The sequence below is a fragment of the Vibrio sp. E150_018 genome (genome assembly GCF_053544035.1).
The window spans coordinates 1-115,343 of record NZ_JBHGNY010000005.1 but is presented as its reverse complement, the minus strand read 5'-3'; the positions used below and the strand labels follow the sequence as shown (position 1 = coordinate 115,343).

Below are 115,343 nucleotides of genomic sequence, written 5' to 3'. Positions count from 1 at the left end.
ATCCGAAAGTGCGGGGCGTAAATCGACAGTTGCCAAAATATTTAACCCAATGGCCAGTGCTTCAGGCTTGGGCATTGGACGTGAAAATACCTGCTTTTTAATCGCTTTGACGTCTTGTCTTGCCGATGGACTACCCAAGGCTTGCAAGGTCATAAAGCCTTCAATGGTAAGTTTAAAGTTATTGGTCAGTTGTTCGGTAAAATCAGTCAGCACTTTCGGCATAATGCCGCGCCAACCTTTTTCGGCAGCAAACTTGGGTGAACTGGCTAGCGTGATCAACTTATCGACTCGTTCAGGATGCTTTACTGCAATATTGGTTGCGACTAAACCACCAAGAGACCACCCAAGATAGACTGCGGTTTCCGGCGCTTGGGCTAATACTTGGCAACAAATATCATCAAGATCGTCAGCGCTTGCTTGATGACTTAGTCCATAACCGGGTAAATCAACGCTATGCACGCGAAATTGTACCGATAACGCATCTATAGTTTGTTGCCATACCGCGCCATTCATTCCCCATCCGTGAATAAGAACGATATCTTGTCCTTCACCTTGTGATTGCCAATGCAGTTGTGTCATTGCCTTTTCCTACTAATTTCATACCTAATCAATATTATTCTGGTTGATGATGACATCATTGATTCACTTTTTCATTTTTAACTTAAATAAAATGACGCCAATGAAATTACTCGAACGCCTAAAACGTAACTTACCTCGTCAATGTCATTTATGTCACTTAACCATCACACCACAAGATGCACATCCATTACATAACCTGTGGTGCCAACATTGTGTTGAACGTTTTATCGATACCACTCCTCGCTGTCAACGTTGCGGCCTGAAAACCGTTACTCGGATAGAACAATGTGGTCAATGCTTGGTGCAACCGCCCAAATGGGATCGCTTATATTGTATTAATGACTATCAAGCGCCATTAAAAGGTTACATTCAAAAGTTAAAATATCGTCGTCAATTCTGGTTAGCCAGCGATCTTGCCTTGTTACTTGCGCCTATTATCACTGAACCTTGTCATGAATTAATTCCCGTACCATTACATTGGCGCAGGCAGTGGTCACGCGGTTTTAATCAAAGCGCTGAAATCGCGCAACAGCTCGCCAGCCACTGGCAAAAAAATCAGTTCGATTGCCAAGTAAACCATGGTGTATTTCGCCGAGTTAAAGCGACACCACAACAAAAAGGGCTGACGAAAATTGAACGTCAACGTAATACCAAACGTGCTTTTCAACTGAAAAATACACGTATCAATCAACATGTGGCACTGGTTGATGATGTAGTCACCACTGGTAGTACTTTAGCGCCTTTATGTATATTACTGAGAAAAGCAGGCGTGAAGCGAATTGATATATATTGTTTATCTCGTACCCCCACACCAAACTAAGTAAGCTTATACCCAAAGTAGTTGTAGTTTCAGTGAGGCGACAAGTGAATAAGACCTTATGAGCACAGCCTGCCTATGACCTTCTTTAATAAAGAGATAAGGAGGCGAATGAATGCTGTCAACAAAGTTGCTGCTCCAAGTACGAGGGTATAGATCAAGTTTGTTGAAATTATCAGTAAATTGGTTTGATCCATACGGCAAGAGGAGTAAAATACCCCAAAAGCCCACTAAAATAGTCAGGTATTAGTCGTGTCAGATACAATTACTATTACAGAAAGTGCTCAAGAGCATTTTGCAAAACTACTGGAACAACAAACGAATGAAACTCATATTCGAGTTTTTGTCGTGAACCCAGGTACACCTAGCGCAGAGTGTGGCGTATCTTATTGTCCACCTGAATCGGTTGAAGCATCAGATACTATTTTTGAATTCAAAGGCTTTAATGCTTACGTTGATGAATTGAGCCTACCATTTTTAGAAGAAGCCGAGATTGACTTTGTCACCGATAAAATGGGTTCACAGTTAACACTAAAAGCGCCAAACGCTAAAATGCGTAAACTGGATGACGACGCCCCTCTAATGGCTCGGGTTGAATATGCCATTCAAACTCAAGTTAACCCACAACTAGCAAGCCACGGCGGCCATGTTAGCCTAATCAGTATTTCGGATGATGGTGTGGCTCTGGTTCAATTTGGTGGCGGTTGTAACGGTTGCTCAATGGTAGATGTCACGTTAAAAGAAGGCATCGAGAAACAATTGGTCGATCAATTCGCAGGTGAATTAACCGCAGTACGAGATTCAACAGAACACCAAGCGGGTGATCATTCGTATATGTAAGACGAATATCGTTTCTAGGGCGCTTTGCTTCTCGTAACTCGAAGCAAAGCGCTCTCGGATCTCGCAACTAAGCTTTTATCTTTTCCGAGACACGAGCAACGAAGTGCCCGATAAACGAGCCACGTCTTTGTTTTTATCCTTGCTTCAATATCTCATCCCAACCAATACTCTCATCCCCCAACACAATAAAATTCGGGTTTTCTAAAGTATCTCGTTCATTGTATGACAATGGCTCTAAGCGAGTACTGAGAATTCTTCCTCCCGCCTCTTCAACAATGCATTGGGTTGCTGCGGTATCCCACTCGCCGGTTGGCCCTAAGCGGATATAACAATCTACGGATCCTTCTGCCACCAAGCATGCTTTTAATGCGGCGGATCCTAATGGCACTAATTCATAGTTACGCGCTGGGGAGAGCTTTTCTGTAATACGGTTTATGTTTTGACGACGGCTGATCGCAATGGCTATCGGTTGATCGGGTTGTTCATGCTTTAAGGTATGAATACGTAAGCTGTCATCCATTTCAGGGATCTTCCATGCGCCTTTACCTTGATAAGCAAAATAAGTCACACCTGAAACGGGGGCATACACTACGCCCATCACTGGCTGATTATTTTCAATCAACGCAATCACGGTCGCAAAATCGCCACTTCGAGCTATAAACTCTTGAGTACCATCAAGCGGGTCAACTAACCAATAACGATCCCATTTTGAACGCTTTTTGAGGCTAATATCGGCATCTTCTTCTGAAAGAATCGGGATGTTTGGCGTCAGCTCAGCCAACTGTTGCATAATGATTTTATGGGCAGCTAAATCCGCAGTCGTGACTGGCGTGTCATCGGCTTTAGTAAATTCTTGATAGTCTTTATTTTGATAAATTTCTAAAATTTGCTGACCGGCTTCACGAGCAATGCTGATCACTTGAGGAATAAGATGAGAGAGATCGCTTTGCGTTGCCGCCATGATTAGCCTTCCTTATTTTTATCACTATTTGTATCACTTGAGAGTATTCGTAGTGCCAGCATTAAAGCCGTGATACTGCGAGCTTCGCAAAAATCCATGTGAGTCAGCAGCTCTTCCGCTTGTTGCAGCGGCCAACGGATCACCTCTAACTCTTCCGGCTCATCACCTTGTAGACGTTCTGGGTATAAACCGGTGGCGAGAAATAACGTCATTTGGCTAGAAAAATAGGATGGTGCTAAAACGACTTGTTTAAGTGGCACAAACTTATCCGCGCCCATGCCTATTTCTTCTTTTAATTCACGATTGGCAGCTTGCTCTGGCGTTTCTCCCGGATCAATTAAGCCTTTAGGAAAGCCTAGCTCATAACGATTTGTTCCGGCAGCATATTCACGAATCAACAATAAATCACCTTGCTCAGTAACCGGTACTGTCATTACCCCACCGCGGTTACTTGGCTTCATACGTTCGTAGGTACGCTCTTCACCATTTGAGAAACGAAGCTCTAAGGATTCAATGGCAAATAAGCGAGATTGCGCCACCACTGAACTTGATAAGATCTCTGGCTTTTTATGCTTGGTCACTTCGTCTCTCCTTTACCACTCGATTGGGTTAACGGCTATAATTTTCCGGCAAAGCTAAATTGATAGCGGCCTTGTGCATTCGGTTCGCCTAACCATTTTAGTTGCTCTGCCATTGATGATGGGAATTCAGCCCCCGGCTTAAACCATGCCAGCGACTCATAACGAGCTTGATCATTTAAGCTTACTTTAAATTCACTCATCACTTGCGAATTATTCTGCTTACCTAACACTTCAATATTTTGCGCCTGACAAGTAATGTCTGCAATCACCGGGCCGGGTGTTAATTGACCAATCGGTGAGATAATGTTACTGCCCGTCCAAGCAAGACTACCTGTGGCTTCTTCGCACCATGGTTGCGCATATTTTAATGAAGCGAGTGATAGCTCTAAACGACCTTTTAACTCAACCGGTACTTGGGTTGGTACATAAGCCAGTACTTGCTGTATCGGCAATGACGCTAAAACATTATTAGCATACACACCAGAAAAACCAACCCCAACAAAAGCTTTTCCATCTAGCTTCATGCTGCTGCCACGACCGAAACGTACTTGGTATTCTAATTTAGCCGTCAATAGTTTACTGGCTTGAAAATCCCAAGAAAGACTACCGTATGACTGGCGGTTTACTTCCAGTTGCTGAACTTGTCCCTGCCAAATTGTACCACTAATTCCGGTCACTTCTACGCCACGTTGAGCGGGCAATTGACTATACACCCAAGACGCAGGAATATGTGCCACTAAACTTGCAATCAGCATCAATACAAAAACCAGCAGATACCATTTCATACTTTTCACAAATCTAATCCTTTCACAAACGTATCGCTAAAATGGCTAACCACGCTGAAACTGTAAGCGGTTAACTTCAACCATACCGGCTTTATCTGAACGGTTAATGTCTAAGAATAACACTTGCAGACCATATTGATCGCGCAACTGAGCTAACCAATTAATTAAGGTATTAAATGGCACCGGTTGAATCCATACTTGCAACATATCATCACGCGGTTGCATACGGATCAACTCGATATTAAAACGAGTGGCGGTCGATGACACTACCTGGTTTAACGGTTGACTACGCTGTACACCTTTAGTACCAGTTTGCGCACGTAATGTGACAATATGATCGGCAGATTGAGTCACCCAACCCAACAATTGTTTTTCATTATTTAAACGCATTTGCGCTTGTTCTGTACGGGCGCTTAGTGGTTGTAAGATCCCCCAATACAAAAAGCCTGCTGCAAATAATCCACCGCAGATTAATACGAGTCGTTGTTCCCTAGTAGAAATACTGTGCCACCAGCGAAGTACTGGGGCCATAAGAGCGGTTAATTTATCATTCATGAGCCACTCCCTTTCTTTTTGATCACATAGCTCCCTTGCACTAGATCACCATTTTTATTTAACTGGCCTTGGCTAACATCAAACTGTTTGGCCAACTCTACTCTCAAGCGCTCAAAAGATTGAAAATCATCACTTTGTGCATTTAAACGAATTTCTTGGCGAGTGCCATCAAATTGTACGCTTTGCACCGTGACTGATTTAACGGTCTGTAATGCTGGTGTCAACTTAGCCATCCAACCCAGCATAGAAACACCACCGCCTCCAGAGCCCGATAAAACATTTTCTTCATCTTGCATTAAACGCTTTAAATAGCTGACGGTTGGAATGCGTTGTCGTTCAGGAAATACGCTACGAAATATCCGTTCACTCTCCGCTCGATAAGCTTGAGTTTGCGCTTCTATTTGTTGAACTTGCACTGTTTGTTGTACTAGTAGTAATACCAATAGAATACTCGCGGCAATCGCCACCTTACGCCACACTCGTAAATGCTTAAACCACGATGATTGCGCTTTAAACGGCCCAGTTAATAAGTTAGTTTTTGATTCAATAGCCCCTTGCGCAAAGGTTAGCATTGCCATCTCTTTCGGCGCAGAAATCCAGCGGCCTGGTAAATCAGCATGTTGTTCAGGCAGTTCGCTATAGCTATAAATCGTGAAGTGCTCACCAGTAGCATGAACATGTTCTAAAGCATCAACACTCGACTGTGCTTCAGCGACAATTTCTTTACTCGATAACACCGCACTGTCGGCAGCATCGCTATCTTGTACTTCATCCTCAGACTGTTCATTATCTTGCAGCAAGCTTTCAAAACTTAACGCATCACTATCGGGATCGAGCCAGCCTGACGCTAAAAACACATCGAGCCAATCATCATCAACCGCCGCACCTTTCACATCACTTTTGCGCATTAGCCACTGGTGATTGATGTGCATCGCACTGATGTAATTATCTTTTAATGGCAAAGCTAAGCAATCTGGCAGCACTTTTTTTAGCTCAATGCCATGCGATTTAAACTCATCGACCCAATCAGATAAATATTGCTGCTCAACCGTGGCAACAATCGCCTGATCGCCTTGCTTTTTGATCACGCTAAAGTGCATGCGCTCAATATCTTGCGTCAGCTCATCTTCCATTAAGAATGGCAACATTGAGTGTAATTGACGCCCTGCACCCGATGGAATTTGAATCGGGGTAATTAACACATCACTGCTTGGCAACAGCGCGATCACACTACGTTGAACGCTGTAATCAACTAATTCACCTAATTGCTCTCGATTCGATAATTCACCTGAGGCAATCACTTCTTGTAAGCTTGGTGACCAAACTAACCAAGGCATTGGATCAGTTGGATTACTGCTCAGTTTGATTGTCAGAAACTCGTTCACTGATCCCTCCGAAACGACGACGTATCACTTGTGTCGTTTTTTTATCTGAACTGTAGATTAGACTACGCAGCCTAACCCTTGAATCTTCTACTTTAATTTGTGCATCTAACTCAAAATACTGGCTAGTCACCGCTAAAAATGGGCTCGCTTTACTGGTAATATTGGCGGGTACTCGAGTCATTTGCGGTTCATTTAAAAAGGTTTCCACATCTTGCCAACCGTCATGCGGTCGATTTTCAATTAGTTGCTGCGCGTCACTTAAGCTCAATGACGGTTGAAACATTCCAGCCAACAACAAGGCTTGCTGAGGCTTTAAGGTATTCACATTAATATACAAATCGGTACTCGGTAGCGCGCAAGCCACTTGATTTAAAATCATCATTGCCGGAACCGTCACTTGATTCACCGCTCTCAATTCACTGCTATCGGCAATTAAGCCATCTGGTGCGTCATAGCTAGGTTGAAACCCTTCATAGGTAGCACTTTCTACCCCACTTTGAGTGCTCACTTGATCATCACTATCAACATACTCTTTAATCGAATCGGCAATCACTTCCGCTTGATAGTTATCAACGCCTTCCTCTTGCAGCATATAAGCCAAAGCTTTTAATAAATAGGGGCGCTCGGGCGTATTTGTTGCCGGTAATGCCGCCAGTGCATTAACATTAAAACAAGCTTGTTTATCGATAATGCTACCGACTGCATCACCATTTTCTAGTGGATATTGAGTGCCTTCAATCGCCCACGCTTGGCTTAAATTAATATTATCGTCATTGTCTTTATAACTTTCTTCGATAGCAACTTGAGCCAATGCTTCCACCCCCATACTGTACCAGTAAGCTTGTTGGTGATTTAATAAATTACTGGCGCGATAAAACTGAGTCGACATTCTTTCTGTCATCGTCGCGGCAATAGCCACTAGCACCGCCACCAGCAATAGCACAAATATAAGCGCCACACCTTGTTGACGCTTAACGCCGCCAAGTGAGCCACGGCTATACGAAGCTCGGCTAGATACATTACGAGAAGAAACCAACATTATTGCGAGATCTCCTCATCCGAACTATTGAGTGATGCTGCCTGACCTGGCGCGGTTAAATACACCCGTCGGATCTTGGCGTAATCTTTTAATTCCAGAGTCACTTCCACCGCTTGTGGCAGTTTATCTTCCACTTGCCAAGTTTCTTGCCATCTATTGTTCTCGCTGTCGTAAAACCGAAAACGTAATGCTTCAACATCGGATAATAGCGATTTATGTAATGGCTCTTGTCCTTCTGGCGTATCAGGATAACGCCACCATACTCGCTCTAATTGATTGTCGACGACTCGATAGCCAACCTTAACCACTTCCCCTCGTGGAAAAGCGTGCTGAGGGTTTTGCCAACCTAGTCGGGTAAACAGTATCCCTTGTGATTGGGAATCCAATAAATATTGATCGACATACAATAAACGACTGCCATGGGCATTAGCGCGCCCCTTAAATGAACGAGCAACCATTTGGCGAAAGTCACTGTCCATAATAATCATCGCTCGTTGCATCTCTTGCAGACGACCGGTTTTCTCCACCGACAGTTGATTGCTACGTTGAACCTGATTCACCACTTGATAAGCGGCAATGCTCAAACTGGCAAATACCATGATGGCGACCATCACCTCTATCAAGGTAAAGCCCTTACGGAACGCTCTATGGCTTAGACCTTTCTTACGGCTGAACATAAGTCCTCACCGTCATCAGAGTACTTTTTCGCTGCGGATCTAAAGACACACTCACATCCACCGCTTTAATTAAATCTAATCCTGTTTTAACGGGGGTTGCCGTCCAGTACCATGTTTGTCCAGCAAGCTTTTCTTCCCCCTTTTTAGTCGCAGTAAACGACTCAGACAAATGCACCATTGCCAATTGGTTATCCACCACCATACTGGCAAAGGTTTTTTCTTCTAAATAGCTCAGAGTGTTGATGTGTTGAGTCACCGCGCGAATCACGCTAATTGCAGCAGTGGCAAATATTGCCAACGCAATCAAGACTTCCAATAAAGTCATGCCTCGAACCTGCTTACGATTCATCATCGACTCCATCACGACTCATCCCCGGAGCCAAAAGTTGAATGACGCCAGCTTCGGTCACTTTCACCCGCCAAGTTTGCTCAGGTTTTTGATTGGGCTCTGAGGTAAAAGTTAATAAAAATGGAGTCACATCACCACTGGATAATACGTACACTTGTGGTGGCTTAGGCTTAGCATCCGAATCTTCAAAGCGATCTTCATAGAAATCTTCTTGTTCAAAAAGGCTATCGCTATCGCCCCACGCTTCACTACCTAACTCAAAACTAAAGGTTAAGTCTTCTGGCAATGTGGTTTCGGTAAAATACTTGCTGTTTTTTACCTTCTGCCAACCGCCTTCGGTTAATTGCATATAGGTATAAATCGACTTTTTCTCATCGAAACGTAAACCGTAATCTTGACCATTGAGGATCGCATCATCACTGAGCAATTGCAGTCGTTGGAAAAAACGGGAAGCTTCGTCCTTCGCTTGATCGTCATTACTCTGCGGCAAGGTTTGCACCACCGCTAACGCACTGAGTGACATTAACACCACCACTAACAGTACTTCGAGTAAAGTAAAACCACGCTGACGCTGCATTGTGTTCCTTAGGTTTTGTTGCGGGTTTTTAGTTGTCATTCCGTACATGAGCCTAAGCGAAGAAGATACGGAATCTCCTACAGCAGTTGATAAACCAAATGTTGTAGGAGATCCTGAACTGCGCTCCTACGTCGCTTTTCAGGATGACGGCTTTTTTCATTTTCAAGCAACGAGAAGTAAAACGCTCGAGGTACGAGCAACAATATTGTCGGCTCCCGAGCGAAGCGTCCTCGTACCTCGACTCTCTCTGTTACTGAAAATCTTGAATATTCCAGTTACCAATATCTTTCTGTGAACCATCATCACCACCTTCTTGACCATCTGAACCTAGAGTAAAGATATCAACTGTGCCGTGATCGCCTGGGCTTAAATATTGGTAGTCACCACCCCATGGATCACTAGGAAGACGCTTAATATAGCCGCCGTCACGATAGTTACGTGGCTCAGGACTTCCAGTTGGTTTACTCACTAATGCATCCAAACCTTGGTCTGTGGTTGGGTAAACACTGTTATCTAGCTTGTACATATCCAGCGCATTTTCTAGCGCCACAATATCCGTCACCGCTTTTTGTTGATCAGCTTTTTCTTTGTTACCCAATAAGTTCGGGACAACGAAGCTAGCTAGAATCCCCAAAATAACGACTACAACCATGACTTCCAGCAAAGTAAATCCGGATTGTTTTTTAGTCGATAAGTTTAATTTTTTACTCATTGTGACTCCTAAAAAAATATCAATTTTATTTTTGGTATCTTGTGTTTCGTATCTCGTTTCTCGGGCGCTACGCTGCTCGTGGCTCGAAAAAGATGAAAGCAAAAGCATTCATTGGCCCGAATAAGCGAAGCGACCTAGCAACGTTCTTTTACTGCGTCACTAAATTATTTAATTCCAATATCGGCATTAAAGTTGCGGTAACGATAAACAGCACAATACCGGCCATTGCTACAATCAATAATGGTTCGAAAATACCTAATGCCATATTAACCAAAGATTCAAAATCTCGGTCTTGGTTGTCGGCGGCGCGAATTAACATAGGTTCAAGCTCACCACTTTGTTCACCACTGGCGATCATATGAAGCATCATCGGTGGGAATAAGCGGGTGTGCTCAAGCGATTTACGCAAACTGGTCCCTTCTCGAACTTTATCGGCGGCATCTAAAATCTGTGCTTTAAAATATTGGTTGCTCATTACATCGGCTGCCACTCGCATCCCATCTAATAGCGGAATGGCGCTGGATGAACAAATCGCTAAGGTTCGAGCAAAACGCGAGGTATTCAGCCCTTTAGCCACTTTGCCTATCACTGGCAGTGCTAAGACTCGTTTATCCCACTTCATGCGAAAGTCGGGTTTATTCAATGCTACCTTTAAAGCAAATATCAACAGTACAATCAGCCCAAGCACCAACAATCCCCAATGTTGCACAAAATTACTGGCGACCAATAAAAACTCGGTCGACATCGGCAAGCCTTGCCCCATTTGCACAAATTGATCGACAATTTTCGGTACGACTGCGGCAAGTAAGAATGCCACTACGCTGATGGCAATTAGCGTCAGCATAGTTGGGTAGATAAGAGCTTGCTGTAGCTTAGAGCGCATCTTTTGACGGTTTTCAGCATAGTCGGCTAGTCGATCAAGAATGGCATCCAAATGACCCGACTTTTCACCTGCTGCCACCATAGCGCAAAAGAGATCATCAAAGACTGCTGGGTATTCCGCCATGCTGTCCGATAAGGTATAACCTTCGACTACTCGCGAGCGAATACTGACTAGCATATTTCGAATATGTGGCTTTTCAGATTGATCGGCTACCGCGCGAATACATTCTTCTAGCGGCATGCCAGCTTGTACTAGGGTTGATAATTGACGCGTGACTAAGGCTAATTCATTGGTACTGATACCGCGCTGGAAGCTAAAACCACTCGATTTAGTTCGTTGTGATTTGGCTTTGGTTTCCACCACTTCGGTGGGCATTAAGCCTTTTTCTTTCAGGCGCTGACGCACTTGGCGGGCATTATCGCCTTCCAATACGCCTTTCTTTTGCTTACCTTTTGCATCGAGTGCTTTATATTCAAACGCCGCCATGGGTTACACTTCCTTGGTCACACGTAACACTTCTTCTAAAGTAGTCACGCCACGGCGAACTTTAGCCAAGCCATCATCACGAATACTTGGCGTTTTAGCTCGAATCGCTTTCTCAATGACCTGCTCGCCGGCTTCCGAATGGATCAATTCTTGGGTTTCATCATCAATTAGCAATAGTTCATGGATACCAGTACGGCCACGATAACCTTTGTGGTTACAGTGCTCACAACCTTGTGGTTTATAAAGCTCTAATGAATCATCGGCGCTCACGCCAAACAATTGCTTTTGTTGAGCATCGGCTTGATAAGGTTGCTTACAGCTAGAGCATAAAGTTCGTACTAGACGCTGCGCCAATACCCCCAATAATGAAGATGAAATTAAGAAAGGTTCAATCCCCATATCGCGCAAACGAGTGATCGCACCAATTGCGGTGTTGGTGTGCAAAGTCGACATTACTAAGTGACCAGTTAATGAGGCTTGTACTGCGATTTGTGCCGTTTCTAAATCACGAATTTCCCCAACCATAACCACATCTGGATCTTGACGCAAAATCGCACGCAACCCACGAGCAAAGGTCATATCCACTTTTGGGTTTACTTGAGTTTGACCGATTCCATCAATATCAAATTCAATCGGATCTTCCACAGTTAAAATATTACGTTCACTGCTGTTAAGCTCTTGCAAACCTGCATACAAGGTCGTTGATTTACCCGAACCTGTAGGACCAGTCACCAAAATAATACCGTGTGGTCTTGCAATTAAATGACGAAATGCTTCGTGGTTTTTAGGCGTCATACCTAGACTATGTAAATCTAAGCGCGTGGCGTTTTTATCTAATAAACGCATTACGACTCGTTCACCATGGGAAGACGGCATGGTCGATACACGCACATCCACTGCACGACCACCGATACGTAATGAAATCCGGCCATCTTGCGGGACACGTTTTTCAGCGATATCGAGCTTAGACATCACCTTGACGCGAGACACCAAAATCGGCGCGAGTTTACGGCTTGGCGATAATACTTCACGCAGCACACCATCGACTCGAAAGCGGATCGATAAGACTTTCTCGAAGGTTTCAATATGAATATCTGAAGCGCCTTCTTTGATCGCTTCGCCTAACATGGCGTTGATCAATTTAATGATCGGCGCATCATCTTCTGATTCTAATAAGTCTTCGTTTTCTGGCAGTTCTTCGGCTAATGAAAAGAAGTCATCATCCGCGCCAATATCTTCCATCAACTGACGTGCTTCTGATGAATCGCGTTGATAAGCATCAGTCAACTTATTCTCAAATTCATTAACCGTCAGTTTTTGTGGCTTAAAGGATTGCCCAGACGCGCGACGTATTTCAAGCAACACTTGTGGAGTAAGCGATCCGCAATAGTACAGGACACTTTGTTGTTGCTCGTTATAATCCAACACCACTTGATGACGTTTAGCATAAGCAAAAGGCAGACGAAACTTAGGACGAAAGTCTTGCTCATCCATGGATTCTGGTGCCATATCTTGTGCTGAATCGACCATTATTGATTACCCTCAACCTGAGCACTTTCACTGTGATTTAATTGTTCAAGGAAAGCTTGAATTTCAGCAGGTTGACGCTCACCTTGACCAAGCTTAGGCAATACTGGTGTTTCTGCATTCGGAAGCAGTTTTAAGCCTTTTTGCGCTTTATATAACTGCTCAGCGCGAATGTAATTGTATTTACGACGCGACAGACCATCGATCGACATACCATCGCGAATAATAGTCGGCTTAATAAACACCATTAAGTTCTTTTTCTCTTTGGTGGTGTTGGTATAAGAGAATAATGCACCTAAATAAGGAATATCACCCAATAGCGGTACTTTCGAGACACTCTCTTGCGCGCGTTCATCAATCAAACCGCCGAGCACAATCATTTGACCATCTTGCACCATCACAGACGTGTTAATTTGACGCTTAGCAAAACGTACATCCACGGCACCATTGGCACCAAGTACATTGGAAACTTCTTGCTCGATTTGCATTTGAATTGAGTCACCTTCGTTAATTTGAGGTGTCACTTTAAGTTTGATACCCACTTCTTTACGATCCACGGTTTGGAATGGGTTTGAGTTATCTGAGCTGGCGGTAGAGCCCGTCACGACCGGCACTTCTTCACCGACAATAAACGAAGCTTCGCTGTTATCTAACACGGTAATACTTGGAGAAGACAGAATATTAGAATTACTGCTGGTTGCCACCGCACTAATTAGTGCCGTCCAATCACCTTTTACAATACTCAGCGCCGCACCATTCACACCACTTAATGCTGCTGCTAATGTTGAATAGTCACCAGATTCAGTTGTGGTTTCATTTCGAAGGAAATTACCGTCAGTATCATATACAGCTGTTGTACTAGACGTATCTTTAGCTTCTTCAATACCAACAGCCACCTCTCCAATTCGGGCATTCGCGTTGGAGTACTGCACCATGCTGCCAGTTTCTAGGTTGCCATATTGCACACCGAGATCGATACCTTCACCTTCGGCAAGCTCAACAATCAAAGCTTCAATCAATACTTGCGCGCGGCGAATATCTAACTGACCAATCACCTCTTGAAGTGCTTTCATAATATCTGGCGGTGCGGTTAACACTAAAGCGTTAGTGCCTTTATCAGCCGTAATCATGACTTTGGTTTTACTGGTACTGCCAGCGCCTGATTGAGAATCTTTTTCTGCTTGTAGATTTTCAGATACTCCTGTTAATACATCCACCAAATCTTCTGCTTTAGCATAACGTAAATACACCACGCGGTTATTGCCTTTGGTAGCCATTTCAACATCAAGTTGACTAATCAGTTTTTTCAAACGTTGGCGAACTTTCGGGTCACCCGAAATTAGAATCGAGTTAGTACGCTCATCAGCGACTAACTTAGGTTGTAGTAATTCAGGGGTATTTTTGGCATCGGCGCTTTTGCTTAGAGAATCAACAATTCGCACCATTTCGGTAGCTGAGGCATTTTTTAACTCAACCACTTCGACTTCTTTATCGCCGGCTTGATCGACACGTTTAATAATTTCCGCCAAGCGGTTTACTACCGACGCTCGACCCGTTAAAAGAATGATATTTGATGGATCGTAGTGCACAACATTACCAGCTCCAGCATTATCATTTAGCTGACGTAAAATAGGTGAAAGCTCTCTAACTGAAACATTTTTCACAGGAACAACACGAGTGATCACTTGATCGCCAGAAATACTCGAATCATTTCCCACCACAGGCACTGCCGCGGTTTTGGCATCTTTATCTTTAATTACTTTTAAAATGCCATTGTCCATTTCCACCACAGCGTAACCATAGACTTCCAATACATTAAGGAAGAACTTGTAATATTGTTCTTGGTTAAGAACATCGTAACTACGCACATCAATTTTGCCGCGCACCGATGGGTCGACAATAATCGTCTTTTGTAAATTACGCCCGACAATATTGATAAACTCTTGAATATCAGTACCTTTAAAACTAGCACTAAAATCTTCTGCAATAGCAGATACCGAGACCAAACTTGTCATTACAATTAGCGAGACTTTGCTCAACCACTTTTTCACACCATGCTCCTGCTCACCTGAGGTGACGTTGCTATACTCTTCGTTCCTGAATTAAAGCTCGGTACGAATTGAGAATCCATTTTAAAATTGAATATAAATATCATGAGTCTGACCATCTCTTTCCACGGTTAGGTTCCATTCCATAGACTCTAATGCCGTTTTCCATAATGTTGCCATTTTCGATGGGTCAGTGAGATCTTGTCCGTTTAATGCAGTGGCAATATCACCATCTTGTAAACCAACTTGTTCAAATAAAGCGCGATCTTTACCGGGACGAACTCGGTAACCTTTTAATTGCCCTTCATCCATCACTTGTGAAAGACGAATATATTGAAATATTTTTTGTGGATCTTCGGAAATCTCTTTGCGAATTGTATCTAAATCTGCCACATCATCCGTCGTAGCTTGATTCTCAACAGGATTACGTGTAACTGATTGAGGCGATTTACTATAATCAACACCTTGCAGCATCAAGGTTTCATCACGCCCTTGGTTGCTAATAATTACTCGGTCGACATACACCGCGGTCAGTGTGACTCGCGTACCATCTATGGTTTCACCAATGCCGTAAGTCGCCTGCTTACCTTGATTAGCAATAATTGCGAGGCTTAATTTATCGTTGCTACTGGCAACGGCTCCCACTAGCGTTAAACTCAAACGTGTTTGAGGTGCATCTTGGGCGACTTGTTGTTTTTGAGTTGGTGTTTGAGTGTATAAACCAAATAAATTAGCACTTAAGAGTGGGGATAACGTATCAGTTTGACTGTTTGAAGAAGTTTGAGAGGCAATCACATTCGGTGCCGACCAACGAGCAATACCAGAGGTCGGGAATAATAGCGCCCATAATAAGATGCCGACCACCCAAGCGATCAGAGCCGTTAATAGCATAGTGATAACAAAACTTAGCTGAGATTGATTTTGTAACCAACGATTCGCCAATTGTGTCCATTGTTGTTGGATATTCTCTTTTGACACCATTAGAGATGACACCTTAAATTCGATTCCATTCTTATTTATTTTTCGAAGCCTAACCTTAACGGTTTAAAGAGATTAAACCAAATTAATTCATTCGATCATGTCTTTATACCCAAGTAACATCAAGATGTGAGCTTCAGCAAGAATAAAACAAGCTTTCGGCAAGGAAAATAGGACATAATCATTGTTATTCTATCTCTGTTCAATTTAGCAATGCTAAATGCAGAATCATTCATTAAGCTAACAATTCTGATAGTTTTACATTCACTGAACCAATGCAGACAACGGAATCGAAAATTATATCCCCAAATTCTTACATCTTTCGAATTATGCCTTGAAAATACCAAAAACCACCTCCATTTGAGTCATATTATGAGTAATTAACAAGGTATAACTTTTACTCTCTTTACTGTTAACCCTTCGAGGCCATATCTCAGAATGAGTTCACAAACTTTATCAGTCCGTTTAGATAAATGGCTATGGGCCGCCCGTTTTTACAAAACACGTTCCATTGCCAGAAGTATGGTTGAAGGTGGCAAAGTTCACTATAATGACCAACGTAGTAAACCAAGCAAAATTGTTGAGCTCGGTGCTTCTATCCGCTTACGTCAAGGTAATGAAGAAAAGACTGTGATCATCGAAAAAATTTCCGATCAACGTCGCGGAGCGCCTGAAGCACAAACCTTATATACAGAAACGCAAGACAGTATTGCCAAGCGTGAAGAAAATGCTCAAAAACATAAACTGAACGCACTGTATAGCCCAAGCCCAGAACGACGTCCTGATAAAAAACAACGACGTAACCTCATTAAATTTAAACAACAATAAGCCCAGGCTAGGAGTTTCCAACTAATGGCAAATAACCTTTTACATCGCTATTTATTCGAAGATTTGTCTGTTCGTGGTGAATTAGTGCAACTTGATACCGCTTACCAACAAATCATTGCCAACAAGGATTACCCACAGCCGTTACAAAACTTATTGGGTGAACTACTGGTAGCAACAAGCCTACTCACCGCAACTTTAAAGTTTGAAGGCTCTATTACTTTACAACTGCAAGGTGATGGCCCAGTTTCTTTAGTAGTCATTAATGGCGATCATGACCAAAAAATGCGTGGTGTTGCACGCTGGGAAGGTCAAATTTCTGACGATGCAGGCCTACACCAAATGATTGGCAAAGGGCATTTAGTGATCACGATTTCTCCCGATAAAGGTGAACGCTACCAAGGTGTAGTGGGTTTAGAAGGCGATACGCTTTCAAAAGTACTAGAAAGCTATTTTGAGCGTTCAGAGCAGCTAAAAACACGTTTATGGTTCCGCACGGGTGAACATGACGGCCAAGCCCATGCCGCTGGTATGTTATTGCAAATCATGCCTGACGGTACCGGCTCTGCTGATGATTTTGAACACTTAGAAAAGCTGACCGAAACCATTAAGAATGAAGAATTGTTCTCACTAGAAGCCAATGACGTGCTTTACCGCTTGTATAACCAAGAAAAAGTACAGTTATTTGAAGCACAACCGGTCAAATTTTTCTGTGGTTGTTCGCGTGAGCGTAGCGCAGGAGCGATTGCAACCGTTGCCAAGGAAGAATTGGATGACATCTTAAAAACAGAAGGTGAAGTGGCTCTGCATTGTGACTACTGTGGCAGCACTTATTCTTTCGATGCAGCACAAGTTGATCAAATATTAACAGCCGCGAAAAAAAACCTGCATTAATTCATTGTATACAATAAGTTATACGTGACACTAAATAAGCCGACTCAGTTCGGCTTTTTTTTCCTCTAAAATCAGCTTTTAATTCCATATTTAGTCTCACCTTTAAGCACTTATTTTATTCAAGATAATAATCATAGTGTTCTTGACTCCACCTTTTTGTACTCTGATATTTGCTAAAATCACAACAGAGCTCAAATAAACCACACATAGAAAGTGGTTATAATGTGTTCATTACCTAACATTATAATATTCCCTACAAATTTCCTATTAAGGAGCACCTATGACCGTTATAGAAAAGAGCACTACTGTTGCCCAATTGGATCTCACAACTTACGGCATTACTGACACAACCGACATCATTCGTAACCCTAGTTATGAACAACTGTTCGTTGAAGAAACTCAAGAAAATTTAAGCGGCTATGAAAAAGGTATTGTTACTGAACTTGGCGCGATTTCAGTCGATACCGGTATTTTTACAGGTCGATCCCCCAAAGATAAGTACATCGTAAAAGATGACACAACTAAAGATACCTTGTGGTGGTCTGATCAAGGTAAAAACGACAACAAACCAATCACGCCTGAAGTCTGGTCTGATTTAAAGTCGTTAGTCACGACTCAACTGTCAGGTAAACGTATTTTTGTGATCGACTGCTTCTGTGGTGCCAATCCTGAGTCACGATTAAAAGTTCGCGTGATCACAGAAGTTGCATGGCAAGCTCATTTCGTAAAAAATATGTTTATTCGCCCAACCGAGCAAGAACTGCAAGAATTTGAGCCTGATTTCATCGTCATGAATGGTGCCAAGACCACCAACCCTAACTGGCAAGCTCAGGGATTAAACTCCGAAAATTTTGTCGCCTTTAACTTAACCGAACGCATTCAAATCATCGGAGGCACTTGGTATGGCGGTGAAATGAAAAAAGGTATGTTCGCCATGATGAACTACCTACTACCGCTTAAAGGCATGGCGTCAATGCATTGCTCTGCCAACGTAGGTGAAGATGGTGATGTGGCGATTTTCTTTGGTCTGTCAGGCACTGGCAAAACCACCCTATCTACTGACCCAAAACGTCAGTTAATTGGCGATGACGAACATGGCTGGGATGATGACGGGGTATTTAACTTTGAAGGCGGTTGTTACGCCAAAACAATCAAATTATCGAAAGAGGCTGAACCGGATATTTATAACGCCATTCGCCGTGATGCGTTACTAGAAAATGTAACGGTTTCAGACGATGGCATTATCGATTTTAACGATAACTCAAAAACTGAAAATACCCGTGTTTCTTACCCGATTTATCACATTGAGAATATTGTTAAGCCCGTTTCTAAAGCTGGTCATGCACAGAAAGTGATTTTCTTAACTGCTGATGCCTTTGGAGTATTGCCTCCGGTTTCAAAACTGACGCCCGAGCAAACTAAGTATCACTTCTTATCTGGCTTTACTGCAAAACTAGCCGGTACAGAGCGTGGGATCACCGAGCCTACGCCAACCTTCTCCGCCGCCTTTGGCGCAGCATTTTTAACCTTACACCCAACACAATACGCAGAAGTATTAGTAAAACGTATGGAAGCCGCTGGCGCAGAAGCTTATTTGGTGAATACCGGTTGGAATGGCAGTGGTAAACGTATCTCCATTCAAGATACTCGTGGCATTATTGACGCGATTTTAGATGGCTCTATCGATCACGCACCAACTAAAGTTATTCCAACCTTCAACCTAGAAGTACCAACTGAACTACCTAACGTTGATAGTCAAATTCTCGATCCGAGAGATACTTATGTAACGGCAGAGCAATGGCAGCTTAAAGCCGATGAACTGGCGCAACTTTTCATAAAAAACTTTGATCAATATACTGACAACGATGAAGGTAAATCCTTAGTTAAGGCTGGCCCTCAACTGTAGTTTTATGCCTAAAGCGACTTAACTGAAACGAGAAACTTAACGGTTTCTCGTTTTTTATTATGGGTTGTAGACCCAAAGTAATTGGAGTGATAATAAGAAGAGCGAATAGCTAAACAAAACAGCAACTTTAAGTACGGAGGAAGCACCCAATCTAAGCAGGAATAATTGTACCTAAACGAATAACTGCTTATACTTCATAGCTCTAACCGCCTCGTTAATGGGGAGATGAACACACAGGACGTTACATGAGAAAACTACTAGCCATTATTGTTGGCTTGATTTCATTAATGATTGTTGCTCTTTCCGCTTCTTACGCAGCCTTACACACTAAATATGCCGCTCAGGTAGTCAATACGGTTCTTGAATATGCTTACCAAGATAATATCCAAGTTCGTGAGGTTAACTATTCATACCAAGAACCTAAGCACTTACAACTTTACGGTGTGTTGATCAAGAATGGTAATGAGGAATCCATCCTCGTTGATAAAATAGATATTTGGCTGGCAAAACATGCTTGGCGAAATAACCGACTACAAATTGATAGTGTGGTGGTTGATGGCATTACTCTACAAGCGGGATGGCCTAACCTAGATTTTCCGGATTATATCCAGTTAAATAAATTATCAATAGCCAACGTCGACTTCGCGGATAACGACTGGGTAGGACGTGACGTTAATATCCAGATTAAATCCCCTGAAAAACGTGATGATAGACTACTGCCTTTTTATGGTGAGATTCAACTCTCCGCCGGACAGCTCTATTGGCAAGGTGAAGCCATTAATAACTTATTTCTTGATGGTGATATCACGCCAGAACATTCAACCTTTTACGATATTCGTTTCCAGTGGCGCAAAGGTCAATTTTCTGCCCAAGCCACCAAAAAGCAATCACAAAAAATCTGGCAACTCCCTCGCGTGACAATTAGTGGATTACGCTTACAACAAAATAACCTCAATAATATTAGCCAGCAAAGTATCGATTGGTTTAATCAACAAGCAATGACAATCGATGATCTTGAAATCAGCAACTCCAGTATCGAAGTGCCTAATTTTTCAGTTAATAATATTAAGCTAACCGCTGAACAACTTAACTTGCCATTTAATTTTTGGCATCAGCAAAATGCCTCTATCTTTGCTACCGCCGATACCATGAGCACTTTTGGTCAGGCGATTCATTCACCGGCTTTAGATATTAACTTGCACCCTAATATCGCCAACATCCACGATATTTCATTAGAGATGCTGCAAGGTAATCTGCACATTCAAGGTCAAGCCACCCCAACCGGTTTAGACTTGTCACAATTCAATATTAATAATATGAAATGGATTTCAACCGCGGAATCTAAACAGTTGGCACTAGATTACTTGTCCAACTTACAGTCTCTTAAAGCCAAGATGCTTACCATTAACAATGTGCAATTTATCGATCTCACCACTTCCCCAGCCAAGCAAGCAACCGGACTCAGCATTGACGGTGATAATCTTGAAATTAAAAAACAAGGCGATTGGGGTTTATGGCAAGGTGAGTTAAGCATTAGTGCCAATCGGGCTAGCTACGATAGTGTTAATAGTAAAAACCTACTGGTCAGTATGCGCAGTGAAAAAGGTCACTTTTGGCTGAATAAGCTATTTATCCCATTAGAAAATGGCCTAGTCAAAGGCTCTGGCGAGATGGCATTTAGCCAAACCAGTCAGCCCTGGAAGCTTGCACTTGAAGCCTCAGGGATCCCGCTGCGCTTTTTCTCTCGTTGGTTTGATTTACCATTGCATCTCGATGGTATTACTGATTTCACGGTAAAAGGTGAAGGCTTATATGGCGATCAGTTAATCTTCAACCATAGTGTCACCGGACAGCTTAACGCAAGTGTTACCCGTGCCACTAGCGATGATGACTTCCAAACCTTATGGCTTCGTAATCAAGGTGTTGAATTGCCACCATTAACGCCACCACAAAATTCAACGACTACTGCAGAAGATAAAACGGCACAAGCTAAACCAGTGAAACAGAAGGACAAGAAGGTCCAGTCAGTTATTATCAGTGACATACATTTAATGGCTGACCGAGGCCGTTTATCACTTAAACCATTTAAGATCGAAGGCAAAGATTTCTCTGCCCAGCTAGGTGGCGAGTACGACTTTTTATTCCCAGAAAAAGGCAATCTGAAATATCGCTTACAAGGTGAATGCCAAGCGTTAGTGTTTGATTTACTCAGTCATAAAGACTCAGTGTTAGTGGAAAATAACTGCCACTAAGCCGACGGGACACAAGCAACTCAAAGCCAAATAAAAAGACGGTGATAGTATCAACTATCACCGTCTTTATTGTATGTCCTTTTTAATTAAAACTATTACTTAACCAACGGCGCTTCGCCTAAAAAATCAGTCATCAACATATAAGTACCAGTAAATTCCACTGCTGCCACATCACCACTATAAACGGTCACCTTCACGATCACCCTAGCACGGCGTCCACTGACCAAACGATCTAAGTCACCACTAATACCATCTAAAGAGGTTACCGCAACTGGACTTTGTGTCACCGGGGCACGAAAACGCACTTGGCTATCGGCTAAGATAATATCCGCTTCTAAACCTTTTTCACGCATTAATAACCAAGCCATTCCCCAGCCTGTTAATGTGGTTAAAGTAAATAATGAACCGGCAAACATGGTTTCATGCGGGTTGATGTTTGGGTTAAGTGGCGCTGAACATTCAAATTGATAACCCGTATATTGGCTAATGTGTATACCCATCGCCGCACAAATTGGAATCTCTTGTCGCCAGCGCTTTTGTAATTCATCACACCAATCTGGACGGCGTGAAACATTGGCACTTGCTTTTAAACGCTTCAACATTTGCTGATGACGAGTCGGGCCTCTTTCATCACTGAGTTCACCTTGGCTTTCAAAGCCATTTTTAGCGTAAAAATTAATCGCATCTTCACGTGAGTTACACACCAGGCGCTTAGCACCTTCTTGCATCGCATACGACTCTAACGCCACCAGAATCAATGAACCTAGCCCTTTACTTCGATGATGAGGGTGCACTGCCATATAACGTATTTGGCCTTCGCTATTTGGCGTTAAATACATACGGCCTACTGCCATGATACGGCCTTTTCCATCAACAATCATACGATGGGCACTCATTTCATCATATTCATCACGTTCAGAACCTTGTGGTTGATGAAATGGTTCTCGCAGCATTTGCCAACGGAAGTGATAATATTTTTGCAAGTCAGATTCGTTTCTTGGCGTCACTAACTTAAACATGTAAGTCCCTTACTATTTAATTGGTTAATCCACATTCAATCTATTAAGTTCGGTAATACTTTATACTTGTAGCCAGAAAGTTACCGGGCCATCGTTGATCAGCGCCACTTTCATATCCGCCGCAAATTGACCGTTTTCAGTATGAACATCCGCTTGCTGACAGCACTGTGAGAAATAGTGATATAACCTTTCCGCTTCTTGTGGATCAGCCCCTTTAGAAAAGCTCGGACGCATGCCTTTTTGCGTATCCGCAGGTAAAGTAAATTGCGATACAACTAAGACTTCACCACCTGCTTGCTTCACATTGAGGTTCATTTTACCTTGGTCATCTTCAAAAATTCGATAACCTAATACTCGTTCGCTCAAGCGTTTAGTCTTTGCTTCATCATCGCCTTTTTCTACCCCAAGTAGCACTAATAAGCCTTGATTAATACTACCGACAATCTCGCCATCAACCTTAACACTGGCTTCACTGACCCTTTGAATCAAAGCAATCACACATCATTCCTTTTATGAGTAAATTTTTCTTTTAACTTTTGTAATGGATGGTAGGGCCCTTCATCATACCAATCTTCTCGTTCGCCAAGACTTGCGGTCACTTCCGCACCGACTAACACGATAAACCAACACAAATATACCCAAACAAATAAAATTGGTATTGCTGCCAATGCGCCATAAATTAACTGATAGGATGGAAATGCGGTGATGTACATTGCAAAACCTTTTTTCGATAACTCAAAAAGTAATCCGGCAACGAGAGCACCTGTGCAAGCGTTAAGGAATTTCACTTTAATATTCGGTACCAGCATATACAAGCCGACGAAAGTCGACATCGATAAAATCATCGGCAAAATTCGGTAAATACCACTGACCACTTCTTGGCTAAGGTATCGTTCCGAAGTGATATAAGAACTGAGCGCCAAGCTAGCTCCCATAAACAAAGGTCCTAAAGTTAGTACCATCCAATACATAGAAAATGAATAAACTAAGCGGCGTTTACGTTTAACCCGCCAAATAAAATTAAGATTCTTATCAATATTAGAAATCAACATCATAGCGGTAACGAATACGAAAAAACCACCTATTGCCGTCATACTAGAAGTATTGGATATAAAAGTATTGAGGGCATTTTTTACCGCATCGCCAGCAGCTGGCATAAAGTTAAGAAACACAAACTCTTGGATTTGTTCAGTAATACCATGAAAAACGGGAAATTGAGATAGAATTGTAACCAGTACCGTTACCAGTGGCACCAGTGATAGCAATGAGATATAAGCCATATATCCAGCATTCACAGTTAAACGGTCACGAACGATACGATCCTTTAAGTACACCAAATAATGGATATATACATTGATTTTTTTGTCCATCATCACGTCCTTAATGATATTAACTAAGATGGTCACTTTAACAAAATGAAATACTTTTAATCGAATACCAGCCTATAATCTTAAGATAATTTAACCTCATAACTGACTTTATATGGCCGCCTCTAGAATAATAAAAAAGCCGATGCATTGATAGCATCGGCTTTAATTAGGTATAAACGCTTAAGCCGTCGTGGCTTACTTAGGAGATCGACCTGCACGTTTACGATCATTTTCAGTCAAATGACGCTTACGGATACGGATGCTTTCTGGTGTTACTTCTACGAGCTCATCATCATCAATGAACTCTAAAGCTTGCTCTAAAGTAAATTTGATAGCTGGAGAAAGGGTTTGAGCTTCATCAGTACCAGATGCACGTACGTTAGTTAGTTGCTTACCTTTCAGACAGTTAACTGTTAAGTCGTTGTTACGGTTATGAATACCGATAACTTGACCTTCGTAAACTTCATCAGCATGCTCTGCAAATAAACGGCCACGATCCTGTAAGTTAAACAAGGCGTACGTTAGTGCTTTACCTGTTGCATTAGAAATTAATACACCATTGCTACGTTGACCGATTACGCCACCTTTATGGTCGTCATAACGCTCAAACGTATGGTAAAGAAGACCTGAACCTGAAGTCAGTGTTAGGAATTCAGTTTGGAAACCAATCAAGCCACGAGAAGGCATGTAGAAGTCCATGCGAACACGGCCTTTACCATCTGGTGCCATATCAGTCAATTCACCTTTACGGATACCGATATTTTCCATGATGCCACCTTGGTGCTCTTCAAGCACATCGATAGTCACTTTTTCAAACGGTTCCATTAGTTTGCCATCAATTTCTTTTTCGATAACTTCTGGACGTGATACTGCAAGCTCGAAGCCTTCACGACGCATGTTCTCGATCAGAATTGAAAGGTGAAGTTCACCACGACCTGATACTTTGAATTTATCTGGATCGTCTGTTTGCTCAACGCGTAATGCTACGTTGTGCACTAATTCTTTTTCTAGACGCTCAAGGATATTACGTGAAGTCACAAACTTACCTTCTTTACCCGCGAACGGAGAAGTGTTTACTTGGAACGTCATTGTTACTGTTGGTTCATCAACCGATAACGGAGTCATTGGCTCAACATTGTTTACATCACAAATGGTGTCAGAGATTTTAAGCTCACCAAGACCAGTAATTGCAATAATGTCACCAGCGTTAGCTTGTTCCACTTCGTGACGCTCAAGGCCTAGGTAACCTAGAACCGTACCCACTTTACCGTTACGTTTCTTACCATCAGCACCAACGATGGTGACTTGTTGGTTTGGTTTCACGCTACCACGAGTAACACGACATACGCCAATGACACCAACGTAAGAGTTGTAATCAAGTTGAGACACCTGCATTTGCAGTGAACCATCGATATCAACGTTTGGACATTCAACATTATCAACGATTGCTTGGAATAGTGGTTCCATGTCTTCGCCAATTTCACCTTCTTCCAAAGTTGCCCAACCGTTTAATGCTGAAGCGTAAACCACTTGGAAGTCTAGTTGCTCATCGGTTGCACCTAGGTTATCGAATAGGTCGAATACTTGATCCATAACCCAATCAGGACGAGCACCTGGGCGGTCGATTTTGTTAATAACAACAATTGGCTTCAAGCCGTGTGCGAATGCTTTTTGGGTGACGAAACGCGTTTGAGGCATTGGGCCGTCAACTGCATCAACGATAAGCAATACTGAATCAACCATTGACATGATACGCTCAACTTCACCACCGAAATCGGCGTGTCCTGGGGTATCTACGATGTTGATGCGGAAATCATTCCAATTAATTGCGGTGTTTTTCGCAAGAATGGTAATACCACGTTCTTTTTCGATGTCATTTGAATCCATGACGCGCTCTTCAGCTTCACCACGAGATTCAAGTGTACCCGATTGCTGTAAAAGCTTATCAACCAAAGTCGTTTTACCGTGGTCAACGTGCGCGATAATCGCGATATTTCTTAACTTATCAATCTGTGGAGTAGTCATGGAATTCGATTCACTTATAAAAGACACCCAAACATTGGGCGAACTTGATTAAAAAAACGGTCGTAAATGTACCAGATTTTCCGAAAAAACCTAGGAATATGTCACATTAGCGGCCAAATATTACCCGTAAATGACCATTTTAGTGTAAACCACCTTGAGGTTTTTCGCTTAATCGTCAATTCACCTTTGGTTAAATGTAAAAAATAGCCAATCGAGTCAATGAGATAGATAAATTATCTCTCTCTACCCTTTAAAAGGTGAATAAAAAGATAGAAATAATACATTCTACACACCATGTTGCATCTTTCCCTTAGTTTTTACATTGACAAACCGATCAATTCTCGGCTGAATAGGACAAGTTATTTAACCGCTTGCATCACCATGGCGCATAGTGCACCAATATAATGCAACCAAAACCCAAAACAGTGCAACCGAATGCACTCCATTGGCATAAATAATCTTATCTTTATGTTTTTAAAGGATTTATTTTTTTGGCACGATTTTAGCTTTATTCAAAGCATCGTTGATTACTTTTTATAGAATCAAGATCGCTGAAAGCTGGATTCATTCACTGAATCACTTTTATCGTTCAAACAGTATTAATAACACCGGAGGTTATCCAAGATGTCAGTAGAAAATGTACTCTCTCTGATCACAGAAAACGAAGTTAAATTTGTTGATTTACGCTTTACCGATACCAAAGGTAAAGAACAACACATTTCAATCCCTGCTCACCAAGTAGATGCTGACTTCTTTGAAGACGGTAAAATGTTTGATGGTTCTTCAGTTGCAGGCTGGAAAGGCATCAACGAATCAGACATGGTCATGATGCCAGACGCATCAAGCGCAGTTCTTGACCCATTTACAGAAGACGCAACACTAAATATCCGTTGTGATATTCTTGAACCTGCGACAATGCAAGGCTACGACCGTGATCCACGTTCAATTGCAAAACGTGCTGAAGATTACATGCGCGCTGCCGGCTTTGCTGACACTGTGCTTGTTGGTCCAGAACCCGAGTTTTTCTTGTTTGATGATGTTCGATTCGAAAATAACATCTCAGGTTCTTTCTTTAAGATTGATGATGTCGAAGCAAGCTGGAACTCAGGCACTGAATATGAAGGTGGTAACAAAGGTCACCGCCCAGGTGTGAAAGGCGGTTACTTCCCAGTCGCACCAGTGGATTCTTCTCAAGATATTCGTTCTGCTATGTGCCTTATCATGGAAGAAATGGGACTTGTTGTTGAAGCACATCACCATGAAGTAGCTACTGCGGGTCAAAACGAAATCGCTTGTCGTTTCAACACGCTAACTGAAAAAGCTGATGAGATTCAAATCTATAAATATGTCGTGCATAACGTAGCGCATGCTTACGGTAAAACAGCAACCTTTATGCCAAAACCACTTGTTGGTGATAACGGTTCAGGTATGCACGTTCACATGTCGCTTGCGAAAGATGGTGTTAACCTATTCTCTGGTGACAAGTACGGCGGTCTTTCTGAAATGGCGCTTTACTACATCGGTGGTATCATCAAGCACGCACGTGCAATCAACGCCTTTGCTAACCCATCGACTAACTCATACAAACGTCTAGTACCAGGATTCGAAGCACCAGTTATGCTTGCATACTCTGCACGTAACCGTTCTGCGTCAATTCGTATACCTGTCGTACCAAGCCCGAAAGCGCGTCGTATTGAAGCTCGCTTCCCAGATCCAGCAGCGAACCCATACCTAGCGTTTGCGGCATTGCTAATGGCTGGCCTTGACGGTATTAAGAACAAGATCCACCCTGGTGACGCTATGGATAAAGACTTGTACGACCTACCAGCAGAAGAAGCAGCAGAGATCCCGAAAGTAGCGGAATCTCTAGAAATCGCTCTAAAAGCACTCGACGAAGACCGTGAATTCTTAACTTCTGGTGGCGTATTCTCTGATGACTTCATCGATTCTTATATTGATCTGAAATCAAAAGATGTTGAGCGTGTTAACATGGCAACGCACCCACTTGAGTTTGAATTGTACTACTCCGTATAATCAAACTGGTTCACCTGATCAGATTTACTCTGTAACGGTGTAAACCCAATGAAAATTTTAGGCTCGCCTCTCAGGTGAGCCTTTTTTTTATTGTGGTCACACAACCATCAATTAAGCTATCCATAAGCAGTAAACAATAAGCAACCATCAACACGACGATCACGGTGCCCATTATGAAACGGATCCACATACCAGCATTGTTATTTAGCCTAATCATGAGTCAAGTAGCTCTAGCAGGGCAAGTTTACAAATGGACTGATAGTAACGGGGTAACACACTTTAGTGATAACCCACCGCCAGAAAAAGCCAATAGAAAAGAAGTGCTTTCTCTGCCGGATATAAAAGCACCCGCTCCAGAGCCTCAATACAGTGACAGCACTCAAGTAGCTCAAGCACAAAACTCTGCCACCAATTCGCTTGACTCGACGGAGGCCCCAAATTCACCAGCAACTCAACATACACCTGAAACTCAAAACTTGACGAATGCTACTAAACCTGAAGAAAATGACGAATTATCTAAAGACAAAGCCAATACTAAGAAGCAATCATCAGAGTCCGATAAAAAGATTGCTTTAAAGATTGTTAGCCTACAAGACGATCAAACGATTCGTAGTAACCGAGGCTTTATTACGGTGCAAGTTGAGCTCAGTAAGAAGTTAGGAATTGGTCAATCATTGCAATTAATGATGGATACTCAACCTTATGGTGCACCACAAACGCCATCTTTGTGGGAATTAAAAAATATAGACCGAGGTTCACATACATTTTCGGTAAATATTGTCGAAAGCGGCAAGGTTATTGCATCATCCAATACAATCACAGTGCACCTACATAGAACAACTGTGAAGTAGAAGTATGATCTGCAAAGCATAAGTCGTTAACCCTAGTTATAATAGTCATCAACTTAACTAACTAGTTAAAAACAAAAATTAAAAACCATATTTTTGTTTGTGCTCACTTTTATCATGCTCCATACTGAAACTTTCAGGTGCACCTTTTTAGTGCAACATGATGGATGTAAGCATAATGAACAAGCAAATAATTCAAAGTGATGAGCTAGTTACCACGATTCTAGGCAATATGGTAACGGCAACTTTATTACTCGATGAAAAATTGACGATTCATTATGCCAACCCTGCCACCGAGCAATTATTTTCTCAAAGCGCTAAGCGACTCCTTAACACCGCCTTATCCCAATTAATACAACATGCCTCGATGGATTTAGCATTATTTACCCAACCATTACAAAGTGGCCAGAGTATTACCGATAGTGACGTGACCTTCGTGATCAATGGTAAGCCTATACTACTTGAAGTCACTGCTAGCCCCGTTTCAGTAAAATCCAATGACAAGCTAACACTAATGCTACTGGTTGAAATCCGAAAAATCGATTCACAGCGTCGCTTAAGTCAGGAGCTCAACCAGCACGCACAACAACAAGCAGCCAAACTGTTAGTTCGCGGTTTAGCGCACGAAATTAAAAACCCACTTGGTGGACTAAGAGGCGCCGCGCAATTATTAGGTCGCATGTTGCCCGACCCTAATTTAAACGAATACACCCAAATCATTATAGAACAAGCTGACCGCCTCCGAGCTTTAGTCGATCGTCTACTTGGCCCGCAAAAACCGGGAAAAAGAGCACCCGTCAATTTACATGAAGTAATAGAAAAAGCTCGTCAACTGGTCGAACTCGAATTTAGTAACCAAGTGCTTATTGAGCGTGATTACGATCCAAGCATGCCACATATTATGATGGATGCCGATCAGGTCGAACAAGCCTTGTTAAACATTACCAGTAACGCAGCACAAATTTTAGCGTCGCAACCCGACGGCACGATTACCATAAAAACTCGTACCGTTTACCAAGCCAACATTCATGGACAACGCCATAAATTGGTGGCTCGGATTGAAATTATGGATAACGGTCCCGGCATTCCAAGTGAACTCCAAGATACCTTGTTTTACCCCATGGTCAGTGGGCGAGAAGGCGGCACTGGGCTCGGGTTATCCATCTCACAAAATATTATCGACCAACACAACGGAAAAATTGATGTTGAAAGTTGGCCTGGGCATACCGTATTTACCATTTATTTACCAATCCAAACGGTTTAAAAATCGGAAATGTCAGATGTTGTTTAATTTATCGAACTTGCGCAAGGAATTAGGATATGAGTAAAGGATTTGTATGGGTCGTTGATGACGACAGCTCAATCCGTTGGGTACTAGAAAAAACATTATCATCCGCCAATATCCAGTGTGAAACATTCGCGGATGCGGAAAGTGTCCTTTTGGCATTAGAGCGTGAAACGCCTGATGTATTAATTTCCGATATTCGTATGTCGGGTATGGATGGCTTAGCACTACTAAAACAAGTACAAACCAGTCACCCTGATTTACCCGTTATTATTATGACCGCCCACTCAGATTTAGATGCCGCGGTGAATGCTTATCAAACCGGAGCTTTTGAATATCTACCTAAGCCATTTGATATCGATGAAACCCTTACCTTAGTTGAGCGTGCCATTACTCATAGCTATGAACAAAAGCATGCTACTAACGGAACCGAAAATCTCAAAACCGTCACACCAGAAATTCTCGGTGAAGCGCCGGCCATGCAAGAAGTCTTTCGTGCGATTGGACGCTTATCTCGTTCTTCTATTTCAGTATTAATCAACGGTGAATCAGGAACGGGTAAAGAGCTGGTTGCTCATGCTCTACATCGTCACAGTCCACGATCAAAAAATCCGTTTATTGCTTTAAACATGGCGGCAATTCCTAAAGATTTGATTGAATCAGAACTGTTTGGTCATGAGAAAGGCGCATTTACCGGCGCTAATAGCGTTAGACAAGGCCGCTTTGAACAAGCCAATGGCGGGACTTTATTCTTAGATGAAATTGGCGATATGCCATTGGATATTCAAACACGCCTATTAAGGGTGTTGGCCGATGGACAGTTTTATCGAGTCGGTGGTCACGCCCCGGTTAGTGTCGATGTACGGATTATCGCGGCGACGCACCAAAACCTAGAAAAGCTAGTCAATCAAGGCGATTTTCGTGAAGATTTATTCCATCGCTTAAATGTTATTCGTGTGCAAATTCCAGCATTGCGTGAACGCCGTCAAGATATCGAAAAGTTAGCTTCGCACTTTTTAGGTCGAGCTGCCGATGAACTAGGTGTGGATATGAAAACACTTCACCCAAGCACAGTTGAAACCTTAAACCGACTCCCTTGGCCTGGTAATGTTCGTCAATTGGAAAACATCTGTCGTTGGTTAACTGTGATGGCAAGTGGTAGCGAAGTGCTTCCTAACGACCTCCCCTCTGAACTCATCAATGAAAAGCGCCCAACCGATCAAGAAGACAGCGCCGGATCGTGGCAACAACAATTAGAAAGTTGGGCTCGTTCAGCATTATCAGCCGGAGAATCAGAACTGTTGAATATTGCTCAACCAGAGTTTGAGCGTATTTTACTACAAACTGCGTTAACCCATACTAATGGCCATAAGCAAGATGCCGCAAAATTATTAGGTTGGGGACGCAATACTTTGACCCGAAAATTAAAAGAGCTCAATGTAGATTAAGCTCAATAAACACTCTTAATAATCGAGTGGTTGATGTGTTATAAAAAACAAACAACTCATCAACCACCAAAATAATAACTGAATAACTATCTTTACAAAGTGATGAAAGCAGCATAATTACGCTATTATTATAAAAAACACAGACTAATTTACAGACTTTGATTTATACTCATAATTCATCCTCTATAAACATTGATTGGTATGAAATCCCCACGCTTATCATTACGCACAGCTATTATTTTACCTTTGACTCTCATTTTGTTCACGATGAGTGTGATAATTTTTGTCATTCAATCAATTAGCTACCAAAATACTTTAGAAGACATTAGTAAAAAAGAGCTAACAACACTAGCGCAGACGGTAAAAACCAACTTAGGTAATTATCTCTACCCTTCTTTTATTATCAGCTCCACATTAAGCCAGTCCGTTATCCATCATTTTCAAGAACCAGCGAGTACTTCGGAAAATAAAGCACTCTTTATATTTGATATCTATGAAAATATTAAAAATCGGCTCCCTCAGATTGATACATTAAGTATTGGAGTAAATAAAACCGGTTATTATTACGGCTTTCGTAAAGAAGACGATCAATCTTTATCCTTATTATTAAAAGATGAATCGACCAATAATGATCTTGTGGTTTTTGATGGTGACAAAAGAAATGCCAAAGAGTTATATCGAATCAAAAATTACAATATGTATTCACGTCCTTGGTATGCGCCTGTCGCTTTTTCCCGTAAACAAATGTGGTCTGAACCTTATATCAATAAAGATGAGAAAAAAGAGATTACCCTTTCGGCTCTTACTCCCATCATTGATAAAGACCAATTATATGGCGTAATCTCTGTCGATATTAAAATATCCAGTTTTAATCAATTACTTACCGAACAAAAAAATCAGCATAATCGTTCAATATTTATTTTTGATGCTAACCAACGCTTAGTGGCACAATCGGGCTCTTCAGACGAATTAAGTATTATTAGTAAAAATTCCCTTAAATCAAAAAACCACAATCTACTTTCAATTGCAGATGGCCGTCGTACGATATATGCCAGTACCGATCCAGTAATCAAAGCCACATCAAAAGCTTATTTGTCGCAATCGGTTGATGATGAGCAACTGTTTGAATTTGCACTCGATAACAAAAAACACTTTGGTTATGTCATACCATTTAACGACCAATACGGCCTGAACTGGCATATTGCGATTTCAATTCCGGAATCAGAAGTACTAAGTAAAATGTCTAGCCAACAACACATGATGAACTGGACAATTATCGGTAGTACTACCTTGTTATGTTTCATAGGCTTTATCTTCTTAACCAGAGTCACTTCACCGATAACACAAACCGCTAAAGCGGCGCAAAGGTTAGCGAAAAAGGAATGGGATACGCAATTGCCTGTTTTTGGTCATACTTTTGAGACTTACACCTTAGTTAAGTCTTTCAATGAAATGGCCACCGACTTACAAGTCGCATTTACTGACTTACATAAACAGCTCGCATTTGACTCTTTAACCGGGCTATATAGTCGTGAGGGATTAATTGAATCAGTTAAAAACCGCAAAAGACTCAATGGGTTTGTATTTATTATCGGATTTGATAGCTATTCTAATATCAACGATACTTTGGGCTACCATAGTGGTGACCAACTACTTAAGACAATTGCGGAGACCATCAAAACTATTGCGCCCACTAACAGTTACCAAGCAAGAGTAGGCAGTAGTGAATTTGCATTGATTACATTGAATATGGAATCAAGCTACAAACAAGATTTAATTAATTTGATTATTCGAACTTTTGATAAACCAATTCGCTTAGGCATAGAAAATATCTTATTGGCTCCGGTCATTGGAGCGAGTGACATTAATCATAACGCTTTAGAGCAATCCCTTCGTCAAGCAAATATTGCTTTAAGACATGCGAAGAAACACCAATTAAAAGAAATCACTTACTCATCTGAAATTGAAGAAAGTTCATTAAAACGTACCCAAACGATCTTACAAATCAGCGAGGGCTTAAAAAGTCGTGAATTTGTGCCTTTCTATCAACCCTTAATTGACCTAGAAAGCGGTAAGATTATTGGGGCTGAAGCCCTTGCTCGCTGGTTATCAAAAAGCAGGGGCTTAATCTCACCGATGAAGTTTATTCCGATTGCAGAAGAAACCGGCTTGATTCATCAAATTGGTTATCAAATTTTATTGCAGTCATGCCAAGATACTCAAAATGAAATTGATGCTGGTCGCTGGCCTGAAAACTTCCATATTCATGTCAATGTCGCAGTCGATCAGCTTGCTTCAGAGCAATTTATATCAGAATTAAGGTATATCTTAGAAAAGACTAGACTATCTCCAAATAACCTAACCCTAGAAGTCGTGGAAAGTAATTTAATTGATGATAACCCACTACTACTGGAACATATTAAGACCATTCGCTCAATGGGTGTCGGTATTGCCATCGATGACTTTGGTACTGGCTACTCTTCACTGACTTATCTACAGACGATCCCATTTGATTGCTTGAAGATCGATCGAGCTTTCATCAAAGACTTAACGAAAGAAAATAGCCATAACTCGATTGCTGCGGCGATCTTATCGTTAACACGAGATATGAATGTCGAAGTAGTTGCAGAAGGCATTGAAACTGAGGAGCAAGCAAACATCTTGGCTGAATTAAAATGTGAGCAAGTACAAGGCTTCTACTATGGCCGACCTTCTCCACTCAAAGATTGGGCCACTAGCTTCCCGCTTAAATAAACAAAATTCCCCCTCAATGTTGGTTGTCCAACGATTGGGGGTCACTTCAAAATGAAGTCGCGGTATTTTTACAACTAATACATACTCAAAGTCATTGAGTTGCGGTCAACAAAGCCGCAGCTTCAAGTACGACCAGTATTAAATAACACGTGAGAACTGCTGCTGACGAGCGCGAGTTCGTAGGTAAGTATCAAAGCACATACAAATATTACGAATCAATAAACGGCCACGTAAGGTCACTGTAATATGCGAATCGGTCACTTCAACTAACTGGTCATCAACAAACGTTTTTAGCAAAACTAAGTCTTCGTTAAAGTACTGATTAAAATTGAGGTTAAACTCTTTTTCGATCCCAACTTTATCTAGGGTAAAGTTACAAATCAGCTGCTTAATCACTTCACGACGAATCAAATCATCTTGGTCTAATACCACACCACGCCATAATGCATGGCGTTGCTCATCAACTTGAGCGTAGTACTTTTTCAGCTCTTTTTGGTTTTGTGCATAACTATTGCCAACCATAGAAATCGACGACACACCAAAGCCAATCAAATCACAATCCCCTTGAGTAGTGTAACCTTGGAAATTACGGTGCAATACACCAGCTCGTTGAGCAATCGCGAGTTCATCGTCTGGTAGAGCAAAATGATCCATACCAATAAACTGATAACCAGCCTCAGTAAGGGTTTTAATCGTATACTGCAGAATGGCCATTTTTTGCTCAGCGCTCGGCATGTGTTCTACTTTCAGCTTAGCTTGAGCGGCAAATAACTGTGGCATATGCGCATAGTTAAAAATCGATAGTCGGCCCGGTTTCATGGCTAACACTTTTTCTAGCGTATGTGAGAAGGTCGCTAGTGTTTGTTTTGGTAAACCGTAGATTAAATCGAGGTTGGTAGAACGGAAACCCAACTCTTTGGCTCTTGTGACCATGGCAACAATGAAGTCTTCATCTTGCTCACGGTTCACCAATTTCTGAACTTCTTTATCAAAATCTTGTACACCGATACTCAAGCGGTTGAAACCTTCGGCGCGTAAATGATCGAGCATATTAAGCTCAATTTCACGCGGATCGACTTCAATACTAATTTCAGCATCATCGGTAAAGGTAAATTCAGCATGTAGAGCAGTCATAATACGCGTCATTTGGATTTTGGTGAGGAAGGTTGGCGTACCGCCACCGAAATGCAATTGACTCACCTGACGCTGTTGAATCAACGGTGCGCGCTCACGAATTTCTTGAATTAACACTTGTAAGTAATCATCGGCTTTATGCTGATGACGGGTAATCACTTTATTACAGCCACAGTAGTAACAAAGCTTATGACAAAACGGGATATGAATATAAAGTGAAAGTGGACGCTCTGGATAGTCGACACAAGCCATATCGAGATCAGAGATGGTGAACGCTTCATGGAACTCAACCGCGGTTGGGTAGGATGTATAACGAGGGCCAGAGTAGTTATATTTCTCTAGCATTGCTTGATCCCACACGATTTGTTCTTTTAGCATCATGACTTCCACTTATTATTTCAACAACACTTACTGAATGTGCCCTAGTCACCTAGGCTTTAAGTTATCAATATCGACAGCTATCAATACTAATTTTTACCCAATATGGATATACCTACAAAGGTTAAAAACGAGCCGAGTTTGTTCTACATCATTTTTATTGGAATTTGATTGTTTAACGGAGCGATTCGCTCCTTAAGAGCAGACAACTCAGCAATCACTTGATCGGTCAAACGCACTTCGGCTTTCTGGCGCGCTAAGTTTTGCTTCATTCGATCTTGTTTGGCGAGCTTTTGTCTCTCTTCACCGCGGGCCATATCTTTGACGACGTCATACAGTTCATAAATCGCAGGATAATCTTGAGCAAAGTCGATACGTTGCTCACCTTGGACATAATCCATAATGCAATACACTCGGATCACGATTTCAGATAAATCACATTGCTCATGAATACCGGCCTTACATAAGGTATTCACATTTTCAAAGATGTTGGCGTTACGCTTTTCAATTGCTCTTTGTTGTTGAATTTCAATTAGTTGCTTCTGCTTTTTAATTTTGAACAGCAAAAAACCAGCATAACTGGCTAAAGCAACAATAATGATGGCTCCAACAATGGCTAACAATACGATCGGCATAAAATTCCTTCCGCTAAACGCCCTACTCACTCAATAAAGTGGCAGGGCTATTCGTTTATTTAAAATCGTTTAAATCTAAATCTTCAAATTGTGATAGTAGATCATCATCTGAAGCAGGTTTCTTCGATTTCTTAGAGACAGGTTTTTCACCCACAACTTGTTTTTCAGGCTCGGATTCTACCATGTCATCTTCATCAAAAATGCCAAGTTGCTTCATTAATGTTTCCAAACGATCTAATTTTTGATCGACATAGTTCTGCAAGCCTGCCCCCAACTTCTCACCGTTGTCTAGGCGGTCGATCAACACATTTAATTGAGGATCGTTTTGGATCGCTTCAAGCTCTTGTTCGGCATTAAGCTTACGCTGCTGCTTCGACGGTTTTGCTTTCGCTTCCACAACCAAAGGAATCGGTTTCTTACTGCCATGGCGAGGATCTTTCGAACCTCCTTGACTACGTTGGTTGTGCGCACCCGAACCATCTGAATGACGGCTACCAGTTTTTAAGCCTTTACGCTTGTTGAGACGCTTACGTAAACGACCTTCTACATCCGATTCAGAGCGATTACGCGTTACAATCACTTCTTCAGAACCGGTTGATCCTGGCTTTCTAGATTTTTTCTTACGAGACATTCTTTTTTCCTATTTTAAGGCCGAAATTTATTACTCAGCCTTTTTCAGTAACATGACATCATTACCGATAAATTCAAGTTGCAGATGATCACGATTAGCTAAGAACTCAAAGGTTTCTCGGCTAAAAAACACCACATGAGTCGGATCATGTCGATAATGCCAACTGGCAAAGGCATCCACATCTTTCACTAACTTGGTCATTACACCAAGCCAACCACCCGGCTTTAACATATCCAGCCATTGTTGCCACACTAGGTTGGGAGTAAAGAGGTGTTCGATAACTTCGGTTGCAGTAACGAAGTCATATTGTTGATGTAGAGCCTGTTTATTAGGGTAATAGTAAAGATCATACAACGCCACTTGATGCCCTTGCTCTTCTAGCATCATCGCTAACGCCGGGCCCGGTCCACAGCCAAAGTCTAAGCCTTGAGATTGCGGAGCGATACGTTGTAATAATGGGTCTGCCATACGCGATAAAAAGCGACGGTAGCCCTGATCTTGAGGGTCATTTTCATGCAAATCATACACCGCTTTTTCAGCTTCAGCATCCACACGCTGCTCTGGGTTTACAAACACCAAAACACACTGCTGGCATTGTAAATACTGGCGACGATTATCCTGATAATAGATATTGGTTTGGCTACTTTGGCACAATGGACAGGTATACATAAAATAACCCCTTAGATTAAGGATGCGCAACATACCAGAAATGGCGGTTAGAGTGGAGTTTTATTAAGCAATTTCGCGAAAGATTTTTTGTTAGAAAAGCAAAACCCTCAACAAATTCACACTTGTTGAGGGTCTGATAATCTATATTGTAAAACTATACTCAAAGTAACTGAAGTTGCAGTGAGGTGGTAAGGGAATGAGGCCCCATGAACATAGTTTTCTTATGTGATTGAGGCGAATAAACATCGCCAACACAGCTATAGTTTTAAGTACGAAGGGTATAGAGCTTAATGCAAACCGCCGATGTACTTAGACAAAATATCAATGTCCTCATCGCTTAGATTTTTAGTGACATCTTGCATCATGCCATTTAAATCATTACTACGATCAGCGGAGCGGAATTTTTCTAGCTGAGCTTTAATGTATTCAGCATGTTGACCTGAAATTTTCGGGAAGCCGCCTAATTCCATACCATGTCCACGAGGTCCATGACATGCAACACAAGCAGTAATGCCTTTTTCAGCATCACCGGCAAAGTAAAGTGCTTTGCCTTTTTCTACTACATTTTCAGGGGTTGAACCTTCGGTTTGAGGTAATGAGGCGTAATAAGCAGAAAGATCTGAAATATCTTCATCTGTTAGTGGCATCGCCATCGCGCTCATCACAGGGTCATAACGACCTTGTTTGCCACCGCTGCTCATGCCTAATTTAAGGTCATGCATCTGCTTTTCTAAATATTTAACATGTTGGCCTGCTAGCTTAGGGTATTGAGTCACGACGCTATTACCATCAGCACCATGACAAGCCGCACAAGTGGTAGATTTTTCCTTCCCTGCTTCAATATCACCTTGTGCCCACACAGAGCAGCTGGCAACTAAACTAATAATGAATACTAATTTTTTCATGACATTCCATTTATAATTATTCAGCTTCCACTACCACGATGCATAAGCGTTCATGGTACACTATGTCTAACGGTTACTTGGGGATACTTATTTTAGTCTTGCCCAGACAAGTAAACCAATTGTACACAATTATACATAAAAGCAATCATTCCTCTACAAAAGTGGAGATGGAGTTAACAAATATGGAAAAAATCCATTATCAAAATACCCACTTTATTACGAGTGCCCCTGATATTCGCCATCTTCCTGAAGACGAAGGCATTGAAGTTGCTTTTGCAGGTCGTTCTAATGCTGGGAAATCCAGCGCATTAAATCGATTGACCAATCAGAAAAACCTCGCGAAAACCAGTAAAACACCGGGTCGAACTCAGTTAATAAACTTGTTTAAAGTGACAGAAAATTGTCACATTGTCGATCTACCTGGTTATGGCTTTGCCCAAGTACCAATTGAAATGAAAAAGAAGTGGCAGAAATCACTCGGTGAGTATTTACAAAAACGCGAATGCTTAAAAGGTCTCGTGGTGTTGATGGATATTCGTCACCCGATGAAAGATCTCGATCAGCAGTTAATTTACTGGGCGGTAGAAGTGAATATTCCGGTTCAAGTTCTACTGACTAAAGCCGATAAACTGAAACAAGGCCCACGTAAAGCGCAACTATTGAAGATTCGTGAAGCATCGATGGCTTTCTGTGGTGACGTGCAAGTCGATGTGTTCTCTTCTTTGAAAGGGATTGGCGTCGATCAGCTACGTAACAAACTCGACTCATGGTTCGCCCCAGCCTTAATGAGCGAAGAGATGATGGAACAACTGCATCGTGAAGAGTTGGCAGCAGAATTTGCCGCTGAAGATGAGGTCATCATTACTAACCCTGAAATTCAGGATGATGTCAGTAAAAACTAATACCGATTAGCTGAAAAACTTTGGCTGCTTTTTTATATCTGATGGGCCCGCCAAAAATGAAGCGTAAACTTCAGATAAAAGAAATCCCCAAAGGCATGGCAGCCTTTGGGGAAAATGGGAGAGAAATGGAGGTTTTCTAATTGTAGTGTCCCCAAGTAACTTAGGTATATTGAGCATTGACCAAGAACCTAAAAAACACAAGATTACCTCCTTTCCCGATTCTGAGCCCTAAAAACCATCCGGCTAAATACACTCATCAATCCGCTCATTTTCAATCAAATTACAAAAATTTCCGACGTAATTCACAATCTTGTTTTCATTGGTAAATTAAATACACGATAGAAGCAATAACTGGTGATTTGTTCTGTTGTTTTACTACAAAATGAATTTTGCTCTGTAATTAGGAAATTTAGAGGTTACTCAGCAGAATATTATTGAGGAAAAATAAAAATAAATGCAGAAATTTAAATTGAAGAGGGTGATTTAATTCGCTTTTCTTTCAGTTGGTTAGTTAATTTTACTTTTACTTCTCTACAAGAAAAAACGCCCCAGTCAAAAACTGACTGGGGCGGCTGAAACAGCCTAATCCAATAACGTGAAACAAAAGGTCTAAAAGATAGAACATCTTACCTCTGTACCCTACGACTATTAATTTACCGGAAATGATACTCAGATCAAGCTTTTTCTGTACTAAATTTTCATATTTTTTATGAAAATTACCAATTCACAAACAAAATCAAAACTTTATTTCGAATAAAAAAAAGCCACATAGTGAGGTGGCTCATAAAAATAGATGTAAATGAAACAACAAATTCTTAGTGGGCTTGATCCCAGTTGTCTCCATGACCAAATTCTGCCACTAATGGCACATTCAGCTCAGCAGCAGACTCCATAAGCTGCTGTATTTTTATTTCAATACGTGCTAATTCGCTTTCTTTCACTTCAAACACCAATTCATCGTGTACTTGCATCAAGAGTTTCACATCGCCATTGCCTTCGGCTTGGATCCACTGATCGACAATCAACATGGCTTTCTTAATGATGTCTGCCGCTGTACCTTGCATTGGCGCATTGATTGCCGCACGTTCAGCACCTTTACGACGCATACCGTTGCTCGATTTAATTTCTGGTAGATGTAAACGACGACCAAATAAAGTCTCAACATAACCCTGTTCTGTTGCTTTTGAGCGTGTATCTTCCATATATTGCATTACGCCAGGATAGCGCTCAAAGTACACATCCATATACTGTTGCGCTTCACCACGAGGAATACCTAGTTGCTTAGCAAGACCAAAGGCACTCATGCCATAAATCAAACCAAAGTTAACCGCTTTAGCGCGACGACGCTGTTCAGACGTGACTTGTTCAATGTTGCATCCCATCACCTCAGCGGCAGTCGCGGAGTGAATATCTTTACCTTGAGCAAACGCCTCTAATAACGCTTTATCTCCGGATAAGTGCGCCATGATACGTAATTCAATTTGTGAGTAGTCGACCGCTAAAATTTTCCAACCATGTGGCGCAACAAACGCTTGGCGAATGCGGCGACCTTCTTCATTACGAATTGGAATATTTTGTAAGTTTGGATCGGTTGATGATAAACGCCCGGTCGCGGTAACCGCTTGATGATATGAAGTATGCACTCGGCCCGTTTGCGGGTTGATCATCTTCGGAAGTTTATCGGTGTAGGTTGATTTCAACTTAGCTAAACCACGGTTTTCTAAAATCAGCTTAGGTAACGGATAGTCTAATGCTAGCTCTTGCAACACTTCTTCATTGGTTGATGGTGCACCAGAAGCAGTCTTCTTCACCACAGGCAACCCCATTTTCTCAAATAGAATCGCTTGTAATTGCTTTGGTGAATTAAGGTTGAATTCTTGCTCAGCCAACTCAAACGCCTTGGCTTTTAGCTCTTCAAGGCGTGCTTCTAATTCTTTAGATTGAGCATTCAGTAGCATGTCATCAATCATCACGCCGGTACGCTCAATACGTGAGATCACGGGTACTAGAGGTACTTCAATATCTTGATAGATAGATTTCAAACCGGCATCTTGCTCTAAAGCGGCTTGTAAACGGTTATGCAAACGTAATGTCACATCGGCATCTTCCGCCGCATAAGGACCAGCTTCTTCAATATCTAATTGGTTGAAGGTCAGTTGCTTTTTGCCTTTACCTGCCAGTGATTCAAAAGAAATGCAGTTATGTTGTAGGAAGCGGAACGCTAGACTATCCATATCATGTTTGCCACCCACGCTGTTAAACACGTAAGACACTAACATGGTGTCAAAGCGAATGCCTTTCATCTCGATATCGTAACGTGCGAGTACGCTAGCATCGTATTTAAGGTTCTGGCCGACTTTGGCTTGTGAATCATCTTCGAGAATCGGTTTCAGTTGCTCAAGTACCCAATTTCGATCCAGTTGTACTGGTGCATCAAGGTAATCATGGGCAACGGGTACATAAGCCGCTTCGCCTTCGGAAACTGCAAATGACAAACCAATCAAGTTGGCTTCCATGTAGTTCAAGCTGTCGGTTTCAGTATCAAAAGCAAATACATCAGAAGCTTTCAATTTATCTAACCAAGCAAGGAAAGTCTCTTGATCAAAAATGATTTCATATTGGCTGCGATCAATATTGGCAGGACTCATATCGACTTCAAGCGCATCGGCGGTGGTCGCAGATTTAGTGGCACTTTGACTCGCGCCGCCGTGTTGTTCTGCTTTGACTTGTGCTAGCCCATCAACTGCCGCAATGTTACCGTCTCCGCCTTCAAGTAACTCGTTTAACCAAGATTTAAAGGTCAGCTCGCCAAATAGCTTCATCAGCTCATCTTTATTTGGTTCGGCTTTGCAAAGATCTTGTGGCTGACAATCGAGATCCACATCCAACTTAATGGTGGCTAGCAAATAAGAAAGATCCGCGTTCTCTTTATTTTCTAATAACTTCTTCGCCATGGTTTTCGAGCCACGGAAAGAAAGATCGGCGATCTTATCTAAATTTTGATAAATGGTTTCTAGACTTCCTAGACCTTGCAACAAAGCTACCGCGGTTTTATCACCGACACCCGGTACGCCCGGAATGTTATCGACTTTATCGCCCATCAACGCGAGATAATCGATGATAAGTTCAGGTGGTAAGCCAAACTTTTCAATGACGCCTTCTCTATCCATCACCACATTAGTCATGGTGTTGATCAGCGTGACATTATCATCCACCAGCTGAGCCATATCTTTATCGCCAGTGCTGATTAATACCGGCATGCCTTGCTTAGAAGCTTGTGAAGACAAAGTACCAATCACATCATCAGCCTCAACACCCGGCACACAAATCAGTGGCAACCCCATCGCACGAATAATATTGTGTAAAGGCTCAATTTGATCGCGTAACTCTTGCGGCATCGACGGACGGTTGGCTTTATATTCAGAGTACATATCATCGCGGAAGGTTTTACCTTTAGCATCAAAAACCACCGCAATTCGCTCAGAAGAAAACTGCTTCATCATACTACGTAGCATGTTAACCACGCCGTACACCGCATTGGTTTGAATGTTACCGTTATTCATACTTTCAGGATAAGCGTGAAAGGCGCGATATAAATAAGAAGATCCATCAATAAGAATCAAAGAGTTGTCAGCGATTGTTGCCATAGTGTCTAGTACCCAAGCTGATGAGAAACATACGATCCGCCTAGAATGCCACGTCTGACTAAATGAATCTATTGATATGTCGTAAGCACAACTTAATCATCTGTGGATAACTTTGTTGTTAACTTTTTAAATGAAATTTCACAAAAATCAACATTATTAATAAAAAATAATATTATTCAAATATAAACAACAACTTATATAGAAACCACTCATGATAGGATAAAAAGAATCGCAAGGATCTTTTGTGGAAAACAATTAATCACAATGGATCCTATGTTAATTGACAATAATAACGATAGGTAAAATAGGATCACTAAACCATAGGCAAAAAGAAAGCGACACCGAATGGGCGTCGCTTAGCAAAAAGTGGCTAGATGTAATACTTGATGCACCTACCACGAAAGCTTAAATACACTGGAAGCAATGTGAGCAATGTCGTGTCTTCAAGAAGCCAAGAATCTCATGCTGTTGCGTTTGATTCTCTTTTTCCCTTCGACGTAGTTAATAATAATCATTCTCATTAAATGATCAACCCCTAAATGAGAAAAAATATCATTTAATTTAAAGTAATTTCGAAGGGTAATCTCAAGTGATTGATATTGCTTGAAGTTTAAGATCGTTGCTCGGATAATAAAAATGGTTTCTAGGTGCGAGTTTCTAGGAAAAGAAGATGGGACGTTACTCGGTACTCGGTACTCGGTACTCGGGCATTTCACTTCTCGTAGCTAGGAAAACATAGAATAATGAAAGGTGATTTTTAGCTGTGGCACAGAGCCATCATAAAAAATCGTCATCCTGAAAAGCGACGTAGGAGCGTAGTTCAGGATCTCCAATTACTATAGGAGATTCCAAACAGCTCGTCCCTCACTTTTGGAATGACGGTATTAAATGTATCAGCCTCGAGAAACAAGCAGCGGAGCGCCCGAGCGACGAGTTACGCATTCACTTCCTGTTGAGAGGAAACGTCAACTACCGTGGTGAGCTTTTTCATTAAGTAATTAAGCAGCACGCCATACATAGGCACAAACAAACCTAAGCTAATGATCAGTTTCACACTGTAATCAACCAAAGCAATTTCGGTCCAATGTTCTGCCATAAATGGATCACTACTCATATAAAAGGCAATAGAGAAAAAGGCGATAGTATCAAGCGCATTACCAAATAGTGTTGAACAGGTTGGCGCCACCCACCATTGTTTCAACTGACGTAAACGGTTAAAAACGTGCACATCCAAAATTTGACCAAGCAAATATGCCATAAAACTAGCAATAGCAATACGGGCAACAAACAGGTTAAACACGCCTAACTGAGCCATTCCTTGGAACTTGCCTTCAAAGAACATCACCGATAATACATAAGAAATCGCTAGTGCTGGCAACATCACCCAGAAGATGATTTTACGTGCCATACCTGCACCAAAAATGCGTACTGTTAGATCCGTCGCTAGGAAGATAAACGGGAAAGTGAATGCGCCCCAAGTGGTGTGCAAACCAAAGATGGTAAAAGGAATTTGGACTAAGTAATTACTCGATGCAATCACCACCAAATGGAAGATAACCAACCAAAACAGTGCTTTATTTTGTTGTTGATTAGTGTATTGAACAGACGAGAACGCCGCCTGCGAAGCAGATTTTAAACGAGTCATATTGTGACCTTTTTTTAATATATGGGGGCGAGGGAACCCATAATTGCAAATGAATAATATTCGATATTTGACTAATTAGTCAGATATTAAGGCGAGAGATTATACAGAAATGATCGCCCAGTTCAACTGTTCGTTTTTCAAACAATATGTTCGGGTCTCGGGTCTCGGGTCTCGGGTCTCGGGTCTCGGGTCTCGGGTCTCGGAAGTTTTCTATTTCCCAACAATCGAAGCAAGCTAAACATTACTGTATTACAAATAAACTCTCCGCTCCCACCAACGAGACACGAGCAGCGAAGCGATCTGCCCTTAAGCTCTACCCTATTCCCATAGCAAATAATTTCGCTAGATATTGCAGCTCTTCGTCCGCTTGGTTCGGTGCCATAGCTTCTAACCAGATAGTTTCGGAATAGTGTTCAGCACGTAAAAATAGCTGGCAGCCTTCAAAGTCGATTAACCATGAATGCAGATCAGCATCATTTTGCTTTTCAATAATAGAAGCCGATAACAGTGTCACCAGTTCTGAGCCTAATGCGGGAAAGGAGTCATAATCAAACCTAGGGTTCAACAAGATAACTCGACCGGCCTGTGCATCAAATTCTCTTAAGCTGTATTTAGCCATAACCTACCCTTCCCCATTGGTTAAATGTTCTTGGATCACATCTAAAAATGCATCGGCGTATTTTTCTAATTTACGTTGCCCAACCCCATTCACTGCCAGCATTTCACCATAGGAGGTCGGCAGAATATCCGCCATATCAACTAAGGTCGCGTCACTGAATACCACATAAGGCGGCAAACCATCTTCATCGGCAATCGCTTTACGCAGTTTACGTAACTTGGCAAATAGCTTCTTATCGTAATTTTTAGTCACCAGTTTGTCGTTCTTAGCGGAACGTAGTGCGGTATCTAAACGCGGCACCGCCAGTTCAATCGACATTTCACCGCGTAATAAAGGACGCGCTTCTTCGGTTAGTTGCAAGGTAGAGTTACGGGTGATGTTTTGTGTGAGTAACCCTTTGTGAATCAATTGGCGCATAATGCTTACCCAATAATCATGGCTATGTTCTTTACCAATCCCATAAGTACTGATCTTATCGTGGCCGTTATCGCGTACGCGAATATTCTGCATACCACGCAATACTTCGACGACATAACCAACACCAAAGCTTTGGTTGACTCGATAAACACACGACAACGCTTTTTGCGCCGCTTCTGTGCCATCAAAATGTTTCGGTGGATCTAGGCAGATATCGCAGTTGCCGCACGCTTTGTGGCTATATTCACCAAAGTAATTTAGTAGTACTTGACGACGACAGGTTTGCGCTTCCGCAAAAGCACTCATCGCATTGAGTTTATGGCTTTCCACTTGCTTTTGCGGACCATCATCTTTTTCATCCAGCATGCGGCGCAGCCAGCCCATATCGGCCGGGTCATATAACATCACCGCTTCCGCAGGCAAGCCATCACGCCCGGCGCGTCCGGTTTCTTGATAGTAAGATTCAATGTTACGCGGAATATCAAAGTGCAGAACAAAACGGACGTTAGGCTTATTGATGCCCATACCAAACGCTACTGTAGCAACGACGATTTGAATGTCGTCTTTTTGAAAGGCTTCTTGCACATAAGCGCGTTCATCATTATCCATACCGGCATGATAGCCCGCGGCACGAATATGGTTATTGCACAACTTTTCCGTCACCATTTCGACTTTTTTACGGCTGCCACAATAAATAATGCCACATTGCCCTTTTTGGGTGGCAAGGTAGCGGATCACTTGCGAAACCGGCTTATGTTTTTCTAATAAGGTGTAACGAATATTCGGTCGGTCAAAGCTGCCTAAATATTCCAAAGGTTGATTCAGTTGTAGGCGAGAAATGATGTCTTTGCGGGTTGCATCATCGGCAGTGGCGGTTAACGCCATTACAGGAACATGAGGAAAACGCTGCTTTAATTGGCCGAGTAGCGCGTATTCAGGGCGAAAATCATGCCCCCATTGAGAAATACAATGCGCCTCATCTACCGCAATCATGCTGATCGAAAGGTGCTCTAATCGTTCACTAAAATCTCGGCTTAAGATTCGTTCGGGTGAGATGTAAACCATCTTCAATTGACCGTTGTTCATACGGTTATAAACCCGAATCAATTCCTCTCTTTCCATACTGGAATTAATGCATTCTGCCGCCACGCCATTGGCTTTTAATTGGTCGACTTGGTCTTTCATCAAGGAAATTAAAGGGGAAATAACGATGGTGAGACCAGAATGCAATAAAGCGGGAACTTGATAGCACAAAGACTTGCCGCCACCAGTTGGCATAATCACTAAGCTATCTTGTCCAGCAAGCACACTATCGATCACTTCTTGCTGACCAACACGAAAGTGCTGATAACCAAACACATCTTGCAGAGTTTGAGCGGGTGTCGGTGTTGAGTGCGAATGCACTTGTGCAGCGTCAGTGGTGGGCATGCCTATCTCAATACAAAAAGTGAACCTAAAAATCAGCCGCCCATTGTAGTGGGGATCGCAGCTGATTGAAACATGAGGATCGGGCAATTTACTTATTCCCGTAATTCATTAGGTATATTACGGTTTGGATTTTATACTTGCCATTATACCCAAGTGACTTCAAGATGCAGAATTCAGAGCTATCATCCAAACCTTTAGGCAAGGAAGATTGGCGAAGGAATGTAGGCACCTTTCAAACCAATCTGACGCTGTATAAAGGTTTGAATGAAGCTTCCGAAGGGCAAGTTAAAACAAGCTTTATGCTGCGTTAAATTGAACAGAGATAGAATCACTATGATCATATTCAATTTGCCTTGCCTAAAACTTGTTTTAATCTTGCTGAAACTCGCATCTTGAAGTTACTTGGGTATATTTCTAATAATAAAAAGATAAGCCGTTATGGATGATGAATTAAAACGAACTCAGCAAGGCGTGCTACTTGCCGTTCTTGCCTACTTGATGTGGGGAATTGCCCCTATATACTTTAAAGCCCTTGGTGATGTGCCTCCTTTTGAAATCCTTTGTCATCGCATCATTTGGTCTTTTGTTTTTCTTGCGGCATTGCTGTATTTCACTAACGGCTGGCCAACCGTCAAAGAGACATTACGCTCTAAAACCAAGGTCATTTATTTATTGATCACTTCGGTCACGATTGGGGCTAACTGGCTAGTGTTTATTTGGGCAATCAGCATTGGTCATATGCTCGATGCCAGCCTAGGCTATTACATCAATCCGTTATTTAATGTTCTATTAGGCATGATTTTCTTAAGCGAGACGCTACGTAAGCTGCAATGGTTTGCGGTCGCGCTGGCCACCATCGGTGTCCTAGTGCAATTGGTCGTATTTGGCTCAGTGCCAATCATTGCCATTATGCTGGCGCTCACATTTGGTGTGTATGGCTTATTACGTAAAAAGGTCAATTTAGATGCCTTTACTGGGCTATTCATTGAAACCTTAGTACTACTACCTATCGCATTTCTTTACTTGTTTGCTATCGCCGATACTGCAACTAGTCACTTGGGCACCAATACTCTGACACTTAATGTATTACTAATTTCTGCCGGTATTGTCACTACCTTGCCTTTATTATGCTTTGCTGGTGCGGCAGTCCGTCTACGCCTCGCTACTCTAGGTTTTATTCAATACATAGGCCCAAGCTTAATGTTTATCTTGGCGGTGTTTGTATACGACGAAGCCTTTACGGCCGATAAAATTATTACCTTTGCTTGTATTTGGGCAGCCTTAATTGTATTTACTTGGGATGGATTGAAGAACAACTCTAACAATAAGAAGTTGGCAGCGGCGCAAAGAAAGGAAGCGCTAGAGATCGACATTACCAATGAAACGTTGACACAGGATTTAAACCAAACCAATCAACAACGCTAAAAGCCCACAATCTACATGGAATAATTTATGAGACTACCATCACACTATTAAGCAAGGTAGTCTTAACTCTGCAATCGACTATTTAAGTTAATATGCAGACTTACTACCTCACCCTTGTGCGAGATCTCGCACAAATTAGTGAGAAAACTAACATTAACTAATAATAAAAACCGCCCCAAAAACACACAAACTATTGATAAATAACAACTATAATCAGATTTGTGTTTTTTTTCATGAAATAATTTGAACTCACACCATTGTTCCATGTCGGTTTATGCGTAATATTAACCCCGTCGGAAGGATGCTGACAGGAACAGGAAAGACCCAAGGATTGGTCATCTTCAGGATGAAGATTTGGTTACTTAGGATGAGTAATCAGCATGGAGCAAACGGACATTGAATGGACGCAATCATTACTAGGATGGTAGTGACTAAGGAAAGACAATGGACACCTCAGGATTGAGGCATGGAACACACGTCAGGATGATGTGAATGGACACCGCTCATGGAACAAGTGATGCGCGCTAATTAGGATAAATTAGCTGGCTAGGATAAGGCCAAGGACACCGCTAGGATGGCGATGAAAAGGAATAAGCTGAAGGAAACAGCACTGCTATCAAGGATTTGATGCATGGAGCACTTATAGTAGCCGGATTGCTGCGAGTAAGACTATAACCCCGATGGGCTTTTGCCCTCGGGGTTTTTCTTTATTAACGCCTTCTGATACACAAAAAGGCGACCCAATAGGCCGCCTTTTGATTGGAGTGGCTATATTTCTATATAATCACTTAGTCTGCTTTAGGACCTTTTTTGTCCATACGGTCTTTCATTTTTTCCCACTTTTCCATGCACTGTTGGTGTTTTTCACCAGACAGCTTAGTAAATTGTTCTTTTTGCTCAGGCGTCAATACACTAAACATATCATGACGTGATTTAGCCATTTTCACTTGGCCTTCTACACGTTGATTGGCCATATCTTGAGCAAGACTGGTCACTGCCGCTTGATCAAAATCATCCGCCATTACTAACTGTCGCATTTTTTCGTGGCTGGCTTTCATTTCATCTTTATGAGCTTTAAAGCCTTCTTTCATCGCTTGACGATCTTGCTGGCGTAATTCTTTTAACTGATCTTTTTGAGCATCAGTTAAGTCTAATTGTTTCCAAATGCCACGTTCCATTCCCTCACCACATTGCTGATCATGCTTACCGCCATGCTGTTGATTACCATGAGGTGCCGCGAGTGCAGACATAGAACCCAGTACTAACGGTGCAGCAATTAAAACAACAAGAGACTTTTTCATAAATGATTTCATAACACATTACCTTTTTATTATGGATAAGTTGAGCTGCCATTTCTTGGTTAGCGCCCGATAACCAATAGAATAAACCTTGCAATGTAAAAGGGTGTATTGCTTACGTAAAACAATGTAAATCGCTGTCAAATTAGTCGTTTTTATAAATAAAACAGAGATAATGCTATTATTGCACTCGATATCTATCTCTAAATAAGGCCCTTTATGACTCACATTCTATTAGTTGATGATGATACTGAACTCACTGCATTACTTGAGGATATTCTAACGTTAGAAGGCTTTACCATCTCACAAGCACACAATGGTATTGATGGCCTACAAGCCATAGATAACAGTGTTGATCTGATCTTGCTGGATATTATGATGCCAAAAATGAACGGTATGGAAATGCTTAAACAACTAAGGCAACGGTGGAAGACCCCTGTATTAATGCTGACCGCGAAAGGTGAAGAAGTCGACCGAGTGATTGGCCTTGAGCTCGGTGCTGATGACTACTTACCCAAACCGTTTAGTGATCGTGAATTAATGGCACGCATTCGCGCTATTTTACGTCGTACTCAACCTAATAAACCTGAACCAACAGAAACGAACACTCCTCATGGTTTGCAAGTGTTTCCGGGTAAACAAGAAGCCTACTATCAAGGCACATTATTAGATCTCACCACCACGGAATTTACGTTATTAGAGTACTTTTTAACTCACATGGGTGAATCCATCAGTAAAGAAGATTTAAGCTTAGAGGTACTAGGTAAGCGCCTCAGTCCTTTTGATCGCGCGATTGATATGCATGTGTCGAACTTACGCAAAAAACTTTCTGAGCACCATGAGCAAACCTTAATTAAAACCTTACGAGGGAAAGGTTATCTTATGGTTGAGGATCAATAATGAATTTACCTAAGTTTTCTAGCTTATACGGTCGTATTTTTGCCATATTTTGGCTAACCATGTTATTAGTATTAATTGCAGTGGTTGCCGCCTCTCAACTCGATCCTAGACAACTTCACGATATTCCGGCTGAGCCATTAAAAGAGATGAAGCAAACCGGACAAGAGCTTACTAAAAACTACCAAAATGCTTCTTCACTCAAGCAAGCGATGATGCAAATAAAAATGCACAATATAGATAGAAGCCGTCTCAGTTTCTACTTTACAGACACGAATGATCGTTGGATCAATCCACCTCAAGGAATGAAGCAAAAAGCACTAAATAATTTTATTACCCAATCAGACATGTTAGATAAACCTCAGCAACGTTTGTATGGTCGAACAATGATCGCTGGCCCTGTCCCAGTCGTGATTGCCAAACAAAACTTACACATATACTTCGCTATCCGTTGGCATCAACCGCCACCTTTTTTACTGCAATTACTCGATAGACCGATTCAATTGCTTCTCGTAGTAATGTTAATTAGTACTCCACTATTACTTTGGCTCGCATGGGCATTAAGTAAACCAGCGATGCGCTTAGAGAAAGCGGCGCAAAAAGTCGCTCGTGGAGTGATCGAATACGATCCAGAATTAGAAAAGGGCCCGAGTGAATTTAAACAAGCCGGGGCAAGCTTTAACCAAATGGTCAACGCCATTAACAATAAAACCTCTGAACAGCAGCGATTATTATCTAACATTTCTCATGAACTGCGCTCCCCACTCACCCGTTTAAGAATGGCGAATGCGTTAGCGATCCGCAAACAAGGTGAAAGCTCAGAACTGACTCGCATTGATACTGAAGCGGAACGATTGGAGCTAATGATTAATGAACTATTAGAACTATCTCGCCAACAAATCGATGCCCATCAAATTCACCAAAATATCTCAGTGCAAGAGCTTTGGGGAGAAACTATCGAAGACGGTATATTTGAAGCTGAGCAACAACAGAAAACTCTGATTTGTAAATCAATTCCCAACACACATATCACCGGAAACCCTAACTTGCTGATTAGTGCAGTCGAAAATGTCATACGCAATGCGATTCGATATTGCGACCAATCGGTTTGGGTGACTTTTAGCCGACAACATGATGGGCTGACCATTTTGATTGAAGATGATGGCGAAGGGGTTAATGACAGTGAACTTGATGCAATCTTCCGACCTTTTTATCGTGTCTCTACCGCGCGTGATAGGTACAGTGGTGGCGCAGGATTAGGCCTAGCGATTACCCATAATGTCATCATGCAGCATAATGGTCATATTCATGCTTCACGTAGTCAACATGGTGGCCTTGCGGTAGCGCTAATTTTACCTATCGATTTATGATCGAGGACTGGTATTATATACCCCAAGTCACCCATTAACGGTATCAGCACTATGTTCGACATTGCTTTATTTGAACCAGAAATCGCTCCTAACACTGGCAACATTATTCGTTTATGTGCCAACTGTGGCGCTAACTTGCACCTAATCGAACCACTAGGTTTTGATTTAGAAGAAAAGAAAGTGCGCCGTGCCGGTCTGGATTATCATGATTTAGCACGTGTTAAACGTCATAAAGATTATGCAGCCTTTATTGAATATCTAGAGCAAGAAAAAGGTGATAACTACCGTATTTTTGCTTGTACTACCAAAACGACTGGTCATCATGTGGATGCAAAATTTAAACAAGGTGATGTTTTATTATTTGGCCCAGAAACCCGTGGCCTACCTGCTGACACAATTGAAGCGCTACCAATGGAACAACGAATTCGTATTCCTATGATGCCAGACAGCCGTAGTTTGAATCTATCCAACGCCGTCGCAATTATTGCTTTTGAAGCCTGGAGACAAATGGGGTTTGAAGGGGCGGTTTAAAAACGAGGCTCGTATCTTGAGCGCTACGCTTCTCGGTTTTCGACCGAGCAACGATAAGCGTAGCGCACGAGAGCCTAGACACGAAATCTACTTATCTATCCTCTTATCTTCATCGGCTTTCTTTTCAAACTCGCCTTCAAACACATCCCCTTGCTGATCATGCTCTGAAGTATTAAATGGATTTTCACCATGAAACTGCGATGAAGAATGGAACTGAGCCGAAGAGCTAACTTTGACTCGCTGCATGAGTTGTTTAGCAATCCAAGCACGTGGAGCTGGCAATAATACCAACATACCGAGTGCGTCCGTCATAAAGCCGGGAGTCAGTAGTAATACCCCTGATACTGCTAACATGACGCCTTCAATAATTTGCTGCGCCGGCAGTTCACCTTGCTGCATGCGTGATTGCACTGACATCAAAGTTTGGATGCCTTGGCTACGCACCAAAGATGCCCCGACGAAAGCGGTTAATAGCACAATCGCAATAGTCGGCCATAAGCCAATTAAATCACCGACTTGAATAAACAACGCAATCTCAATGATCGGAACACAAATAAATAAAATAACTAAAATCGGAAACACAAACACCTCCTGGTAATATACCCAAGTGACTTCAAGACACCGAAACTCACACCTTGAAGTCACTTGGGTATATTCCTTTCAGTGTATGCTTTCCCACTTCATACAACAAATGTTAACCATCTCAAAACGTAACGATTACCGATAAAGTTACAACTTACCTACAATTTATTTGCAAACAGACAGAAACTCTTATTAAGATGCAATTGTACGATGAAAAGTTTGATCTATGATCTATTCTTACACCCATAAAGGGGTATGATTGCATCGTCAAAGATAAGCCATCTGTATGCAGTGAATGGATTCTAGCAACGTAGGCAAAGATATTTTTTATTAGTGTTCCATGCTTATAGGATCCATCCAATGACTACATTAACTATTGAAACACCTGTACAACAATTCCGTATTGAAGAAGACTTACTAGGTACTCGTGAAGTACCTGCTGAAGCGTATTACGGCATCCACACTATCCGTGCAATCGAAAACTTTAATATCTCCAATACAACTATTTCTGACGTACCTGAATTTGTACGCGGTATGGTTATGACTAAAAAAGCGGCCGCATTAGCCAACAAAGAAATTGGCGTATTACCAGCCGATATCAGTGACTACATTATTCAAGCCTGTGACGTAATTCTAAATACAGGCAAGTGTATGGATCAATTCCCGTCAGACGTTTTCCAAGGTGGTGCAGGTACTTCAGTTAACATGAATACTAACGAAGTTATCGCCAACTTAGCACTTGAGTTAATGGGTAAAGAAAAGGGGGAATATGACTTCATCAACCCAAATGACCACGTAAACAAGAGTCAATCAACGAATTGTGCTTACCCAACAGGTTTCCGTATTTCTGTTTACAGCAGCATGATGAAAACCATTGAAGCGGTTAAGTACTTAAAAGAAGCCTTTAATAATAAAAGCGCTGAATATAACACTGTGCTCAAAATGGGTCGTACTCAGTTACAAGATGCGGTTCCAATGACAGTAGGCCAAGAATTCCACGCTTGGTCTGTAACGCTAAATGAAGAAGTACGTAACTTACAATACATTTCTAAGTTATTACTGGAAGTAAACCTAGGTGCAACTGCTATTGGTACTGGCTTGAACGCTGCACCAGAGTATCAAGCATTAGCCGTTAAACACTTATCTGAAGTAACCGGTTTTGAATGCGTTCCAGCGGAAGATTTAATCGAAGCGACATCTGACTGTGGTGCTTATGTGATGGCACACGGCGCACTAAAACGCCTTGCGGTTAAACTGTCTAAAATCTGTAACGACCTACGTCTATTGTCTTCTGGCCCTCGCGCTGGCTTAAATGAAATCAACCTACCTGAACTACAAGCGGGTTCTTCAATTATGCCTGCTAAAGTAAACCCAGTAATTCCAGAAGTCGTAAACCAAGTGTGCTTTAAAGTACTAGGTAATGATACCGCGCTTTCTTTTGCGGCTGAAGGGGGTCAATTACAGTTAAACGTAATGGAACCTGTGATTGCACAATGTATGTTTGAATCACTAGAAATCCTGAAAAATGCTTGTGTTAACTTACGTGACAAGTGTATCGACGGCATTACTGTGAACAAAGAAGTGTGTGAAGCATACGTGTTCAACTCTATCGGTATCGTGACTTACCTAAACCCATATATTGGCCACCACCAAGGTGACATCGTGGGTAAAATCTGTGCCGAAACAGGTAAGAGCGTACGTGAAATCGTACTAGATCGCGGCTTGCTAACCGAAGAGCAATTAGACGAAATCTTCTCTCCTGAAAACCTAATGCATCCTCAATACAAAGCGAAACGTTATAACTAATTATTGTCAATCAAATATACCCAAGTGACTTGGGTATAAAGGGAACGTTTAACGTTCCCTTTATTTCAACTTTGATTAGGAAATTAACGTGCATTGTGGATTTTTGTCGTGTTTTTAAATCTACACCCCAGGTTAATTTTTTAGACTTTAAAAAAGGTAACAACATGTTATTACAACTTTTAATTGTATTACTCTTTATCTACCTCGGGGCGAGGATTGGTGGTATCGGTATTGGTTTTGCCGGTGGTGCCGGTGTTATTGTACTTACTACTATCTTTGGCTTAGATGCAGGTGCGATTCCTATTGATGTCATTTTAATTATTGCATCGGTCATCTCAGCAATTGCCGCGATGCAAATCGCTGGCGGTATGGATTGGTTAGTGCAGTTAGCGGAACAATTTTTACGTAAAAATCCAAAACGCATTACTTTTTACGCTCCGATTGTCACTTACTTTATGACGCTACTTGCCGGTACAGGTCACACCGCATTCTCTACCTTACCAATTATTGCTGAAGTCGCGAAAGAACAAGGTGTTCGTCCATCTCGCCCACTTTCTATTGCGGTTATTGCTTCACAAATCGCAATTACGGCGTCTCCAATTTCAGCAGCGGTAGTTTTCTTCTCAGGATTATTAAAACCATTTGGCGTAAGCTACTTAACGCTGTTAGCGATTTGTATTCCAACCACCTTTATTGCTTGTATGATTGGCGCATTTATAGCGAACTTCCTAGGTTGTGAATTAAAAGATGACCCTGAATATCAAGATCGTATGGCAAAAGGGTTAATCAAACTTAAAGGCCAACAAAAACGAGAAAAAGCGACTGGAACAGCAAAGTTATCGGTCTACATTTTCTGTCTAGCGATTGTTTGTGTGGTAACCTATGCAACATTAATTTCACCAACAGTTGGTGTGATTACTCATCCACATATTGTACTAACTCAAGCAATCATGGCATTAATGCTAACCGCAGCGGCCGCGATTGTGTTGCTATGTAAAGTCGACGCTTCTAACATTGCTTCTGCGCCAACTTTCCGTTCAGGTATGAGTGCGTGTATCTGTGTACTTGGTGTAGCGTGGCTAGGCGATACTTTTGTATCAGCGCACATTATTGAAATCAAACACTTCGCGGGTGACTTACTAGAACAATACCCATGGATGCTAGCCATTACGCTGTTCTTCGCTTCTATGTTGCTATACTCACAAGGCGCAACTACAACAGCATTAATGCCTGCTGCTCTAGCAGTAGGTGTTGCACCATTGACTGCAATTGCATCTTTTGCAGCAGTAAGTGCGTTATTTGTTCTTCCAACTTACCCGACACTATTAGCGGCGGTTGAAATGGATGACACAGGTTCAACTCGTATTGGTAAACTAGTGTTTAACCATCCGTTTATGATTCCAGGCGTTATCACTATTGCAACGTCAGTGGTTCTAGGTTTTGTATTTGGTGGCTTCTTGCTGTAATTAAAACCATAACATCACACCAAAAAAACGAGTCTACGGGCTCGTTTTTTATTACTTAAGGTTTTCCCTTAACTGAAACTCGCATCTTGAAGTTACTTGGGTATATACTCGCACAATGAAACCAAAACCACTTTTGTGTGGTCTGATGCTGAGATCCTTCTTTTATACTGACACTTTAAATCGGAAATTGAACTTTTATGGCTGCCATTCGTTGCTTATTTACGTTGCTCGTTAGCTTATTTATTGGTTTTACGACTACCGCTCAAGCGGCCAATTTTGACTCAGTACAGGCGCCTTTAGCCAATTTCACCAATTCAGCTACGCCCGGTACCAACAATCAATTCGTACCTGTTGATCAGGCGTTCCCATTCAATTTCATTCAACAAGACGACACGGTTACCCTAGATTGGCAAATCAAACCGGGCTACTACCTGTATCGTGAGCGTTTTTCTTTCCAAGCTAACAAGGCAGAAATGGGCGAAGCCAAGATCCCAGAAGGGACTTTTCATTCCGATGAATTTTTTGGTAATGTGCATATTTTCACCGAGCCAGTCAGTGTTGAAATACCATTAAAAAGCGTTGCCGATAACGGTGAACTGATCGTCCAATATCAAGGTTGTGCCACCACAGGTTTTTGCTATCCACCAGAAACGCGCATCGTCCCTTTAGATCCAATAGGGCCACTAGATCAAACTGGCCAAGCTCCTAAGGCAACAACATCTAACTCAACAACCAGTAGCTCTCAAATCACAGACAGTAACCAGGCAACAAAAAGCCAGCTTCAAGTTACTCAGGCGACTCAACTTACCACCAGTACCAATTCTGCAGACAGCAATATTGCCTCTCAATTGGCAGAACACTGGTGGACACCATTATTATTCTTACTACTCGGTATTGGTTTAGCTTTTACTCCATGTGTACTACCAATGTACCCAATTTTAACCGGCATCGTACTTGGTGGTGGTCGTTTAACAGCCAAGAAAGCGTTTAAATTATCTTTCATCTACGTACAAGGCATGGCACTAACCTACATGCTACTTGGCTTAGTAGTGGCTTCTTTGGGCGTGCAATTCCAAGCCACCTTGCAAGCACCTGTAGTATTAATTAGTTTAAGTATTATATTTGTATTGCTGTCACTGTCGATGTTTGGCCTCTACACCATTCAACTACCGAGTCGCCTACAAACTTGGCTCAATGAACAAAGCAATAAACAACAAGGCGGTAATTTAGCTGGGGTGTTTATTATGGGCGTGATCTCCGGTTTAGTGTGTTCGCCTTGCACTACCGCGCCACTTTCTGGTGCATTATTGTACGTGGCGCAAAGTGGCGATCTACTGACTGGTGCAATTGCCCTGTATGCCTTAGCAATTGGCATGGGCATTCCACTGATCATCGTCGCGGTGTTTGGTAATAAATTACTACCAAAAGCGGGCGAGTGGATGAATCGAGTAAAGGTATTGTTTGGCTTTATCCTACTGGCGGCACCGATCTTCTTACTAGAACGCATCTTGCCAGAAATTTGGACACAAGGATTATGGATCACCCTCGGGCTCATCAGCTTTGCTTGGCTATACCATGTTAAACAAAGCATGCAGCAAGCGAGTTGGCAGCAAAGTCTTATTGGAATCGTGGCGATTCTGGGCTTAGTGTTCTCGGCGTATTTCGGCTTACAAACCGCAGGAGTGATTAACTCAGGACAAAATCATACGCAATCATCACAAACTGATATCGCCTTTACCCGTATCTCAACGGTAAGCGAACTAGATCAACAACTCGCCCAAGCCAAAGCCGCCAATAAACCGGTGATGTTTGATTTCTATGCCGACTGGTGTGTCGCATGTAAAGAGTTCGAAAAATACACCTTTCACGCACCCAAAGTCGCTAATGAGTTGGCTAATTTTGTCTTAATTCAAGCCGATGTTACCGCGGCGACACCAGATGATATTGCTTTGATGGAGAAAATGAAGGTACTTGGCCTACCGACCATTGAATTTTGGGATGCTCAAGGTGAACATATTCCACAAGCTCGTATTGCTGGTTTTATGAATGCAGATAACTTCTCTCAACATTTAAAGCAAAACCACTTGCTGTAGAGCGTTAAGCTAGACAAAAGTCGGATATGGTTCAGACTTTTGCCTTTGCTCAGTTGAGAGATAGGGTAAACAGGTTGATAATGAATGCATTGTTACTTCAACAGTGAACTTATTGTCATGGATTCGACATACAACATTATCATTGCAGATGATCATCCACTCTTTCGTAACGCCCTATTTCAATCAATTCATATGGCGGTGAGTGGCGCCAACTTACATGAGGCCGACTCTCTCGATGCGTTACTGGCATTAATTAAGAAAGTCGATGAACCCGATCTTTTATTACTTGATCTGAAAATGCCCGGCTCAAATGGCATGTCAGGGTTAATCCACCTACGTTCTGAATATCCAGATTTACCGATTGTGGTGATTTCCGCCAGCGAAGAATCTAGCGTCGTCAGTCAAGTAAAAAGCCACGGCGCGTTTGGTTTTATTCCAAAATCCAGCGATATGCGCGAACTGAACAGCGCGCTCAACCAAGTACTCAATGGTGATCCGTTCTTCCCTGAAGGACTTATTCAAAACAATGACGCTTGTAACGAGATCAGCCAAAAACTGGCCGCCTTAACCCCTCAACAATATAAAGTATTAGGCATGTTGTCAGACGGCTTACTTAACAAACAAATTGCTTATGAATTGAATGTCTCAGAAGCGACGATTAAAGCGCATATGACCGCCATATTCCGTAAGCTAGACGTTAAAAACCGGACTCAAGCTGTTATCTTGTTGCAACAGTTGGAAACAGAAAATTAATCATTACAAGCCATTATTCGCGATCAATAAAATGTATCAATAGCAAAAATATGATACATTTTATTGGTCGCTTTCTTTTTTCTCTTTAGCAACAAAAAGTGAACCCTCATTCACAGTCCTCTGCTAATTCACCCCCGACTAAGCGACATATCGAGATAATTTAGCGACTCGATGTACTTTAATGCTAACGCCATTAATCAAAGAGTGCCTTGCATGTTTATAATTGACCAACTTATCTTACTCGCCGCCATTTTAATTGCCTTTGGTATCCTCTCAAGCAAGGTTTCTGCACGTTTAGGCTTACCAGTATTGGTAATGTTTCTGATTGTTGGCATGCTAGCGGGAGAAGATGGTCCCGGTGGCATTGATTTTGATAATGCTCTTATCGCCCATTCATTAGGTACCTTAGCGTTAGCAGTCATCTTGTTTGATGGTGGCTTAAACACTCCGATGGCATCGATTAAATCAGTCTGGAAACCCGCCTCTTTATTAGCCACGCTCGGAGTTTTGTTCACATCTGCAATAACGGGCTTTGCTGCCGCTTACATTCTTGATATTCCTTTAATTTATGGCTTATTGATTGGTGCTATTGTCGGTTCAACGGATGCTGCTGCGGTCTTCTCTTTATTAAGAAATGCTGGCATTCATATCAACCCTAAACTCAAATCAACCTTGGAAATAGAAAGTGCAACCAATGACCCGATGGCGATCTTTCTCACCGTTGGGCTCTTAGAGATAATTGTCAATGGATTAGAGCCAGGCACAGGCTTACTTATGCTCTTCATCCAACAAATCGGCATAGGCTCTGTTGTCGGTCTTGCATGTGGGTGGTTATCTGTTCGATTAATTAATCATATCAATTTAACGACGTCCGGCTTGTACCCCGTCATGGTAGCGGCTCTAGGCTTATTATCATTTGGAATTAGTGCAAATTTAGGTGGAAGTGGATTTTTATCTATTTTCATTACAGGCGTAGTAATTGGTAATAGTCGTTTTGTCTTCCAACGCAGTACTTTTTTATTCCATGATGGATTAGCTTGGTTGGGCCAAATCTGCATGTTTATGATATTAGGACTACTTATCACGCCATCATCACTACTCGATGTTTGGTTTGAAGGCTTAATGATTGCAGTGGTTTTAATATTAATTGCTAGACCAATTTCCATTTTACCGGTATTAAAACCTTTTGGTTTCAACTTACGAGAAATTACATTGGTTTCTTGGGTTGGATTACGAGGCTCGGTACCCATCATCCTTGCTATTTACCCTTTGATGTATGGGGTACCTGATGCTGGGTTAATTTTTAATGTGGTGTTTTTCGTCGTATTTATTTCGGCTACCATACAAGGTTCAACTTTACCTCTAATGGCTCGACGATTAGGTTTAACAGAACCTGCACCATCAACCCCCACAGCAACATTAGAAATCACCACCTTAGGTGACGTCGATGCTGAAATTGTTAAATATAGACTCGGAAAAGACTCAAGGATAGCCGGACGTCGTTTATCTCAAATGGCACTTCCTGATGGCACCGTTGTCGCCATGATAACGAGAGGTAAACAAGTCATCCCACCTCGTGGTTCCACATTAATATTGGCAGAGGATCATCTATTTATCATGATGAAGCCTAATGTTAGAGATTTTGTTGACCTTATTTGTTCGAGCGCAGATGAGACGCCAATAGAAAGCTTACCTAAACATGAACTATGCTTGAAAGGATTTACTAAAATAGGTGATATACACCATTCTTACGGTATCGATTTACCCGCAGAGCACCATCTCTCTTTAAATGAATTATTAATGCAATCATTTGATGGTATCCCTATTCGTGATGCTGCAAAGGAATTTGGTAATGTCACATTGTTTATTCGAGATATTATTGATCAGCGAATCACCACGGTCGGAATTGTCATCACCCCAAAAGAGTCACTTTAACTCTTAATATCACGAAGGAGCCATCTTGATCAGCGTTTTAATTACTCAATTTGTCGTATTATGGGCCGTCATTGATCCCGTTGGTACCGTGCCGATTTATCTATCTCAAACTCAAGGACTGACTACCAAGCAAAAACGCTTAGTTGCCCTAAAAGCCGTCGCTATTGCAACCGGTGTATTATTATTCTTTTTGGTGATGGGGCAGATCTTACTAGAAGCGATGCAGATTCCATTGCCAGCCTTCCAAGCTGCTGGTGGATTAGTCTTATTACTATTCGCTTTAAGTATGATTTTTGGTGAAGGAAAACCGGCACAAGAAGCAAAGTTAACTCAAGATCTTAATCGTTCGGATCTGGCAAATTTAGCGGTTTATCCATTGGCGATTCCCTCGATTGCGTCTCCAGGGGCGATGATGGCGATTGTGCTGTTAACTGACAACAATAGAAATTCGATTATCGACCAAAGCTTAACTGCCGGTGTTATGGTTCTGGTATTATTATCAACGTTAGCCTTATTGATTGGCGCGACAGGCATTCATAAAATTATAGGTAATGTCGGTGCGGCAATTATTAGCCGAGTGATGGGGTTAATCTTAGCGGCTGTTGCGGTGAACAATTTACTCTTGGGCGTGAAAAACTTCTATTTTAATTAAGCTCGCTTCCCGCTGACGTTTCCTTATTAGACCTTAGACTAACCTTATTAGACCTTAGCCTAGCCCTAACCAAGAGCTAGGCTAAATTATTCCAACCCATCTCACAAAAAAGCCGCTAAGGTCTTAATTTTCCACTATTCCTGCCCGACTAAAGTTGAAAAGCTCCTGATAAATTCTGCTGCTATTGTTCTTGTGTAACGTTTTATTAACAAATGGTTTTGTCATTTTTTGACGAAAATAATTAAGTAAAACAAAAGGAGAATGGCCATGGCGTTTGAATCTGACAAACATGCCCAAGCCTACTGGAAGGAAAATCTAGGCATTATGGCGACACTACTGACTATTTGGTTCGTGGTGTCTTACTGTGCAGGCATTTTATTTGTCGATGCACTTAATACCATCCAATTTGCAGGATTCAAATTGGGATTTTGGTTTGCACAGCAAGGGTCCATTTATACCTTCGTGGTGTTGATCTTCGTGTATGTCGTTCGCATGAATGCGCTTGATAAAAAATACAGTGTACAAGAAGACTAAGAGGCTAATATATGGATATTCAAATTTGGACGTTTATTCTCGTCGGTATCACATTTGCAGTGTATATCGGCATTGCAATTTGGGCACGGGCTGGTTCAACCAGTGAGTTCTATGTCGCCGGTGGTGGAGTTCACCCGGTTGCTAATGGTATGGCGACGGCTGCCGACTGGATGTCAGCGGCATCATTCATTTCAATGGCAGGTATCATTTCTTTTGCCGGCTACGATGGTTCAGTTTACTTAATGGGTTGGACTGGTGGTTACGTATTATTAGCACTTTGTTTAGCCCCTTATTTACGTAAATTCGGCAAGTTCACGGTCCCTGATTTTATCGGTGATCGTTACTACTCACGTACCGCACGCTTAGTGGCCATCTTCTGTGCCATCTTTGTGTCGTTCACTTATGTGGCAGGCCAAATGCGTGGTGTAGGTGTAGTTTTTGCGCGCTTCTTAGAAGTCGACATTAACCTAGGTATCATCATTGGTATGACGATTGTATTCTTCTATGCGGTATTAGGCGGCATGAAAGGCATTACCTATACTCAGGTAGCACAATTCTGCGTACTGATTTTTGCTTTCCTTGTTCCGGCAGTATTCACCTCTATTATGATGACTGGTCATGTGTTCCCACAAATCAGTATGGGTTCAACAATCTCAGGCTCTGATGTATACCTAATGGATCGTTTAGAAGGGTTAACACAAGAATTAGGCTTTAACTCCTATGTAAATGGTTCGAAAAGTACGGTCGATATCTTCTTCATTACCGCTGCATTAATGGTGGGTACAGCAGGTTTACCACACGTAATTATTCGTTTCTTTACTGTACCTAAAGTAAAAGATGCTCGAATCTCTGCAGGTTGGGCACTTTTGTTCATCTCGCTACTTTATACAACGGCTCCAGCTGTCGCATCATTTGCTCGCGTAAACTTGATTGAAACAATCAACGGCCCAGATCAACAAGGTGTTACCGTTGAAAATGCCCCAAGCTGGTATAACAACTGGGAAAGCACTGGTCTTGTTTCTTGGGAAGACAAAAATGGCGATGGAAAAATGTTCTACTCTGGCGATGAGCGTAATGAGATGAACATCAACCGTGACATCATCGTACTGGCTTCTCCAGAGCTGGCCAAATTACCCAACTGGGTAGTAGCACTACTAGCAGCGGGTGGTCTAGCAGCCGCACTATCGACAGCAGCAGGCTTACTATTGGTCATATCGACCTCAATCTCTCATGATTTACTGAAGAAAGAGCTCAAGCCTAATATGACCGATAAACAAGAACTATTATTTGCTCGAGGGGCCGCAGCACTAGCGGTAATTGGTGCTGGTTACTTAGGCATTAATCCACCAGGCTTTGTGGCACAGGTGGTAGCCTTTGCCTTCGGCTTAGCAGCAGCATCCTTCTTCCCAGCCATCATCTTAGGTATTTTCTATAAGAAGATGAACAAGGAAGGTGCGATTGCCGGTATGGTGACAGGTATTACCTTTACTGCTGCTTACATCATTTACTTCAAGTTCGTAAACCCTGCGGCAAGCACACCTGACAACTGGTTCTTCGGCATCAGCCCAGAAGGTATCGGTACGCTAGGTATGTGTCTGAACTTCGTAGTATCAATTGTGGTGAACAAGTTCACGGCTGAAGTACCAAGAGAGGTACAAGATATGGTTGAGTCAATCCGCTTCCCGAAAGGCGCAGGTGAAGCTCATAACCACTAAAACTTAAATCAAATAGCCTAAGTGAAACAAAGCCCGAAGCGTATATATTCTTCGGGCTTTTGGTTGCTTTAAAGGCATTAATTAATATTGATAGCTGTCATCCTTGAGGAGCCTAAGCGACATCGAGGATCTATATACAGCGCGTGGTGAGTAGATTCCCGCTCTCGCTTAGGCTCGGCAGGAATGACGATACTCCAATGAGCTAACCATCTAACTAACCCTTCTCTACCTCAATCCCCAACACTTGCGCAACGGCTTCAAGCTCAGCTAAATCTTCCACAAACAACAAAGCATTCGAATCATCGACGGCAAGATAAAAACTGCCTGCACCGTCTGGAGTATTAATGGTGATCGCATGGATGTTTTCCACTTTATCTGTCACCACTAACCCCCCCATCGCAATACGTACTTGTCCTTGGAAAATTTCGACCAACACACCTTGCTTAGTTTGATACTCACCCATCATCACTTACATCCTTTTACTATTCATTTCATACAAACCAATCATCATAACCGATTCAATACAGCTCTTAACTTTAACGGTTTAACTGGTTTAGTTAAAAATTGAAAACCACCCGCTTTTATCGCTCGGTTCACTTCTTCTGAGCGATCAGCACTGATCACAACCCCGGCAAAGCTATCACCTATTTTATCTCTTAATACATCCAGTACTTCTAAACCGGTGCGACCATTATCTAAGTGATAGTCAGAAAAGACGACTTCTGGGTTCCAGTCGTGCTCTAACGCACTGATACTTTGCTTAAGATCGATCGCAGTACGGACCTCACAGCCCCAACGTTCAAGTAAGGTTTTCATGCCTAACAAGATATCCGGTTCATTATCAACACACAGTACTTTAATATTGGCCAGTGGAGCATGTTCGATAACTTGGGCTTTCACAGGTTCTACTGGTAACTGATGGCAGCGCTTCAAACTCACAGAAAATACCGTACCTTGTTGTGGCCATGAGCGCAGATCTAGGTGATGTCCCAGCAACCGAGTGATTCCGCGAGCGATGGCTAAACCTAATCCTAGCCCTTGATCGGCGCGATTTTCATCGACTCGGGTAAATTCATCGAAAATTTCACTCTGTTTTTCCAATGGAATGCCAATGCCGTTATCCCACACTTCAATACGAATATCATCCTGCGTACGTCGCACACCAAGTAATACTTTGCCTCGACGACCTTCTTGTTGACTATAACGAAATGCATTAGTCAGTAGGTTTTGCAGTACTCGACGGAGTAATTTTGGATCGGATTCAACAATCAACTGAGTCGGTACTCGCTCAAATTCAACATTTTGCTCTGCCGCTAATACGCTAAATTCTGCATCCAACTTGTCTAGTACTTCACGCAATTCAAAACAGCGAATATCGGTCGGCACTTTACCGGACTCTAAACGTGAAATATCCAACAGATCACCAATTAAATCTTCCGCCGCCCCTAAAGCACTTTCGATATGAGCAGAAAATTGCTTAGTATTATCATCACTGGCAGTTTCGTTGAGCGATGAGGCAAACAAACGTGCAGCATTGAGCGGTTGCATTAAATCATGGCTAACAGCAGCCAATAGTCGGCTTTTGGATTGAGAAGCTTGTTGTGCATCTTGAGTTGCACTCACCAGTTTGGTGTTTAGATTTTCTAACTCGTGGGTACGCTCTTGTACTCGGTCTTCTAAGGTTTCATTCGCTTCTTTTAATGCTTGTTCGGCGCGCCGGAAAGCAGTGATATCAGAAAAACTCATGACAAAGCCGCCACCAGGCATTGGGTTACCTTGTACTTCAATCACTTGACCATCTTCGCGGGTTCGAGAAGATGTGTGTTGAGTTCCGCGCTCTAAATGCTCAACCCGACGGCGAACATGTATTTCAGGATCGCCCGGCCCACATAAACCTTGCTGGGAATTATGACGAATAATATCAGCAATAGGTCGCCCGACTTGAATTAAACCCGGAGGAAAATCAAATAGCTCCAAATAACGCTGATTCCACGCCACCAGTCGTAACTGCTTATCAACTACCGCAATACCTTGGCTAACGTGTTCAATCGCCCCTTGCAATAACCCACGGCTAAAGTCATACAGCTCGGAGGCTTCATCGACTATCGCTGCCACTTCTTCCAACTGCATATTGCGACCTTGCAGCGCCGAGGTCAGCACTAAACGCGCGGAAGATGCACCAAATACCCCCGCTAGTACCCGCTCGGTGTGACGAATCAATGGTGCGGAAGCCTGTTGTTGAGGTAGTAACGTTTCTGGTTGTTGTGACCAAAAAAGTTGGAAAGCATTACGTGCTCGCTTGCGACCAACAAAGCGTGAAGCCAGCATTTCTAATTCTGCCACACAGACTCGACTTTGATACAAACTGACATCTTCACTTTCTGGAAATGGTGTACCAACAAACGAAGCGGCTTGCAGGCGTTCACTTAAACTCGAACGCGTCACTAAAGAAACAAAAACGTAGGCCAAACTGTTCACCACAAGGCTCAACGCCATCCCCCAATCGGAAGACTGTAAATTGAAGCTTTGTAGCCATTCAGGAGGGGTAAGGAACCAGACTAAGAAGTTAGTTTCTTTGCTCCCCGCCAGCATATTGGTTTGCAGCATTAAGGTAGCAAGCCATACCACAAAGCCGAAAGTTAATCCGACATACACACCTTTACGATTCCCCTTGCGCCAATACAAACCGCCAAGTAATGCAGGAGCAAATTGTGCGATTGCCGCGAAAGACAATAAGCCAATCACTGCAAGTGAAGGCACCCTATCAAGTATTTGATAAAAGCCCCATGCTCCCGCTAATAACAGGGCAATCAAAGCGCGACGTACATTGAGTAATAGGCCTGAAATATGTCCAGGTTTGGCCTTAGATAACTTCATTCGGCGCAGTAACATCGGCCACACTAGGTCATTAGACACCATAATGGTAAGTGCAATAGTCGAAACAATTACCATGCCACTGGCAGCAGAAGTCCCCCCTAAATAAGCCAGCAAAGCAATGGTATCTGCACCAACCGATAACGGCAGATTAATCACATAAGCATCCGCACTTGAACTACCCAGTAAATATTGACCAGCCCAAGCGACAGGCAATACAAACAAGCCCATCAATACTAAATAGATAGGAAAGACGCGTCTTGCAACATGCAGATCACGCGCTTGGTCGTTTTCCACTATGATAGTGTGGAACTGACGCGGCAAACAAATGATCGCCGCCATCGTCAATAGCATGTGAATCACTAAAGTGGGAATGTTAGGTGCTTGGTAATACTGTTGTGATAGTTGGCTTAAGCTGATATCCGGAGTTTGATAAATCAGATACATCACAAATATGCCAACCACTAAAAAGGCCAACAGTTTAACTACCGACTCAAACCCCACCGCCATCATAATGCCGCGATGATGCTCAGTGTTATCGATATGGCGAGTACCAAACAACATGGTAAACACCGCCAACACGCCAACCACAAACCATGACACCTGCATATCTTGGTAGCCAAGTTGTTGCATTAAATTGGGCGCAACCAGCCCTAGCCCCATGGTAATACCACGTAATTGCAACGCGATATAAGGCAAGATACCAATAACTGCGATTAAAGTGACGGTTATGGCTAACCCTTGAGATTTACCATAACGCGCCGCGATAAAATCGGCAATCGAGGTAATATGTTCACGTTTGGTGATCAGAATTAAACGCGCGAGAATGCGCCATCCCAGAGTAAACACAAGAATGGGAGCAAGATAAATCGGTAAGAAAGACCACATATCTGCACCAGCTTGACCGACCGTGCCATAGAAAGTCCAAGAGGTACAATAAACCGCAATAGATAAACTATAGATCCAAGGTCGCCAACGAAATAACCAGCTTTTTTGCCTATCACCATACCAGGCAATTAAAAACAGTATCCCTAAATACGCCAGTGATACTGGGATCACTATCCATCCTTGCATATCGCCTCAATCTACCATCCATGTATCTTGATTCGATTGTGCTATGGCGAGCTTTTCCCCTCAATCGCTTTACGCCTAATTTGTGGGCTCAGTGCGAAATTACTGGATAATAAATTCACATCAAATCAGTCTGATGATTTTAATCTTTTGGGATCATCTAATTTAATCAATAGAGCCAGGACGCCCATTGCCGCCATTGCCCAGAAAACGCCCGCGCCCCACACTTGATAACCCCAACCACTTAACGCTGTCATCAAAGCAACAAATGCGCCTAGAGGAATCGCATTGTACAAACCTTGCAATGGCACCATATGACGGTCATCAGACTGCTGAATATAACGAATCGTAGCAAAGTGAGTCAGCGCGAAAGTTAAGCCATGCAACGTCTGCAACCCCGCCAACAGCCAAATATCATGGGTCAGCGCCAGGCCACTCCAACGGACTATCACTGCGACAGAAGCAACTAAAAACATAGCACGCAGCGACCACCCTCCGAATAATCGCGCGCTAAACGCAAATAACAACACTTCGGAAACCACCGAAAAACTCCACAAATAGCCAATCATCGACTCGGGAATCCCTACTTCTTTCCAATGAATGGCACTAAAGCTGTAGTAGGCAGCATGAGAACCTTGAATCAAAGCAATCAAGCACAGAAATTTCACGATTGACCATTGCTTGACTAACCCAATAAGTTTCGGTCGTTCTTGATGCTGATCGGCGGCTTGAGTCACCAATAACTGAGTTGGATTACGCAGAGAAAATAAGGTGGCCACCAATAAACCTGCCATCGCCGTATAGACAATCATATCCGCACCAAAACCATTGGCTAAATAACCCACCAATGTTGAACCAACGATAAAGGACACCGAGCCCCATAAACGACTACGGCCATAATCAATCACTTTCAATTTACTGTAATAGTTAGCGACCGCATCGGACAATGGCATACCGGGACCAAAGCTAGCATTAAAACCGACCGTCGTTAACGCCAACCACCAGAAATCACCGCCAGTCAGCACATGCAAGCTACAGAAAATTAACGAAATAAACGTCAGAATACGCAAAGCTGGTAATAAATATTCGACTTTGTGTAGTCTCGGGGTGAGTAATAAATTAGTTACACAGCGAGTAGCAAAGCCTAACCCAATTAACAGTCCAATATCTGTTGAGGAGACACCTTGTTGTGAAAGCCATAAGCCCCAAAAAGGCAAGTACACACCATAAACAAAAAAGAAGCCGAAAAAATATTGCGATATCCAGCCGAAAGGCGCGGGCTTGAGCATGATTCCATCCAAGGTTTTGTTGAGATACAAAAATCAAACGATATTATGCCTGTAAACCCACGAAGTGACTATTCAAGTAATATTAAAAATACCGAGCCCCCATGATCGAATTAAGATATATAGCCAAACTTCTTGAAGTTGCAATGAGGTGACAAGAGGATGAAGCCCCATGAGCATAGCTTGCCTATTCAATTGGGATGACAACAAAGCGGCAACTTCAAGAACAAAGGATATAGACCAAAGTCGTCTAGCGTGGTTACTAGAAAATAGCCACACTGATACCTCACATTTTTGTATGAGTATGAGTGTCGTTGCCATGCCTGATAAATTTAATATGACATTAGCACCTTTTGATCGCTTGTCAGAACAGCAACGGGCACAACTACGCTCGAATCTTGATGTGGCTTACTTTCGCCAATCCGACACCATACTCACTCCAGGAAAATGTGATGAAAATCTGTATGTATTAATTAAGGGCGCAGTAGAAGAAACCAGTGATGATGGTCGAGAAGTGTTTGCTCATTACGCCCATGAAGATATGTTTGATGTACGATCACTACTTGATGGCAACATAAAACATCGTTATACCGCCCTAGAAGACACACTTACCTACCTACTTCCTCAACGTATTTTCTTAACCTTATATGAAGAAAATGAAGATTTTGCCGCTTATTTTGATAACAACCTATCCGCTCGCCAACAACGAATTGAACAAGCACATAATCAACAAAATCTAGCTGAATTTATTCTGACCAAAGTTGATGCAGCTATCTACACCCCAGCATTAATACTTGAGGCGGATGCCAATTTAAAACAAGCCACCGAACAGATGCAGCAACATGGCAGTGATGCAGCATTAATTGCCTTGCCCACTCACCGACATGCCAATCAACAACATACCGATTCACAATTACCGTTTGGCATAATTACTCGTACCGATTTATTGCACGCCATTGCCCTAGATCAACAACCGCTTGATTACCCTGCTCAACAAGTGGCGAATTCTCCGGTTCTGCATGTGCCTGAAGGTGATTATTTATTTGATGCCATGATCATAATGACCCGTTACAAGTGCAAACGCCTTGCGGTAACTCAAGGGCAACAAATCATCGGTATGCTTAACCTCACCCAAGTGCTGAGCGCATTTTCAACCCATTCGCACGTATTAACCTTAAGAATTGCTAACGCCAATAATCTAGAGGAACTGATCGATGCGGCCAGTCGACAACGAGAATTAGTACACACCCTGCAACATAACGGTATTCGTACTCGATTTATTATGGAGCTTATTTCTGCAGTCAATGAACAGATCATAGAGAAAGCGTTTGAGCTTATTGTACCAGCGCACTTACATGATCACTGTTGCTTATTGGTACTCGGCTCGGAAGGACGTGGCGAACAAATTCTCAAAACCGATCAAGATAATGCGTTAATCATTAAAGATGGTCTACATTGGCATCAATTTGGCCCTTTGATGGACAGTTTCAGTGAAACTTTGCAACGGCTTGGTTATCCACCGTGCCCCGGTAAAGTGATGGTCAACAATCCTGAATGGGTCAAAAATCAGCTTGATTGGAAAAAATGCTTACAACAATGGGCCAAAGAAAGTTCGTCATCTTCGGTGATGAAACTGGCGATTTTTTCGGACGCTCAAGCCATTGCTGGCAATAAAAGTCTACTCAAACCACTGAAACAACAGCTACACATTTTAATGCACAATAATGGGCTAGGCTTGATGGAATTCGCTCGTCCTGCGCTAGGCTTTGCGGTGCCATTAACCTTTTTTGGCCAAGTAAAACAAAGCAAACAAGGCATTGATATTAAACAAGGTGGGATTTTCCCAATCGTACACGGCATTCGCACTTTGGCACTAGAGCATCAAATTCTCGCTAGCAATACTTTCGAGCGAATTGAACAGCTACAAAAACAAAATATTCTAGAAAGCTTAACTGCTGATAATTTATCGGAAGCCCTCAAACTGTTTATCAAGTGGCGACTATCACAACAACTGACTTGCCAACATAGTCACAATCAACTGGATGTCCAAAGCCTCAATCGTAGTGAGCGCGATCTACTACGCCATAGCCTACATGTAGTCAAAAAGTTCAAGCAATGGCTTGGTTACCATTATCAAATTAGGGAGTAAGCGTATGAACACTCTGCAGCGTTTATATTGGTTTTATCGCCTAAAAGGTTCTCCGTATCAACCGTTATTTGGCATGATCCCCAAAGGTGAATTTGTGTCTTTAGATTGCGAAACTACCAGCTTAAATCCACAACAAGCGGAATTGGTCACCATTGCTGCCACCAAAATCATCAACAACAAAATCATTACAAGTGAGCCGTTTCATATCAAGCTGAAAGCGCCGCAATCGTTATGTTCCAATTCAGTGAAAATTCATCGTATTCGCCATAATGATTTAGCTGAAGGCTACTCGGAAGCCGAAGGATTAGAGAAATTACTGGCATTTATCGGCAATCGCCCATTGGTGGGATACCACATCCGTTATGACAAAACGATACTCGATCGCGCTTATAAAAAGCACTTTGGGTTTCCACTCCCTAATCCATTAATTGAAGTCAGCCATCTTTATCATGAGCAACTAGAACGCCTACTCCCCAACGCTTATTGCGATTTAAGTTTAGAGGCGATTTGTCGACACTTAGAACTACCGATTCAAGAACGCCATGATGCCCTACAAGATGCCATTACCGCAGCATTGATTTATGTTCGGCTCACTTACGGCAGCATGCCAAACCCAAGTCTTGCTTATCGAAAAGGTTAAAACATCCGATCCAGCTCTCATTTCATCCGATAATTTTAGCTAAAAAACCTTTATTAACAATATCTAAGCCTAAAGTCTAATTGTAGAAAACACCTCATAGGCGGAAAGTAAGATAAAACAAAAAAGACAACCCCCTACAGATTAAGAATTGAGTCCTACTCAAGCAAGGAGAGCCCAATGAGTGAAGTTCATATTCATCCAGTTAAAGAAAACATCTTGCAGCAAACTCACGCCGATAATGACACTTACTTATCCATGTACCAGGAATCGGTCAATAACCCACAAGGTTTCTGGGACAAGCACGGCAAGATTGTTGATTGGATCAAACCTTTTACTCAGGTTAAAAATACGTCTTTTGAACCTGGCAACATCAGCATCAAATGGTTTGAAGATGGCCAGCTTAACGTCTCCGCTAACTGTATTGACCGTCATCTCGCAGAACGTGGTGATGAAGTCGCGATTATTTGGGAAGGTGATGATCCAAACGATGACGCGCAAATCACCTTTAACCAACTGCATGAAAAAGTGTGTCGCTTCTCCAATGTATTAAAAGCACAGGGCGTGAAAAAAGGCGACGTGGTTTGTCTTTATATGCCAATGGTGCCAGAAGCCGCCGTCGCCATGCTAGCATGTACTCGTATCGGTGCTATCCACACTGTCGTCTTTGGCGGTTTCTCTCCTGATGCTCTGGCCGGTCGTATTATTGATTCTAACGCAAAAGTTGTGATCACCGCCGATGAAGGGGTACGCGGTGGACGCGCCGTGCCACTTAAAGCTAACGTAGACCAAGCTTTGCAAAACCCAGAAAACAATATTAGCAGCGTGGTAGTTTTCCAACGCACTGGTGGCAATGTTGAATGGAATGCTGAGCGTGATATTTGGTGGCATGAAGCAACCGAACAAGCCTCGCCAGAATGCGCGCCAGAACCAATGAATGCTGAAGACCCGCTATTTATTCTCTACACTTCAGGGTCAACCGGTAAACCAAAAGGCGTACTTCATACCACTGGCGGTTACTTAGTGTATGCCACGATGACATTCAAATATGTGTTCGACTACCAACCAAATGACGTGTTCTGGTGTACCGCTGATGTCGGCTGGATCACTGGTCACACTTACCTTGTATATGGCCCACTCTCTAACGGTGCAAAAACCATTCTATTTGAAGGGGTGCCAAACTATCCGAATACTAGCCGAATGAGCGAAGTGGTTGATAAACATCAAGTCAGCATTTTATATACCGCACCAACGGCGATTCGTGCACTCATGGCAAAAGGCGATGAAGCAATTAAAGGCACCAATCGTTCCAGCCTACGCATTATGGGCTCGGTAGGTGAACCAATTAACCCTGAAGCTTGGGAGTGGTACTACAAAACCATCGGTGATGAACGTTGCCCAATTGTTGATACTTGGTGGCAAACAGAAACTGGCGGCATTTTGATCACGCCACTTCCGGGCGCAACCGAACTAAAACCGGGTTCAGCCACACGTCCATTCTTTGGTGTGCAACCAACATTATTTGATAATGAAGGAGATACACTGGAAGGTGCTAACGAAGGTAACTTAGTGATCACCGACTCTTGGCCGGGACAAATGCGCACTATTTATGGTGACCATGACCGCTTTGAGCAAACCTACTTTTCAACCTTTAAAGGGGTTTACACCACAGGTGATGGCGCACGCCGTGATGAAGATGGTTATTACTGGATCACAGGTCGTGTCGATGACGTACTTAATGTATCAGGTCACCGCATGGGTACCGCAGAGATTGAATCGGCTCTCGTGGCATTTGATAAAATTGCCGAAGCGGCGATTGTCGGTATTCCACATGATATTAAAGGTCAGGCGATTTATGCTTACATCACGCTAAATGATGGTGAGTTCCCATCTGCGGAATTACATAAAGAAGTCAAAGACTGGGTACGTAAAGAAATTGGCCCAATCGCCACGCCAGATGTACTGCACTGGACAGATTCTCTACCGAAAACTCGTTCAGGTAAAATTATGCGCCGCATCTTACGTAAAATTGCCACCGGTGATACCGGCAACCTAGGAGATACTTCAACTCTTGCCGACCCAAGCGTAGTCGATAAGCTAATCGAAGAAAAAGCGAATTTGGTGTAGATATCGATCGCGACACCTAAAGCGTAAAAATAAATAATAAAGACCGTGGCTTAGGCTGCGGTTTTTTTCGTTACTCGATTCTCGGGCGCTACGCTGCTCATGGCTCGAAAAAGAAAAAGCCCTTCTCACTTCAATCATAATATTGAAGGTTTCACATCAATGTCGAGAAACGAGCCACGAGACTCCGAAAACCGGCTATCACCTCATTAGACCAGTAAAATGCTGCGATTTGCGCTGATTTAGCTATAATTGGACAAATCATTAGATGTAGCGTCATTTTTTTTGCTATCTTACTTAGCAAAGCATCAAAATTATGACATGATGCATTTTACATTCACTTTAATGGATATTAGCCACACAATGTCAGCAAACTTACGAGTTCTAGTCTTAAATGGGCCGAATTTAAATTTGCTCGGGTTACGTGAACCGACGCATTATGGTTCTAATACATTGTCGGATATTGTTAATAACTTAGAGGCGCAAGCTAAAGAGTTAGGTATCGAACTGTCTCATTTACAATCGAATCGTGAATACGAATTGATCGAAGCAATTCATGCCGCCTACAACACCGTCGACTTTATCATCATCAACCCTGCCGCGTTTACCCACACTAGTGTGGCATTACGCGATGCATTGCTTGGAGTAAAGATTCCATTTATTGAAGTGCACCTATCGAACGTTCACGCTCGCGAAGCTTTCCGCCATCATTCTTATCTTTCTGATAAAGCAGTTGGTGTGATTTGCGGGCTCGGTGCTCAAGGTTACCAATTTGCACTCTCGGCAGCGCACACTCATTTAAGCCAAACATCATCGGTTTAATGACGTCGCTACCAAGATTTCACGCGTTCAAATTACTTGACCGCGTTTACGATATTGGCAGTAGTTTAACTATTGTCGTGAAATGAATAATTAAATTAATAGAGAACACATTATGGATATTCGTAAAATCAAGAAGCTTATCGAGCTAGTAGAAGAATCTGGCATCGCTGAACTTGAGATCTCTGAAGGTGAAGAATCAGTACGCATCAACCGCTATAGCAATCAAGCGGCGCCTGCGGCTCCAGTTCAATATGCAGCAGCTCCTGCTCCAGCAGCGCCTGCGGCTGCTCCAGCGGCATCTGAACCAGCAGCGCCTGCGGCTGCTCCAGTAGAAACTGGTCACAAAGTACTTTCACCAATGGTTGGTACTTTCTACCGTTCTCCAAGCCCAGAAGCGAAATCTTTCATCGAAGTTGGTCAAAGCGTACAAGAAGGTCAAACGCTTTGTATCGTTGAAGCGATGAAAATGATGAACCAAATTGAAGCTGATAAAACAGGTGTTGTTAAAGCTATTCTTGTTGAAGATGGCCAGCCTGTTGAATTCGATCAACCGCTTGTTGTGATTGAATAAATCTGTTGTCTCAAACAGATCTCTCATCATTAACACCGCAACAAGAGGCAATAAAATGCTAGATAAATTAGTCATCGCGAACCGAGGCGAAATCGCCCTACGTATTCTTCGCGCATGTAAAGAGCTAGGCATTAAAACGGTCGCCATTCACTCAACGGCTGACCGTGATTTAAAACATGTACTACTTGCAGATGAAACCATTTGTATTGGTCCCGCTCGCAGTACAGATAGCTACCTAAACGTGCCACGCATTATTTCTGCTGCAGAAGTATCGGGCGCAGTTGCTATCCACCCAGGTTACGGTTTCTTATCTGAGAATGCCGATTTCGCTGAACAAGTTGAAAAATCTGGCTTCATCTTCGTTGGCCCGAAAGCTGAAACGATTCGCCTAATGGGTGATAAAGTTTCTGCTATCAACGCAATGAAAAAAGCTGGCGTACCTTGTGTACCGGGTTCTGATGGTCCGTTAGACGATGACGATGCGAAAAATCGTGCCTTTGCAAAACGTATTGGCTACCCAGTTATCATCAAGGCCTCTGGTGGCGGCGGTGGTCGTGGTATGCGTGTCGTACGTAAAGATGCCGATTTGGTTGAAGCAATTGCAATGACTCGCTCTGAAGCAAAATCTTTCTTCAACAATGACATGGTTTACATGGAGAAATACCTAGAAAACCCTCGTCACATTGAAGTTCAAGTATTAGCAGATGGCCAAGGCGGCGCAATCCACCTAGGTGAGCGTGACTGTTCAATGCAACGTCGTCACCAAAAAGTGGTAGAAGAAGCTCCAGCTCCGGGTATTACCGAAGAAATGCGTCAATACATTGGTGAGCGTTGTACGCGTGCTTGTATTGAAATCGGCTACCGTGGCGCCGGTACTTTCGAGTTCCTATACGAAAACGGCGAGTTCTACTTCATCGAAATGAACACTCGTATTCAGGTAGAGCACCCAGTGACAGAAATGGTAACTGGCATTGACCTAATCAAAGAGCAATTACGTATTGCAGCAGGCCAACCTTTATCATTCACGCAGAACGATATTAAGATCCGCGGCCATGCGGTTGAGTGTCGTATCAATGCGGAAGATCCAGTGCGCTTCCTACCTTGTCCGGGTAAAATCCAACACTTCCATCCACCAGGTGGTATGGGGGTTCGTTGGGAATCTCACGTGTATGCTGGCTACTCTGTACCGCCACACTACGATTCAATGATCGGCAAGCTTATTACTTTCGGTGAAAACCGTGATGTTGCAATTGCACGTATGAAGAATGCATTAGCTGAAACCATCATTGATGGCATCAAAACCAACATTCCTCTACAGCTAGACATCATGATGGATGAAAACTTCCAGCACGGTGGTGCAAACATTCATTACCTTGAGAAGAAGTTAGGGTTACAGTAAAAGCAGGTTGCTAGGAGCTAGTCCCTAGTTACTAGGAAAAGATAAGAGACCGTGGTGAAAACTGCGGTCTTTTTTTTGTTTTCGGGTTTCGGTACTCGGGCTCTTTCTTGCTTAAGCAAGAAAGAGCGTTAATAAGTGATACAAAAAGCTGTCATCCTTGAGGAGCCTAGGCGACATCGAGGATCTATATTCAACGCGCTGTGAGTAGATTCCCGCTCTCGCCTAGACTCGGCAGGAATGACGTTTTTTTGTTGGGAATTGTGCGTTTCGAGTGACGCGTCTCGTGTTGCGTGTAAGAGCGATCAGCCTCTCGCAATATTTTTTGCTCTTGCTTTTACACGCAACACGAAGCGAAGCGCTCACACAACGCGCAACCATCTTTTCGCTTTTCCAAGCCACGAGAAGTAAAACGCCCGAGATTCGAGTAACGCTCATTTATCCTATTTGTGTTTCTTTTGATTGTTTGTAAAAATGCTTCCCCTCTCTTCACCTCAGTAAAGATCATCTCGATGAAAACACTACAGGCTCGTTATCGACAAGCACATAAAGAAGCTAAGTGGGCGATTGGCCTCGCCTTAGCCTATTTTGTCTGGTGGTATATTTCCGCTTATGGTTTAGCGCCTAGCCCACAAAACATCACCAAGATGCCAACCCTCTACTTTGGTTTCCCGTTATGGTTTTTAATGGCTTGTATAGTCGGCCCAGTTATCTTTACTTTACTGTGCGCTGCGATGGTGAAATGGATGTATAAAGATATGTCACTAGAAATCGAACAAGAAGAACATCATGAATAGCCAAATTCTTATCCCGTTAGCATTATACCTTATTGCGGTGTTCGGTCTGGCTTTTTGGAGTAGTCGCCACAGCAACAAACAAGGTTTTTTAAATGAATATCTAGTCGGTGGTCGTAGCATGGGCGGCTTTGTATTGGCGATGACCCTTGCTGCTACTTATGCCAGTGCCAGCTCCTTTATTGGTGGCCCAGGCGCAGCTTATCAAATGGGACTTGGTTGGGTATTACTGGCGATGATCCAATTGCCTGCGACTTGGCTGACTCTCGGCGTATTAGGTAAAAAGTTTGCCATTGAAGCCCGTCGTCATAATGCTCTTACTTTAAACGATATTCTGTACGCCCGTTATAAAAATCGCGGTGTCGTAGTGTTTGCATCGTTATCTTTATTGTTAGCTTTCTTTGGCACCATGGTGGTTCAGTTTGTCGGTGGTGCGCGTTTGCTGCAAACCGTGACTGGGCTTTCTTACACCCACGGCTTGATGATTTTTGCTATTACGGTTGGCTTGTACACGACGATTGGCGGTTTTCGCGCCGTCGTCATGACCGATACTTTGCAAGGCATCATGATGATTATTGGTACGATTGCATTACTAGTCGGTATCGTGCATGCAGGTGGTAGCATTGGCGAAATCGTCACCGACTTACACAGCATTGATCCGGCTTTAATTACCCCTTACGGACCAAACCACTTTCTCACCGAACCTTTTATGATGAGCTTTTGGGTACTAGTGTGTTTTGGGGTGATTGGTTTGCCCCACGCCGCGGTGCGCTGTATGTCATATAAAGACAGTGGCTCTCTACACAAAGGCATGGTAATCAGTACCATTATGGTGGCACTATTGATGTTAGGCATGCACTTAGCCGGCGCTTTTGGTCGTGCTATCGTGTCGGATATCGCTAGTCCTGACCAAATTATGCCAACCTTAATGATCACAGTTCTCCCACCCGTCGTTGCCGGAGTTTTCTTAGCTGGGCCAATGGCGGCAATTATGTCGACGATTGACTCACAATTAATTCAAGCCTCCGCGACCTTATTGAAAGACTTATACATCAACTACATCAACCCTTCGATGGCACAAGGCGAAAAAGCGGAAAAAACACTACCGAAACTATCATTATGGGTCACCGGTATTTTTGCTGCGTTAGTGTTTGTCGCGGCGCTTAACCCACCGGATATGATCATCTGGCTAAATCTATTAGCCTTTGGCGGCATGCAAGCGGTATTCCTATGGCCATTGGTATTAGGGCTTTATTGGAAAAACGCTTCGGCAACTGGCGCTTTCGCGTCAATGGTGGTTGGGCTGTTTTCTTATATCGCATTCAGTACCTTCAAACCGGACATGGGCGGTATACATGCCATCGTACCGACACTACTACTTGGATTAATCGCCTTTATCATTGGTAGTAAGCTCAAGCCCAACACTCAGCTTCAAACCGTTGATACAAAGACGGTATATTGAAGCCACTTAAGTATATAATCTCTACAAGGCGAGGCGCATCTGCTAAACTTCGCCTCAATTCTTATTTATCCAAATTAACCTAGCAAGAGGCCAATCCCATGCCTTGGATTCAAATTAAACTTAATGCCACTGACACTAACGCCGAAGCCATTGGCGACATGTTAATGGAAGAAACGGGCGCGTTATCTGTCACTTTCTTAGATGCCAAAGATACCCCTGTATTTGAACCACTACCGGGTGAAACTCGTTTATGGGGTGAAACAGACATCCTCGCGCTTTACGATGCAGAGATTGATACTCAACTCGTATTAAACCAAATCAAAGGCAGCCAAATGCTCAGCGACGATTTTGCTTATAAAATTGAGCAGATCGAAGATAAAGACTGGGAACGTGAATGGATGGATAACTTCCACCCAATGCAATTTGGTCAGCGTCTATGGATTTGCCCAAGCTGGCGCGAAATCCCTGATCCAAGTGCCGTTAATGTGATGCTTGATCCGGGCCTAGCATTTGGTACCGGTACTCACCCAACGACCTCTGTATGTTTAGAGTGGTTAGAAGGCTTAGATCTTGAAGGCAAAACGGTCATCGACTTTGGTTGTGGCTCTGGCATTTTAGCGATTGCAGCTATCAAACTAGGCGCTGCCAAAGTGATTGGTATTGATATCGATCCACAAGCGATTTTGGCTTCACGCGATAATGCTGAGCGTAACGGCGTAGCAGACCAATTAGAATTATTCCTACCTCAAGACCAACCAGAAGGCTTAATTGCCGATGTCGTGGTTGCTAACATCCTTGCAGGGCCATTACGCGAGCTTTCAGACGTAATCACTAGCCTAGTCAAACCAAATGGTTTATTGGCTATGTCTGGCGTGCTTGATTCGCAAGCAGCCGATGTTGCGACTTACTACCAAGATGCTTTCGAACTTGACCCAATTATCGAGCAACAAGAATGGTGCCGCATCTCGGGTCAAAAAAAGCCTCAGTAGCGCAGCATTAAAAACTTTTTATCTCTACCCTCGGGGTTAATTGACTGAAAAGTAGACAATTTCGCAAACTATTTATGAAATGGTCAAATATTAGTCTTTTCACGCCCCGAAAAAATGCGTAAAATGCGCGCCCTTGCCGAGATGAAGTGTGATGCTGTTTTGAAAATCGGAAATTATACATTACCGAACAACCTAATCGTCGCCCCGATGGCGGGTGTGACCGATAGACCGTTTCGTGAATTGTGTCTTCGATATGGTGCAGGAATGGCTGTCAGTGAAATGATGTCCTCCAATCCTAAAGTTTGGAACACATCCAAGTCGCTACAACGCATGGTACATGAAGGCGAATCGGGCATTCGTTCTGTACAAATTGCGGGCGCAGATCCTGATCTCATGGCACAAGCTGCGCAAATCAGTGTTGAAAACGGTGCTCAAATCATCGACATCAACATGGGTTGTCCAGCCAAAAAAGTGAACAAAAAACTGGCAGGTTCCGCGTTGTTGCAGCACCCCGATATTATCGAGCAGATATTAAAAGCGGTGGTGAATGCAGTTGAGGTTCCAGTAACCTTAAAAACGCGCACAGGATGGGACACAGACAATAAAAACTGTGTTGAAGTTGCCAAGATGGCTGAGCAATGTGGCATACAAGCGCTGGCACTCCACGGGAGAACGCGAGCTTGCATGTACAAAGGCGAAGCAGAATACGACAGCATTAGAGCCGTCAAACAAGCTATCTCTATCCCGGTAATCGCCAATGGTGATATTGATAGCCCAGAAAAAGCGAAATACGTATTAGATTACACTGGTGCGGATGCTCTAATGATTGGTAGGCCTGCCCAAGGTCGACCTTGGATTTTTAACCAGATCCAACATTTTTTACAAACCGGAGAACACTTGCCACCGCTTCCAGCAGAAGAAGTGCAAGACATCTTAATTGGTCATGTTCAAGCCCTTCATGAGTTTTATGGAGAGTTTTTAGGCCCTCGCATCGCTCGTAAGCATGTGGGTTGGTATCTAAAAGAGCATGATAGTGAAGGTGAGTTCCGCCGTATTTTCAACGCCATCGAAGATGCAGAAAAGCAAATTGATGTGCTAAGAAATTATTTTTATACCACGAGTATTTAAACACTCGCAGCAAGACGACCCGCGTATGAAGCCTAGTGATTCAGGTTAATAAGCATCGTCAACAACGCTGTCGCTTTAAACATAAGCAGGGTAAATACCACCCTAAATAGTTAAAGTTACAGCTAGGCGGCAAGTGAACGAGGCCCCATGAGTTTAGCTCGTCTAAATGATTGGGGTGAGAGAACGCTGCCAACAACGCTGTCGCTTTAAATATGACGGGTATCGTTGCATTATAATTACCAGAAGAAGAGCTAAGACTAATTATGTTCGAACAAAATCTGACTTCAGAACCATTCACAGTTACTACTGTTACATCACAAGACCAGATCACACAGAAGCCACTACGTGACTCTGTAAAAGCATCTTTAAAGAACTACCTTGCTCAGTTAAATGGCCAAGACGTTAACGATCTTTACGAATTAGTATTAGCTGAAGTTGAACAACCAATGCTAGATATGGTTATGCAGTACACTCGCGGCAACCAAACTCGCGCAGCGAACATGATGGGTATCAACCGTGGTACTCTTCGTAAGAAGCTTAAAAAATACGGCATGAACTAAAATTAAGTTAGTTTGATATAATAAAGGCTTACTATGATTTGTAAGCCTTTCCTATTATTGAAAACTCTATAAAAGAAATATTGCTATCTATTTTAAACATATCCAAAACCATCACTTCTCCTGAATCAATAACTCCCTCTCAATTTTTTCATTCACTTTCTTCTCACCATTCTCGAAGATGCAAGATAAATCTGAAAAATATCAGCTATAGTTGACTCTCTAAGCCGTGATGATGGCCATATTTCACTATTCAAGCAGAGTTCATGAAAAATACAGTTACGATCAAAGACATTGCCAAAAAAGCCGAAGTATCGACCACAACAGTGTCAATGGCATTAAGGAGTAAGGGAAATATTTCAACTAAAACAAGAGATAGAATCATTAAGATTGCTCACGATATTGGCTATGTACGCAATCACCTTGCCGCCAAATTGCGATCTAAATACAGCAAAACCGTTGGTATCGTGGTAGGTGATATAAGTTGTGAATACACATCCCATGCTTTAAAAAGCTTGCTTGATAGACTGCAAAAACAAGATTATCTGATCAATATTTATCAATGCGATCATCAATGGAAAAAACTCACCGAACAAACTCATCAGCTCGTCTCCCAAGGAGTTGATGGGATCTTTTACTGTTTATCTGAAGGCGCTTGTTATCATGCGGCATTAGATTTTGTCCCGGATGATTTACCCATTATTGATTTATCAAAAAATACTATCTTTACCGATAAAGTCGATTATCTCGGTATCGACCACGCTAACTCAGGAAGAATGGCAACAGACTATTTCATTAATCAAGGTCACAGAAAAGTTGCCTATGTCGGAGGCGAAACCGGCTCAATGTGCAGAGCTGAGCGAATTTCAGGCTACTTTAAAGCCCTTAATCACGCCAATTTATCCGTAAGCATCCATTGTGTTTTGGATTCAGATGAAGGGTTATCTGAAAGAATTTTTCATTTATTAAAAGAAGATGCAGCTATCTCGGCCGTGATCTGTCATGATCTTCAATCCTACGGTGAAGCGTGTATTGCCATCGAACGTTTAGGCCACAAGGTTGGCTACGATCAAGTCTTCGGTAAAGTTGTCTCTTTGATCTGCTTTGTGGATACAAGACCAACCTTCACTTTTAACTATCAACCTTTATTTATTTCAGCCGATCTGGGGGAAATAGGCGTTCAAGCTTGCCGACGATTTTTTGAGGTCAACCAAGAAATGGAAGACTCTCCCAAAGAGAAATCTCCTTCTTTTCGCCTGATGATCCCGTCTAGCATTCATCATAAATAACCATTTTATTAAAATTTTCGAGAAGTAAAACGTTTAACTAAAAAGTCGATTTATAAAGTAAAACGTTTAATTTTTAATAAAAACATCGCTTTATTTCGCTTACTTGACTTGGCCCTTCTTATAATCTCCTTGTCATGAATTCAAGGAGGAAATGATTTATGAACCTTATAAAATCACTCACTGGCGCCGTTTCCAGATTATCGTTAATTGGCCGTGCGTTAATGCTACCGATTTCACTCTTACCCGCTGCAGGCTTATTGCTCGCCTTTGGAGACAAGTTTGACCTACCATTAATGATGCACGCAGGTGGCGTAATCTTTGATAACTTACCCTTATTATTTGCTATTGGATCGGCGGTGGGCTTAGCTGGAGAATCGGGCATTGCAGCATTATCAGCTGCGGTTTCTATTCTCATCATTAATACCACAATAGGCACGATGTTAAATATCACGCCTGAAATGGCAATGTCCGGTGGAAAATATGCATTAGTGCTTGGTATTCCTACCCTGCAAATGGGTGTGTTTGGAGGGTTAATTTCCGGTATTTTAGCGGCCTACTGCTACAATAAATTTCATGCGATACAGCTTCCTGAATTTCTAGGATTCTTTTCTGGAAAACGTTTTGTTCCCCTCGCCACTGCATTATTTTCTTTTTTTCTTGGTTTATTACTCCCTTATATTTGGGGGCATATTCAAGATGGTATCAATGCGTTATCTGGTATCGTCAATGGTGGCAATCAGGCATTATCCACCTTCATTTTTGGCTTAACAGAAAGGGCGTTAATCCCTCTTGGATTGCACCATATTTGGTACCCTTCTTTCTGGTATTCGTTTGGTGAGTACACAACGACAACAGGACAAGTTATTCATGGGGATCAAACCATTTGGTTCAAAATGCTTGCCGAAGGTGTGAAATCCTTCTCGACTGATAGCTACCAAAATGCTGGGAAGTTTATGCAAGGCGAGTTTCCTTTGATGCTGTTTGCACTGCCTGCGGCTTGTTTGGCCATGTACCATGAAGCTCACACCAAAAACAAAAAAATCGCCGCGGGTATTTTATTTTCTGCTGCATTAACTTGTTTCTTAACCGGCATTACGGAACCTGTGGAATTCACCTTTATTTTTGTTGCACCTATTTTGTACGTCTTTAACGCTATCATGGCGGGCCTGTCTTACATGGCGATGTATTTATTAGATGCTCATATTGCGAAATCGTTCTCAGCGGGGTTAATTGACTATATCTCATTTGGTATTGTTCCATCACTCAATGGTTTTGAAACCAATTATTTAAGCGCGGTGATTGTCGGCATCCCAATGGCAATTATCTATTATGCTGTATTCCGGTTTGTAATCAGAAGGTTAGATGTAAAAACTCCGGGTCGTGTCACCATCACGACTAACATTGATGACATTTCAGATAATGAGTTAGCCACCAAAGTACTCGCAAGTGTGGGCGGACTTGATAACATTCAATCATCTACGGCTTGTATCACACGATTGCGATTACAACTTAAACAAGGTGATCTTATTGATAAAGATAGCCTCACCCAATTAGGTGCTAAAGGAGTGGTTTATGTCGGCGATACTGGAATTCAAGTGATCCTTGGCTCCAGAGCGCAATTTATTTCTAATGAAATTGAAGGGCTATTAAAAGCATAATAAAATAATCCCTGCTCTTAAATTCAAAAAATTATCGATTTAACAAGGTTTACGTGAATTCGTAAACCTTGTTATTTTGAGTACTGCTTTTGCAGCCCCTCCTTCTTTATTACTCATTTAAATGAGGTTGAATACCACTAACTTGTTGGCGATAAACAGCTGGGGTTAATCCTGTATGACGACGAAACATTTTAATGAACGCGGATGCATCGCTATAACCTAACAAGAAAGCCACTTGATTAATTGAATCATTTTCCTTGAGTAACTGTAAAGCCGTCACAACTTTTAAGCGCTGTCGCCATTCATTAAAACTCATACGCAATTGTTTTTGAAAACGACGCGTTAAAGTTCTCTCGGTTGAATACACTGATTTAGCCCAATCAGATAAACCGCGATCATCAGCGGGATTGTCTTCTAATGCTCGTAAGATAGGCTGTAATAAAGCATCTTGCGTTGTGGGAAGAAAATCATCGACTTTGTGAGCGCTCGCTAACCTATCAAGTAATACATCGGTTAAACATTTGTCTTGATGACTTTCAATTTTATCCACTTTTCGAATAATTAAATCATCAATAATAGCAAGCACCAGCGGTGGCAAGGCGATCATACAAGCCTCTGTAGGCAAACCTTCAGAACGGGCAATATCAATATTAATTGCGCAATACTCAACATCCCTTCGGTTAAAAGCACGATGCGGCACATTAGCGGGAGTCCAAATGGCATAACCGGCAGGTGATACCATTTTTCGACCATTAACTTCCATCTCTAACACGCCTTGTTTAATGAGATGAATCTGTCCCCAATTATGTTGGTGCGGCAACGTTTCTGTGCCACCAGCAATGTGAAAGTAATGTATGAATACCGTACTTGGTAATTGCTCAACCAATTTAGGCATAAAGGTTGGGTTGCCATTCATTTGATTGTTTGTCATCACTCCATCCCATTTATCCGCTTGTCTGAATCGACCTATTCAGTGTCCGATTCAACCTACAATCTTTTATTTCTTTCATGCCACACTACATGTTCAGTTTGATAAAACGTTTTATCGTTAAGGTATAACAAGTTTCTTCAAGGAGGAACAACCATGACAACAGACTCCAAAACCTTATTTGTCCGTAGCTTATTTCCGACTATCGCTGTTGCAATATGGGCAACCAATGCAGTCGTCAGTAAAATGGCAACAACAACCATTGAACCTGGCACCATCGCATTTTATCGCTGGTTTGTGGCATTATTAATTCTCACACCATTTTGTTTAGTTGAAGTATCTCGCCAATGGCTGGCAGTCAAAAAATACTTATTGAAGCTAACGATCCTGGCTTCTTTAGGTATGGTTCTCAATCAAAGCTTGGCCTATTACGCAGCTTACACCACCAGCGCCACCAACATTGCTATTTTCTTATCGTTAATGCCGCTGATTGGTTTATTCCTCGCAGTACCACTGTTAGGTGCTAAGTTGCACAAAATGATTGTACTCGGTGCCGTAATTTCATTCTGTGGCTTAATTTATATGCTCAGTGAAGGCAACCTAATGCATCTTGTTAACCAAGGCTTAAAACAAGGTGATCTATTGATGCTTGCGGCATCTTGTGCTTATGCCTTGTATTCCGTCTTACTAAACCGTTGGAATTTGCCCTTAACCACTTGGTGTACAGTCTATTGCCAAGTATTTCTTGGCGCGCTTTTACAACTACCTTTATTGTTTTCAAGTCAACACTGGGGAATCGAAATAGAGGCTTGGCCCATGGTAGGGTTTGCTGCGCTGGCCGCTTCCATCATCGCTCCTTGGTGTTGGTTAAAAGGCGTCGCGTTAATTGGTGCTGAACGTGCGACCTTATTCATGAACTTAGTGCCTATTTTTACGGCTAGCATCAGTATTGTTTTGCTGGGCGTACATCCAACCCAATACCATCTTATTGGTGGTGCACTGGTATTTTTGGGCTTAACGTTGGCGCAGCGGAAACCCAAAACGATGAATATGCTATCATCACTTCAACCATCCACTGCAAGTCAAGCAAACCCACCGCTGTCCAACGATCGTAAATAAACCCTAAAATCACTGCAATTTTATGTCATCGTTCCGCTACTGCAATCGGTGCGATATACGGCGCTCAAGCGGCAGGAAAGACAATAGGTAAGGATAACTACATTGGCCAACAAGCAGCATTACAAATCATACGAAAAATGCAGCAACCGAATTTGCCACCACAACGAATTATTGTTCCACCAAAAATGATTCTGCGAGACTCCGCTTAACAACCCCACCACATCAGGTTATCATTTGACCACTTTTATAATGGTTCAAGGATGAAACATGAAAAGCTCTACTCATTATCCTCTCCTATTATTAGCGGCAGCAACGTTACTTGGCTGTGCACACCAAGATAAACAAGAGTTTAAAGAGGGCGCTCGTGATGCTGCTCAGGCGACTAAAGAGGCAGGTAAAACCATCGGTCACGCCACCCGTGATGCTGCTAAAGAAACTGGCCACTTTTTCCAAGATATATTCAAAGATTAAGTTTTTGATTTTGTTTAACATACAAAAAAGCCAAACGATTGCGCGAGCTTTTTGGTTTGAAGTTAGTTAGAATGTGCACCATCAAATCTTGGCGTTTTGTGATCGATTGGTCACCACTCTCAAACAATTAAGATTTTTACCAAAGTATGCTAGCTCTCGCTCTAGTTTCACTTTGGCAAACATCTTTTTCTGTTTTTAACTCCGTGATTTAAGGAATATGGAAGCCATGCAAAACGCTCGCCCAATTCGTCGCGCTTTAATCAGCGTATCTGACAAAACTGGTATTGTGGAATTCGCTCAAGCACTCACTCAACGTGGTGTAGAGATCCTTTCAACTGGCGGCACTTTTAAGCTGCTGCAAGATAATGCCATCACCGCCACAGAAGTGTCTGATTACACAGGTTTCCCTGAAATGATGGACGGTCGTGTTAAGACTCTTCATCCAAAAGTACATGGTGGCGTATTAGGCCGTCGTGGTACGGATGAAGCGGTTATGGAACAACACGGCATCAACCCTATCGATATCGTCGTGGTTAACCTTTACCCATTCGCTGAAACGGTTGCCAAAGAAGGCTGTACGCTAGAAGATGCCGTTGAAAACATCGATATCGGTGGGCCAACTATGGTTCGCTCTGCGGCTAAAAACCATAAAGATGTCACCATCGTGGTTAACGCGCACGACTACGACCGCGTGATTGCAGAAATGGATGCTAACGATAAGTCTCTAACCCTAGAAACGCGCTTTGATTTAGCGATTGCAGCATTTGAGCACACTGCGGCTTACGATGGCATGATTGCGAACTACTTCGGCACTATGGTTCCTAGTTACGGCGAGAACAAAGAAGGTGATGAGGAAAGCAAGTTCCCTCGCACTTTCAACCAACAGTTCGAGAAAAAACAAGATATGCGCTACGGTGAGAACAGCCACCAAGCCGCAGCTTTCTATGTTGAAGCGAATCCTCAAGAAGCGTCAGTTTCAACCGCTCGCCAAATCCAAGGTAAAGCACTGTCTTACAACAACATCGCCGATACGGACTCTGCCCTTGAGTGTGTGAAAGAATTCAACGAGCCAGCTTGTGTGATCGTTAAACACGCCAACCCATGTGGTGTAGCACTCGGTAAAGATATTCTTGAAGCCTACAACCGCGCTTATCAAACCGATCCTACATCAGCCTTTGGTGGCATCATCGCCTTTAACCAAGAATTGGATGCTGCAACGGCACAAGCGATTGTTGATCGTCAATTCGTTGAGGTGATTATCGCCCCATCAGTTTCAGCTGAAGCGATTAAAGTCGTGGAAGCGAAGAAAAACGTACGCCTACTAGAATGTGGCGAATGGACAAGCAAAACCACTGAGTTTGATATCAAGCGTGTAAACGGTGGCTTACTAGTTCAAGATCGTGACCAAGGCATGGTAGAGTTGGATGACCTTAAAGTGGTATCAAAACGTCAACCAAGTGCTGAAGAATTAAAAGATGCACTATTCTGCTGGAAAGTGGCGAAATACGTGAAATCTAACGCGATTGTGTATTCAAAGGGCGATATGACGATTGGTGTGGGCGCAGGCCAAATGAGCCGTGTTTACTCAGCCAAAATTGCGGGCATTAAAGCCGCTGACGAAGGCCTACAAGTTGAAGGTTGTGTGATGGCATCGGATGCTTTCTTCCCATTCCGTGACGGTATCGACGCTGCTGCAGAAGCGGGCATTAAATGTGTGATTCAACCTGGTGGTTCAATGCGTGATGATGAAGTCATTGCCGCAGCCGATGAACACGGTATGGCGATGATCTTTACCGGCATGCGTCACTTCCGTCATTAATTTTTTCGTTTCTCGTATTACGTTTCTCGTATCTCGATAGATCGCTTTTGATTTTCCGAGTCACGAGAAACGAGCATCCGAGAAACGTACATAAAAGAGATACGATAAATATGAAAATACTAATCATTGGCGCCGGCGGCCGCGAACATGCACTCGGCTGGAAAGCGGCGCAAAACCCAAACGTTGAAACCGTATTTGTTGCACCGGGTAATGCGGGTACCGCGCTTGAGCCTAAACTTAAAAACGTCAATATTGGTGTAGAAGATATTGAAGGCTTAGTTGAATTTGCGCAAAACAATAGCATTGAATTGACGATTGTGGGCCCAGAGGCACCACTCGTTATTGGTGTGGTTGACGCTTTCCGTGCGGCAAAATTACCTATCTTTGGTCCAACCAAAGATGCCGCGCAACTTGAAGGCTCTAAAGCGTTCACTAAAGATTTCCTAGCGCGTCATAAAATCCCAACAGCTGATTACGCTAACTTCACTGAAATCGAGCCAGCATTGGCTTATGTGCGCGAGAAAGGCGCACCTATCGTGATTAAAGCGGATGGCCTTGCTGCTGGTAAAGGTGTGATTGTTGCGATGACACTTGAAGAAGCAGAAGATGCCATTCAAGATATGTTGGCTGGCAATGCCTTTGGTGACGCTGGTAGCCGAGTCGTCATCGAAGAATTCCTTGATGGTGAAGAAGCCAGCTTCATCGTTATGGTTGATGGCTCTAGCGTTCTACCAATGGCGACGAGCCAAGACCATAAACGTGTCGGTGATAAAGATACCGGACCAAACACCGGCGGTATGGGTGCTTATTCTCCAGCACCTGTTGTGACACCTGAAATCCACCAGCGCGTGTTGGAAGAAGTGATTTACCCAACCGTTCGCGGTATGGATGCAGAAGGTTACCCTTACACTGGCTTCCTTTATGCCGGTCTGATGATCATGGCTGATGGCACACCTAAAGTGATCGAATATAACTGCCGCTTTGGTGACCCTGAAACACAACCTATCATGATACGTATGCAATCTGATCTCGTTGAGCTTTGCTTGATGGCAATTGATGAGAAATTAGATGAAGCAGAATCTCACTGGGATCCACGTGCTTCAATCGGTATCGTACTCGCTGCGGGTGGTTACCCTGGTGATTACGCTAAAGGTGATGTGATCAGCTTACCTGCTACCAATGATGTTGAAGGTGAGAAGATCTTCCATGCGGGTACAGCGAACAATGCCAATGGTGAAGTCGTGACAGCCGGTGGGCGCGTACTATGTGCAACGGCATTAGGTAACACGGTCTCAGAAGCTCAACAACATGCTTACGAGCTTGCAAAACAAGTAAGCTGGAACGGTATGTTCCATCGCAATGATATCGGTTATCGTGCGATTGCTCGTGAACAAGAGCAGAAATAAATTCTCAGCCCAATAAAAAAGCAAAAGCGCGTACTTGATAAAAGTACGCGCTTTTTTATGTTCAAAAACAATATATTGAAGTCACTTAGGGATAGCATTAATTCATAATAAGGTGAGCTCGTTGAATACAGCCATGAACCGGCTTCTCTAACGATAATAACTTCTCAACTATCACGGTTTTACTCTTTTTATCTTTATAACCAATAAACGCAGCATAGCTGTTTAAACTATTAATTCGCTCTTTTACCGCGAATGGTATATTAGCGACTTGATCAAACTGCAAATTGTTATATTGAATACCATCACATGAATCAAAGGTACTACCATTCCATATCCCCTGAATTAACTCAAAACCTCGGTCATGGATATCATCGACCTTTTTGACTAAGTCTTCCGCTTGTTGTGAGTAATAATCTAAGTCTTTTTGGTTTAATGGTAATATTTGGTCATCTAAACGATAACGCTGATAAATCGCCTCGCCTTCAGAGCTAAAACGAATATGCACAAGAAACGGCTTTAAACCATCGCTGCTTTGTTGCATTTCACCTTCACGAACGATCTCTTTAATGGTGCCCTTTTGCCACTGGTAGCTACTTTTATACCAAGCATTATCCGGTAATTGAACGTAATCTGATGCCACCCTCGGCTTAGATAGAGCTCGAGTATACCAATAGAAAGCTTTTGAAGTGTCTTCTAGCTCGCCACCGGATAACTCGGCAGACTCGATTGAGCCTGAGAATTTACTACTGATATGATCTGTCCATGAGCCAGATGATGAACAACCGGCAAGCAAAGATAAGACAAGAATGGAAAATAAACTACGTTTCATAAAAAACTACGCTGAGAAGACACTCAGCGTAGTATATACATAAACAACCGCTGGGTGCGAGTTGCAAATTATCAAGACAAAGTAAAATTATTTTACTGCGTCTTTTAGTGCTTTGCCGGCTGTGAATGCTGGAACATTTGCGGCAGAAATTTGGATCTCAGCGCCTGTTTTAGGGTTACGGCCAGTGCGAGCTGCACGGTGGTTAATTTTAAAAGTACCAAAACCAATTAGTTGCACTTGATCACCATCTTTAAGAGCGCCAGTTACGCCTTCAAGAGTTGCTTCAAGAGCCGCTTTAGCTTGAGCTTTAGATAAGTCTGCTTTTTCAGCAATGGCATCGATTAATTGAGTCTTGTTCATTCTAGGTTTCCCTTCTCATTGTTTTTAAGGTCTGAAGTCACTCTAAATCATAAAGGCCACGTCTGGCAAAGGTTTGTGGCACTTCTTTTGATCTTATGACGTAATTTTGACCATAATTTGAGCCTTAACTCACATTTTGTATTTTTTTAGGAAAATCAGATACAAAATGATGAATTTTAAACTATTAATGCTTTCTTGATTTAAATGACACTACATTCATTAGAATAATCTTTTATGGCAATTTCATTACATTAATGTTCAACACTAATGCCAATATTACTCATGCCTTCTTCACGTAGTTCGATACGTAACTCTTTGATCAGATCAATATCGCGAACTTCTGATTCACGTAGTGGACGGAATAATGCCCATTGAACATCCCATTCTTGGCAAACCGCTTCATTCTCTTTTTGATTTTCGTTGGTGATTTCATCACTACCTTGTGCTTCTTCAAGCTGAGCAACTGTTTTAACAGAGACTTGGCTTAAGTCGATCATCGATTCAAACATTTCTTCACGGTCGAGCAGAGCATGTAGCAGAATAGATAAGCCAATACAGGCATCAATCGCAGGGTATACCGCATAGAATTGATAGTCTTCTGAGCTTGGGATCAACTCTTCTAGCTTTTCAAGTTGACGTTCGAAATTCACTTTGGCAGTTTTAACCGTTAGCACTTCCCAAACACTGTCTAAAATCTCACGGTATTTTCGCGCATCGGCAAATTCGGTATTTTCACAAAATAAAGCGTAGTTTGGATACATACGCTCACATAAACAGGCCATGAAAGTCATTTGCTGCCAAGGGACGAATTTTTCTAAGCGGACTTGAAGGGGATTCTGTAGCATAATTACGTTAACTCATTCCAAATAATACCAGACATGGGAAGTGTACTTGATAACCGTATCGTTTACTTGAAAAAGCATTCGGTTTACCTAAAAAAAGCATGGAGCTTAGTATAATTTAATGAAACCAACTGTCGAAACATCTGCTACCCCATTATTGTATATTGCATCAAAACAGCAGCAGGATTACCTAGATTTATTACAACAATCTAGCTTAAAACATATCGCGATTACTCAAGATAAATCACAAGCGAACATCGTCTTGGCCGATCCGCCCCTTCTGGCTAAATATCTTGATGAATTCACTAATCTAAAGTGGGCTCAAGCTACTTATGCCGGTATTGATAAGCTCACTAAACCGGAACTACGCCAAGACTACACTCTGACCAATGTGAAAGGAATTTTTGGACAACTTATTAGTGAGTATGTTTTAGGTTATAGCTTGAGCTACTTCCGACACTTGAATCAATACCAACAATTACAAGCTCAAAATAAATGGCAACCTATTGAATACCAGTCTGTGATGGGAAAAAAAGTGGTGATTCTCGGCACAGGTTCTATTGGTACTCAACTCGCAGCATGTGTGTCGGCATTAGGGTTTGTCGCGATTGGTGTCAATAGCCGAGGTCTGATCCCACAAGGCTCAATGTTCAGCCAATGTTACTCAACCGAGCAACTCGATGAAGCATTAGCCCAAGCCAATGTGGTCGTTAATGCCCTACCGAGCACGCCACAGACTTATCATATTTTAAACGCTCAACACTTATCACATTGCCAATCGGCTTTATTATTTAATATTGGCCGTGGAACGGCGGTCGATGATGATGGCTTGTTACTGGCTTTAGAAAAAGGTTGGATTGCACACGCTTATTTGGATGTTTTTCCGCAAGAACCATTACACCAAGAAAGCGCGTATTGGCAGCACCCTAATGTCAGCATTACTCCGCATATTGCGGCCAATAGCTTTCCTCAACAAGTCTTCGATATTTTTAAGCAAAATATGCAACGCTGGAAAAATCAACAACCATTATTAAATCAAGTGGATTTTAGTCGAGGTTATTAGTGGCTAGTTTTAGATTGCTATTAGATAACATTCAACAATGCCAGATTTGCGCCAAATCGCTTGCCCATGGGTGTCGGCCAGTGGTTCAAGCTCACCCTGATGCCAAGGTATTAATTATTGGTCAAGCACCAGGCTTAAAGGTTCATCAAACTGGTATTCCTTTCAATGATGCCAGTGGTGAGCGCTTACGACAGTGGATGGGGATTGATAAAACGCTCTTTTATGATCCGCAGTTTCTCGCCATTATGCCTATGGGGTTTTGTTATCCGGGAAAAGGCAAAAGTGGCGATTTACCACCGCGTAAAGAATGCGCGCCGCAATGGCATGAGCAATTACTGAATCAATTGCCAAATATTGAACTGATATTATTGATAGGCCAATACGCTCAAGATTATTACCTAACCAATAAACCCAAAACCTTAACTGAGACAGTACAAGCTTGGCAGCAGTATCAACCTAAATATCTACCTTTACCGCACCCTTCGCCACGTAATAATATCTGGCTCAAGAAGAACCCTTGGTTTGAACAACAACTCGTCCCGCATTTGCAAAGCATTATTGCTGAACTACAACGTTAGTCGATTTCGCTTTACGCTGCATCAACCACAACGCTAAGCCGCCGTAGATCGCAACTTGTGCCCAGAGGTGCCAAACATAAGGAAGGACTTGTTCGAAGCTTGCGCCCATTTGATTAAGACGCAAAAAACCATTAATCGCAGGGGTCGAGGGCGCTAATTGTGCTAACCATTTAAGTAAACTTGGCAGCTCTGAAGTCGGCCAGACAAAACCGGCACAAAAAACCAAAGGCAAAGAGCTCAATACCACAATTAAAGTCGCCAATTCTTTACGCGGAATTAACTCGCCCATCACCATCCCCAAACCAATCACAGCGAATAAAAACGGAATAATTAACGCAAATAAATGGGAAATAGAAGCAAGGCGACTGATGCCATAAAACTCGAAACTAAAGCCGAAGTAGTACATCACCAATGGAATATAAGTTAGTAATAGAATGACCGCTCGTGCCGACCACATATCAAACGCCGAACAATCTTGCCAGTATCCCACTTGCTTGGCTTGGCGTTGCTCATTAAGACCGCCCCCGAGTAAACCTGCAGCAATCAATAAGGTTTGGTGCAAAATCAGCACAAACACCGCTGGTACTATGTAGTTAATATAACCATTGGTTGGGTTAAAAACTGGCTGCATCGACAGTTTAATTGGCGCATATTGCTGAGCCGCCAAAACCAAATTTTCTCCCGACATGACCATTCGAGACACTTTAGCCTGCGCCGATAACGTCCCGCCCGCGGTGGCGAGCCCTTCAACGACCGTTCCATAAATCAGAAAATAAGCCGCATCACCGGCATAGGCTAACGCCGGGCTTTCACCGAGTAATAAATCACGAGCAAAGTGGCGAGGGATCAATAAAATCCCATGCACCTTACCTTGATTAAATAACTGCTTGGCCTCTTGTAAGCTATAGGCATGTTGAGTGATTTGAACCTGTGGCGTGGCATCAACCATTCGCTCAAGTGTTCGACTGGTTGAGGTGTTATCTAAATTGACGACCACAATTGATTGCTCACGCGGTAGTTGCTGGCTATAAGGTAGAGGATATAAAAACGAATACATCACTACCCCACCAAACACGGTAAGCAGTAATGCCGAATTGGTATAAATCGACTTTAATTCACAGCGAAACACTTGCCACCAGCTCATGATACGTCGTCCTGTTTATCGGATGACACCAAAGCTCTCGCTCTTAACCACACCACCAGCAGTAACGTTAAAAACACACTCAGTGCGAGCAGTGAACCCATCACTTGCGACAAATTGACACCGTTATTGACCTGTTTTACTTGCACATCAATATAGTGGCTCACCGGTAATAAACTGCGCCAAATCTGACCGAGTAACGGCATATCTGAGGTTGGAAAAGTGATCCCCATAAAGGCAAAAGCTGGCGCGGTAAATGCGGCAACAAAACTCATTGAACGGGTGGCATCTAAAGTAATCATAAAAAATAACGCACCGACACTTTGGCAAGCCAAGACCATCAATACTTGCGCCGATAATAAAATCCCCCAACTGCCGTGCATCGGCCAACCTAACCAGCCGTACATCCCCCATAAAAACACCATACCTTGCGCGAGATATAACGGAGAGTAAGCCAACAGCTTAGTGACAACTGCCCGCAAAGGAGTGACAGCAAGCCAACTTTGCATGCCTTGCGTTCTTTGCTCTAATGAAAAACTCAGCACGGTAGTCGCGACAATTAAGATTTGCCATAACGCAGGAATCGCCGCCGAGACCAAGAATTGGCCATAATGACTATTACTATTAAATAACGCTGTGATTTGAGTTTGGATCGGCACCGCCTGAGCTAACGCTTGTTGTGGAACAGTATCGCCTTTGCTGAGATTCTTAACTGCTTCAATTTGCGCGTTAAAAGTACCCTGAGCTTGCTGCATAGCGGCGTTGACTAACTTACCAATCAAGATAAATTGGCTATTATAAAAGGTAGTAATGGTAGGAGGATGACCCAGTAATACATCTTGAGTAAGACTATCTGGGATCACCACTAAGGCGTAAATTTTACCCGATTGCAGATCTTGTTTGCCTTCCGACACCGAAGTGTAGCTTTGAGTCACTTCTAAGGTAGGACTAGCATCGTAATAACGCACCACCCCACGCGACATACTTGAGTGATCAAAATCAACGACTCCGATCGCAAGATCTCGAGCGCTGCCAGCCGAGAATATCCACCATAGTGCAAAAAACATCAGCAGAGGTAACCAGAACAACATTGCCTTTAACCAAGGTTGAGTGACTATCTGTCGCCATTCTTTAATCAATGCATGCCGATGCAACATTAATCGTGTCCTACATTCTCAAGCAACACACTCATGCCAACTCGCAAACCTTCAATTGGTTGAGTTGGACGAGCTTCCACTTCAAAAGTACGCATATCAAAACCTTGATTGGCATCGGTAGTGCGCCAAGTAGCGAAATCGCCCATCACGGCGACATGAGAAACCATAAAGTTATATTGCTCATCACTTAGCGCAGGAATCGTTACTTTGAGCTCAGTACCTTGTTTAAATTGTTGTAATTTATCTTCACGAACGTGGAAAATCGCCCACGCATCCTGCATATCTAAAATCGTCACCACAGGAAAACCTTGCGGGGCTAGCTCTCCAGAATGAAGCAAAATATCGCTCACTTCACCATCATGCCAGCTGGAAACTTGAGTATCAGCGACATAGGCTTCAACTTCAGCCACCGCACCAGCGGCTTGTTTTTCTTGTTGCTGAGCGGCGCGCTTAGTCTCATCACGTGCGCCCTCTTGCGCCATTTGGTACATTTGATAAGCGGCACGTTCGGTATATAACGAAGCCTGCCATTGAGTGTAGGCTTCATCACGTTTTTGCTCTGCGACCACGCCATCTTGATACAAATTTTGTACTCGTTGGTAGGTTTTTTCCATCAAACTAGAAGCGGCTTTCGCTTTACGCCATTGATCTTGCGCAGCCGCTATCTCTTGGTTGCGTGTGCCTTTTTCGGCTTGTTCTGCCATCGCACCCGCTGCACCTTGAGCGGCTTTCGCTTGCGCTAATTTAGCTTCAATCTCTGGGCTTAAAATAGTAAAAATTTGCTGACCTGATTTAATTTGATCGCCTTTTTTAACCAACACTTGATCAATGCGCCCCGGCACTTTCGATGAAATCAAATATTGCTGCGCTTCAATCTGGCCTTGAAAACGTTCCGCTTTAGGTTGATAGGCAAGCCAAAAGGTATAAGCCAACCAGACCAAAGCCAAAGCCACAACACCAATAAAAATAATCGATTTACGTGAGCGCATTATTGAACCTCTAATCCTTGATATTGTTGGTATTGATTAAAACTGTCGACTTCACCACTGATCGCCAATAAGCGCGATAAAGAAAGAACATATTGATAAGCCGCTGCTGAGCGTTGAGTTTTAATGCTATTTAAATACATTTCCGCATCCACTACATCCAAAGAAGTCGCCAGCCCCTGACTAAAGGCTTTCTTCTGCAAGCTAAGGTTTTCACTGGCCATGCTGACACTCGAGGCTAAGCCATTGTATTCTTCTAACGCTTGATTAGCTTCACGATAAGTTTTTTCCACCAGCAAAGATAAATCTTGTTTGGCTTGTGCGCGTAAATAACCTACTTGCTTAATGGCACTATGGGCAACGCTGACTTTTTCAGAGCGACCTGAAGTATCCAGTAGAGGAATGCTCACGCCAACCCCTACGAGCCAATCTGGCGTATTATCGCCCACTAACGTGTCATCTTGGTACAAGTTGTAATTACCGTAGAGATAAACTTCTGGATAATATTTTCCTTTCTCTACATCAACCAATCCACTGGCTTGCTTTTCTTTGGCATCCAAAATGCTCAAGCCAGGGTAGCTTTGCAAGGTTTTATCCATAAAGGCTTGCATCGGAGGTAGACTTTCATTAATAAAAAGATGGGTAGAAGGTTCAGCCAGTGCCGGTGCTTTAATCAAGTTCGTCAGTGCCATTTGGGCGATTTCCAGATCACGCTGTGCTTTTTTAGTATCAACTTGCGCCTTATGATAAGCGGTTTCTGCTTGTAGACGCTGCACGCGAGCGATTTGGCCTTGCTCTTGCATTTTGAGTGCGTTATCGAAGTGTTCTTTTAAGCTTTGCTCAACTTCTTGTCTAGTGGAGAGTATTTGTTGCGATAACACCATACCAAAATAGTATTTCGACAAATCTTCAAATTTACCTTGCTGCTTCATTTCCAATAAATATTTAGCCTCTTCAGATTTTGCTTTGGCAATATCTTGCGCCGCTGAAATCCGCCCTCCTGTAAAAATAGGCCAAATGGCACGAATCGAACTAGTAAAGACATCCTTTTCCACCAAAGTCGAGGTCAACATGCCATCAAAGGCTTGAGTTAAAGCACTGGAACCTAACGAAGTACTGTCCGCAAACTCAGATGGGGAAACGTCAATATCATCGTCTAAACGTGTGTAATTGGCACTTAAAGTAATGCTTGGTAAGTTCATCGCGCCAGCTGCTTGCTGTTTATATTCAGCTTGCTCAACACTAGCACGCTCTGCGGCTAAGCCATCATTATTTCTCAGTAGTGATTGCCACGCTTGATAAAAAGTCACGTGTTGCGCCCAACTCATCGTTGGCATTAATAAGAGTAATGGAAGAGTAAAAATAGCAAGGTGATATTTGAATCGATGCATGTGTCTGTTACTTATCCATAGTAGGTGCTGACGACTCATTATAGGTCGTAGATTGATAGACAGATCCGAGCAGTTATTCTGCAATAATATGCTGGAAAAAAATGAGAGATAGCTCACCATCCCCTGTGACTTAGGTATACCACATTAACGGTATCAATGAATGATCATTAATTACTACCGAAACAAATAAATAAAAACGCAGCCTAGACTGAAGACTGCGCTCTTATTATTTATTACTAAATTATACACTCAAGTACGAAGAGTATAGGATTATTTATGATACGGCTTAGATAGTTCATGTACCGCATCAACAAATACACCAGCGTTTTCTGGTGGTACATCTAAATGAATACCGTGACCTAGATTGAATACGTGACCAGTACCGGCATCACCAAAACCTTCTAGAATCGTAGCGACTTCTTGGCGAATACGTTCTGGCTGAGCATACAGCATTGACGGATCCATATTGCCTTGTAATGCTACTTTATCACCCACACGAGCCACGGCATCTTGAATATTAATCGTCCAATCAAGACCAATCGCATCGCAACCTGTAGCCGCAATTTTTTCTAACCACATGCCACCATTTTTAGTGAATAGCGTAACAGGTACGCGGCGACCGTCATTTTCACGAATCAAGCCATCAACGATCTTATGCATATATTGTAAAGAGAAATCATGGTAATCACGTGGTGTTAATACACCGCCCCAAGTATCAAACACCATTACAGACTGAGCACCGGCTTTAATTTGAGCATTTAAGTATTCAATGACACTATCAGCCAGTTTATCTAAAAGCGCATGCAGAACGGCCGGATCGGCATACATCATTTTTTTGATTTTAGTGAACGCTTTAGAACTTCCACCTTCCACCATGTAAGTTGCTAGTGTCCAAGGGCTACCAGAAAAACCAATCAGCGGCACTTCACCTTGTAAGTCTTTACGAATTTGACGAACCGCATTCATTACGTATTGCAACTCACCTTCTGGATCAGGCAAACCAATTTTATCAACATCAGCTTTACAAGTAATTGGGCGCTCAAATTTAGGGCCTTCACCCGTTTCAAAGTATAAACCTAGTCCCATGGCATCTGGGATAGTCAAAATATCAGAAAACAGAATCGCCGCATCAAGCGGAAAACGACGTAATGGTTGAAGCGTGACTTCTGAAGCTAACTCGGCATTTTTACATAAAGACATAAAGTCGCCCGCAACACTGCGCGTTTGGCGATATTCAGGTAAATAACGACCGGCTTGGCGCATCATCCATACTGGCGTGTAATCTACCGGCTGTTTTAATAAAGCTCGTAGATAACGGTCATTTTTCAATTCAGTCATTTTTCTATCCTAAAAATTTGAGGCAGTCTTTATATCCAAGTGACTTGGGTATATTTGGCGCTTATTCTAACATTACACAGCGCACATTTTGCTAATGGTTTGTAATCCAGATCATGTTCTTGAACATTAAAATCTATCGCAATTTGCTTCAATTGAGGCATTTGTTAATACTTTGTTGGCTAGCACAATTATAACGAGCTGAAACACATGAATGTTCAGCATCTCATAACGACATCTTACTTACCCCTCCGGCAATCCCGGAGGTTTTTTTTATTCCCTTCGCAATTGAAGCTTCATCGTCGTTGACGGCGTTCATTCGCCTCAATCATTTAGACAAGCTAAACTCATGGGGCCTCACTCACTTGTCGCCTAGCTGCAACTCCAATTTCTTTGGGAATAATCGTTAAGTATATGAAATAAAACTATGCTGTTATTCAATGTCACAACCTAGTGTATGTTCGATCAAGGCGCGTGCAATGGTTCCCTTTGGAGCAATCGGCGGTAGCTCATTAGCACGAAACCAACCGGCTGATGACAATTCATATTTATCCACTCGAACCTCACCACTGTCATAATCCGCTAAGAAAGCCATCATCATACTAGACGGAAATGCCCAAGGTTGACTGCCAAAGTAACGAATATTGGTGACATTAATGCCAGTTTCTTCTTTCACTTCACGCGCCACACATTGCTCTAGCGTTTCCCCGACTTCGACAAAACCGGCAATCACGGTATGCATGCCACTTTTATGACGAGCATGATGCGCCAATAGAATTTTATCGTCTTTACGAATCGCGACGATGATGCAAGGAAAGATTCTCGGGTAATGCAAAGTGCGACAGTCATTACATTGCATCGCCAGTTGATTATGATTAAGACGATTACGCCCACCACAATACGAACAAAAGCGTTGAGAAACCGACATGTAACCATATTGAACGGCGCGGCTAGCCATCAAAAAAACGGCTTCAGGAAAAGATAATAATTCTCGTAATGGCGTCATTTCGAACTCATCGTCAAGATCGCTGGCATTCAACCAAGCACACGGAACACCATCTAATTCACCAATAATAACCGCATGTTCTATTGGTAAATTGAGTGCTTCAGCAGATCCATAAGGCAATGTTTTGTCTTGCAAATGTAACGAACTGCCATCAACGATACACCAGTTTACTTTCTGATCTTTTTTTAACATCTGCTCATCTCATTGCTTGAAGTTCCACCATTTTACTGGCAATCTAATTTCATACCAGTGCTTATCGATTTGCTGCCTATAAACACTCATATCACTACATGGTATACACTATCAAAAAGGACCCTCTATTAATCACAAAGTAGAGCGGCTAAACGCCAATAACGCGTTAGCTATTATGAGGATACAGCCATGCTAAATAAACTAAAACAGACTCAAGCACAATTTGGCGGTTCCAGTGAAGTCATCGACCATTGGCTCGACACTAGACAAAACTTGATTGTTGAATATTGGAAATTGGCAGCATTAAAGCCAAGCCATCATAAACAAACCGCCATCGAAAAACTTCCTTCTCCTGAAGAGTTACAAGATTTCTGCCAACATGTGGTGGATTATATTTCTGAAGGTCATTTCAAAATCTACGACATGGTGATGCAACAATGGGAATCAACCGGCTTTTCACCAACCGAAGACATTAACACCACATATTTTAAAATTGTTGAAACTACAGACCCTTTACTGAATTACACCGACAAATACGCCGATGTTGGGATCGAAGATGAACTTGAAGATTTTGATTTCGATCTATCACAAATTGGTGAAGTATTGGAAGATCGCTTCGAGTTAGAAGATCAGCTAATTCAGATGATCGCTGAAAGCTTAGAAATCCCACCGGGGGCTTAACATTACTTTTCATTTTTCAGGCTACCTTCATTTAAGGTGGCCTTTTTCTTGTAAATTATTGAAATATGTTTGACACCAACACGTACTCATCACGCTATTTCACATTAAATTAATTACATAAACATTTTATACCAGAAATAAAAAAGGCACCCGAAGGTGCCTTTTTAACAGTCTTAGCTTACGTCAATCTCTTTAAAGATTATTCTTCAGAGAAACCTGCGTTAAGTAGTGCTGCAAGGTTATCCGTTGCTTGTTCAACGGAAGGACCTTGTTCTTCACCTTCACGTTGCTTTTGACGATCTTGGTGGTAAGCATAACCAGTACCAGCTGGGATCAAGCGACCCACAATTACGTTCTCTTTCAAGCCACGTAGTTCATCACGTTTACCAGAAACCGCAGCTTCTGTTAGTACGCGCGTCGTTTCTTGGAACGAAGCTGCAGAGATGAACGACTCAGTTGCTAGAGACGCTTTAGTGATACCTAGTAAGTCACGCTCGAACTGTACAAGTGCTTTGCCTTCAGCTTCAAGCTGACGGTTAGCGATTTTAACTTGTGCAAATTCAACTTGCTCACCTTCAAGGAATTCAGAATCACCAGAATGCGTGATTGTACACTTACGTAGCATTTGACGAACGATAGTCTCGATGTGCTTATCGTTAATCTTAACACCTTGTAAGCGGTAAACTTCTTGAACTTCGTTAGCAATGTATTGAGTAACAGCGTGAACACCACGTAAACGTAGAATGTCATGCGGTGTTTCTGGACCATCAGAGATCACATCACCACGTTCCACTTTCTCGCCTTCAAACACGTTAAGCTGACGATGTTTATGAATCATTTCTTCATAAACCTCACCGCCTTCGCGCGTGATTAATAGACGACGTTTACCTTTGGTTTCTTTACCAAACGACACAGTACCGGTGTGCTCAGCAAGAATCGCAGGCTCTTTCGGCTTACGTGCTTCAAACAAGTCAGCTACGCGAGGTAGACCACCGGTGATATCTTTGTTTCCGCCAGATTTCTGAGGGATACGAGATAGTGTGTCACCAATGCCAACTTCCGCACCATCTTCAATGTTAACGATCGCTTTACCCGGTAGGAAGTATGCCGCTGGCATATCCGTACCTGGAATCATCACATCGTTACCTTGAGCATCAACTAATTTGATCACTGGACGCATATCTTTACCAGCTGATGGACGCTGTGCTGGGTCGACTACTTCACTTGAAGATAGGCCAGTTAGGTCATCAGTTTGGCGAGAGATAGTCACACCATCAATCATGTCTACGAACTGGATACGACCTGCCACTTCAGTGATGATTGGCATGGTGTGCGCTTCCCAGTTAGCAACAATATCACCAGCCGTAACTGCTTCATTGTCGCCTTTGCTTAGCAAAGAACCGTATGGAAGTTTGTGTTTCTCTTTCGTGCGACCGAACTCATCAATGATGGTCATTTCAGATGCACGAGAAGTGATTACAAGCTTACCATCTTTGTTCGTTACATACTTAGCATTGTGAAGTTTCACAGTACCCGTTGTTTTCGCTTGAATGCTGTTTTCTGCTGCTGCCGTTGATGCCGCACCACCGATGTGGAACGTACGCATAGTAAGCTGTGTACCTGGTTCACCGATAGACTGTGCTGCGATAACACCTACCGCTTCACCTTGGTTCACTTTATGACCACGAGCGAGATCACGACCGTAACAGTTTGCACAACAGCCGAAATCAGCTTCACAAGTTACGACTGAACGTACTTTGATCTTATCAACAGAGTTGTCTTCAAGGATCTGACACCATTTCTCATCAAGTAGAGTATTACGTGGAATCAATACTTGCTCAGTACCTGGCTTAACGATGTCATCTGCAACAACACGACCTAGAGCAAGCTCAGAAAGTGCAACTTTAACATCACCACCTTCGATATGAGGCATCATATCTAGGCCTTCGAAAGTACCACAGTCATGCTCTGTAACCACAACGTCTTGCGCAACGTCTACTAGACGACGAGTCAAGTAACCAGAGTTCGCAGTCTTAAGTGCCGTATCGGCAAGACCCTTACGAGCACCGTGGGTTGAGATAAAGTACTGAAGTACGTTTAGACCTTCTTTAAAGTTTGCTGTGATCGGCGTTTCGATGATTGAACCATCTGGACGAGCCATAAGACCACGCATACCGGCTAACTGACGAATCTGCGCTGCAGAACCACGAGCACCGGAGTCAGCCATCATGTAGATGCTGTTAAACGATTCTTGTTGTTCTTCTTCGCCATCGCGGTTAATCACGGTTTCAGAAGAAAGGTTATCCATCATAGCTTTTGCTACGCGGTCGTTGGTAGACGCCCAAATATCGATAACTTTGTTATAACGCTCACCCGCAGTAACAAGACCAGATTGGAATTGCTCTTGGATTTCGCGTACTTCTTCTTCTGCTTCAGAAATTTCAGTGTATTTCGCAGCCGGTACAACCATATCGTCGATACCAACAGAAACACCAGAAAGTGCTGCGTATGCAAAACCTGTGTACATGATTTGGTCAGCAAAGATTACTGTATCTTTAAGACCAAGCTTACGGTATGCCTCGTTCAACAAGGTAGAAATTTGCTTCTTACCTAGTTTTTGGTTCACGATGCTGAAAGGTAGGCCTTCAGGTACGATCTGCCAAAGCATTGCACGACCCACAGTGGTATCAACCATGCCAGTATTTGTTGTGCGGTTACCGTCTTCATCAACCACAGTTTCAGTGATACGTACTTTAACGCGAGCATGAAGCTCAGCAGTCTTAGTACGGTATGCCTTTTCAGCCTCTTCAGGGCCAGCAAGGTACATACCTTCACCTTTAACATTGATCTTGTCACGAGTCATGTAGTAAAGACCCAATACAACGTCCTGAGAAGGTACGATGATCGGATCACCAGATGCTGGTGAAAGGATGTTATTGGTTGACATCATTAATGTACGTGCTTCAAGCTGAGCTTCCAATGTTAACGGTACGTGTACCGCCATTTGGTCACCATCGAAGTCGGCGTTGTATGCCGCACACACAAGTGGGTGAAGCTGAATCGCTTTACCTTCGATAAGTACAGGTTCGAATGCTTGAATACCAAGACGGTGAAGTGTTGGTGCACGGTTTAGTAGAACTGGGTGTTCACGAATTACTTCGTCTAGGATATCCCAAACAACCGCTTCTTCGCGCTCTACCATTTTCTTCGCTGCTTTAATCGTTGTAGCCATGCCACGAGATTCTAGCTTGCTGTAGATAAATGGTTTAAATAGTTCTAGTGCCATCTTCTTAGGAAGACCACACTGGTGTAGACGTAAGTATGGACCGACTGTAATTACAGAACGGCCAGAGTAGTCAACACGCTTACCAAGTAAGTTCTGACGGAAACGACCTTGCTTACCTTTGATCATATCAGCCAAAGATTTCAGAGGACGCTTGTTAGAACCGGTGATCGCACGACCGCGACGACCGTTATCTAGTAGGGCATCAACAGATTCTTGCAACATACGCTTTTCGTTACGTACGATGATATCTGGAGCCGCTAGGTCTAGAAGACGCTTCAAACGGTTATTACGGTTGATCACACGACGGTATAAGTCGTTCAGATCTGAAGTCGCAAAACGACCGCCATCTAGAGGTACTAGAGGACGTAGATCTGGCGGTAGCACTGGAAGTACTGTTAAGATCATCCACTCAGGGTTGTTGCCTGAAGCAATGAATGCCTCAACAAGCTTCAAACGCTTAGTGATTTTCTTACGCTTAGTTTCAGAGTTAGTGGTTTCTAGCTCTTCACGCATTTGCTCAGCTTCTGCGCTCATGTCCATGGTGTGTAGCAGATCTTTGATCGCTTCAGCGCCCATTTTCGCAACGAACTCGTCACCCCACTCTTCCAAGCGGTCTAGGTATTCTTCTTCCGTTAGCATTTGACCTTTTTCAAGATCAGTCATGCCAGGTTCAGTCACTACATACATTTCGAAGTAAAGTACACGTTCGATGTCACGTAGCGGAATATCCATTAATAGACCGATACGAGATGGTAGTGATTTTAAGAACCAGATATGTGCAACTGGAGAGGCTAGCTCGATGTGGCCCATACGGTCACGACGAACTTTAGTTTGTGTAACTTCTACGCCACACTTCTCACAGATAACACCACGGTGTTTCAAGCGCTTATATTTACCACAAAGACATTCGTAGTCTTTTACTGGACCAAAAATACGCGCACAGAACAGACCATCACGCTCAGGCTTGAACGTACGGTAGTTAATAGTTTCTGGCTTTTTAACTTCACCGAAAGACCATGAGCGAATCATGTCTGGAGAAGCTAGACCGATTTTGATTGCATCAAATTCTTCGGTCTTATGCTGTGCTTTTAGAAAGTTCAGTAAATCTTTCACAATCAGCTCCTGTAAGGAGTTAAGAGACGCTCAAATTGAACGCCTCTTTTCTACCGGGTTAAATCCGAGAGTTCTTTATCATTAATCGCGCATTTGCTTAATAAATAATAATGATTACTCTTCGTCTTCTAGCTCGATGTTAATACCTAGCGAGCGAATCTCTTTCAACAATACGTTGAACGATTCTGGCATGCCAGGCTCCATGCTGTGGTCGCCATCGACGATGTTTTTGTACATCTTCGTACGGCCATTCACGTCATCAGACTTAACAGTTAGCATTTCTTGAAGCGTGTAAGCAGCACCGTATGCTTCTAGTGCCCATACTTCCATCTCACCGAAACGCTGGCCACCGAACTGAGCTTTACCACCAAGTGGTTGCTGAGTTACTAGGCTGTAAGAGCCAGTCGAACGTGCGTGCATCTTGTCATCAACCAAGTGGTTCAGTTTCAACATGTACATGTAACCTACCGTTACAGGACGCTCAAACTTATCACCCGTACGACCATCGTATAGGTCTAATTGACCAGACGTTGGAAGATCAGCAAGCGCAAGCAATTCTTTAATTGCTGGTTCGTTTGCACCATCGAATACAGGTGTAGCAATCGGTAGACCGCCACGCAAGTTTCCGATTAAAGTACGGACTTCATCATCAGACAGTTCAGCAATGTTCACTTCTTGACGAGTCTCGCCTAAGTCATAAACTTTCTGTAAGAACTCACGGAACTTAGCCAGTTCTTGTTGCTCTTTCACCATCTGGTTAATCTTGTCACCAATACCTTTCGCTGCAAGACCTAAGTGAACTTCAAGGATCTGACCGATGTTCATACGTGATGGTACACCCAGTGGGTTCAACACGATGTCAACAGGTTGACCTTTTTCATCATAAGGCATGTCTTCAACAGGGTTGATCTTAGAGATTACACCCTTGTTACCGTGACGACCCGCCATCTTATCACCAGGCTGAATGCGACGTTTAACTGCAAGGTAAACCTTAACAATCTTCAGTACGCCCGGTGCAAGATCATCACCTTGAGTGATCTTACGACGCTTAGTTTCAAACTTCTTATCAAAGTCAGCTTTTAGCTCATCCCACTGCTCAGCAAGTTGCTCAAGCTGAGACTGCAGTGCATCGTCTTCTAGTGTTTGTACTAACCACTGCTTACGATCTATTGAGTCTAGTTTCGCTTCAGAGAAGCCACCAGAAATCAGCAGAGAACGAACACGCGCTAATAGACCACCTTCAAGAATTTGGAACTCTTCAGTTAAGTCTTTCTTCGCGTCTTTCAACTGCATTTGTTCAATTTCAAGCGCACGCTTGTCTTTTTCTACGCCATCGCGAGTAAAGACTTGAACATCAATGATGGTACCTGAGATAGAGTTAGGTACACGTAGTGACGTATCTTTAACATCAGATGCTTTTTCACCGAAGATTGCACGTAGCAGTTTCTCTTCAGGAGTCAGTTGCGTTTCACCTTTAGGGGTTACTTTACCAACTAGGATGTCGCCACCCTTCACTTCAGCACCAATGTAAACGATACCTGACTCATCTAGTTTAGATAGAGCAGACTCACCTACGTTTGGAATATCCGCTGTAATTTCTTCGCTACCAAGCTTGGTATCACGAGCCACACAAGAAAGCTCTTGAATGTGAATCGTTGTGAAACGGTCTTCTTGAACGACGCGCTCAGATACTAAGATTGAGTCTTCGAAGTTGTAACCATTCCAAGGCATGAATGCGATACGCATGTTTTGACCAAGTGCCAACTCACCAAGGTCGGTTGAAGGACCATCGGCAAGAACGTCACCACGTGAAACAGGTTCACCCGGTAGTACAGTTGGACGTTGGTTAATACATGTGTTTTGGTTTGAACGGGTGTACTTAGTTAAGTTGTAGATGTCGATACCAGCTTCACCTGGAACCAACTCATCTTCGTTAACTTTAATTACGATACGAGAAGCATCAACAGATTGAACTGTACCGCCACGTTTCGCAACTGCTGTTACACCTGAGTCAACCGCTACATTACGCTCAATACCAGTACCGACTAGAGGCTTATCAGCTTTTAGTGTTGGTACTGCTTGACGTTGCATGTTTGCACCCATCAATGCACGGTTCGCATCATCGTGTTCTAGGAACGGGATAAGCGAGGCAGCGATAGATACAACTTGGTTTGTTGCCACGTCCATGTAGTTAACATGGTCACGTGGGTGAAGACCAGATTCACCTTTCTGACGAGCAGTGATTAGCTCATCGGCAAAACGACCTTCGTCAGTCAAGTGTGCGTTCGCCTGAGCGATAACAAACTGACCTTCTTCAATAGCAGAAAGGTAATCCACTTCTTCAGTTACAACACCATCAACAACGCGACGGTACGGCGTCTCTAGGAAACCGTATTCATTACAACGAGCAAACGCTGATAATGAGTTGATCAAACCGATGTTTGGACCTTCTGGCGTTTCGATCGGACATAGACGACCGTAGTGAGTTACGTGAACGTCACGTACTTCAAAGCCGGCACGCTCACGTGTCAAACCGCCAGGACCTAATGCAGAAATACGACGCTTGTGCGTTACTTCTGACAACGGGTTGTTCTGATCCATAAATTGAGAAAGCTGTGACGAGCCAAAGAACTCTTTCACTGCTGCCGAAATCGGCTTAGCATTGATAAGGTCTTGCGGCATGATCGCATCTAAATCACCAAGACTTAGGCGCTCTTTCACTGCACGTTCAACACGGACTAGACCAACACGGAATTGGTTTTCAGCCATTTCACCAACAGAACGGATACGACGGTTGCCAAGGTGGTCAATATCATCCACTTCACCAATACCGTTACGAATACCGATCAGTTTTTTCATTACCGCAATGATATCCGTTTCATCAAGGATACCTTGGTCTTGTGCATCTTCACGTTCGATAGAGCTGTTAAACTTCATACGACCAACAGTCGATAAGTCATAACGCTCTTCAGAGAAGAATAAGCTTTGGAATAAAGATTCTGCTGCTTCTTTCGTTGGTGGCTCACCAGGGCGCATCATTCGGTAGATTTCTACAAGTGCAGAAATACGATCCGTTGTGCTGTCAACACGTACTGTGTCTGACATGAATGGGCCATGGTCTAAGTCATTAGTAAACAGAACTTCAAGCTTCTTGTAACCTGCTTGAGAAAGGTTCGCTAATGCTTCCAATGAAATTTCTTGGTTCGCTGCAACGATCAGTTCGCCAGTTGATTCATCAACATAATCTTTAGACGCGACTTTACCGACGATGTACTCAACCGGTACTTCGATAAATTCAACGCCATCTTTTTCAAGATTACGGATATGACGAGCCGTTACGCGACGGCCAGCTTCTACGTAAACCGTACCATTTGCTTCAATATCAAATGATGCCGTTTCACCACGTAGACGATCTGGTACCAACTCCATTAATAGAGTTTGGTCTTTTACTTCAAAGCGCACTTTTTCAAAGAAGATATCTAGGATCTCTTCTGTTGTTTTACCTAGTGCACGTAAAATAATTGATGCAGGAAGCTTACGACGACGGTCGATACGTACGTATAAGTTATCTTTCGGATCGAATTCAAAGTCCAACCACGAACCACGGTAAGGAATAACACGTGCGTTATAAAGCACTTTTCCTGACGAATGGGTTTTCCCCTTATCGCTGTCGAAGAACACGCCTGGGCTTCGGTGCAACTGGGATACGATAACCCTCTCAGTACCATTAATTACGAAGGTACCATTGTCTGTCATGAGTGGAATTTCACCCATATAGACTTCTTGTTCTTTGATGTCTTTTACAGTACCTGCTGGTGCGTCTTTATCAAATACAACTAGACGCAGTTTAACGCGTAGTGGTTTTGAATAAGTGACACCACGAATTTGACATTCTTTTACGTCAAATACTGGTTCGCCAAGACGATAGCTAACGTATTGCAGCTCAGAATTGCCGTTATAGCTCTGAATTGGAAAAACAGAACGGAAAGCAGCTTCAAGACCGTATTGACCTTCAGGATCTTGTTCAATGAACTTGTCGAATGAATCGAGCTGGATCGATAGCAAATATGGAACGTCCAATACTTGTGGACGCTTACCAAAATCCTTACGGATGCGCTTTTTCTCGGTATAAGAGTAAACCATGGGGTTCCTCAGCTAGCTGATAAGTGACCCAAACTGCCCAAGACACGTTTCATATCAAATTAATTGATAAAACGGGAGCAGTGACTAACAACACTGTTTATGTGGGTACATCCTAATCTCATCTGAACGTTTTTATTTCAGCAGAGCCTTAGCGATGTTTTTTGCTGGGTCATAGATCCCTAAACAGCGGGAAAATTAATCTATGCCCTACAGCGCAAAAAGGCCGGTGGTTAATTAACCACCAGCCATTAGCCTTTCGGCTAAGAAATCAAGTATAAATTACTTAACTTCAACAGAAGCACCAGCTTCTTCTAGTTGTGCTTTAAGAGCTTCAGCTTCTTCTTTAGAAACGCCTTCTTTAAGCGGAGCTGGAGCACCATCAACTAGACCCTTAGCTTCTTTAAGACCTAGGCCAGTTGCGCCACGTACTGCTTTGATAACAGAAACTTTGTTACCGCCAGCAGCAGTTAGGATTACGTCAAATTCAGTTTGCTCTTCAGCAGCGTCACCGCCAGCTGCGCCGCCAGCAACAACAGCTGCTGCAGCAGAAACGCCGAATTTTTCTTCCATAGCTTCGATAAGCTCAACAACTTGCATTACAGACATTTCTGCAACTGCGTCTAGGATTTGCTCGTTAGTAATAGACATAACAATTCTCTTTTAAGTTAACAATAAGTTTATTTAGCAATCAGTAAAAAGCAAGGCTTATGCAGCGTCTTGTTTTTGATCGCGAACAGCAGCGATAGTACGTACCAACTTGCCAGCAGAAGCTTCTTTCATGCACATCATTAGTTTTGCAATCGCTTCGTCGTAAGTAGGTAGTGTCGCTAGTACATCAGCGTCAGTAACTGCGCCTTCAAATGCAGCAGCTTTGATCTCAAATGCTTTGTTCTCTTTAGCGAAGTCTTTAAAAAGACGCGCTGCAGCACCTGGGTGCTCGTTAGAGAAAGCGATCAAAGTTGGACCAACGAATACGTCTTTTAGGCATTCGTAGTCTGTACCGTCTACAGCACGGCGAGCTAGTGTGTTACGAACAACTTTCATGTAAACACCCGCTTCACGCGCTTGTTTACGTAGAGAAGTCATTGCACCAACAGCAACGCCACGAGAGTCAGCAACAACTGCAGAAAGTGCACCACTGGCTGCTTCGTTAACTTCAGCAACAATTGCTTGTTTGTCTTGAAGATTTAAAGCCATTTGGATTTACTCCTGGTTGTAGTTACACCACTCACTGATAATTCAATGAGTGTTCTTTCGGTGCATTCCCAAATGAATATTTTTTACAAAATACGACCATCAGTTCGGGCACCATCTACGTAGGTATTATTAAGTTAAGCCAAAATTACTATTGGTTAACGCCTACGGTCTTGGATGGAAGCATCATTTGCTCTGCCTTTCTTAAAAAGAGTTAGGCAAAATAAGCAACACTCCAACCATAATTAGGCGCAAAATTATACACAAATTCTGCGCCTAAGCAAATTAATTAAGCAACAGTCGTGTTCAGAGTCGCTTGATCAACCGCAACACCAGCACCCATAGTGGTAGAGATGCTTACTTTCTTCAGGAAAGTGCCTTTCGCAGAAGAAGGTTTTGCTTTCTTAAGCGCCACTAGAAGAGCTTCTAAGTTCTCTTGTAGTTGGTTTGCTTCGAAAGATGCTTTACCAATAGTAGTGTGGATGATGCCGTTTTTGTCGTTACGGTAACGAACCTGACCCGCTTTAGCATTTTTAACTGCTTCAGCAACGTTAGGAGTTACAGTACCAACTTTAGGGTTTGGCATAAGGCCACGTGGACCTAAGATAGTACCTAGTTGACCAACAACACGCATTGCATCAGGAGAAGCAACAACAACGTCGAAGTTCATCTCGCCTTTTTTCACTAGCTCAGCTAGATCTTCCATACCAACGATATCTGCGCCAGCTTCTTTAGCTGCTTCAGCGTTTGCACCTTGAGTGAACACTGCTACGCGGATTTCACGGCCAGTACCATGTGGAAGTACTGTTGCGCCACGAACGTTTTGGTCAGATTTACGAGCATCGATGCCTAGGTTTACAGCAACGTCTACGCTTTCTACGAATTTAGCAGTCGCTAATTCTTTAAGAAGAGCAACAGCTTCGTTGATGTCGTATTCTTTAGTCACATCCACTTTTTCGCGGATTGTTTTCATACGCTTAGTAAGTTTTGCCATGATCTTATCCCTCTACCACTAGGCCCATTGAACGAGCAGTACCCGCGATAGAACGCTTCATCGCTTCGATGTCTGCGCCAGTCATATCTGCAGCTTTAGTTTCAGCAATCTCTTGTAGCTGAGCGTCAGTAATCGTACCAACTTTCTCAGTGTTTGGACGGCCAGAACCAGACTTAACACCAGCAGCTTTCTTAAGAAGAACAGCAGCAGGCGGAGTCTTAGTTACAAATGTGAAAGAACGGTCGTTGTATACAGAGATAACAACTGGGATTGGAAGGCCTTTCTCAACAGATTCTGTTTTTGCGTTAAACGCTTTACAGAATTCCATGATGTTTACGCCATGTTGACCTAGTGCAGGACCAACCGGTGGACTTGGGTTTGCCATACCAGCTGCAACTTGCAGTTTGATATAAGCTTCTACTTTCTTAGCCATTTTAATTCCTAAATTTTGGGTACAAACGCTAATCGCTTGATCAGCTCCCCGCTAGCTTTACATTAATACCTGTAAAAAGGCGCGAAATTATAGTCAAACTTCACACCTGAAACAAGTCTTTTGATGCTTTATTAAGCAAATTTATTAGTCCGATTTTTCAACCTGACTGAATTCAAGCTCAACCGGTGTTGCACGACCAAAGATCGACACAGACACTTTTAGGCGGCTCTTTTCATAGTCAACTTGCTCAACCGTACCATTGAAGTCAGCAAATGGGCCTTCAGTAACACGAACCACTTCACCTGCTTCAAATAATGTTTTCGGTCTTGGAGCTTCACTCGCCTGCTCTAAACGATTCAAGATAGCATCAGCTTCTTTATCGGTAATTGGAGCGGGACGATCAGAGGTGCCACCAATAAAGCCCATAACACGCGGAATACTACGTACTAAGTGCCATGATTCATCATTCATTACCATTTGGACTAACACGTAGCCTGGAAAGAATTTACGCTCACTCTTACGACGTTGACCAGCGCGCATTTCCACCACTTCTTCAGTAGGTACTAATACGTCACCGAAAAACTCTTCCATAGCGTGCATTTTGATATGTTCGCGAAGAGATTGTGCAACACGGCCTTCAAACCCAGAAAAGGCTTGAACCACATACCAGCGTTTTTTTGGTGCTTCACTCATGTTTAAAACCCCTTACACTCCAGTTGCTAGAGCAATTAAACGAACCATGATGCCGTCAATTCCCCATAGCAATAGAGCCATTACAATACTTACAGCTAATACGATAAATGTTGTTTGCATTGTTTCTTGGCGTGTAGGCCAAACCACTTTGCGCACTTCAAGTTTTGCTTCGCGAGCAAATACAATCGTAGCTTTACCTTTCGTTGTCAGAGCCGCTACACCAAGGGCAGCTGCAATTAAAATAACAACGGCTGCTGCACGAATCGCAACAGACATTTCACCATACAGGTAATTTCCCACAACAGCAGCCGCTAGCAGTGCAAAAGTGATAAACCACTTAAAAGCATCTGCCGCTTTTGAGCTCTCATGAGTTTCAGCTTTGGCTTTCATAAACAAACCTGTGAAAAGTTTTACTTAAAAACGACAATAACCCCGCAATTGGCAGGGCTAACTCATTAGTTTAGGACAAGCCATCAACTAAATAAATTAGATATAAATCTAATACAATTCTTTGCTGAGTCAGTTACAAAACGACCAATTTATGCCTTCATTTTGTTCAGCGTAGAAAAAGGGCATCAAATGATGCCCTTTTTGATAGTCGTTAGTCAAATACAATTCGTATTTAAACTTAAAGTTTGGCTAATTAAGCGATGATTTTCGCTACAACACCAGCACCAACTGTACGGCCACCTTCACGGATAGCAAAACGTAGACCTTCGTCCATCGCGATTGGTGCGATTAGAGTAACCGTCATTTGTACGTTATCACCAGGCATTACCATTTCAACACCTTCAGGTAGTTGAATGTCGCCAGTTACGTCAGTTGTACGGAAGTAGAACTGTGGACGGTAACCTTTGAAGAATGGTGTGT

96 protein-coding genes (1 of these 96 running past the window's edge) are annotated in these 115,343 nt (G+C 42.7%); 44 read left to right on the top strand and 52 right to left on the bottom strand.

Features of this window, described 5'->3' with window-relative positions; genetic code table 11:
* Window positions 1–579, bottom strand: the 5' portion of a protein-coding gene (bioH, locus tag ACE3G9_RS07655) for a pimeloyl-ACP methyl ester esterase BioH (RefSeq protein ID WP_449218830.1). 186 nt of this gene lie to the left of the window's left edge; the window shows 579 of its 765 coding nt (coding positions 1–579); its start codon is at window positions 577–579; its stop codon lies off the left edge, out of view.
* 100 nt (window positions 580–679) lie between these two features.
* Here bioH and ACE3G9_RS07650 point away from each other — a divergent pair, with 100 nt between their 5' ends.
* Both ACE3G9_RS07650 and nfuA read left to right on the top strand, forming a co-directional pair.
* Window positions 680–1,399, top strand: coding sequence for a ComF family protein (locus ACE3G9_RS07650; RefSeq protein WP_449218829.1), 720 nt, complete (start codon window positions 680–682; stop codon window positions 1,397–1,399).
* Window positions 1,400–1,648: 249 nt separating this feature from the next.
* Complete coding sequence (nfuA, locus tag ACE3G9_RS07645) at window positions 1,649–2,236, top strand: Fe-S biogenesis protein NfuA (protein WP_417879601.1); 588 nt, start codon at window positions 1,649–1,651, stop codon at window positions 2,234–2,236.
* Between the two features lie 133 nt (window positions 2,237–2,369).
* Here nfuA and cysQ read toward each other — a convergent pair whose 3' ends face one another.
* The 14 genes from cysQ to gspC form a co-directional block, all read right to left on the bottom strand.
* Window positions 2,370–3,197 carry a 3'(2'),5'-bisphosphate nucleotidase CysQ gene (cysQ, locus tag ACE3G9_RS07640; RefSeq protein ID WP_417879600.1) on the bottom strand — a complete coding sequence of 276 codons (828 nt, stop codon included), beginning with the start codon at window positions 3,195–3,197 and terminating at the stop codon, window positions 2,370–2,372.
* A gap of 2 nt (window positions 3,198–3,199) precedes the next feature.
* Window positions 3,200–3,778, bottom strand: coding sequence for an ADP compounds hydrolase NudE (gene nudE, locus ACE3G9_RS07635; RefSeq protein WP_417879599.1), 579 nt, complete (start codon window positions 3,776–3,778; stop codon window positions 3,200–3,202).
* A gap of 35 nt (window positions 3,779–3,813) precedes the next feature.
* Window positions 3,814–4,563, bottom strand: a complete 750-nt coding sequence (locus ACE3G9_RS07630) for a type II secretion system protein N (RefSeq protein WP_417879715.1) — start codon at window positions 4,561–4,563, stop codon at window positions 3,814–3,816.
* A gap of 45 nt (window positions 4,564–4,608) precedes the next feature.
* A complete protein-coding gene (locus tag ACE3G9_RS07625) occupies window positions 4,609–5,118 on the bottom strand; it encodes a type II secretion system protein M (RefSeq protein WP_417879598.1) in 510 nt (169 codons plus the stop codon).
* Window positions 5,115–6,503: a type II secretion system protein GspL gene (gene gspL, locus ACE3G9_RS07620; RefSeq protein WP_449218828.1), complete on the bottom strand. Its 1,389-nt coding sequence runs from the start codon at window positions 6,501–6,503 to the stop codon at window positions 5,115–5,117. The genes ACE3G9_RS07625 and gspL overlap by 4 nt, the downstream gene beginning before the upstream one ends.
* Complete coding sequence (gene gspK / locus ACE3G9_RS07615) at window positions 6,469–7,542, bottom strand: type II secretion system minor pseudopilin GspK (protein ID WP_417879596.1); 1,074 nt, start codon at window positions 7,540–7,542, stop codon at window positions 6,469–6,471. The genes gspL and gspK overlap by 35 nt, the downstream gene beginning before the upstream one ends.
* Window positions 7,542–8,219 carry a type II secretion system minor pseudopilin GspJ gene (gspJ, locus tag ACE3G9_RS07610; protein WP_417879595.1) on the bottom strand — a complete coding sequence of 226 codons (678 nt, stop codon included), beginning with the start codon at window positions 8,217–8,219 and terminating at the stop codon, window positions 7,542–7,544. Before gspJ ends, gspK begins: the two co-directional genes overlap by 1 nt.
* Window positions 8,206–8,568 carry a type II secretion system minor pseudopilin GspI gene (gene gspI, locus ACE3G9_RS07605; protein WP_417879594.1) on the bottom strand — a complete coding sequence of 121 codons (363 nt, stop codon included), beginning with the start codon at window positions 8,566–8,568 and terminating at the stop codon, window positions 8,206–8,208. The genes gspJ and gspI overlap by 14 nt, the downstream gene beginning before the upstream one ends.
* Window positions 8,558–9,145 carry a type II secretion system minor pseudopilin GspH gene (gene gspH / locus ACE3G9_RS07600; protein ID WP_449218827.1) on the bottom strand — a complete coding sequence of 196 codons (588 nt, stop codon included), beginning with the start codon at window positions 9,143–9,145 and terminating at the stop codon, window positions 8,558–8,560. Before gspH ends, gspI begins: the two co-directional genes overlap by 11 nt.
* A gap of 250 nt (window positions 9,146–9,395) precedes the next feature.
* A complete protein-coding gene (gene gspG / locus ACE3G9_RS07595) occupies window positions 9,396–9,857 on the bottom strand; it encodes a type II secretion system major pseudopilin GspG (protein WP_027698025.1) in 462 nt (153 codons plus the stop codon).
* A gap of 148 nt (window positions 9,858–10,005) precedes the next feature.
* Window positions 10,006–11,226: a type II secretion system inner membrane protein GspF gene (gspF, locus tag ACE3G9_RS07590; protein WP_449218826.1), complete on the bottom strand. Its 1,221-nt coding sequence runs from the start codon at window positions 11,224–11,226 to the stop codon at window positions 10,006–10,008.
* Window positions 11,227–11,229: 3 nt separating this feature from the next.
* Window positions 11,230–12,720, bottom strand: a complete 1,491-nt coding sequence (gene gspE / locus ACE3G9_RS07585) for a type II secretion system ATPase GspE (RefSeq protein ID WP_449218864.1) — start codon at window positions 12,718–12,720, stop codon at window positions 11,230–11,232.
* 35 nt (window positions 12,721–12,755) lie between these two features.
* Window positions 12,756–14,768 (bottom strand): type II secretion system secretin GspD, encoded by a 2,013-nt coding sequence (gspD, locus tag ACE3G9_RS07580; protein ID WP_449218863.1) that lies wholly within the window; start codon window positions 14,766–14,768, stop codon window positions 12,756–12,758.
* A gap of 117 nt (window positions 14,769–14,885) precedes the next feature.
* Entirely contained in the window at window positions 14,886–15,782 is an 897-nt protein-coding gene (gene gspC, locus ACE3G9_RS07575; RefSeq protein WP_417879591.1) for a type II secretion system protein GspC, read from the bottom strand.
* 435 nt (window positions 15,783–16,217) lie between these two features.
* Between gspC and hslR the strand changes: the two genes are divergently transcribed.
* From hslR to ACE3G9_RS07555, 4 genes are all read left to right on the top strand, one after another.
* Window positions 16,218–16,607, top strand: coding sequence for a ribosome-associated heat shock protein Hsp15 (hslR, locus tag ACE3G9_RS07570; RefSeq protein WP_417879590.1), 390 nt, complete (start codon window positions 16,218–16,220; stop codon window positions 16,605–16,607).
* 24 nt (window positions 16,608–16,631) lie between these two features.
* The gene (gene hslO / locus ACE3G9_RS07565; RefSeq protein WP_417879589.1) at window positions 16,632–17,498 is read left to right on the top strand and encodes an Hsp33 family molecular chaperone HslO; all 867 of its coding nucleotides are present in this window, start codon (window positions 16,632–16,634) and stop codon (window positions 17,496–17,498) included.
* A gap of 280 nt (window positions 17,499–17,778) precedes the next feature.
* Window positions 17,779–19,404 (top strand): phosphoenolpyruvate carboxykinase (ATP), encoded by a 1,626-nt coding sequence (gene pckA / locus ACE3G9_RS07560; protein ID WP_417879588.1) that lies wholly within the window; start codon window positions 17,779–17,781, stop codon window positions 19,402–19,404.
* 245 nt (window positions 19,405–19,649) lie between these two features.
* Window positions 19,650–21,656 carry an AsmA family protein gene (locus ACE3G9_RS07555; protein ID WP_449218825.1) on the top strand — a complete coding sequence of 669 codons (2,007 nt, stop codon included), beginning with the start codon at window positions 19,650–19,652 and terminating at the stop codon, window positions 21,654–21,656.
* Between the two features lie 95 nt (window positions 21,657–21,751).
* Here the strand turns inward: ACE3G9_RS07555 and ACE3G9_RS07550 are convergent, their stop codons facing one another.
* The 4 genes from ACE3G9_RS07550 to typA form a co-directional block, all read right to left on the bottom strand.
* The gene (locus tag ACE3G9_RS07550; protein ID WP_417879586.1) at window positions 21,752–22,675 is read right to left on the bottom strand and encodes a bifunctional GNAT family N-acetyltransferase/hotdog fold thioesterase; all 924 of its coding nucleotides are present in this window, start codon (window positions 22,673–22,675) and stop codon (window positions 21,752–21,754) included.
* A 60-nt stretch (window positions 22,676–22,735) separates the two neighbouring features.
* The gene (gene dtd / locus ACE3G9_RS07545) at window positions 22,736–23,173 is read right to left on the bottom strand and encodes a D-aminoacyl-tRNA deacylase (RefSeq protein ID WP_417879585.1); all 438 of its coding nucleotides are present in this window, start codon (window positions 23,171–23,173) and stop codon (window positions 22,736–22,738) included.
* Complete coding sequence (locus ACE3G9_RS07540) at window positions 23,170–24,048, bottom strand: virulence factor BrkB family protein (protein ID WP_449218824.1); 879 nt, start codon at window positions 24,046–24,048, stop codon at window positions 23,170–23,172. The genes dtd and ACE3G9_RS07540 overlap by 4 nt, the downstream gene beginning before the upstream one ends.
* A 192-nt stretch (window positions 24,049–24,240) precedes the next feature.
* Window positions 24,241–26,070: a translational GTPase TypA gene (gene typA, locus ACE3G9_RS07535; RefSeq protein WP_417879583.1), complete on the bottom strand. Its 1,830-nt coding sequence runs from the start codon at window positions 26,068–26,070 to the stop codon at window positions 24,241–24,243.
* Between the two features lie 624 nt (window positions 26,071–26,694).
* On the opposite strand from typA, the gene glnA reads away from it, so the two are divergent.
* The 5 genes from glnA to ACE3G9_RS07510 all read left to right on the top strand — a co-directional run bounded on the left by glnA (window position 26,695) and on the right by ACE3G9_RS07510 (window position 34,439).
* Window positions 26,695–28,104 carry a glutamate--ammonia ligase gene (gene glnA / locus ACE3G9_RS07530; RefSeq protein WP_449218823.1) on the top strand — a complete coding sequence of 470 codons (1,410 nt, stop codon included), beginning with the start codon at window positions 26,695–26,697 and terminating at the stop codon, window positions 28,102–28,104.
* Between the two features lie 173 nt (window positions 28,105–28,277).
* Window positions 28,278–28,955 (top strand): DUF4124 domain-containing protein, encoded by a 678-nt coding sequence (locus tag ACE3G9_RS07525; RefSeq protein ID WP_449218822.1) that lies wholly within the window; start codon window positions 28,278–28,280, stop codon window positions 28,953–28,955.
* A 175-nt stretch (window positions 28,956–29,130) separates the two neighbouring features.
* Window positions 29,131–30,216 (top strand): nitrogen regulation protein NR(II), encoded by a 1,086-nt coding sequence (gene glnL, locus ACE3G9_RS07520; RefSeq protein WP_417879580.1) that lies wholly within the window; start codon window positions 29,131–29,133, stop codon window positions 30,214–30,216.
* Window positions 30,217–30,272: 56 nt separating this feature from the next.
* Window positions 30,273–31,685, top strand: a complete 1,413-nt coding sequence (gene glnG / locus ACE3G9_RS07515) for a nitrogen regulation protein NR(I) (protein ID WP_417879579.1) — start codon at window positions 30,273–30,275, stop codon at window positions 31,683–31,685.
* 267 nt (window positions 31,686–31,952) lie between these two features.
* Window positions 31,953–34,439 carry a bifunctional diguanylate cyclase/phosphodiesterase gene (locus ACE3G9_RS07510; protein WP_449218821.1) on the top strand — a complete coding sequence of 829 codons (2,487 nt, stop codon included), beginning with the start codon at window positions 31,953–31,955 and terminating at the stop codon, window positions 34,437–34,439.
* A 138-nt stretch (window positions 34,440–34,577) separates the two neighbouring features.
* Here the strand turns inward: ACE3G9_RS07510 and hemN are convergent, their stop codons facing one another.
* The 5 genes from hemN to ACE3G9_RS07485 all read right to left on the bottom strand — a co-directional run bounded on the left by hemN (window position 34,578) and on the right by ACE3G9_RS07485 (window position 38,791).
* Window positions 34,578–35,951 carry an oxygen-independent coproporphyrinogen III oxidase gene (hemN, locus tag ACE3G9_RS07505; RefSeq protein ID WP_449218820.1) on the bottom strand — a complete coding sequence of 458 codons (1,374 nt, stop codon included), beginning with the start codon at window positions 35,949–35,951 and terminating at the stop codon, window positions 34,578–34,580.
* A 146-nt stretch (window positions 35,952–36,097) separates the two neighbouring features.
* On the bottom strand, window positions 36,098–36,586 hold the full coding sequence (locus ACE3G9_RS07500; protein WP_449218819.1) for a DUF2489 domain-containing protein: 489 nt from the start codon (window positions 36,584–36,586) through the stop codon (window positions 36,098–36,100).
* Between the two features lie 55 nt (window positions 36,587–36,641).
* On the bottom strand, window positions 36,642–37,217 hold the full coding sequence (gene yihI, locus ACE3G9_RS07495; RefSeq protein ID WP_449218818.1) for a Der GTPase-activating protein YihI: 576 nt from the start codon (window positions 37,215–37,217) through the stop codon (window positions 36,642–36,644).
* A 30-nt stretch (window positions 37,218–37,247) separates the two neighbouring features.
* On the bottom strand, window positions 37,248–37,886 hold the full coding sequence (locus ACE3G9_RS07490) for a class I SAM-dependent methyltransferase (protein WP_449218817.1): 639 nt from the start codon (window positions 37,884–37,886) through the stop codon (window positions 37,248–37,250).
* A 287-nt stretch (window positions 37,887–38,173) separates the two neighbouring features.
* Complete coding sequence (locus ACE3G9_RS07485) at window positions 38,174–38,791, bottom strand: c-type cytochrome (protein WP_417879572.1); 618 nt, start codon at window positions 38,789–38,791, stop codon at window positions 38,174–38,176.
* Between the two features lie 182 nt (window positions 38,792–38,973).
* Between ACE3G9_RS07485 and yihA the strand changes: the two genes are divergently transcribed.
* Window positions 38,974–39,693 carry a ribosome biogenesis GTP-binding protein YihA/YsxC gene (gene yihA, locus ACE3G9_RS07480; protein WP_417879571.1) on the top strand — a complete coding sequence of 240 codons (720 nt, stop codon included), beginning with the start codon at window positions 38,974–38,976 and terminating at the stop codon, window positions 39,691–39,693.
* Window positions 39,694–40,508: 815 nt separating this feature from the next.
* Here the strand turns inward: yihA and polA are convergent.
* The 4 genes from polA to recQ all read right to left on the bottom strand — a co-directional run bounded on the left by polA (window position 40,509) and on the right by recQ (window position 47,449).
* Complete coding sequence (gene polA, locus ACE3G9_RS07475) at window positions 40,509–43,340, bottom strand: DNA polymerase I (RefSeq protein ID WP_449218816.1); 2,832 nt, start codon at window positions 43,338–43,340, stop codon at window positions 40,509–40,511.
* A 934-nt stretch (window positions 43,341–44,274) separates the two neighbouring features.
* Window positions 44,275–44,985, bottom strand: coding sequence for a 7-cyano-7-deazaguanine/7-aminomethyl-7-deazaguanine transporter (locus ACE3G9_RS07470; RefSeq protein ID WP_417879569.1), 711 nt, complete (start codon window positions 44,983–44,985; stop codon window positions 44,275–44,277).
* Between the two features lie 313 nt (window positions 44,986–45,298).
* Complete coding sequence (locus ACE3G9_RS07465; protein ID WP_449218815.1) at window positions 45,299–45,604, bottom strand: DUF3630 family protein; 306 nt, start codon at window positions 45,602–45,604, stop codon at window positions 45,299–45,301.
* A gap of 3 nt (window positions 45,605–45,607) precedes the next feature.
* Window positions 45,608–47,449, bottom strand: coding sequence for an ATP-dependent DNA helicase RecQ (gene recQ / locus ACE3G9_RS07460; RefSeq protein WP_417879567.1), 1,842 nt, complete (start codon window positions 47,447–47,449; stop codon window positions 45,608–45,610).
* Between the two features lie 438 nt (window positions 47,450–47,887).
* Here recQ and rarD point away from each other — a divergent pair, with 438 nt between their 5' ends.
* Window positions 47,888–48,874 (top strand): EamA family transporter RarD, encoded by a 987-nt coding sequence (gene rarD / locus ACE3G9_RS07455; RefSeq protein WP_417879566.1) that lies wholly within the window; start codon window positions 47,888–47,890, stop codon window positions 48,872–48,874.
* A gap of 788 nt (window positions 48,875–49,662) precedes the next feature.
* Here the strand turns inward: rarD and ACE3G9_RS07450 are convergent.
* Entirely contained in the window at window positions 49,663–50,175 is a 513-nt protein-coding gene (locus ACE3G9_RS07450; protein WP_417879565.1) for a CpxP family protein, read from the bottom strand.
* A 216-nt stretch (window positions 50,176–50,391) separates the two neighbouring features.
* On the opposite strand from ACE3G9_RS07450, the gene ACE3G9_RS07445 reads away from it, so the two are divergent.
* Genes ACE3G9_RS07445 through trmL form a run of 3 tightly spaced genes read left to right on the top strand, consistent with a single transcriptional unit; the run spans window position 50,392 to window position 52,970 of the window.
* Window positions 50,392–51,072 (top strand): response regulator, encoded by a 681-nt coding sequence (locus ACE3G9_RS07445; protein WP_417879564.1) that lies wholly within the window; start codon window positions 50,392–50,394, stop codon window positions 51,070–51,072.
* Window positions 51,072–52,439 (top strand): envelope stress sensor histidine kinase CpxA, encoded by a 1,368-nt coding sequence (gene cpxA, locus ACE3G9_RS07440; protein ID WP_449218814.1) that lies wholly within the window; start codon window positions 51,072–51,074, stop codon window positions 52,437–52,439. The genes ACE3G9_RS07445 and cpxA overlap by 1 nt, the downstream gene beginning before the upstream one ends.
* 51 nt (window positions 52,440–52,490) lie before the next feature.
* On the top strand, window positions 52,491–52,970 hold the full coding sequence (gene trmL, locus ACE3G9_RS07435; RefSeq protein WP_417879562.1) for a tRNA (uridine(34)/cytosine(34)/5-carboxymethylaminomethyluridine(34)-2'-O)-methyltransferase TrmL: 480 nt from the start codon (window positions 52,491–52,493) through the stop codon (window positions 52,968–52,970).
* Between the two features lie 87 nt (window positions 52,971–53,057).
* On the opposite strand, the gene ACE3G9_RS07430 is transcribed toward trmL, so the two are convergent.
* The gene (locus ACE3G9_RS07430; RefSeq protein WP_442294755.1) at window positions 53,058–53,552 is read right to left on the bottom strand and encodes an FxsA family protein; all 495 of its coding nucleotides are present in this window, start codon (window positions 53,550–53,552) and stop codon (window positions 53,058–53,060) included.
* Between the two features lie 360 nt (window positions 53,553–53,912).
* On the opposite strand from ACE3G9_RS07430, the gene aspA reads away from it, so the two are divergent.
* The 8 genes from aspA (at window position 53,913) to ACE3G9_RS07390 (ending at window position 64,506) form a co-directional block, all read left to right on the top strand.
* Complete coding sequence (gene aspA / locus ACE3G9_RS07425) at window positions 53,913–55,358, top strand: aspartate ammonia-lyase (RefSeq protein WP_449218813.1); 1,446 nt, start codon at window positions 53,913–53,915, stop codon at window positions 55,356–55,358.
* Between the two features lie 164 nt (window positions 55,359–55,522).
* Window positions 55,523–56,824 carry an anaerobic C4-dicarboxylate transporter gene (locus tag ACE3G9_RS07420; protein ID WP_449218812.1) on the top strand — a complete coding sequence of 434 codons (1,302 nt, stop codon included), beginning with the start codon at window positions 55,523–55,525 and terminating at the stop codon, window positions 56,822–56,824.
* Between the two features lie 206 nt (window positions 56,825–57,030).
* Window positions 57,031–58,917, top strand: a complete 1,887-nt coding sequence (locus ACE3G9_RS07415; protein ID WP_449218862.1) for a protein-disulfide reductase DsbD — start codon at window positions 57,031–57,033, stop codon at window positions 58,915–58,917.
* A 117-nt stretch (window positions 58,918–59,034) separates the two neighbouring features.
* Window positions 59,035–59,670 (top strand): response regulator transcription factor, encoded by a 636-nt coding sequence (locus tag ACE3G9_RS07410; RefSeq protein WP_417879558.1) that lies wholly within the window; start codon window positions 59,035–59,037, stop codon window positions 59,668–59,670.
* A gap of 213 nt (window positions 59,671–59,883) precedes the next feature.
* Entirely contained in the window at window positions 59,884–61,605 is a 1,722-nt protein-coding gene (locus ACE3G9_RS07405; RefSeq protein ID WP_449218811.1) for a potassium/proton antiporter, read from the top strand.
* Between the two features lie 25 nt (window positions 61,606–61,630).
* Window positions 61,631–62,257 (top strand): MarC family protein, encoded by a 627-nt coding sequence (locus tag ACE3G9_RS07400; RefSeq protein WP_417879556.1) that lies wholly within the window; start codon window positions 61,631–61,633, stop codon window positions 62,255–62,257.
* A 267-nt stretch (window positions 62,258–62,524) separates the two neighbouring features.
* Entirely contained in the window at window positions 62,525–62,791 is a 267-nt protein-coding gene (locus ACE3G9_RS07395; RefSeq protein ID WP_417879555.1) for a DUF4212 domain-containing protein, read from the top strand.
* 11 nt (window positions 62,792–62,802) lie between these two features.
* A complete protein-coding gene (locus ACE3G9_RS07390) occupies window positions 62,803–64,506 on the top strand; it encodes a sodium:solute symporter family protein (RefSeq protein WP_449218810.1) in 1,704 nt (567 codons plus the stop codon).
* 214 nt (window positions 64,507–64,720) lie between these two features.
* Here the strand turns inward: ACE3G9_RS07390 and ACE3G9_RS07385 are convergent, their stop codons facing one another.
* From ACE3G9_RS07385 to ACE3G9_RS07375, 3 genes are all read right to left on the bottom strand, one after another.
* The gene (locus ACE3G9_RS07385; RefSeq protein ID WP_237296149.1) at window positions 64,721–64,972 is read right to left on the bottom strand and encodes a hypothetical protein; all 252 of its coding nucleotides are present in this window, start codon (window positions 64,970–64,972) and stop codon (window positions 64,721–64,723) included.
* Window positions 64,973–65,013: 41 nt separating this feature from the next.
* A complete protein-coding gene (locus ACE3G9_RS07380; protein ID WP_417879553.1) occupies window positions 65,014–68,454 on the bottom strand; it encodes a hybrid sensor histidine kinase/response regulator in 3,441 nt (1,146 codons plus the stop codon).
* 125 nt (window positions 68,455–68,579) lie between these two features.
* Entirely contained in the window at window positions 68,580–69,740 is a 1,161-nt protein-coding gene (locus tag ACE3G9_RS07375) for a 3-phenylpropionate MFS transporter (protein ID WP_449218809.1), read from the bottom strand.
* Between the two features lie 316 nt (window positions 69,741–70,056).
* On the opposite strand from ACE3G9_RS07375, the gene ACE3G9_RS07370 reads away from it, so the two are divergent.
* The 13 genes from ACE3G9_RS07370 to ACE3G9_RS07310 all read left to right on the top strand — a co-directional run bounded on the left by ACE3G9_RS07370 (window position 70,057) and on the right by ACE3G9_RS07310 (window position 85,313).
* Window positions 70,057–71,886, top strand: a complete 1,830-nt coding sequence (locus ACE3G9_RS07370; RefSeq protein WP_449218861.1) for a DUF294 nucleotidyltransferase-like domain-containing protein — start codon at window positions 70,057–70,059, stop codon at window positions 71,884–71,886.
* A 4-nt stretch (window positions 71,887–71,890) separates the two neighbouring features.
* The gene (locus ACE3G9_RS07365) at window positions 71,891–72,526 is read left to right on the top strand and encodes a 3'-5' exonuclease (protein ID WP_449218808.1); all 636 of its coding nucleotides are present in this window, start codon (window positions 71,891–71,893) and stop codon (window positions 72,524–72,526) included.
* Between the two features lie 177 nt (window positions 72,527–72,703).
* A complete protein-coding gene (gene acs / locus ACE3G9_RS07360; protein ID WP_449218807.1) occupies window positions 72,704–74,650 on the top strand; it encodes an acetate--CoA ligase in 1,947 nt (648 codons plus the stop codon).
* Window positions 74,651–75,010: 360 nt separating this feature from the next.
* Window positions 75,011–75,469 carry a type II 3-dehydroquinate dehydratase gene (gene aroQ / locus ACE3G9_RS07355; protein ID WP_417879549.1) on the top strand — a complete coding sequence of 153 codons (459 nt, stop codon included), beginning with the start codon at window positions 75,011–75,013 and terminating at the stop codon, window positions 75,467–75,469.
* A 112-nt stretch (window positions 75,470–75,581) separates the two neighbouring features.
* Window positions 75,582–76,040, top strand: a complete 459-nt coding sequence (gene accB / locus ACE3G9_RS07350; RefSeq protein ID WP_417879548.1) for an acetyl-CoA carboxylase biotin carboxyl carrier protein — start codon at window positions 75,582–75,584, stop codon at window positions 76,038–76,040.
* A gap of 55 nt (window positions 76,041–76,095) precedes the next feature.
* On the top strand, window positions 76,096–77,439 hold the full coding sequence (gene accC, locus ACE3G9_RS07345; protein ID WP_417879547.1) for an acetyl-CoA carboxylase biotin carboxylase subunit: 1,344 nt from the start codon (window positions 76,096–76,098) through the stop codon (window positions 77,437–77,439).
* 509 nt (window positions 77,440–77,948) lie between these two features.
* Window positions 77,949–78,233, top strand: a complete 285-nt coding sequence (locus tag ACE3G9_RS07340; RefSeq protein WP_417879546.1) for a YhdT family protein — start codon at window positions 77,949–77,951, stop codon at window positions 78,231–78,233.
* The gene (panF, locus tag ACE3G9_RS07335; RefSeq protein WP_417879545.1) at window positions 78,226–79,692 is read left to right on the top strand and encodes a sodium/pantothenate symporter; all 1,467 of its coding nucleotides are present in this window, start codon (window positions 78,226–78,228) and stop codon (window positions 79,690–79,692) included. The genes ACE3G9_RS07340 and panF overlap by 8 nt, the downstream gene beginning before the upstream one ends.
* A gap of 98 nt (window positions 79,693–79,790) precedes the next feature.
* The gene (gene prmA / locus ACE3G9_RS07330) at window positions 79,791–80,681 is read left to right on the top strand and encodes a 50S ribosomal protein L11 methyltransferase (RefSeq protein ID WP_449218806.1); all 891 of its coding nucleotides are present in this window, start codon (window positions 79,791–79,793) and stop codon (window positions 80,679–80,681) included.
* A 159-nt stretch (window positions 80,682–80,840) separates the two neighbouring features.
* On the top strand, window positions 80,841–81,809 hold the full coding sequence (gene dusB, locus ACE3G9_RS07325; protein ID WP_417879543.1) for a tRNA dihydrouridine synthase DusB: 969 nt from the start codon (window positions 80,841–80,843) through the stop codon (window positions 81,807–81,809).
* 263 nt (window positions 81,810–82,072) lie between these two features.
* Window positions 82,073–82,369 carry a DNA-binding transcriptional regulator Fis gene (gene fis / locus ACE3G9_RS07320; RefSeq protein ID WP_027695356.1) on the top strand — a complete coding sequence of 99 codons (297 nt, stop codon included), beginning with the start codon at window positions 82,073–82,075 and terminating at the stop codon, window positions 82,367–82,369.
* A gap of 263 nt (window positions 82,370–82,632) precedes the next feature.
* Complete coding sequence (locus ACE3G9_RS07315) at window positions 82,633–83,655, top strand: LacI family DNA-binding transcriptional regulator (RefSeq protein WP_449218805.1); 1,023 nt, start codon at window positions 82,633–82,635, stop codon at window positions 83,653–83,655.
* A 158-nt stretch (window positions 83,656–83,813) separates the two neighbouring features.
* The gene (locus ACE3G9_RS07310; RefSeq protein WP_449218804.1) at window positions 83,814–85,313 is read left to right on the top strand and encodes a PTS transporter subunit EIIC; all 1,500 of its coding nucleotides are present in this window, start codon (window positions 83,814–83,816) and stop codon (window positions 85,311–85,313) included.
* A gap of 109 nt (window positions 85,314–85,422) precedes the next feature.
* Here ACE3G9_RS07310 and ACE3G9_RS07305 read toward each other — a convergent pair whose 3' ends face one another.
* Complete coding sequence (locus tag ACE3G9_RS07305; protein WP_417879529.1) at window positions 85,423–86,244, bottom strand: AraC family transcriptional regulator; 822 nt, start codon at window positions 86,242–86,244, stop codon at window positions 85,423–85,425.
* A 153-nt stretch (window positions 86,245–86,397) separates the two neighbouring features.
* Between ACE3G9_RS07305 and ACE3G9_RS07300 the strand changes: the two genes are divergently transcribed.
* The 4 genes from ACE3G9_RS07300 (at window position 86,398) to purD (ending at window position 91,056) form a co-directional block, all read left to right on the top strand.
* Window positions 86,398–87,360 (top strand): DMT family transporter, encoded by a 963-nt coding sequence (locus ACE3G9_RS07300; RefSeq protein WP_417879528.1) that lies wholly within the window; start codon window positions 86,398–86,400, stop codon window positions 87,358–87,360.
* A gap of 267 nt (window positions 87,361–87,627) precedes the next feature.
* Window positions 87,628–87,831, top strand: coding sequence for a hypothetical protein (locus ACE3G9_RS07295; protein ID WP_449218803.1), 204 nt, complete (start codon window positions 87,628–87,630; stop codon window positions 87,829–87,831).
* Window positions 87,832–88,057: 226 nt separating this feature from the next.
* Complete coding sequence (purH, locus tag ACE3G9_RS07290) at window positions 88,058–89,650, top strand: bifunctional phosphoribosylaminoimidazolecarboxamide formyltransferase/IMP cyclohydrolase (protein WP_449218802.1); 1,593 nt, start codon at window positions 88,058–88,060, stop codon at window positions 89,648–89,650.
* A 110-nt stretch (window positions 89,651–89,760) separates the two neighbouring features.
* Window positions 89,761–91,056: a phosphoribosylamine--glycine ligase gene (gene purD, locus ACE3G9_RS07285; protein ID WP_449218801.1), complete on the top strand. Its 1,296-nt coding sequence runs from the start codon at window positions 89,761–89,763 to the stop codon at window positions 91,054–91,056.
* Window positions 91,057–91,153: 97 nt separating this feature from the next.
* Here purD and ACE3G9_RS07280 read toward each other — a convergent pair whose 3' ends face one another.
* The 3 genes from ACE3G9_RS07280 to ACE3G9_RS07270 all read right to left on the bottom strand — a co-directional run bounded on the left by ACE3G9_RS07280 (window position 91,154) and on the right by ACE3G9_RS07270 (window position 93,090).
* The gene (locus tag ACE3G9_RS07280) at window positions 91,154–91,885 is read right to left on the bottom strand and encodes a DUF1481 domain-containing protein (protein ID WP_449218800.1); all 732 of its coding nucleotides are present in this window, start codon (window positions 91,883–91,885) and stop codon (window positions 91,154–91,156) included.
* Between the two features lie 87 nt (window positions 91,886–91,972).
* Complete coding sequence (locus ACE3G9_RS07275) at window positions 91,973–92,245, bottom strand: HU family DNA-binding protein (protein WP_027695367.1); 273 nt, start codon at window positions 92,243–92,245, stop codon at window positions 91,973–91,975.
* Between the two features lie 251 nt (window positions 92,246–92,496).
* Window positions 92,497–93,090: a YjaG family protein gene (locus ACE3G9_RS07270; RefSeq protein ID WP_417879523.1), complete on the bottom strand. Its 594-nt coding sequence runs from the start codon at window positions 93,088–93,090 to the stop codon at window positions 92,497–92,499.
* Between the two features lie 118 nt (window positions 93,091–93,208).
* On the opposite strand from ACE3G9_RS07270, the gene ACE3G9_RS07265 reads away from it, so the two are divergent.
* Both ACE3G9_RS07265 and ACE3G9_RS07260 read left to right on the top strand, forming a co-directional pair.
* Window positions 93,209–94,150, top strand: coding sequence for a D-2-hydroxyacid dehydrogenase (locus ACE3G9_RS07265; RefSeq protein WP_417879522.1), 942 nt, complete (start codon window positions 93,209–93,211; stop codon window positions 94,148–94,150).
* Window positions 94,150–94,728, top strand: coding sequence for a uracil-DNA glycosylase family protein (locus tag ACE3G9_RS07260; RefSeq protein ID WP_417879521.1), 579 nt, complete (start codon window positions 94,150–94,152; stop codon window positions 94,726–94,728). The genes ACE3G9_RS07265 and ACE3G9_RS07260 overlap by 1 nt, the downstream gene beginning before the upstream one ends.
* Here the strand turns inward: ACE3G9_RS07260 and ACE3G9_RS07255 are convergent.
* From ACE3G9_RS07255 to nudC, 6 genes are all read right to left on the bottom strand, one after another.
* Window positions 94,706–95,872, bottom strand: a complete 1,167-nt coding sequence (locus tag ACE3G9_RS07255; RefSeq protein WP_449218799.1) for an ABC transporter permease — start codon at window positions 95,870–95,872, stop codon at window positions 94,706–94,708. The two genes, ACE3G9_RS07260 and ACE3G9_RS07255, sit on opposite strands and share 23 nt — an antisense overlap.
* Window positions 95,869–97,026 (bottom strand): ABC transporter permease, encoded by a 1,158-nt coding sequence (locus ACE3G9_RS07250; RefSeq protein WP_449218798.1) that lies wholly within the window; start codon window positions 97,024–97,026, stop codon window positions 95,869–95,871. Before ACE3G9_RS07250 ends, ACE3G9_RS07255 begins: the two co-directional genes overlap by 4 nt.
* Window positions 97,026–98,015 carry an HlyD family secretion protein gene (locus ACE3G9_RS07245; protein ID WP_449218797.1) on the bottom strand — a complete coding sequence of 330 codons (990 nt, stop codon included), beginning with the start codon at window positions 98,013–98,015 and terminating at the stop codon, window positions 97,026–97,028. Before ACE3G9_RS07245 ends, ACE3G9_RS07250 begins: the two co-directional genes overlap by 1 nt.
* Complete coding sequence (locus tag ACE3G9_RS07240) at window positions 98,015–99,403, bottom strand: TolC family protein (RefSeq protein WP_449218796.1); 1,389 nt, start codon at window positions 99,401–99,403, stop codon at window positions 98,015–98,017. Before ACE3G9_RS07240 ends, ACE3G9_RS07245 begins: the two co-directional genes overlap by 1 nt.
* Window positions 99,404–99,673: 270 nt before the next feature.
* Window positions 99,674–100,741: a uroporphyrinogen decarboxylase gene (gene hemE / locus ACE3G9_RS07235; protein WP_449218795.1), complete on the bottom strand. Its 1,068-nt coding sequence runs from the start codon at window positions 100,739–100,741 to the stop codon at window positions 99,674–99,676.
* A 430-nt stretch (window positions 100,742–101,171) separates the two neighbouring features.
* Window positions 101,172–101,936, bottom strand: coding sequence for an NAD(+) diphosphatase (gene nudC / locus ACE3G9_RS07230; protein WP_417879514.1), 765 nt, complete (start codon window positions 101,934–101,936; stop codon window positions 101,172–101,174).
* Between the two features lie 189 nt (window positions 101,937–102,125).
* On the opposite strand from nudC, the gene rsd reads away from it, so the two are divergent.
* Entirely contained in the window at window positions 102,126–102,617 is a 492-nt protein-coding gene (gene rsd, locus ACE3G9_RS07225) for a sigma D regulator (RefSeq protein WP_417879513.1), read from the top strand.
* A 199-nt stretch (window positions 102,618–102,816) separates the two neighbouring features.
* Here the strand turns inward: rsd and rpoC are convergent, their stop codons facing one another.
* The 9 genes from rpoC to ACE3G9_RS07180 all read right to left on the bottom strand — a co-directional run.
* Window positions 102,817–107,016: a DNA-directed RNA polymerase subunit beta' gene (gene rpoC / locus ACE3G9_RS07220; protein WP_417879512.1), complete on the bottom strand. Its 4,200-nt coding sequence runs from the start codon at window positions 107,014–107,016 to the stop codon at window positions 102,817–102,819.
* 114 nt (window positions 107,017–107,130) lie between these two features.
* Window positions 107,131–111,159 (bottom strand): DNA-directed RNA polymerase subunit beta, encoded by a 4,029-nt coding sequence (gene rpoB / locus ACE3G9_RS07215; RefSeq protein ID WP_417879511.1) that lies wholly within the window; start codon window positions 111,157–111,159, stop codon window positions 107,131–107,133.
* Between the two features lie 279 nt (window positions 111,160–111,438).
* Complete coding sequence (gene rplL, locus ACE3G9_RS07210; RefSeq protein WP_089124753.1) at window positions 111,439–111,807, bottom strand: 50S ribosomal protein L7/L12; 369 nt, start codon at window positions 111,805–111,807, stop codon at window positions 111,439–111,441.
* Window positions 111,808–111,864: 57 nt separating this feature from the next.
* Window positions 111,865–112,356, bottom strand: coding sequence for a 50S ribosomal protein L10 (gene rplJ / locus ACE3G9_RS07205; protein ID WP_417879510.1), 492 nt, complete (start codon window positions 112,354–112,356; stop codon window positions 111,865–111,867).
* A gap of 286 nt (window positions 112,357–112,642) precedes the next feature.
* Complete coding sequence (rplA, locus tag ACE3G9_RS07200; RefSeq protein WP_417879509.1) at window positions 112,643–113,347, bottom strand: 50S ribosomal protein L1; 705 nt, start codon at window positions 113,345–113,347, stop codon at window positions 112,643–112,645.
* 4 nt (window positions 113,348–113,351) lie between these two features.
* Entirely contained in the window at window positions 113,352–113,780 is a 429-nt protein-coding gene (rplK, locus tag ACE3G9_RS07195) for a 50S ribosomal protein L11 (RefSeq protein ID WP_027695383.1), read from the bottom strand.
* 144 nt (window positions 113,781–113,924) lie between these two features.
* Window positions 113,925–114,473 (bottom strand): transcription termination/antitermination protein NusG, encoded by a 549-nt coding sequence (gene nusG / locus ACE3G9_RS07190; protein WP_027695384.1) that lies wholly within the window; start codon window positions 114,471–114,473, stop codon window positions 113,925–113,927.
* A 12-nt stretch (window positions 114,474–114,485) separates the two neighbouring features.
* Window positions 114,486–114,863 carry a preprotein translocase subunit SecE gene (gene secE / locus ACE3G9_RS07185; RefSeq protein ID WP_027695385.1) on the bottom strand — a complete coding sequence of 126 codons (378 nt, stop codon included), beginning with the start codon at window positions 114,861–114,863 and terminating at the stop codon, window positions 114,486–114,488.
* A gap of 253 nt (window positions 114,864–115,116) precedes the next feature.
* On the bottom strand, window positions 115,117–115,343 hold a 227-nt coding region (locus tag ACE3G9_RS07180; protein WP_449218419.1), incomplete at its 5' end, for an EF-Tu C-terminal domain-related protein.

Bases quoted from the DNA above. Each gene is read 5' to 3' on its own strand.
- gspJ (WP_417879595.1), bottom strand. From the start codon at position 8,219: ATGTTCAGCCGTAAGAAAGGTCTAAGCCATAGAGCGTTCCGTAAGGGC.
- ACE3G9_RS07450 (WP_417879565.1), bottom strand. From the start codon at position 50,175: ATGAAAAAGTCTCTTGTTGTTTTAATTGCTGCACCGTTAGTACTGGGT.
- aroQ (WP_417879549.1), top strand. From the start codon at position 75,011: ATGTCAGCAAACTTACGAGTTCTAGTCTTAAATGGGCCGAATTTAAAT.
- ACE3G9_RS07540 (WP_449218824.1), bottom strand. From the start codon at position 24,048: ATGATGGACAAAAAAATCAATGTATATATCCATTATTTGGTGTACTTA.
- prmA (WP_449218806.1), top strand. From the start codon at position 79,791: ATGCCTTGGATTCAAATTAAACTTAATGCCACTGACACTAACGCCGAA.
- ACE3G9_RS07280 (WP_449218800.1), bottom strand. From the start codon at position 91,885: ATGAAACGTAGTTTATTTTCCATTCTTGTCTTATCTTTGCTTGCCGGT.
- yihA (WP_417879571.1), top strand. From the start codon at position 38,974: ATGGAAAAAATCCATTATCAAAATACCCACTTTATTACGAGTGCCCCT.
- ACE3G9_RS07380 (WP_417879553.1), bottom strand. From the start codon at position 68,454: ATGCAAGGATGGATAGTGATCCCAGTATCACTGGCGTATTTAGGGATA.
- trmL (WP_417879562.1), top strand. From the start codon at position 52,491: ATGTTCGACATTGCTTTATTTGAACCAGAAATCGCTCCTAACACTGGC.
- gspG (WP_027698025.1), bottom strand. From the start codon at position 9,857: ATGAGTAAAAAATTAAACTTATCGACTAAAAAACAATCCGGATTTACT.
- recQ (WP_417879567.1), bottom strand. From the start codon at position 47,449: ATGCCCACCACTGACGCTGCACAAGTGCATTCGCACTCAACACCGACA.
- polA (WP_449218816.1), bottom strand. From the start codon at position 43,340: ATGGCAACAATCGCTGACAACTCTTTGATTCTTATTGATGGATCTTCT.
- ACE3G9_RS07470 (WP_417879569.1), bottom strand. From the start codon at position 44,985: ATGACTCGTTTAAAATCTGCTTCGCAGGCGGCGTTCTCGTCTGTTCAA.
- ACE3G9_RS07555 (WP_449218825.1), top strand. From the start codon at position 19,650: ATGAGAAAACTACTAGCCATTATTGTTGGCTTGATTTCATTAATGATT.
- rplJ (WP_417879510.1), bottom strand. From the start codon at position 112,356: ATGGCTTTAAATCTTCAAGACAAACAAGCAATTGTTGCTGAAGTTAAC.
- gspF (WP_449218826.1), bottom strand. From the start codon at position 11,226: ATGGCGGCGTTTGAATATAAAGCACTCGATGCAAAAGGTAAGCAAAAG.
- ACE3G9_RS07305 (WP_417879529.1), bottom strand. From the start codon at position 86,244: ATGACAAACAATCAAATGAATGGCAACCCAACCTTTATGCCTAAATTG.
- ACE3G9_RS07490 (WP_449218817.1), bottom strand. From the start codon at position 37,886: ATGTATACCTGTCCATTGTGCCAAAGTAGCCAAACCAATATCTATTAT.
- acs (WP_449218807.1), top strand. From the start codon at position 72,704: ATGAGTGAAGTTCATATTCATCCAGTTAAAGAAAACATCTTGCAGCAA.
- cysQ (WP_417879600.1), bottom strand. From the start codon at position 3,197: ATGGCGGCAACGCAAAGCGATCTCTCTCATCTTATTCCTCAAGTGATC.
- rsd (WP_417879513.1), top strand. From the start codon at position 102,126: ATGCTAAATAAACTAAAACAGACTCAAGCACAATTTGGCGGTTCCAGT.
- rplL (WP_089124753.1), bottom strand. From the start codon at position 111,807: ATGTCTATTACTAACGAGCAAATCCTAGACGCAGTTGCAGAAATGTCT.
- accC (WP_417879547.1), top strand. From the start codon at position 76,096: ATGCTAGATAAATTAGTCATCGCGAACCGAGGCGAAATCGCCCTACGT.
- ACE3G9_RS07405 (WP_449218811.1), top strand. From the start codon at position 59,884: ATGTTTATAATTGACCAACTTATCTTACTCGCCGCCATTTTAATTGCC.
- glnA (WP_449218823.1), top strand. From the start codon at position 26,695: ATGTCAGTAGAAAATGTACTCTCTCTGATCACAGAAAACGAAGTTAAA.
- ACE3G9_RS07385 (WP_237296149.1), bottom strand. From the start codon at position 64,972: ATGATGGGTGAGTATCAAACTAAGCAAGGTGTGTTGGTCGAAATTTTC.
- ACE3G9_RS07525 (WP_449218822.1), top strand. From the start codon at position 28,278: ATGAAACGGATCCACATACCAGCATTGTTATTTAGCCTAATCATGAGT.
- ACE3G9_RS07270 (WP_417879523.1), bottom strand. From the start codon at position 93,090: ATGCTACAGAATCCCCTTCAAGTCCGCTTAGAAAAATTCGTCCCTTGG.
- fis (WP_027695356.1), top strand. From the start codon at position 82,073: ATGTTCGAACAAAATCTGACTTCAGAACCATTCACAGTTACTACTGTT.
- ACE3G9_RS07245 (WP_449218797.1), bottom strand. From the start codon at position 98,015: ATGCGCTCACGTAAATCGATTATTTTTATTGGTGTTGTGGCTTTGGCT.
- ACE3G9_RS07315 (WP_449218805.1), top strand. From the start codon at position 82,633: ATGAAAAATACAGTTACGATCAAAGACATTGCCAAAAAAGCCGAAGTA.
- hemE (WP_449218795.1), bottom strand. From the start codon at position 100,741: ATGACTGAATTGAAAAATGACCGTTATCTACGAGCTTTATTAAAACAG.
- nusG (WP_027695384.1), bottom strand. From the start codon at position 114,473: ATGAGTGAAGCACCAAAAAAACGCTGGTATGTGGTTCAAGCCTTTTCT.
- purH (WP_449218802.1), top strand. From the start codon at position 88,058: ATGCAAAACGCTCGCCCAATTCGTCGCGCTTTAATCAGCGTATCTGAC.
- ACE3G9_RS07375 (WP_449218809.1), bottom strand. From the start codon at position 69,740: ATGCTCAAGCCCGCGCCTTTCGGCTGGATATCGCAATATTTTTTCGGC.
- hemN (WP_449218820.1), bottom strand. From the start codon at position 35,951: ATGCTAAAAGAACAAATCGTGTGGGATCAAGCAATGCTAGAGAAATAT.
- nudC (WP_417879514.1), bottom strand. From the start codon at position 101,936: ATGTTAAAAAAAGATCAGAAAGTAAACTGGTGTATCGTTGATGGCAGT.
- ACE3G9_RS07395 (WP_417879555.1), top strand. From the start codon at position 62,525: ATGGCGTTTGAATCTGACAAACATGCCCAAGCCTACTGGAAGGAAAAT.
- rpoB (WP_417879511.1), bottom strand. From the start codon at position 111,159: ATGGTTTACTCTTATACCGAGAAAAAGCGCATCCGTAAGGATTTTGGT.
- rarD (WP_417879566.1), top strand. From the start codon at position 47,888: ATGGATGATGAATTAAAACGAACTCAGCAAGGCGTGCTACTTGCCGTT.
- ACE3G9_RS07650 (WP_449218829.1), top strand. From the start codon at position 680: ATGAAATTACTCGAACGCCTAAAACGTAACTTACCTCGTCAATGTCAT.
- panF (WP_417879545.1), top strand. From the start codon at position 78,226: ATGAATAGCCAAATTCTTATCCCGTTAGCATTATACCTTATTGCGGTG.
- gspK (WP_417879596.1), bottom strand. From the start codon at position 7,542: ATGTTGGTTTCTTCTCGTAATGTATCTAGCCGAGCTTCGTATAGCCGT.
- hslO (WP_417879589.1), top strand. From the start codon at position 16,632: ATGGCAAATAACCTTTTACATCGCTATTTATTCGAAGATTTGTCTGTT.
- ACE3G9_RS07465 (WP_449218815.1), bottom strand. From the start codon at position 45,604: ATGGCTAAATACAGCTTAAGAGAATTTGATGCACAGGCCGGTCGAGTT.
- pckA (WP_417879588.1), top strand. From the start codon at position 17,779: ATGACCGTTATAGAAAAGAGCACTACTGTTGCCCAATTGGATCTCACA.
- glnL (WP_417879580.1), top strand. From the start codon at position 29,131: ATGAACAAGCAAATAATTCAAAGTGATGAGCTAGTTACCACGATTCTA.
- ACE3G9_RS07310 (WP_449218804.1), top strand. From the start codon at position 83,814: ATGAACCTTATAAAATCACTCACTGGCGCCGTTTCCAGATTATCGTTA.
- ACE3G9_RS07370 (WP_449218861.1), top strand. From the start codon at position 70,057: ATGCCTGATAAATTTAATATGACATTAGCACCTTTTGATCGCTTGTCA.
- rplK (WP_027695383.1), bottom strand. From the start codon at position 113,780: ATGGCTAAGAAAGTAGAAGCTTATATCAAACTGCAAGTTGCAGCTGGT.
- ACE3G9_RS07275 (WP_027695367.1), bottom strand. From the start codon at position 92,245: ATGAACAAGACTCAATTAATCGATGCCATTGCTGAAAAAGCAGACTTA.
- cpxA (WP_449218814.1), top strand. From the start codon at position 51,072: ATGAATTTACCTAAGTTTTCTAGCTTATACGGTCGTATTTTTGCCATA.
- ACE3G9_RS07500 (WP_449218819.1), bottom strand. From the start codon at position 36,586: ATGCCGATCGTATTGTTAGCCATTGTTGGAGCCATCATTATTGTTGCT.
- ACE3G9_RS07340 (WP_417879546.1), top strand. From the start codon at position 77,949: ATGAAAACACTACAGGCTCGTTATCGACAAGCACATAAAGAAGCTAAG.
- ACE3G9_RS07255 (WP_449218799.1), bottom strand. From the start codon at position 95,872: ATGAGCTGGTGGCAAGTGTTTCGCTGTGAATTAAAGTCGATTTATACC.
- typA (WP_417879583.1), bottom strand. From the start codon at position 26,070: ATGACTACTCCACAGATTGATAAGTTAAGAAATATCGCGATTATCGCG.
- rplA (WP_417879509.1), bottom strand. From the start codon at position 113,347: ATGGCAAAACTTACTAAGCGTATGAAAACAATCCGCGAAAAAGTGGAT.
- gspD (WP_449218863.1), bottom strand. From the start codon at position 14,768: ATGACAAGTTTGGTCTCGGTATCTGCTATTGCAGAAGATTTTAGTGCT.
- gspE (WP_449218864.1), bottom strand. From the start codon at position 12,720: ATGGATGAGCAAGACTTTCGTCCTAAGTTTCGTCTGCCTTTTGCTTAT.
- gspH (WP_449218827.1), bottom strand. From the start codon at position 9,145: ATGCAGCGTCAGCGTGGTTTTACTTTACTCGAAGTACTGTTAGTGGTG.
- ACE3G9_RS07410 (WP_417879558.1), top strand. From the start codon at position 59,035: ATGGATTCGACATACAACATTATCATTGCAGATGATCATCCACTCTTT.
- aspA (WP_449218813.1), top strand. From the start codon at position 53,913: ATGACTACATTAACTATTGAAACACCTGTACAACAATTCCGTATTGAA.
- ACE3G9_RS07445 (WP_417879564.1), top strand. From the start codon at position 50,392: ATGACTCACATTCTATTAGTTGATGATGATACTGAACTCACTGCATTA.
- gspC (WP_417879591.1), bottom strand. From the start codon at position 15,782: ATGGTGTCAAAAGAGAATATCCAACAACAATGGACACAATTGGCGAAT.
- ACE3G9_RS07485 (WP_417879572.1), bottom strand. From the start codon at position 38,791: ATGAAAAAATTAGTATTCATTATTAGTTTAGTTGCCAGCTGCTCTGTG.
- accB (WP_417879548.1), top strand. From the start codon at position 75,582: ATGGATATTCGTAAAATCAAGAAGCTTATCGAGCTAGTAGAAGAATCT.
- ACE3G9_RS07420 (WP_449218812.1), top strand. From the start codon at position 55,523: ATGTTATTACAACTTTTAATTGTATTACTCTTTATCTACCTCGGGGCG.
- ACE3G9_RS07250 (WP_449218798.1), bottom strand. From the start codon at position 97,026: ATGTTGCATCGGCATGCATTGATTAAAGAATGGCGACAGATAGTCACT.
- yihI (WP_449218818.1), bottom strand. From the start codon at position 37,217: ATGTCTCGTAAGAAAAAATCTAGAAAGCCAGGATCAACCGGTTCTGAA.
- ACE3G9_RS07365 (WP_449218808.1), top strand. From the start codon at position 71,891: ATGAACACTCTGCAGCGTTTATATTGGTTTTATCGCCTAAAAGGTTCT.
- glnG (WP_417879579.1), top strand. From the start codon at position 30,273: ATGAGTAAAGGATTTGTATGGGTCGTTGATGACGACAGCTCAATCCGT.
- ACE3G9_RS07510 (WP_449218821.1), top strand. From the start codon at position 31,953: ATGAGTGTGATAATTTTTGTCATTCAATCAATTAGCTACCAAAATACT.
- ACE3G9_RS07625 (WP_417879598.1), bottom strand. From the start codon at position 5,118: ATGAATGATAAATTAACCGCTCTTATGGCCCCAGTACTTCGCTGGTGG.
- gspI (WP_417879594.1), bottom strand. From the start codon at position 8,568: ATGAATCGTAAGCAGGTTCGAGGCATGACTTTATTGGAAGTCTTGATT.
- ACE3G9_RS07630 (WP_417879715.1), bottom strand. From the start codon at position 4,563: ATGAAATGGTATCTGCTGGTTTTTGTATTGATGCTGATTGCAAGTTTA.
- hslR (WP_417879590.1), top strand. From the start codon at position 16,218: ATGAGTTCACAAACTTTATCAGTCCGTTTAGATAAATGGCTATGGGCC.
- ACE3G9_RS07295 (WP_449218803.1), top strand. From the start codon at position 87,628: ATGAAAAGCTCTACTCATTATCCTCTCCTATTATTAGCGGCAGCAACG.
- ACE3G9_RS07265 (WP_417879522.1), top strand. From the start codon at position 93,209: ATGAAACCAACTGTCGAAACATCTGCTACCCCATTATTGTATATTGCA.
- ACE3G9_RS07390 (WP_449218810.1), top strand. From the start codon at position 62,803: ATGGATATTCAAATTTGGACGTTTATTCTCGTCGGTATCACATTTGCA.
- purD (WP_449218801.1), top strand. From the start codon at position 89,761: ATGAAAATACTAATCATTGGCGCCGGCGGCCGCGAACATGCACTCGGC.
- ACE3G9_RS07240 (WP_449218796.1), bottom strand. From the start codon at position 99,403: ATGCATCGATTCAAATATCACCTTGCTATTTTTACTCTTCCATTACTC.
- secE (WP_027695385.1), bottom strand. From the start codon at position 114,863: ATGAAAGCCAAAGCTGAAACTCATGAGAGCTCAAAAGCGGCAGATGCT.
- ACE3G9_RS07300 (WP_417879528.1), top strand. From the start codon at position 86,398: ATGACAACAGACTCCAAAACCTTATTTGTCCGTAGCTTATTTCCGACT.
- ACE3G9_RS07550 (WP_417879586.1), bottom strand. From the start codon at position 22,675: ATGTTTAAGTTAGTGACGCCAAGAAACGAATCTGACTTGCAAAAATAT.